103 protein-coding genes and 4 tRNA genes (1 of these 107 cut by a window edge) are annotated in these 112453 nt (G+C 65.6%); 70 read left to right on the top strand and 37 right to left on the bottom strand.

Translation table 11 applies throughout. The annotated features are described in order from the left end of the window. Nucleotides 1-343 carry the 3' portion of a c-type cytochrome gene (locus AC1RHV_RS20125; RefSeq protein WP_054451102.1) on the top strand. The gene continues 116 nt to the left of window position 1, outside the view, so 343 of the gene's 459 nt are visible here — the last part of the coding sequence; its start codon lies off the left edge, out of view; its stop codon occupies nt 341-343. 127 nt (nt 344-470) lie between these two features. Continuing rightward, nucleotides 471-1220, top strand: coding sequence for a class I SAM-dependent methyltransferase (locus AC1RHV_RS20120; protein WP_492301845.1), 750 nt, complete (start codon nt 471-473; stop codon nt 1218-1220). A gap of 37 nt (nt 1221-1257) precedes the next feature. On the opposite strand, the gene AC1RHV_RS20115 is transcribed toward AC1RHV_RS20120, so the two are convergent. From AC1RHV_RS20115 to AC1RHV_RS20105, 3 genes are all read right to left on the bottom strand, one after another. Continuing rightward, nucleotides 1258-1950, bottom strand: a complete 693-nt coding sequence (locus tag AC1RHV_RS20115) for a cytochrome b/b6 domain-containing protein (protein WP_175163215.1) — start codon at nt 1948-1950, stop codon at nt 1258-1260. Between the two features lie 85 nt (nt 1951-2035). Next, nucleotides 2036-2317 carry a hypothetical protein gene (locus tag AC1RHV_RS20110; protein ID WP_492301843.1) on the bottom strand — a complete coding sequence of 94 codons (282 nt, stop codon included), beginning with the start codon at nt 2315-2317 and terminating at the stop codon, nt 2036-2038. Between the two features lie 665 nt (nt 2318-2982). Next, nucleotides 2983-3342, bottom strand: a complete 360-nt coding sequence (locus AC1RHV_RS20105) for a hypothetical protein (RefSeq protein WP_119450525.1) — start codon at nt 3340-3342, stop codon at nt 2983-2985. Between the two features lie 90 nt (nt 3343-3432). On the opposite strand from AC1RHV_RS20105, the gene AC1RHV_RS20100 reads away from it, so the two are divergent. The 5 genes from AC1RHV_RS20100 (at nt 3433) to AC1RHV_RS20080 (ending at nt 8120) form a co-directional block, all read left to right on the top strand. Continuing rightward, nucleotides 3433-3948 carry a GNAT family N-acetyltransferase gene (locus AC1RHV_RS20100; RefSeq protein WP_225591405.1) on the top strand — a complete coding sequence of 172 codons (516 nt, stop codon included), beginning with the start codon at nt 3433-3435 and terminating at the stop codon, nt 3946-3948. A 155-nt stretch (nt 3949-4103) separates the two neighbouring features. Next, nucleotides 4104-4817 (top strand): DUF3053 family protein, encoded by a 714-nt coding sequence (locus tag AC1RHV_RS20095; protein ID WP_175214025.1) that lies wholly within the window; start codon nt 4104-4106, stop codon nt 4815-4817. Nucleotides 4818-4871: 54 nt separating this feature from the next. Further along, a complete protein-coding gene (locus AC1RHV_RS20090; protein ID WP_175214026.1) occupies nt 4872-5963 on the top strand; it encodes an AI-2E family transporter in 1092 nt (363 codons plus the stop codon). Between the two features lie 117 nt (nt 5964-6080). Beyond that, a complete protein-coding gene (locus AC1RHV_RS20085; protein WP_492301839.1) occupies nt 6081-6302 on the top strand; it encodes a hypothetical protein in 222 nt (73 codons plus the stop codon). A 243-nt stretch (nt 6303-6545) separates the two neighbouring features. Then, nucleotides 6546-8120, top strand: a complete 1575-nt coding sequence (locus AC1RHV_RS20080; RefSeq protein ID WP_054451110.1) for a GGDEF domain-containing protein — start codon at nt 6546-6548, stop codon at nt 8118-8120. A gap of 11 nt (nt 8121-8131) precedes the next feature. Here the strand turns inward: AC1RHV_RS20080 and AC1RHV_RS20075 are convergent, their stop codons facing one another. Beyond that, nucleotides 8132-8404 (bottom strand): hypothetical protein, encoded by a 273-nt coding sequence (locus tag AC1RHV_RS20075; protein ID WP_054451111.1) that lies wholly within the window; start codon nt 8402-8404, stop codon nt 8132-8134. Between the two features lie 154 nt (nt 8405-8558). On the opposite strand from AC1RHV_RS20075, the gene yddG reads away from it, so the two are divergent. Beyond that, nucleotides 8559-9467 (top strand): aromatic amino acid DMT transporter YddG, encoded by a 909-nt coding sequence (gene yddG / locus AC1RHV_RS20070; protein ID WP_302478846.1) that lies wholly within the window; start codon nt 8559-8561, stop codon nt 9465-9467. A 29-nt stretch (nt 9468-9496) separates the two neighbouring features. Here yddG and AC1RHV_RS20065 read toward each other — a convergent pair whose 3' ends face one another. After that, entirely contained in the window at nt 9497-9688 is a 192-nt protein-coding gene (locus tag AC1RHV_RS20065; RefSeq protein ID WP_054451113.1) for a hypothetical protein, read from the bottom strand. A 277-nt stretch (nt 9689-9965) separates the two neighbouring features. On the opposite strand from AC1RHV_RS20065, the gene AC1RHV_RS20060 reads away from it, so the two are divergent. From AC1RHV_RS20060 to AC1RHV_RS20050, 3 genes are all read left to right on the top strand, one after another. After that, the gene (locus AC1RHV_RS20060) at nt 9966-10214 is read left to right on the top strand and encodes a hypothetical protein (protein ID WP_492301836.1); all 249 of its coding nucleotides are present in this window, start codon (nt 9966-9968) and stop codon (nt 10212-10214) included. Nucleotides 10215-10343: 129 nt separating this feature from the next. Continuing rightward, nucleotides 10344-10535, top strand: coding sequence for a hypothetical protein (locus AC1RHV_RS20055; protein ID WP_054451115.1), 192 nt, complete (start codon nt 10344-10346; stop codon nt 10533-10535). A 187-nt stretch (nt 10536-10722) separates the two neighbouring features. Then, nucleotides 10723-11631, top strand: coding sequence for a hypothetical protein (locus tag AC1RHV_RS20050; RefSeq protein ID WP_054451116.1), 909 nt, complete (start codon nt 10723-10725; stop codon nt 11629-11631). An 84-nt stretch (nt 11632-11715) separates the two neighbouring features. Here the strand turns inward: AC1RHV_RS20050 and AC1RHV_RS20045 are convergent. From AC1RHV_RS20045 to egtD, 3 genes are all read right to left on the bottom strand, one after another. Further along, a tRNA-Met gene (locus AC1RHV_RS20045) sits at nt 11716-11792 on the bottom strand. Nucleotides 11793-11917: 125 nt separating this feature from the next. Beyond that, complete coding sequence (gene egtB, locus AC1RHV_RS20040) at nt 11918-13234, bottom strand: ergothioneine biosynthesis protein EgtB (protein ID WP_492301833.1); 1317 nt, start codon at nt 13232-13234, stop codon at nt 11918-11920. A 35-nt stretch (nt 13235-13269) separates the two neighbouring features. Then, nucleotides 13270-14247 carry an L-histidine N(alpha)-methyltransferase gene (egtD, locus tag AC1RHV_RS20035; RefSeq protein ID WP_054451118.1) on the bottom strand — a complete coding sequence of 326 codons (978 nt, stop codon included), beginning with the start codon at nt 14245-14247 and terminating at the stop codon, nt 13270-13272. A gap of 420 nt (nt 14248-14667) precedes the next feature. Here egtD and AC1RHV_RS20030 point away from each other — a divergent pair, with 420 nt between their 5' ends. Both AC1RHV_RS20030 and AC1RHV_RS20025 read left to right on the top strand, forming a co-directional pair. Continuing rightward, nucleotides 14668-15003 carry an ElaB/YgaM/YqjD family protein gene (locus AC1RHV_RS20030; RefSeq protein WP_054451119.1) on the top strand — a complete coding sequence of 112 codons (336 nt, stop codon included), beginning with the start codon at nt 14668-14670 and terminating at the stop codon, nt 15001-15003. Between the two features lie 68 nt (nt 15004-15071). After that, nucleotides 15072-16511 (top strand): phospholipase D-like domain-containing protein, encoded by a 1440-nt coding sequence (locus tag AC1RHV_RS20025; protein WP_156337310.1) that lies wholly within the window; start codon nt 15072-15074, stop codon nt 16509-16511. Nucleotides 16512-16529: 18 nt separating this feature from the next. Here AC1RHV_RS20025 and AC1RHV_RS20020 read toward each other — a convergent pair whose 3' ends face one another. From AC1RHV_RS20020 to AC1RHV_RS20000, 5 genes are all read right to left on the bottom strand, one after another. Further along, nucleotides 16530-18200, bottom strand: a complete 1671-nt coding sequence (locus AC1RHV_RS20020) for an FMN-binding glutamate synthase family protein (RefSeq protein WP_119450520.1) — start codon at nt 18198-18200, stop codon at nt 16530-16532. 84 nt (nt 18201-18284) lie between these two features. After that, the gene (locus AC1RHV_RS20015; RefSeq protein WP_119450519.1) at nt 18285-19511 is read right to left on the bottom strand and encodes a YeeE/YedE family protein; all 1227 of its coding nucleotides are present in this window, start codon (nt 19509-19511) and stop codon (nt 18285-18287) included. Between the two features lie 144 nt (nt 19512-19655). Next, on the bottom strand, nt 19656-20936 hold the full coding sequence (locus AC1RHV_RS20010) for an arsenic transporter (RefSeq protein WP_054451123.1): 1281 nt from the start codon (nt 20934-20936) through the stop codon (nt 19656-19658). 12 nt (nt 20937-20948) lie between these two features. Continuing rightward, entirely contained in the window at nt 20949-21893 is a 945-nt protein-coding gene (locus AC1RHV_RS20005; RefSeq protein ID WP_054451124.1) for an AEC family transporter, read from the bottom strand. Between the two features lie 27 nt (nt 21894-21920). Further along, nucleotides 21921-22814 carry a DMT family transporter gene (locus AC1RHV_RS20000; RefSeq protein ID WP_175163411.1) on the bottom strand — a complete coding sequence of 298 codons (894 nt, stop codon included), beginning with the start codon at nt 22812-22814 and terminating at the stop codon, nt 21921-21923. A gap of 113 nt (nt 22815-22927) precedes the next feature. Here AC1RHV_RS20000 and AC1RHV_RS19995 point away from each other — a divergent pair, with 113 nt between their 5' ends. Beyond that, complete coding sequence (locus tag AC1RHV_RS19995; RefSeq protein WP_370126826.1) at nt 22928-23377, top strand: GNAT family N-acetyltransferase; 450 nt, start codon at nt 22928-22930, stop codon at nt 23375-23377. Between the two features lie 165 nt (nt 23378-23542). On the opposite strand, the gene AC1RHV_RS19990 is transcribed toward AC1RHV_RS19995, so the two are convergent. Further along, nucleotides 23543-23627, bottom strand: a tRNA-Leu gene (locus tag AC1RHV_RS19990). Between the two features lie 160 nt (nt 23628-23787). Here AC1RHV_RS19990 and AC1RHV_RS19985 point away from each other — a divergent pair. Further along, nucleotides 23788-24399 (top strand): tRNA-uridine aminocarboxypropyltransferase, encoded by a 612-nt coding sequence (locus AC1RHV_RS19985; protein WP_054451125.1) that lies wholly within the window; start codon nt 23788-23790, stop codon nt 24397-24399. A 109-nt stretch (nt 24400-24508) separates the two neighbouring features. Here AC1RHV_RS19985 and AC1RHV_RS19980 read toward each other — a convergent pair. Then, nucleotides 24509-24593 (bottom strand) — tRNA-Leu (locus AC1RHV_RS19980). Between the two features lie 243 nt (nt 24594-24836). On the opposite strand from AC1RHV_RS19980, the gene rnr reads away from it, so the two are divergent. The 12 genes from rnr (at nt 24837) to AC1RHV_RS19920 (ending at nt 37447) form a co-directional block, all read left to right on the top strand. Continuing rightward, on the top strand, nt 24837-27311 hold the full coding sequence (rnr, locus tag AC1RHV_RS19975; RefSeq protein ID WP_119450517.1) for a ribonuclease R: 2475 nt from the start codon (nt 24837-24839) through the stop codon (nt 27309-27311). A 130-nt stretch (nt 27312-27441) separates the two neighbouring features. Continuing rightward, nucleotides 27442-28179 (top strand): 23S rRNA (guanosine(2251)-2'-O)-methyltransferase RlmB, encoded by a 738-nt coding sequence (gene rlmB, locus AC1RHV_RS19970; protein ID WP_492301828.1) that lies wholly within the window; start codon nt 27442-27444, stop codon nt 28177-28179. A gap of 52 nt (nt 28180-28231) precedes the next feature. Beyond that, the gene (locus AC1RHV_RS19965) at nt 28232-29476 is read left to right on the top strand and encodes a cystathionine gamma-synthase family protein (protein WP_054451127.1); all 1245 of its coding nucleotides are present in this window, start codon (nt 28232-28234) and stop codon (nt 29474-29476) included. 58 nt (nt 29477-29534) lie between these two features. Further along, nucleotides 29535-30215, top strand: coding sequence for a Fe2+-dependent dioxygenase (locus AC1RHV_RS19960; protein WP_119450515.1), 681 nt, complete (start codon nt 29535-29537; stop codon nt 30213-30215). A 350-nt stretch (nt 30216-30565) separates the two neighbouring features. After that, a complete protein-coding gene (locus AC1RHV_RS19955; protein WP_003812968.1) occupies nt 30566-30838 on the top strand; it encodes an HU family DNA-binding protein in 273 nt (90 codons plus the stop codon). Between the two features lie 155 nt (nt 30839-30993). Further along, nucleotides 30994-31069, top strand: a tRNA-Val gene (locus AC1RHV_RS19950). Nucleotides 31070-31317: 248 nt separating this feature from the next. Next, nucleotides 31318-32124 (top strand): energy transducer TonB, encoded by an 807-nt coding sequence (locus AC1RHV_RS19945; protein WP_054451129.1) that lies wholly within the window; start codon nt 31318-31320, stop codon nt 32122-32124. Nucleotide 32125: 1 nt separating this feature from the next. Continuing rightward, nucleotides 32126-33121 (top strand): MotA/TolQ/ExbB proton channel family protein, encoded by a 996-nt coding sequence (locus tag AC1RHV_RS19940; protein ID WP_054451130.1) that lies wholly within the window; start codon nt 32126-32128, stop codon nt 33119-33121. Then, complete coding sequence (locus tag AC1RHV_RS19935) at nt 33121-33603, top strand: ExbD/TolR family protein (protein ID WP_054451131.1); 483 nt, start codon at nt 33121-33123, stop codon at nt 33601-33603. Before AC1RHV_RS19940 ends, AC1RHV_RS19935 begins: the two co-directional genes overlap by 1 nt. Nucleotides 33604-33668: 65 nt before the next feature. Beyond that, nucleotides 33669-34340: a response regulator transcription factor gene (locus tag AC1RHV_RS19930; RefSeq protein WP_006218435.1), complete on the top strand. Its 672-nt coding sequence runs from the start codon at nt 33669-33671 to the stop codon at nt 34338-34340. A gap of 66 nt (nt 34341-34406) precedes the next feature. Continuing rightward, nucleotides 34407-35522: a sensor histidine kinase gene (locus tag AC1RHV_RS19925; RefSeq protein WP_225589140.1), complete on the top strand. Its 1116-nt coding sequence runs from the start codon at nt 34407-34409 to the stop codon at nt 35520-35522. Further along, nucleotides 35519-37447: a potassium transporter Kup gene (locus AC1RHV_RS19920; protein ID WP_054451132.1), complete on the top strand. Its 1929-nt coding sequence runs from the start codon at nt 35519-35521 to the stop codon at nt 37445-37447. The genes AC1RHV_RS19925 and AC1RHV_RS19920 overlap by 4 nt, the downstream gene beginning before the upstream one ends. Before the next feature lie 326 nt (nt 37448-37773). Here AC1RHV_RS19920 and argG read toward each other — a convergent pair whose 3' ends face one another. Together argG and AC1RHV_RS19910 are read right to left on the bottom strand one after the other, a co-directional pair. Beyond that, nucleotides 37774-39114, bottom strand: a complete 1341-nt coding sequence (argG, locus tag AC1RHV_RS19915) for an argininosuccinate synthase (RefSeq protein ID WP_013392627.1) — start codon at nt 39112-39114, stop codon at nt 37774-37776. An 82-nt stretch (nt 39115-39196) separates the two neighbouring features. Then, entirely contained in the window at nt 39197-40123 is a 927-nt protein-coding gene (locus AC1RHV_RS19910) for a LysR family transcriptional regulator (RefSeq protein WP_175181686.1), read from the bottom strand. A 97-nt stretch (nt 40124-40220) separates the two neighbouring features. Here AC1RHV_RS19910 and AC1RHV_RS19905 point away from each other — a divergent pair, with 97 nt between their 5' ends. The 4 genes from AC1RHV_RS19905 to AC1RHV_RS19890 all read left to right on the top strand — a co-directional run bounded on the left by AC1RHV_RS19905 (nt 40221) and on the right by AC1RHV_RS19890 (nt 43219). Continuing rightward, nucleotides 40221-41087 carry an amidohydrolase family protein gene (locus tag AC1RHV_RS19905; protein ID WP_175162637.1) on the top strand — a complete coding sequence of 289 codons (867 nt, stop codon included), beginning with the start codon at nt 40221-40223 and terminating at the stop codon, nt 41085-41087. A 70-nt stretch (nt 41088-41157) separates the two neighbouring features. Next, nucleotides 41158-42111, top strand: a complete 954-nt coding sequence (locus AC1RHV_RS19900; RefSeq protein WP_119450511.1) for a Bug family tripartite tricarboxylate transporter substrate binding protein — start codon at nt 41158-41160, stop codon at nt 42109-42111. A 2-nt stretch (nt 42112-42113) separates the two neighbouring features. Then, entirely contained in the window at nt 42114-42644 is a 531-nt protein-coding gene (locus tag AC1RHV_RS19895; protein ID WP_054451135.1) for a carboxymuconolactone decarboxylase family protein, read from the top strand. An 11-nt stretch (nt 42645-42655) separates the two neighbouring features. Continuing rightward, nucleotides 42656-43219 (top strand): DUF4286 family protein, encoded by a 564-nt coding sequence (locus tag AC1RHV_RS19890; RefSeq protein WP_175162639.1) that lies wholly within the window; start codon nt 42656-42658, stop codon nt 43217-43219. A 107-nt stretch (nt 43220-43326) separates the two neighbouring features. Here the strand turns inward: AC1RHV_RS19890 and argF are convergent, their stop codons facing one another. Further along, nucleotides 43327-44268: an ornithine carbamoyltransferase gene (argF, locus tag AC1RHV_RS19885; protein WP_054451338.1), complete on the bottom strand. Its 942-nt coding sequence runs from the start codon at nt 44266-44268 to the stop codon at nt 43327-43329. Nucleotides 44269-44326: 58 nt separating this feature from the next. Further along, entirely contained in the window at nt 44327-45508 is a 1182-nt protein-coding gene (locus AC1RHV_RS19880; protein WP_492301823.1) for an aspartate aminotransferase family protein, read from the bottom strand. Between the two features lie 219 nt (nt 45509-45727). Between AC1RHV_RS19880 and AC1RHV_RS19875 the strand changes: the two genes are divergently transcribed. Further along, on the top strand, nt 45728-46018 hold the full coding sequence (locus AC1RHV_RS19875) for a DUF3579 domain-containing protein (RefSeq protein WP_013392635.1): 291 nt from the start codon (nt 45728-45730) through the stop codon (nt 46016-46018). 61 nt (nt 46019-46079) lie between these two features. Here the strand turns inward: AC1RHV_RS19875 and AC1RHV_RS19870 are convergent, their stop codons facing one another. Continuing rightward, nucleotides 46080-46799, bottom strand: coding sequence for a GntR family transcriptional regulator (locus tag AC1RHV_RS19870; protein ID WP_054451138.1), 720 nt, complete (start codon nt 46797-46799; stop codon nt 46080-46082). 249 nt (nt 46800-47048) lie between these two features. Between AC1RHV_RS19870 and AC1RHV_RS19865 the strand changes: the two genes are divergently transcribed. From AC1RHV_RS19865 to AC1RHV_RS19830, 8 genes are all read left to right on the top strand, one after another. Continuing rightward, the gene (locus tag AC1RHV_RS19865; protein ID WP_054451139.1) at nt 47049-47804 is read left to right on the top strand and encodes an aspartate/glutamate racemase family protein; all 756 of its coding nucleotides are present in this window, start codon (nt 47049-47051) and stop codon (nt 47802-47804) included. A gap of 74 nt (nt 47805-47878) precedes the next feature. Then, nucleotides 47879-49456 carry an ABC transporter substrate-binding protein gene (locus tag AC1RHV_RS19860; RefSeq protein ID WP_119450508.1) on the top strand — a complete coding sequence of 526 codons (1578 nt, stop codon included), beginning with the start codon at nt 47879-47881 and terminating at the stop codon, nt 49454-49456. A 62-nt stretch (nt 49457-49518) separates the two neighbouring features. Further along, complete coding sequence (locus tag AC1RHV_RS19855) at nt 49519-50511, top strand: ABC transporter permease (RefSeq protein ID WP_492301821.1); 993 nt, start codon at nt 49519-49521, stop codon at nt 50509-50511. Then, the gene (locus AC1RHV_RS19850) at nt 50501-51442 is read left to right on the top strand and encodes an ABC transporter permease (RefSeq protein WP_054451142.1); all 942 of its coding nucleotides are present in this window, start codon (nt 50501-50503) and stop codon (nt 51440-51442) included. Before AC1RHV_RS19855 ends, AC1RHV_RS19850 begins: the two co-directional genes overlap by 11 nt. Nucleotides 51443-51466: 24 nt before the next feature. Beyond that, on the top strand, nt 51467-52660 hold the full coding sequence (locus AC1RHV_RS19845; RefSeq protein ID WP_054451143.1) for an amidohydrolase family protein: 1194 nt from the start codon (nt 51467-51469) through the stop codon (nt 52658-52660). Beyond that, nucleotides 52660-54147, top strand: coding sequence for an amidohydrolase family protein (locus AC1RHV_RS19840; protein ID WP_054451144.1), 1488 nt, complete (start codon nt 52660-52662; stop codon nt 54145-54147). Before AC1RHV_RS19845 ends, AC1RHV_RS19840 begins: the two co-directional genes overlap by 1 nt. After that, the gene (locus AC1RHV_RS19835) at nt 54144-55178 is read left to right on the top strand and encodes an ABC transporter ATP-binding protein (protein ID WP_492301818.1); all 1035 of its coding nucleotides are present in this window, start codon (nt 54144-54146) and stop codon (nt 55176-55178) included. The genes AC1RHV_RS19840 and AC1RHV_RS19835 overlap by 4 nt, the downstream gene beginning before the upstream one ends. Continuing rightward, nucleotides 55168-56151: an ABC transporter ATP-binding protein gene (locus AC1RHV_RS19830; RefSeq protein ID WP_492301817.1), complete on the top strand. Its 984-nt coding sequence runs from the start codon at nt 55168-55170 to the stop codon at nt 56149-56151. The genes AC1RHV_RS19835 and AC1RHV_RS19830 overlap by 11 nt, the downstream gene beginning before the upstream one ends. Nucleotides 56152-56204: 53 nt before the next feature. Here AC1RHV_RS19830 and AC1RHV_RS19825 read toward each other — a convergent pair whose 3' ends face one another. Together AC1RHV_RS19825 and AC1RHV_RS19820 are read right to left on the bottom strand one after the other, a co-directional pair. After that, on the bottom strand, nt 56205-56474 hold the full coding sequence (locus AC1RHV_RS19825; RefSeq protein WP_492301815.1) for an ABC transporter permease: 270 nt from the start codon (nt 56472-56474) through the stop codon (nt 56205-56207). Continuing rightward, the gene (locus AC1RHV_RS19820; RefSeq protein ID WP_492301813.1) at nt 56441-56869 is read right to left on the bottom strand and encodes an ABC transporter permease; all 429 of its coding nucleotides are present in this window, start codon (nt 56867-56869) and stop codon (nt 56441-56443) included. The genes AC1RHV_RS19825 and AC1RHV_RS19820 overlap by 34 nt, the downstream gene beginning before the upstream one ends. Before the next feature lie 322 nt (nt 56870-57191). Between AC1RHV_RS19820 and AC1RHV_RS19815 the strand changes: the two genes are divergently transcribed. Next, nucleotides 57192-57785, top strand: coding sequence for a hypothetical protein (locus AC1RHV_RS19815; RefSeq protein WP_492301812.1), 594 nt, complete (start codon nt 57192-57194; stop codon nt 57783-57785). A 63-nt stretch (nt 57786-57848) separates the two neighbouring features. Here the strand turns inward: AC1RHV_RS19815 and AC1RHV_RS19810 are convergent, their stop codons facing one another. The 4 genes from AC1RHV_RS19810 to AC1RHV_RS19795 form a co-directional block, all read right to left on the bottom strand. Then, nucleotides 57849-58016, bottom strand: a complete 168-nt coding sequence (locus AC1RHV_RS19810) for a hypothetical protein (protein WP_492301810.1) — start codon at nt 58014-58016, stop codon at nt 57849-57851. A 904-nt stretch (nt 58017-58920) separates the two neighbouring features. Further along, nucleotides 58921-60198 carry a TRAP transporter large permease gene (locus tag AC1RHV_RS19805; RefSeq protein WP_054451153.1) on the bottom strand — a complete coding sequence of 426 codons (1278 nt, stop codon included), beginning with the start codon at nt 60196-60198 and terminating at the stop codon, nt 58921-58923. Between the two features lie 36 nt (nt 60199-60234). After that, nucleotides 60235-60735, bottom strand: a complete 501-nt coding sequence (locus AC1RHV_RS19800; protein ID WP_054451154.1) for a TRAP transporter small permease — start codon at nt 60733-60735, stop codon at nt 60235-60237. 101 nt (nt 60736-60836) lie between these two features. Beyond that, nucleotides 60837-61811 carry a TRAP transporter substrate-binding protein gene (locus AC1RHV_RS19795; protein ID WP_054451155.1) on the bottom strand — a complete coding sequence of 325 codons (975 nt, stop codon included), beginning with the start codon at nt 61809-61811 and terminating at the stop codon, nt 60837-60839. 103 nt (nt 61812-61914) lie between these two features. Between AC1RHV_RS19795 and AC1RHV_RS19790 the strand changes: the two genes are divergently transcribed. The 9 genes from AC1RHV_RS19790 to AC1RHV_RS19750 all read left to right on the top strand — a co-directional run bounded on the left by AC1RHV_RS19790 (nt 61915) and on the right by AC1RHV_RS19750 (nt 70786). Then, a complete protein-coding gene (locus AC1RHV_RS19790; RefSeq protein WP_175162651.1) occupies nt 61915-64446 on the top strand; it encodes an ABC transporter permease in 2532 nt (843 codons plus the stop codon). Beyond that, nucleotides 64446-64868 (top strand): group II truncated hemoglobin, encoded by a 423-nt coding sequence (locus AC1RHV_RS19785; RefSeq protein WP_054451157.1) that lies wholly within the window; start codon nt 64446-64448, stop codon nt 64866-64868. The genes AC1RHV_RS19790 and AC1RHV_RS19785 overlap by 1 nt, the downstream gene beginning before the upstream one ends. After that, nucleotides 64858-65595: a 3-deoxy-D-manno-octulosonic acid kinase gene (locus AC1RHV_RS19780; protein WP_054451158.1), complete on the top strand. Its 738-nt coding sequence runs from the start codon at nt 64858-64860 to the stop codon at nt 65593-65595. Before AC1RHV_RS19785 ends, AC1RHV_RS19780 begins: the two co-directional genes overlap by 11 nt. A 144-nt stretch (nt 65596-65739) precedes the next feature. Further along, nucleotides 65740-66843: a polyamine ABC transporter substrate-binding protein gene (locus AC1RHV_RS19775; protein WP_119450499.1), complete on the top strand. Its 1104-nt coding sequence runs from the start codon at nt 65740-65742 to the stop codon at nt 66841-66843. A gap of 6 nt (nt 66844-66849) precedes the next feature. Next, entirely contained in the window at nt 66850-67977 is a 1128-nt protein-coding gene (locus AC1RHV_RS19770; RefSeq protein ID WP_054451160.1) for an ABC transporter ATP-binding protein, read from the top strand. Continuing rightward, complete coding sequence (locus AC1RHV_RS19765; RefSeq protein ID WP_054451161.1) at nt 67974-68894, top strand: ABC transporter permease subunit; 921 nt, start codon at nt 67974-67976, stop codon at nt 68892-68894. The genes AC1RHV_RS19770 and AC1RHV_RS19765 overlap by 4 nt, the downstream gene beginning before the upstream one ends. Continuing rightward, entirely contained in the window at nt 68891-69700 is an 810-nt protein-coding gene (locus AC1RHV_RS19760; RefSeq protein ID WP_042792726.1) for an ABC transporter permease subunit, read from the top strand. Before AC1RHV_RS19765 ends, AC1RHV_RS19760 begins: the two co-directional genes overlap by 4 nt. Further along, nucleotides 69697-70053 (top strand): arsenate reductase, encoded by a 357-nt coding sequence (locus tag AC1RHV_RS19755; RefSeq protein ID WP_054451162.1) that lies wholly within the window; start codon nt 69697-69699, stop codon nt 70051-70053. The genes AC1RHV_RS19760 and AC1RHV_RS19755 overlap by 4 nt, the downstream gene beginning before the upstream one ends. A 46-nt stretch (nt 70054-70099) precedes the next feature. Then, entirely contained in the window at nt 70100-70786 is a 687-nt protein-coding gene (locus AC1RHV_RS19750) for a DNA-3-methyladenine glycosylase (protein WP_244300643.1), read from the top strand. A 40-nt stretch (nt 70787-70826) separates the two neighbouring features. Here the strand turns inward: AC1RHV_RS19750 and AC1RHV_RS19745 are convergent, their stop codons facing one another. Then, the gene (locus AC1RHV_RS19745; RefSeq protein ID WP_119450497.1) at nt 70827-71525 is read right to left on the bottom strand and encodes a PhoP regulatory network YrbL family protein; all 699 of its coding nucleotides are present in this window, start codon (nt 71523-71525) and stop codon (nt 70827-70829) included. A 140-nt stretch (nt 71526-71665) separates the two neighbouring features. Here AC1RHV_RS19745 and AC1RHV_RS19740 point away from each other — a divergent pair, with 140 nt between their 5' ends. The 5 genes from AC1RHV_RS19740 to phoU all read left to right on the top strand — a co-directional run bounded on the left by AC1RHV_RS19740 (nt 71666) and on the right by phoU (nt 78010). Further along, nucleotides 71666-73036, top strand: coding sequence for a DNA recombination protein RmuC (locus AC1RHV_RS19740; RefSeq protein ID WP_492301805.1), 1371 nt, complete (start codon nt 71666-71668; stop codon nt 73034-73036). 106 nt (nt 73037-73142) lie between these two features. Next, nucleotides 73143-74672 (top strand): amidase, encoded by a 1530-nt coding sequence (locus AC1RHV_RS19735; RefSeq protein WP_492301803.1) that lies wholly within the window; start codon nt 73143-73145, stop codon nt 74670-74672. A 64-nt stretch (nt 74673-74736) separates the two neighbouring features. After that, nucleotides 74737-76398, top strand: coding sequence for an isovaleryl-CoA dehydrogenase (locus AC1RHV_RS19730; RefSeq protein WP_492301801.1), 1662 nt, complete (start codon nt 74737-74739; stop codon nt 76396-76398). A 37-nt stretch (nt 76399-76435) separates the two neighbouring features. Continuing rightward, nucleotides 76436-77116, top strand: a complete 681-nt coding sequence (rpiA, locus tag AC1RHV_RS19725) for a ribose-5-phosphate isomerase RpiA (RefSeq protein ID WP_054451340.1) — start codon at nt 76436-76438, stop codon at nt 77114-77116. 174 nt (nt 77117-77290) lie between these two features. Continuing rightward, a complete protein-coding gene (phoU, locus tag AC1RHV_RS19720) occupies nt 77291-78010 on the top strand; it encodes a phosphate signaling complex protein PhoU (protein ID WP_054451167.1) in 720 nt (239 codons plus the stop codon). A gap of 3 nt (nt 78011-78013) precedes the next feature. Here the strand turns inward: phoU and AC1RHV_RS19715 are convergent, their stop codons facing one another. The 3 genes from AC1RHV_RS19715 to argA form a co-directional block, all read right to left on the bottom strand. Next, nucleotides 78014-79954, bottom strand: coding sequence for a phosphocholine-specific phospholipase C (locus AC1RHV_RS19715; RefSeq protein WP_492301799.1), 1941 nt, complete (start codon nt 79952-79954; stop codon nt 78014-78016). Between the two features lie 146 nt (nt 79955-80100). Beyond that, a complete protein-coding gene (locus AC1RHV_RS19710; protein WP_054451169.1) occupies nt 80101-80373 on the bottom strand; it encodes an oxidative damage protection protein in 273 nt (90 codons plus the stop codon). Between the two features lie 96 nt (nt 80374-80469). Then, the gene (argA, locus tag AC1RHV_RS19705; protein WP_054451170.1) at nt 80470-81828 is read right to left on the bottom strand and encodes an amino-acid N-acetyltransferase; all 1359 of its coding nucleotides are present in this window, start codon (nt 81826-81828) and stop codon (nt 80470-80472) included. 216 nt (nt 81829-82044) lie between these two features. On the opposite strand from argA, the gene hrpA reads away from it, so the two are divergent. After that, the gene (gene hrpA / locus AC1RHV_RS19700) at nt 82045-85974 is read left to right on the top strand and encodes an ATP-dependent RNA helicase HrpA (RefSeq protein ID WP_175214047.1); all 3930 of its coding nucleotides are present in this window, start codon (nt 82045-82047) and stop codon (nt 85972-85974) included. A 386-nt stretch (nt 85975-86360) separates the two neighbouring features. Here the strand turns inward: hrpA and lpxO are convergent, their stop codons facing one another. Beyond that, the gene (lpxO, locus tag AC1RHV_RS19695) at nt 86361-87260 is read right to left on the bottom strand and encodes a lipid A hydroxylase LpxO (RefSeq protein WP_054451172.1); all 900 of its coding nucleotides are present in this window, start codon (nt 87258-87260) and stop codon (nt 86361-86363) included. A gap of 140 nt (nt 87261-87400) precedes the next feature. On the opposite strand from lpxO, the gene dnaE reads away from it, so the two are divergent. The 7 genes from dnaE to AC1RHV_RS19660 are packed head-to-tail and all read left to right on the top strand — an operon-like array spanning nt 87401 to nt 96565. Next, a complete protein-coding gene (gene dnaE / locus AC1RHV_RS19690) occupies nt 87401-90895 on the top strand; it encodes a DNA polymerase III subunit alpha (RefSeq protein WP_054451173.1) in 3495 nt (1164 codons plus the stop codon). Beyond that, on the top strand, nt 90892-91992 hold the full coding sequence (locus tag AC1RHV_RS19685) for a glycosyltransferase family 4 protein (RefSeq protein ID WP_054451174.1): 1101 nt from the start codon (nt 90892-90894) through the stop codon (nt 91990-91992). Before dnaE ends, AC1RHV_RS19685 begins: the two co-directional genes overlap by 4 nt. Further along, the gene (locus AC1RHV_RS19680; protein ID WP_119449140.1) at nt 91989-92837 is read left to right on the top strand and encodes a polysaccharide deacetylase family protein; all 849 of its coding nucleotides are present in this window, start codon (nt 91989-91991) and stop codon (nt 92835-92837) included. The genes AC1RHV_RS19685 and AC1RHV_RS19680 overlap by 4 nt, the downstream gene beginning before the upstream one ends. Beyond that, nucleotides 92834-93586: a glycosyltransferase family 2 protein gene (locus tag AC1RHV_RS19675; protein WP_054451176.1), complete on the top strand. Its 753-nt coding sequence runs from the start codon at nt 92834-92836 to the stop codon at nt 93584-93586. The genes AC1RHV_RS19680 and AC1RHV_RS19675 overlap by 4 nt, the downstream gene beginning before the upstream one ends. Next, nucleotides 93583-94692, top strand: a complete 1110-nt coding sequence (locus AC1RHV_RS19670) for a glycosyltransferase (protein ID WP_125473435.1) — start codon at nt 93583-93585, stop codon at nt 94690-94692. The genes AC1RHV_RS19675 and AC1RHV_RS19670 overlap by 4 nt, the downstream gene beginning before the upstream one ends. Nucleotides 94693-94716: 24 nt before the next feature. After that, nucleotides 94717-95442: a polysaccharide deacetylase family protein gene (locus AC1RHV_RS19665; protein WP_119449142.1), complete on the top strand. Its 726-nt coding sequence runs from the start codon at nt 94717-94719 to the stop codon at nt 95440-95442. Beyond that, complete coding sequence (locus AC1RHV_RS19660) at nt 95417-96565, top strand: glycosyltransferase family 4 protein (RefSeq protein WP_054451179.1); 1149 nt, start codon at nt 95417-95419, stop codon at nt 96563-96565. Before AC1RHV_RS19665 ends, AC1RHV_RS19660 begins: the two co-directional genes overlap by 26 nt. Nucleotides 96566-96595: 30 nt before the next feature. Here the strand turns inward: AC1RHV_RS19660 and AC1RHV_RS19655 are convergent, their stop codons facing one another. The 3 genes from AC1RHV_RS19655 to AC1RHV_RS19645 are packed head-to-tail and all read right to left on the bottom strand — an operon-like array spanning nt 96596 to nt 98630. Beyond that, nucleotides 96596-96886, bottom strand: coding sequence for a YkgJ family cysteine cluster protein (locus tag AC1RHV_RS19655; protein ID WP_119449143.1), 291 nt, complete (start codon nt 96884-96886; stop codon nt 96596-96598). After that, on the bottom strand, nt 96877-97641 hold the full coding sequence (locus AC1RHV_RS19650) for a YdcF family protein (protein WP_054451181.1): 765 nt from the start codon (nt 97639-97641) through the stop codon (nt 96877-96879). The genes AC1RHV_RS19655 and AC1RHV_RS19650 overlap by 10 nt, the downstream gene beginning before the upstream one ends. Nucleotides 97642-97661: 20 nt before the next feature. After that, nucleotides 97662-98630, bottom strand: a complete 969-nt coding sequence (locus tag AC1RHV_RS19645; protein WP_492301793.1) for a glycosyltransferase family 9 protein — start codon at nt 98628-98630, stop codon at nt 97662-97664. A 107-nt stretch (nt 98631-98737) separates the two neighbouring features. On the opposite strand from AC1RHV_RS19645, the gene msbA reads away from it, so the two are divergent. The 3 genes from msbA to AC1RHV_RS19630 all read left to right on the top strand — a co-directional run bounded on the left by msbA (nt 98738) and on the right by AC1RHV_RS19630 (nt 104469). Continuing rightward, the gene (gene msbA, locus AC1RHV_RS19640) at nt 98738-100513 is read left to right on the top strand and encodes a lipid A export permease/ATP-binding protein MsbA (protein ID WP_054451341.1); all 1776 of its coding nucleotides are present in this window, start codon (nt 98738-98740) and stop codon (nt 100511-100513) included. Nucleotides 100514-100686: 173 nt separating this feature from the next. After that, nucleotides 100687-102489: a monovalent cation:proton antiporter-2 (CPA2) family protein gene (locus AC1RHV_RS19635; protein WP_192354479.1), complete on the top strand. Its 1803-nt coding sequence runs from the start codon at nt 100687-100689 to the stop codon at nt 102487-102489. Nucleotides 102490-102996: 507 nt separating this feature from the next. Then, on the top strand, nt 102997-104469 hold the full coding sequence (locus AC1RHV_RS19630; protein WP_492301790.1) for a GGDEF domain-containing protein: 1473 nt from the start codon (nt 102997-102999) through the stop codon (nt 104467-104469). Between the two features lie 69 nt (nt 104470-104538). On the opposite strand, the gene AC1RHV_RS19625 is transcribed toward AC1RHV_RS19630, so the two are convergent. Continuing rightward, a complete protein-coding gene (locus tag AC1RHV_RS19625) occupies nt 104539-105240 on the bottom strand; it encodes a DUF3053 domain-containing protein (RefSeq protein WP_119449148.1) in 702 nt (233 codons plus the stop codon). A gap of 201 nt (nt 105241-105441) precedes the next feature. Continuing rightward, nucleotides 105442-106335, bottom strand: coding sequence for a LysR family transcriptional regulator (locus tag AC1RHV_RS19620; RefSeq protein WP_054451187.1), 894 nt, complete (start codon nt 106333-106335; stop codon nt 105442-105444). 219 nt (nt 106336-106554) lie between these two features. On the opposite strand from AC1RHV_RS19620, the gene AC1RHV_RS19615 reads away from it, so the two are divergent. From AC1RHV_RS19615 to AC1RHV_RS19600, 4 genes are read left to right on the top strand one after another with little or no spacing between them, the layout of a single operon-like run. After that, on the top strand, nt 106555-107094 hold the full coding sequence (locus AC1RHV_RS19615) for a TRAP transporter small permease (protein ID WP_225589142.1): 540 nt from the start codon (nt 106555-106557) through the stop codon (nt 107092-107094). Next, complete coding sequence (locus AC1RHV_RS19610) at nt 107091-108362, top strand: TRAP transporter large permease (protein WP_082400714.1); 1272 nt, start codon at nt 107091-107093, stop codon at nt 108360-108362. Before AC1RHV_RS19615 ends, AC1RHV_RS19610 begins: the two co-directional genes overlap by 4 nt. Before the next feature lie 56 nt (nt 108363-108418). Continuing rightward, nucleotides 108419-109411: a TRAP transporter substrate-binding protein gene (locus AC1RHV_RS19605; protein ID WP_054451189.1), complete on the top strand. Its 993-nt coding sequence runs from the start codon at nt 108419-108421 to the stop codon at nt 109409-109411. A 58-nt stretch (nt 109412-109469) separates the two neighbouring features. Beyond that, the gene (locus AC1RHV_RS19600) at nt 109470-110303 is read left to right on the top strand and encodes an NAD-dependent epimerase/dehydratase family protein (protein ID WP_054451190.1); all 834 of its coding nucleotides are present in this window, start codon (nt 109470-109472) and stop codon (nt 110301-110303) included. Between the two features lie 2 nt (nt 110304-110305). Here AC1RHV_RS19600 and rng read toward each other — a convergent pair whose 3' ends face one another. After that, nucleotides 110306-111769 carry a ribonuclease G gene (gene rng, locus AC1RHV_RS19595; protein WP_192354720.1) on the bottom strand — a complete coding sequence of 488 codons (1464 nt, stop codon included), beginning with the start codon at nt 111767-111769 and terminating at the stop codon, nt 110306-110308. Between the last annotated feature and the right edge of the window lie 684 nt (nt 111770-112453).

The raw sequence follows: 112453 nt of genomic DNA, 5'->3' as shown, positions 1-112453 counted from the left end.
GGCGCTGACGCTGATGGCTTCCCACTTCGGCCGCATGGCGCCGGTGGTCAAGGGCCAGCAGCCCTATGACGCCGCGCAGATCAAGGCCAATGTGGAAGTGCTGAAGACCTTGTCGGCCTTGCCGTGGACGGCTTTTGGCGCCGGAACCGAAGGCGGTGACGCGCGTCCTGAAGTCTGGAGCGACGCTGCGGGCTTCAAGCAGAAGCAGCAGGCCTTCCAGGACAATATCGTCAAGCTGTCGGCCGCTGCCGATGCCGGCGACCTGGACAAGCTGCGCGCTGCATTCGGCGACGTCGGCGCAAGCTGCAAGGCCTGTCACGACGCGTATCGCAAGAAGAAATAAAGCGCCTGCCGTCCGCGGACGGCATATGGACAAAGAGGCGCCAGCGTAACCGTTGGCGCTTTTTTTTATGGCGTTGCCGAGCGTGAGTCCCTGGGATTGCGCGTCGGTCCCGCGCAGGGGAGAGGGGATGAAATCCTTTGATGAACTGGTGGCAGAGGCCGACGCCGCCGATGTCAGCGGGTGGGGCTTCGGCTGGCTGACGGGGCGCGCTTCCGAGGAGCGTCCGCCGTGGGGCTACGCCAGGCTGCTTGCGCAGCGCCTGGCCACAGTGCGGTCGGCGCTGGACCTGGATACGGGCGGCGGCGAAGTGCTGGACGAGGCTCCGTACTTTCCACCGACGATGTGCGCGACCGAAGCCTGGCCGCCCAATGCCAGGAAAGCGCATGAACGCCTGGCCGCTCGTGGCGTGCGGCTAGTGCAGACTGCGCCGGGCGCTGGCTTGCCGTTTGCCGATGCGTCGTTTGAGCTCGTGACGTCCAGGCATCCCGTGAGCCCGGACTGGGCAGAAGTCCGCCGGGTTCTCGAGCCGGGCGGGTGTTACTTCGCCCAGCACGTGGGGCCGGCTTCGGCCTTTGAACTGATCGAGCATTTCCTGGGGCCTTTGCCGGCAGAGCGGCGCCTGCGGGATCCGCAGGATGAAGCGGCCGCCGCAGGGGCCGCGGGACTTGCGGTGACGGACTTGCGCACGACCCGTTGCCAGATGGTGTTCCATGACGTCGGCGCCGTGATCTGGGTCCTGCGCAAATGCGTGTGGTGGGTGCCCGATTTTTCGGTGGCGAGGTATCGCGATGCCCTGCTGGCGCTGGATCAGCGGATGCGCCGGGGAGAGCCGTTCGTGGCCCATTCGACGCGGCACTTGATCGAGGCGCGGCGTTGAGCGGGCCGCAGCGCTGCTTTCGCGCCGTGTGAGCCGGTCAGGAAAAAGACATGTCGGCCGCCACTTCCAGCGACCGGATCCACAGCACCAGGCCCGTGACACAGGCGCCCAGCACCAGCGCGCGCAGCCAGACGGCGAAACCGTCCTGCGTGGGGGGCGTGCCGGCGGGCACGTCCTTGGCATCGACCTTGCCGGTGATGATGGCGCGCACCAGGCGCTTGCGGCGCACCAGCGCGTACCAGAGCACAGCTGCAATATGAAGGGCGACCAGGGCCAGGATGACCCACTCGTTCAGCTTGTGCCAGGACGTCATGGCGGCGGAAATGGATTCGCTGACGTGGCCGAACAAGGGGCCCTGCGTCATGATGTCGTCGGTGGTGAACAGGCCGCTGAGCGCCTGGAAGCCGATGACCAGCAGCAGCGCCAGCACCGATAGCGCGCCCAGCGGGTTGTGGCCTGCGGGCGCCGCGGCGCCCTTCAGATAGCGGGCCACGGCCGCCGGGCCGCGCACGAAGTGCGAGAAGCGGGCGTAGCGCGGGCCGACGAATCCCCACAGCAGGCGAAACAGGATCAGGCCCAGCGCCGTACAGCCGAAGCGCACGTGCCAGTCCATGTACAGGCCGCCCAGCTTCACGCTGACGAACGCGCCGACGATGCAGACGACGAGCGCCCAATGGAAGAGGCGGGTGGGAAGGTCCCAGATGTGGACCGCGAGACGGTTGTTCTGCATGGTGGGATAGCCAGGGCTGTATTGCCGGGGACTTTATCACGCAAAAATTGCCCCGTTGCTTGCGCAAACGGGGCGGGGTACCGCTTTAGTGAGTGGTGCTGCGCACCGGTTCGATGCGATGCACGTGCTCATGGCGGAAGCGGATGCGCTGGCCGGGGGCCTTTTGCGCGGGTGCGCCGCAGGGCACGACTTCGGTCGTGTAGGTGGTCGTGCCATCGATGGGCGCGTTGTAGATGACCGTGGCGCGGATTTCCGGGCCATTTGCGGGCTTCAGGTAAACGATGTCGCCGATATGGATCGGCATGTTGTCCAGCATGGTGTGGGCCGGGCGACGGATCAGGTCCGAAGTGGTGAAACGAGTATTCATGGTGTTTGTTCTCTTGGTTTCTAGTTATGGGAAAAGCCGCGTCTGGTCACGCGGCGCGCAGCATTCCTGCCGCGTGCCGCTGCCAGCCGTATCAAATTGGCAGGCGTGTCGTGACACTAACGCATATTTGCCGCTGTCCTTTTGCGCATTCTCATGTTTTGCGCGCACGGCCTGGCGGCGCGATGCTGTCCATCAGTCCGGGACGGCATCGTTTCGGGCTGCGCGATGCGCGTACCTGCGCAAAGCATGCATGCGGACATGCGCGGCCCGAGGGGTCATGCAGGACAGGCAGGCCCTGCTGATTGCGGCGCGATTATCGGTATTCGTCGCTTGCGCGTGTTGTAGGCGCCGCTGATTGTCTTGTTGCTTCTTGCCAAGCCGGACTGGCGGTTTGGTGAAGGCGTCTTGTTCCAGGCCGCAATCCGGATTTGCGGTTTTCGCAAATGGGACGGGATGCTTGGGCTTGGATGTTTTCGAGGGTCTGCTTCGGCGTCTGGGGAGGGGCTGATGTACAGGCCTCAGTGCCAGCGCCGTCGTTTATCACCGCGTTTTTTCGTATGGAATTTGGCGAAAACGGCAGAACTCAACCGGTAATATTACAGGCAGTTGATGCTTTTGGCAAGTGTTTTGTGGTAGGGAGGAGACTCCTCCCCCGTCCTTGGCCTTTAATGGGTTGCCGGGCGAGCCTGGCGCTGGGCTTCGATGATGAGGCCTTCCAGGCGCGGCGACATGCGCAGCGCCACTTGCGCGCTGGTCTGGCCGTCCGGCTGGTTTTCGGTTTCCAGGGCGAGTTCGATGCGCTCGTTGTCGAAGGCTTCGGGGGCGGCCTGGATCTCCACATAGCGGGCCAGCAAGGCGTCGACCGCCTTTTGCGCGTCGGCCAGCGCCTCGTCGGACAATTGCCCAGGGCTCAGGTACTGGTTGACCACCCGCGCCAGATCGGTCATGAAGAACAGCAGGGCGGCCGCGCCGCGGCAATCGGGATGGGCAAAGCCCCAGGTATCGGAGGTGGCGTTTTGAGTCATGTCTTGGGGCTGAGCTGTGTTGCAGGGCCGTAATGGCGGAAAACGCCATTTTATGGGATCGGACTACAGGCCCGCATCAGGCATACTGCCATGCCTATGATCAGACTCGCACGACCTTCAGACCTGGCCAGCCTGGCCGATATCGAACGCTCCGCCGCGCGGCGCTTCCTGGGCACGCACATGGCGTGGGCCGCTGGCGACGATACGGCGCCGCACGCCGAGCTGGCGCAGGCGCAGGCGGCCGGATTGCTTTGGATCGCAGAAGGCGAGGGCCAAGCCGCAGGCTTTGCGCTGACCCGGTCCATGGATGGCGATCTCTACCTGGCCGAAATGGCGGTAGCGCTGCCGTGGCAGGGGCGCGGCCTGGGCCGGGCGCTTCTGGCCGCCGTGTGTGCGCATGCCCGCAATGCCGGCTGCTACCGGTTCGTGGTGCTGACCACCGACCGCGAACTATCCTGGAACAGGCCGTTTTATCTGCGGCAAGGTTTCGTCGACGTCGCGACAGGGGAACTCTCGCCCGGGTTGCGGACGCGCCTGAGCCATGAGGCGGCCATGGGTTTTGATCCTGCCCGCCGCTGCGCCATGGCGTATCCCCTGGAGCCATGATGCGGGCGGCGCACCCTGTGTCAACACGCTTCGATAGCAACAAAATCCGCCCGCTGGCAGCGTCGGAAAGCGCCTTCGGGATAATCTGCCGGAGGGCGGCCGCCCGGTTCGCGGGCGGCGCCGGTTTCGCGAACCCGCATGCAAGGAGGATGGGCATGGCATTGCTGCGAGCTTGCCTGCTGGGCCTGGCGATGGCATCGATGCTGTTTCTGTCGGCCTGCGTCAACAAGGAACCCCAGGAGCGGGCCGCCTTCATCCAGTTGCTGCAAAGCCGGATGAACAGCGCGTCGCTGCTGCCCATCGGCAGCCTGAGCGAACCTGAAAAGGAGGCCATCGGCGGCTATGCCGATGCCTATGAGGTCATCGCCGATTTTCAGGAAATCCTGACGCAGGCAGCGGCGTCCATGCGTGACGCGTCGGAAGCCGAGACCCTGCGTTCCGTGGCCGATATCGTGGAACGGCGGGACCGCCTGGAGGCCGCGCGCAAGACGCTGGCCGAGCAGGCAGCCGAGGTGCAGCGGGCCCAGGCCAAGGCGGATAAGGCGCGTGCGGCGCTGGCGCTCCCGGCCGATCTGGCGCCCGTCTACGACGGTGTTTATGACGAAGCCGTGACGGCGCCCGCGGCCGAGGTGTTGGATGCCGCGGCCGCCATGGACGCGGTGGCGCGCGATGCGCTGGGCGTGGCGGATTTCGTCGCCGCCCATGCGCAGGACATCCTGCTGACGGACGGGCAGGCGCGTGTCGCCACGCCCACGCTGCAGCAGGAGCTGAACCTGCGCCTGCAGGGATTGAACGCGCAGTCGGATGTTCTGGAGCACGCGCGCGCCGTGTTGCGCCAGGCTGCCGGGCAGCCGCAGGACGCCCGCTGAACGGCGCTTTGTACAATGCGGGTCTCGCGGCGTCAGCCGAGCCTGGGACGTAATATGAGCGAATCTTCCAGCATGCACTACAGAACCTTTCTGCTCCTGCTGGTGGTGGTCACCATCGCATTCGGCTGGTTGTTGTGGCCTTTCTACGGCGCTGTTTTCTGGGGCGCTGTCCTTGCCATCATCTTTGCGCCGCTGCAGCGCCGGCTGGTGGCGCGCATCGGCGGACGGCGCAACCTGGCCGCGCTGATCACCTTGCTGCTGGTGCTGCTGCTGGTGATCCTGCCGCTCATCGTCATCAGCGGATCGCTGGTGCGCGAAGGGGCGAACCTCTATCAGAGCGTCAAGTCCGGGCAGATCAACTTCGGCGACTATTTCCAGCAAGCCATGGCGGCTTTGCCGCCGTCGGTGCATGATCTGCTGTCGCGCTTCGACCTGGCCGACATACCGAGCCTGCAGGAAAAACTCAGCGCGGGCGCCATGCAGGCCAGCCAGTTCCTGGCGACCCAGGCCTTGAACATAGGGCAGGACACGTTCCAGTTCGTGATCAGCTTCGGCATCATGCTGTACCTGCTGTTCTTCCTGTTGCGCGACGGCCCGCAGCTATCGGCGCGGCTCAAGCGCGCCATGCCGCTGAGCGACACGCACAAGCAGCATCTGCTGCGCAAGTTCACCACCGTGGTGCGCGCCACCGTCAAGGGCAACGTCGCGGTGGCCGCGGCGCAGGGCGCGCTGGGCGGCATCATCTTCTCGATCCTGTCGATCCAGGGCGCGCTGCTGTGGGGCGTGATCATGGGCTTTCTGTCCTTGCTGCCGGCGATCGGCGCGGGGTTGATCTGGGCTCCGGTCGCGATCTACTTCCTGTTGACCGGGGCCACGATCAAAGGCGTTGTGCTGATCCTCTTCGGCGTGCTGGTCATCGGCATGGTGGACAACGTGCTGCGCCCCATTCTGGTCGGCAAGGACACCAAGATGCCGGACTATGTGGTGCTGATATCCACGCTGGGCGGCATGGCTTTGTTCGGCCTGAACGGCTTCGTGATCGGCCCCTTGATTGCCGCGCTGTTCATGGCAAGCTGGGATTTGTTTGCCCCGCCGGTGGAAGGATTCACGGACGACGCCGCAGACAAGTCGCGCGCCCGAAAGTAGGCGCGGCGGATCGCCCGCCAGTCCGTCCGTTGCAAGACGGGTGTATGGTGTAGCAGGCCGGCTTCCATCGGGGCCGGCCTGTCGTATCAACCTCGACTTTTCGGGAGCGCGTCGGACATGGAATGGAAACTGCATCGATCGGGTTGGATCGAAGAACGCAACTTCGACATCGAATTCGCCGAGACGCCCGACGGCTACCACGCCCGGGTGCGGGTCTTCGGATTCCCGGTGCTGGAAGACACCAAGCATGTGTTTCCCAATGAGGCGCTGGCTGAAAAAGGGGCGCTGACGCTGCTCAAGACCCAGTTCATCGGCACCCCGGATCTGGAAGACCGGTAGACGTACCCGGCGGCGCGCCTCTGTAGTAAATTGGGGACGCGCCAGTTACGCCACATCCGTCTTGACGCGGCGAGGGGATTCCCATGGCGCGGATTGTGCGATTGCGAACTTCTGCAATAATTTCTGACGTTCGTTCGTCCTCTGGCCGTGGGCCGAGCGGAGCGTATCGGGAGGCGCATGGGTCCAGAGGTGTGGTTTCGATCGGCAGGCCGACGTTTGCGGACGTCGCAAGGCGAGGCCCCCGTGGCTGACGCCGAGAGCCTGGCCGTCGCGCGGACGCGTCGGCCGCGCCGCTATTCCATGCGCACGGGCCTGCTCACACTCGTGTTCGCGTGTATCACGCCCGCGCTGGTCATGGCGTCCGTGGCGGTCTACGAAAGCTACGTCATCCAGAAAGAGCGGATCTTCCGCGACACGATATTCCTGGCACGCAATCTCACCGCGATTCTCGACCGCGAACTCACCGGCGTGGAGGCCGGCCTGCAAATGCTGGCGTCGTCGCCAGATCTCGTCGCCGGCGATCTGGCCGGTTTTCATCGGCGGGCGCGTGAATCCGTGCGTTTCCAGATCATCGACAGCTATGTCCTGACCGACAAGGATGGCCGCCAGTTGATCAATACGTCCGTGCCGTTCGGCAACGCCTTGCCGCCGACCGGCGCGTCCGCCGAGCTGGCCCACGTTTTCCAGACGCGCACGGCGGTGCTGACGGGGCTGTTCACCAGCAGGGTCAATCAAGGCCCCCTGATTGCGCTGGGCGTGCCGGTGCTGCGCAACGGCGAGGTCGCATACAGCTTGAACGTTGGCATCCTGCCTGAACGCATCGGCAATCTGCTGGGCAGGCGCGCCCTGCCGGACGGCTGGGTGGCAGCCGTGCTGGACGACAGCGGCACGATCCTCGCGCGCACACGAGACACCTCGAAATTCGTGGGCCAGAAGGCCGTTCCCGAACTGGCGCGGGCGGTGCAGCAGGAAAGCGAGGGCTCGCTGGAAACCATTACCAAGGAAGGTACGCCCGTCTACACCGCCTTCAGCCGCTCGTCGTTATCCGGCTGGACGGTTGCCGCCGGCGCGCCGATGAGTCTGCTGACCACGGATCTTTACCGCTCCATCGCCTGGATTGCCCTGGGCACCTTGTTGGCCTTCGGCCTGGGCTTGCTGCTGGCCTTGCGGTTGGCCAGCCGCCTGACCTCGTCCGTGCAGAGCCTGGTCGCGCCGGCGCTGGCGCTGGGCAAGGGGCATGCGGTGACGGTGCCGGGCACGCGCGTCAAAGAGGTTGCGGAAGTGGGTGGCGCCCTGGTACAGGCCTCGCGCATGCTGACGCATGCCCAGCACCTGGCGCACTACGATCCGCTGACCGGCCTGTGCAACCGCGTGCTGTTCAACGAATTGGTGCTGCGCGAGCTGGCGGTGGCGCAGCGCAGCGGCGAATCCTTCGCCATCCTGGCGATCGATCTGGACGGCTTCAAGGCGGTCAACGACCTGCATGGCCACGCCGCCGGCGATGCCGTGCTGCAGGAAGCGGCGGAGCGCATGGCTGACGCGATCCGCGTGTCCGACGTGGCGGCGCGGCTTGGGGGCGATGAATTCGCGGTCCTGCTGCTGGGCGCGGACAAGGAAAACGCCGGGCATGTCGCGCAGGCGCTGGTCGAAAACCTGTCCCTGCCGTATCCCGACGTCACTGTCGCCGTGTCAGCCAGCGTGGGCATTGCCGTGTATCCGCAATCCGGCGTCACCGTGCGCGAATTGCTGGAGCGCGCGGACAGGGCGCTGTACAAGGCCAAGGGACAGGGCAAGCGCAGGGTGGAGGCGGACCAGTAGCTCCGCGCGCCTCAGGACTCGGAGAGCGGCGGCGCCAGGGCGGTCAGGACTTCGCCCGATTTCAGCCTGTACCGGTTCCGGTCCAGCGGCAACACCAGCTCCCCCTCGGTGGTGCGGTGTATGTAGCGGGCCGCGTCAGGCCGGGCCGCGTCAGGCCGGGCCGCGCTAGGCCGGGCCGCGGCTGTTCCCGGCATTTCCGCCCGCAAGAACACCTCAATCCGGTAGAGCCGGCCCGATTCCGTGCTGGCCAGCACGTCGCTCAATCTGCGTGTGGATATGGTCATGCGGCGCTTGCTCCTTTTTCTGCATTGTTCTGGCGGGCATTCTGAATACGGGGGGGGGCTGGCTTCATTGCAAGGCGGAGCGCCGCCGCGGGACGTGCGGCTTTTCGCTAAACTGCCCGGCTTGACGCCCCAAGGCGGGCAATCGGAATCGGTAATGCAACTCTCCCTGAGCCGGAACACGGCGACTTCACTGGGCTTGCTGGCGGTGCTGCTATGGGGCACCGTGGTCGGCCTGATCCGCAGCGTCAGCGAAAGCTTTGGGCCGGTCGGCGGCGCCGCGCTTATTTACACGGCGGGTTCGGCGTTCCTGGTGCTGCTGCTGGGCTTTCCGAAGCTGCGGACCTTTCCGCGTTCCTATCTCATCGTCGGCAGCCTGCTGTTCGTTGCCTACGAGATCTGCCTCTCGCTCTCCCTGGGATTCGCCGCCAATCGGGGGCAGGCGATCGAGCTGGGTATCGTCAACTATCTCTGGCCCTGCTTTACCGTGATTCTGGCCATGCTCATCAATGGCCAGCGCGCCAATGCGTGGGTGGTGCCCGGCATACTGCTGTCGCTTGCCGGCATCGTCTGGGTCCTGGGCGGATCCGGCGGGCTATCCTGGGAGCGCACCCTCGCCAACGTATCCAGCAATCCCCTCAGTTATGGGCTGGCCTTCAGCGGCGCCGTGATCTGGGCCGTCTATTGCAACGTCACGACGCGATTCGCCGATGGCAAGAACGGCGTTGCCTTGTTCTTCATGCTGACCGCGCTTGCCCTGTGGATCAAGTACCTGTCGGGCGCCGAGCCTGCGTTGGCCTTCACGTGGCCCTCCACGCTGGAGCTGCTGGTGACCGGCGGCGCCATGGCAGCGGGCTATGCGCTGTGGAATGTAGGGATACTCAAAGGCAACCTGACCTTGCTGGCCACGGCTTCCTACTTCACCCCGGTCTTTTCAACGTTCTTTGCCGCCGTGTGGCTGTCGACCCGCCTGACCGCGTCGTTCTGGCAGGGCGTGGCCATGGTGACCGCCGGGTCGCTGCTGTGCTGGGCCGCAACGCGCGGCAAAGCCGCCCGGGGCGCATAGCCCCAGGCGCATGCGTTGCAATGATGGAATTATTCGATCAGCACGGTCTGCGCGACCGCGTATCCGAGCGGAATCAACAAGAGTGAAGCAAACAAGGAACTGGTAATCGCCGCCGAGATTCTCAGCCAGGGTTCGGACCCTGCGCTTTGAACCGTTTGAATCACCAACGCGACGATACCCACAACCATCAAACAGCTGATAACCACTGCTACATAAGTCATGTTGTCTCCGTCCTCGCCTGATTAAAGGGATGCGGCTGCCGCTGAGCGGTCTAGATGTTTGTATTGATTGTGCGCCTGTATTGGCGCAACCGGCCCTAGGGTTTTCCTGACGCAATGCGCGGTTTGTGGTGTTTTTGCTGCGGGGTGTGCAGCATGAATTCATGTGCGGTCGCAGCATTCATGGCCGTGTCGCCAGCGCCGGGTTTGCGCCGGCGCGTCTTGCGCCGGCGCGTCTTGCGCTACGATGGCGGCGTCGAGTCACGTTAAAGGCCGCCCCATGCCGCAACTGCGCCCAGGCACGCGCGCCACGTTGCAAGTCAGGCAATTGATGCCGGGAGAATTCGCCTGGATCATCACCTTGTTTGATCCCGAATCCGGCAATGTGCGCAGCACCAATTATTCGCCCACGCGTTATGCCAGCCAGGACGAAGCCTCCGCCGCGGGCAAGGCCGCCGTCGTTGAGTTCCTGGGCAGCGGCGGGCATAAAGCCGCCGAACCGGCCAGGGAAGGGAAGAGCAAATCCTGACCCCGCCGGCTGCGCACGCCTGAAAGCCCTCGCACAGAGGGCTTTTTTGCATTCCCGCGCAACGGGCCGGGAATGCGGTTTGCTGATGGGACAGGGCGGCGCGCCTGGCGCCACTTTCAGGAGCAAGCCATGTCCCAGTCCATGCATCGCGAACCCGGCGGGGGCGACCCGCCCGAACCCGACGATCCCGCCTTTCCCAACAATCCGCCGCCGGACGACCCGCCGCTGGATCCGACGCGGCCGCGCAGAGATCCCGACGTCATCGATCCCGTGCAGCCGCCGCCGAATCCGCGCGCGCCCGGCACGATCGACCTGGCCTGAGCGCTGCGCGCAACGCGCAGGACATCATCCAAGGAGGCTTTATGCGTTCCATCTTGCTGTGGCTGTTGGGCGTGCCCATTCCCATCATCATTCTGCTGGCGCTTTTTTGGCATTGAACCGAGAGGTTTTCCGCCGCGGCGGCACGTATTCGAGCAGCCGCGATGAACCGTGAACAAGGAACAGATCCATGGAAAACGCAACTTCATTGAGCCAGCCCTATCCCGGCGGCGTGCCGCCGAGGGAGTCCGCCATCTCCGCCGTATCCTGGGCCGCGGTGATCGCCGGGGCGGTCATCGCCGCAGCCCTTTCCCTGGCATTGTTCGCTGGCGGCACCGGGCTGGGCTTTCTTTCTGTTTCACCCTGGAGCGGCGAGGGCGCGACTGCGCCTGCAATAGGCATCGGCCTCATCGTGTGGATGCTGGCCACGCAGATCGTTGCCTACGGCATCGGCGGCTACGTCGCGGGGCGGCTGCGCACCAAATGGGTCGACGTGCACTCTGACGAGGTTTACTTCCGCGACACAGCGCACGGCTTTCTGGTGTGGGCGTTGAGCGCGGTCGTCAGCGCCGTGTTGCTGGGCGCTTCCATCGCGGCCTTGGCTTCGGGCGTCGCCAAGGCGGGCGCAGCCGTTGCGGCCGGCGCCGGCACCGCTGCGACGGCCGCCGCTGCCGCGGGCGGGAGCGAGGGAATGTCGCAGATGCAGGGCTATTTTTCAGACGCCTTGCTGCGTTCCGAACGGCCCGACGCCAGCGCCGACCGCAACGGCGCGAGAGTAGAGGTGGGCCGCATCATGGCGATGAGCGCGGCGCGCGGCTCGATGACGGGCGAGGACCGCGACTACGTCGTGAAGGTCGTGGCTGCGCAGACCGGCATGGAGCCGGCGGCGGCGCAGCGCCGCGTCGAGCAGGCCGTGCAGAACATGAAACAGGCTGCCGACGACGCCCGGCAAAAGGCCAAGGAGGCCGCAGACCAGGCCCGCAAGGCCGCAGCAGCATTCGCGCTGTGGGGCTTCGCCTCGATGCTGATCGGCGCCTTCGTGGCCAGTCTGGCGGCGACCTGGGGCGGGAGGCGGCGCGACGCGGTGCGGTTGCCCTGAAGATAGGGGGCTTCGAATGTGCCGAGATCGGACGCCACAACGAAAAAGCCCGGAGCCACCAAAGTGGTTCCGGGCTTTGAATCTTGGTGGCGCATCCCTGATTCGAACAGGGGACCTGCGGATTATGATTCCGTCGCTCTAACCGGCTGAGCTAATGCGCCATTTCGATTAATCCCTGGATTTGCGTCACATCTGTGTCGCAATCAGTGATCAACGAAGAACGAAATTCTAGCACGAAATTTTTGATGCGTGCAAGCGATCAGCGATCAAATTTCAAAGAAACGCCTCAGGCGTCTCGCGCCAGCCGGATGCCCGAGAACTGCCAGCGGGCCTCGGGCGGGAAAAAATTGCGGTAGCTGGGGCGGATGTGGTCCCTGGGCGTTGCGCAGGAGCCGCCTCGCAGGACGTACTGGTTGCACATGAACTTGCCGTTGTATTCGCCCACCGCGCCGCTGTCGGGTTTGAAGCCGGGGTAGGCGTCGTAGGCGCTGGAGGTCCATTCCCAGGCGTCGCCGAATAGTTGCACGGGGCCGCCCGTGCCGTTGCGCGCAGGGGCCGGGCGCGTGTCCAGGTGGCCGTTCTCCTGCATGTTGGCGCGCCCGGCCAGCGCGCCTTCGGGCAGTTGGCGGGCGGCATGTTCCCATTCGGCTTCGCGCGGCAGCCGCACGCGCGCCCAGCGGGCGTAGGCATCGGCCTCGAAATAGCTGACGTGCGTGACCGGCGCCTGCAGTTCGAGTTCCTGCATGCCGCGCAGCGTGAAGATGCGCCAATCGTCGCGCTGTCCTTCCCAGTAGAGCGGCGCGCGCCAGCCCTCAGCGCAGACCATGTCCCAGCCCAGCGACAGCCAGAGTTCGGGCCGCTTGTAGCCGCCGTCCCGGATGAAGGCCAGGTACTCATGCTGGGTCACCAACCGGTCGGCCAGGTAGAACGGGGCCAGCAGCACGTCATGGGCCGGACCTTCGTTGTCGAAACCAAAGCCATTGCCGTCATGGCCGATGCGGGTGATGCCGCCGGCATAGCGCGTCCAGCCGGCGGGTGTGGAGGGCGGCAGTGCAGGCGGGCCGGGTGCGACGTAGGCCGGTTTGAGCGGGTTGGCCGACAGCATGTGCTTCAGGTCGGTCAGGATCAGCTCCTGGTGCTGCTGCTCATGATTCAGGCCCAGTTCCAACAAGGCGTCGAAGGCAGGATCGTTGCCGCCCAGCCGCGAGATCAGTTCATGCATCGCGCCGTCCACATGCCGGCGGTAGCGCTGCACTTCCGTCAGCGCGGGACGCGACAGCAGGCCGCGGCGCGGACGCGGATGCTTGGCGCCGACGGCGTTGTAGTAGGAGTTGAACAGCATGCGGTACTGCGGATGGAAGACCGCATAGGACGGGTGAAAGCGCGTCAGCAGAAAGGTCTCGAAGAACCAGGTGGTGTGGGCCAGATGCCATTTGACGGGGCTGCAGTCCGGCATGGATTGCACCTGGCAATCCTCGGGACTCAGAGGGGCGGCCAGGGCCGTGCTGGTCGAGCGCACCGCGTCGTAGCGGTCGTGCTGGCCCGCCTGGCCGGCAGCGTAAGGTCCGGTGGCAGGGTGAGTCAGCAGGCACGCAGGTTCCATGGCGATCCTCCAGTGGCGTTGAGGGCAGGTCCGCGTTATGCGCGGGCGCTGAAAATCGAGAACCAGCCGCGGGAATCCGACCAGTGCGCGACGTCGCGGTAGCCGGCGCTTTGCAGCAGGTCGGCGAAGGCTTGGGGAGTGAACTTGTAGGAGTTTTCAGTGTGGATGCGTTCGCCGGCGCCGAACGCGCGCGCGCCTCCTGGCCACGCTACGCGCACTGCGCGCAACGCTTCCAGATGCATTTCGATGCGCGAGTCGGCGCTGTTGAACAGCGCCACATGGCGCCAGTCGTCCACGTCGAAATCGGCGTCCAGCACGCTATTCACGTGCCGCAGCAGGTTCAGGTTGAAGGCCGCGGTCAGGTGCAGCGCATCGTCGTAGGCGGGCTCCAGCACTTGTTTGGGCTTGACGCGGTCCACGCCCACCAGCAAGCCGCCGCCCGCGCACTGTCCGCGGATTCGCCGCAGCATGGCGTGCGCGTCCGCGGGGCTGAGGTTGCCGATGCTGGAGCCGGGATAGAAGAACAGCCGCTGTTCGGCCGGAATGCTGGCCGGCAGAGCCAACGCGTGCGTGAAGTCCTGGCCGATGGCGGTGATTTGCAGGTCGGGGTAGGACAGCTGCAGGCGGCGCACTGCCGCTTGCAGGTAGTCGGCCGAGATGTCGATGGGCACGTAATGACGCGGACGCAGGCTGGGGAACAGGCGTTCAGCCTTGACGCAATCGCCCGCGCCCAGGTCGATCATCGAGAGCACCGGTCCGACGTGGCGCGCAATATCGGCGCCGTGGCGCTGGAAGATCTCGGACTCGCAGCGCGTCGGGTAGTACTCAGGGAGCTGCGTGATGGCGGTGAAGAGCGCCGAACCCAGCGCGTCATAGAGGAACTTGGGATCGATGTGCGCGTGGCGCGCCACCAAGCCTTCGTGCAGTTCAAGCTGCTCGGCGCTGGGAGGCTGCGACTCTTGCGCGATGAATTTCGGCGCGGCGGGGGCAAACAGTGCGGAAGGCGAAACCATGCGTCCTGTTCCTTTTCTGTCGTCGGGACGGCCCGTCGCCGGGGCGCCTCGGATGGGGCGGCTGGCGGTCGGGAGGCGCGGCGTTGGGAGGCTCAGACCAGGCGGTTCTGGCGCATTGCAAAAGTCTATTGTGGCCGTCAGGGCGGGGCCGGTGTCAAGCGCCAAGCCGCTGAATGCAATGGACTTTTACGAATTTGGAAGAGGCTTGCGAGGAGACCGGCCACCGGGCGTCGCAGCGGATACACGCGATACTTTTGCTTGCGTTGAAATATCGGTTTACGGCTGGTTGCCAAAGCTCGGGCGGGGTCGGGCGATGGCGGTCACAATGGCATCTTGCGTTGCACAGGCACGTGAATGCGGCGTGTTGCATCGCATCAGGCGGCCCGACTCCGCGAGGCCCGACAATTACAAGGAGCGACCATGAACCGAAAGCATCAACGCGCCGAAATGGCCCTGCACCGTGAACGGGTGAGCGACAGCTTCCACGAATTGCTGGCGGGTACGGAAGACCTGCTGCGGTCGACGGCGTCGTATACGGGCTCCGAGATCGAGTCGGCGCGAGCTCGCCTGAAGCGCCAATTGGCCGACGCGCGCGAGTCCGCCGGCGATTGGGAGGGCGCGGCGCGGGAACGCGCGCGCCGCGCAACCGCCTATGCTGACGAGTACGTGCATGAACATGCCTGGAAGTCGGTGGGCGTAGCGGCGCTGGTGGGCGCCTTGCTAGGCTGCCTTCTGGCCTCGGGCGGCCGCCGCTAAGGCCTGACGCCATGAAGCCGCCCGGGGCTGCGCGCCGGTCGGGATTGAGGCGGGATTGGTGGCCGTGGATGGCCCGCGCACGCCGGCTCCTGTTGCCGCTGGTGTGCGCGGTCTTGCTTGCGGCCTGCGCCAGCGTTCCTGACTCGCAGGAGCGCCGCGCGCGCGCATCGCAGGCCAGTCTGTCGGCCGACGCGGCGTCAGACAGCTATCGCCGCGGGCAGGGCATCGCCGCCGATCCGCGGACTCCCAAGAGCGATTTTCTCGCGCGTCACCTTGCTGTCGAGCAGGCAGTCAGCGGCGCGCCATTGGTGGCCGGCAACCGTGTCCGGCTGCTGGCGGACGGCCCCAGCACCTACCGCGCCATGCTGCAGTCCATCGCGCAGGCCCGCCGGTACGTGCACATGGAAACCTATATCTTCGATGACGATGCCGAGGGTTCGCGCTTTGCCGAAGCCCTGATTGCGGCGCGCAACCGCGGCGCCGAAGTGTCCTTGATGGTCGACGCGGTCGGCACGATCAAGACGCCCGATGCCTTGTTCCAGCGCCTGCGCGATGCGGGCGTACAAGTCGCGATCTTCAATCCGGTCAACCCGGCGAGCGGCCGTGCGGGCTGGTCGCCGAACCAACGCAACCATCGCAAGGTGCTGGTCGTGGACGGCAAGGTCGGCTATCTGGGCGGCATCAACGTGAGCAGCGTCTACGAGTCCTCGCCAGGATCTGGATCTGGATCTGGATCAGGTTCGGGTTCGGGCTCGGGGTCGGGGTCGGGAAAGGGCGCCGGCAAAGCCGATTCACCGGCAGCCACAGACGCCAAGGCGGCGCCCTGGCGCGACACGCATCTGCGCATCGAAGGGCCCGCAGTGGCCCAGCTGGAGCAGGTCATCCGCGCGGGTTGGGAATCCCAGTCCAAGGAGCCGATCAAGGGGGGCGATTCACAGGTGGCGCCGCCCGTGGGTGCAACGACGGTGCGGATACTGGCCAATCAGCCGGACCGCAGCGATGGCTACACCGTCTACCTGACGCTGATGTCGGCGTTTGAAAGCGCGCAGGAATACATCCATATCACCATGGCGTACTTCGTGCCGGATCCCGCCTTCATCGAAGTCCTGACGGACGCGGCCCGGCGCGGCGTCGACGTGGCGCTGGTGTTGCCTGGCTTTAGCGACTCGTCGCTGGTGTTCCATGCGGGACGCTCGCACTATACGGACCTGCTGCGGGCCGGCGTGAAAATCTACGAGCGGCGCGATGCGCTCTTGCATGCCAAGACCGCGGTGGTGGACGGCGTGTGGTCCACGGTGGGGTCCAGCAACCTGGATTGGCGCAGCTTTGCGCTGAACTACGAAATCAATGCCGTAGTGCTGGGGCCTGAATTCGCGGCCGAAATGGAGGCACTGTTCCAGCGCGATCTCGCCGAGTCGGTGCGGATCACGCCCGAGGCCTGGCAGGCCAGGGGCGTGGGTGACCGTTCGATGGAGTTCTTCTCGCGCATGTTCGAGCGCTGGCTGTAGCGCCCGGCGCCAGCCGGATCAGACCTGTGCGGCGGCCGGCGTGGCATGGGCGGCATGTTCTTGCGCCAATGCGGTTGTGATGTCGTGGGTAGGCTGGAACGAACTGGCCTGGGCCATGGCCCAGCCCGCGCGGAACACCTGGTGGCGGAATTCTCCGCGCAGCAGTTCGCCGGGCGCGAGTTCCGGGAACAGGGCCGACAGCAGCCGGATTTCGCTGGAGGAGATGCGGCGCGCGATATGGTGCGGGCGCAGCTGGCCGGGGTGGGTCAGGCCGGCCGCGGCAAGCAGTTCCGCCAGTGCATGCAGCGTGTTGCGGTGGAAGTTCGCCACGCGCTGCGCCTTGTCCGGCACCACCAGCGCGCGCTGGCGCAGCGGGTCTTGGGTCGTGACGCCGGTGGGGCATTTGCCGGTGTGGCAGGCCTGGGCCTGGATGCAGCCGATGGCGAACATGAAGCCGCGCGCGGCGTTGCACCAGTCCGCGCCCATGGCCATGACGCGGGCCATGTCGAAAGCGGTGATGATCTTGCCGGACGCGCCCAGCTTGATGCGGTCGCGCAGGTTCACGCCGATCAGCGTGTTGTGGACCAGGCGCAGCGCCTCGCGCAGCGGCGTGCCGACGTGGTCGACGAACTCCACGGGCGCGGCGCCGGTGCCGCCCTCGGCCCCGTCCACCACGATGAAATCCGGCGTGATGCCGGTTTCCAGCATGGCCTTGACGATGGCGAACCACTCCCAAGGGTGGCCCACGCAGAACTTGAAGCCCACCGGCTTGCCGCCGGACAGTTCGCGCAGGCGCGCCACGAACTTCATCAGGCCGATGGGCGAATCGAAGGCGGAATGGGTGGCCGGCGAATTACAGTCCTGCCAGGCCACGACGCCGCGCGCTTCGGCGATCTCCGGCGTCACCTTGCCCGCGGGCAGGATGCCGCCATGGCCGGGTTTGGCGCCTTGCGACAGCTTGATCTCGATCATCTTGACCTGCGGCGTACAGGCATTCTTGACGAAGGCCTCTTCGGAGAAAGCGCCGTGTTCGTCGCGGCAGCCGAAGTAGCCAGAACCGATGTTCCAGACCAGGCCGCCGCCCGGCTGGCGGTGATAGCGGCTGATGCCGCCTTCGCCGGTGTCGTGCGCGAAGTTGCCCTGGCGCGCACCTTCGTTCAGGGCCAGGACGGCGTTGGCCGACAAGGCGCCGAAGCTCATGGCCGACACGTTGAACGCGGACATGGAGTAGGGCTGCTTGCATTCGGGGCCGCCCACCGTGACGCGGAAGTCGATGTCGGGGATTTGCGACGGCGACATGGAATGGTTGATCCATTCGTAGCGATCGCCGTAGACGTCTTCCTGGGTGCCGAAGGGACGCTTGTCGATCTCGCGCTTGGCGCGCTGGTAGACGATGGAGCGCTGCGCGCGCGAGAACGGCGCGGCCTGAGTGTCGTCTTCCAGGAAGTACTGGCGGATCTCGGGCCGGATGAATTCGAACAGGAACCGCAGATTGCCCAGGACCGGATAGTTGCGGCGGATGGCGTGGCGTGTCTGTGCCAGGTCATAGACGCCCAGCGCGGCCAGCAGCGTCAGCGGCACGGCCAGCCAAAGCCACCAGGGCGAGCTGGTCGCGGCCAGGGCGGCGGTGATTGCGGCGCCGATCAGGGTCAGTAAAAAAGCCGTGTAGCGGCCGAAAATCCAGCTCATGTCCATCTCCGTATTTCGGGATGGAGCAACCATACACCAGGAGCTGTCCCCCTGTGCCGGCGGACAGTCCTGGAATACTGTTTCTCAGCAGCTGGACGCCGCTGGGGTCTTTTCGACGGCGAGGCCGAAGGCCGGGCGCAGGCGCACGCCCAGGGCGCTGCCGGCGAAGGCGGCCGGCAGCCACAGCCAGGCGTGCAGGCTGCCCGACAGGATGCCGCTGAAATAGGCGCCGATATTGCAGCCGAAGGCCAGGCGCGAACCATAGCCCAGCAGCAGGCCGCCGATGACGGCGCCGGCCAGCGAGCGGGCCGGCACCTTCCAGATGGGGGCGAACTTGCCTGCGGCGCTGGCGGCGGCAAGCGCGCCCAGCATCAGGCCGATGTCCATGACGGTGGTGACGTCCTGGCGCAGCGGCGCGGCCAGCGAGGGCTGCTTGGCCCAGTAGGCCCAGGTGGCCACGTCGCCGCCGAAGGCGTCCAGGGTCTTGGCGCCCCACAGCGCAAAGGCGGAGGTGATGCCCCAGGGGCGGCCAGCCAGCGCCAGCGTGGCGAAGTTCAGCACTACCAGCGCCACGCCGCCCCAGATCAGCGGCCAGGGGCCTTGCAGCAGGGACGCCGGGCGCGCGGTACGCGAGGCGAACGAAATCACATGGCCGTGGCGGCGCTTCTCCAACGCCGTGGCTGCCCACGCGATCAGCGCGAACACGGCCAGGTTGATGGCCAGCGCGGGCGCCAGTCCCCAGGTCTTGATCAGCGAGGTCGGCGCCAGCGCCGGCAGGTTCGACCACCAGCCGAAGTTGGCGGTCGCAATGACCGAGCCGATGATGAAGAACAGCAGCGTGACCACCATGCGCGTGTTGCCGCCGCCGACTGCGAACAGCGTGCCCGAGGCGCAACCGCCGCCCAGCTGCATGCCGATGCCGAACAGGAAGGCGCCCAGCAGGACAGAGACTCCCGGGGGCGACACGAAGCCGCTGACGGGTTGGCCGAACAACGTGCCGGCTGCCAGGAAGGGGAAGAACAGCAGCACGCCTGCGGCCAGCATCAGCATCTGCGCGCGCAGCCCCGCGCCGCGGCGATCGGACACGAACACGCGCCAGGCCTGCGTGAAGCCGAAGGAGGCGTGGTACAGGGTCACGCCCAGCAGCGCGCCGACGACCCACAGCGCGCCCTGGCGCCAACTGACGGTCTCATGCAGGTACAGGGCGCCTGCCAGCACCAGCAGCACGGCGATCCACAGCGGCTTGCGGTTGATCTGGATGGGCGGCAGGGCCGAGGTAGGCAGGGGGAGAGTCGAGGCGTTGGTGCTCATGGGCGAGTCCCGGGATCTTGATACGTAAGAAAGCAAAACGGGCGCGCGCAGGCACCCGTGTGATGCTTGAAAGTCTAAAGCGGTGGACGCTCGGATCAAACCACCAATTAATGCCTTTTATATAACTAAAAGCTATATAGACGCTTATTGCAGGCGCCAAGCCAGGGCGGCCAGCGTCAGCAGCAGCACCGGCAGGGTCAGGACGATGCCTACCTTGAAGTAGTAGCCCCAGGTGATGCGCAGGCCCTTGCGCGCCAGCACGTGCAGCCACAGCAGCGTGGCCAGGCTGCCGATCGGCGTGATCTTGGGGCCCAGATCGCTGCCGATGATATTGGCGTAGATCATCGCGTCCTTCACCGCGCCGGTGGCGCTGGTGTCCGCAATCGACAACGCGCCCACCAGCACGGTGGGCAGGTTGTTCATGATGGACGACAGGAAGGCGGTGATCAGGCCCGTACCCATCGCCGCGCCCCAGACGCCATACTCGGCGCACCGGTCCAGCACTTGCGCCAGGTGCGCGGTCAGCCCGGCGTTGCGCAGGCCATACACCACCAGGTACATGCCCAGCGAGAACACCACGATGTGCCAGGGCGCCTCGCGCATGATGCGGCGCGTGCCGACGATGTGCTGTCGTCCCGCGATCAGCAGCAGGCCCAGCGCGCCGACGGCGGCGATGGCGCTGACCGGGATGCCCATGGGTTCCAGGATGAAAAAGCCCGCCAGCAGCAGGGTCAGCACGACCCAGCCCGCGCGGAACGTGGTCAGGTCGCGGATCGCGGAAGCGGGCGCGGGCAGTTGGCTCACGTCGTAGCGCGGCGGAATGCTGCGATGGAAGAACAGCAGCAGTACCGCCAGCGTGGACGCCACGGCCATCAGGTTTACCGGCAGCATCACCGATGCGTACTCGCCGAAGCCGATATTGAAGAAGTCGGCCGACACGATGTTGACCAGATTGGATACGATCAATGCGATGCTGCCCGTGTCCGCGATGAAGCCCGCGGCCATCACGAAGGCCAGCGAAGCGCCGGGGCCGAAGCCCAGCGCCACCAGCATTTCCATGACGATGGGCGTAAGGATCAGCGCCGCGCCGTCGTTGGCGAACAGCGCCGAAACCGCGGCGCCCAGCAGCACGATCAACACGAAAAGCAGCCGGCCGCGGCCGCCGCCCCAGCGCGCCACGTGCAGCGCCGACCATTCGAAAAAGCCGGCCTCATCCAGGATCAGGCTGGTGACGATGATGGCGATGAAGGTGGCGGTGGCGTTCCAGACGATGCGCCAGACGTCCGCGATGTCGGCCAGGTGAACCACGCCCGTGGCCAGGGCAAGCGCCGCGCCCAGCACGGCGCTCCAGCCTATCGACAGGCCCCTGGGCTGCCAGATGACCAGCGTGATGGTAAGTACGAAGATGGCGACGGCGAGCAGCATGATGAAGAACGATCAGGAAATCGGGTGTGCGCTGATCCAGGCGACCAGCAGGCTGACGGTCAGCACCGATGCGACGGTGGAAACCAGGATGGCGCGCGAGGTTACGCGGGCGTCGCGCCCGTACATCTGCGCCAGCATGAAGGGGCCGGTGCCGATGGGCAGCGCGCTCATCAGCACGGCGGTCCAGGCCCATACCGGCGGCATGGCGAAGACGTAGAACGCCAGCACCGCCGTGACGGCGGGCTGCAGCAGCAGCTTGCCGGCGACCAGGCGCATGACGCCGGGTCCCGAACTGGACGTTTCCGTCTGCGCCAGGAACAGGCCGATCGTGACCAGCGCGCAGGGACTGGCGGACGCGCCCAGCAAGGCCACGTAGCGGTCCACGCCTTCCGGCAGCGCCAGGCCGGTGAAGGCCCAGGCCAGGCCCAGCAGCGGAGCCGCCAGCAGGGGGTTGCGCAGCAGCGCGCGGCCGACCTTGAGCAGGGTCAAGGACAGATTGGGCGTCTGTTGGCGGTCGAACTCGATCAAGGCGATGGCAAAGCCGAACAGCACGCTTGCGGTGAGCAGGGTGGTGAAGGTGGCCGGCGCCATGCTGTCAGGGCCGAGCAACGCCAGGCACAGCGGAATGCCCATGTAGCCGGCGTTGGCGTAGGACGCGGCCAGCCCCTGGATGCCACGGTCGGTCAGCGCGCGCTGCGAGCGGCGCGCGCCGATAAACGAGGCGAGGAACGTGACGGCGATGCCGCCCGCGAAGGCGCCCACGAAACCCCAGTGCGCCATATGCGTCAGATCGACCTGCGTCATGGCGCGGAACAGCAGCGCGGGCAGCGACAGATACACGACGTAGCGGTTCAGCGCGTCGGTGGCGCCGGAACCCAGGATGCGCCAGCGGGCGGCGAGCCAGCCAGTCAGGATCAGCGCGAAGACCGGCAGGGCGGAGGTAACGACAGCGTTCATGGACAGGGACCTGGAGGGGCGCTCATTCTACTTGGCAGCGGTATGCGCCGTGCGCGTCACCAGCAGGATGCCGAGCGCTGCCAGGGCCATGCCCGGCCAGGCCAGCGCGGGAATGGCTTCGCCCAGGATGATCAGCGCAATGACGGCGGTGCAGGGCGGCACCAGGAAGAACAGCGCCGACACGCGGGAGGCCTCGCCATAGCGGATCATGGTCAGCAGCAAGGTGATCGCCACCAGCGAATTGCCCACGACCAGATAAGCCAGCGAAGCCAGCAGGGGCCCGGTCCATTCGATATGCATCGGCTCCAGCCAGTACGCCAGCGGCGCGGTGGCGATCAGGCCGACCGCGTACTGCACCATGTTGGACGTGACGGGATGCGTTTGCACGCCATAGCGTTTTTCATACAGCGTGCCGCCGGTGATGCAGAGCAGGGCGCTGATGGCGAACGCCAGGCCCAGCGGCGAGAGCACATCGATCGAAGCCTTGGCGATGATCACCAGCGCGGCGCCTGACACCCCCAGGCCCAGGCCTGCCCAGCGGCGGGCGTCGACTTTCTCGTGCGCGATCGCCGGCGCCAGCAGGCCGATCAGGATAGGTTGCAACGAGGTGATCAGCGCCACGCCGCCCGCCGACATGCCTTGCTTGAGAGACAAGTAGGTGAAACAGAAGTAGCCTGCCTGCAACAGCAGTCCGACCATCGCCAGATGGCCCCAGGCGCTGGCGCCGCGCGGCAGCGGCGGGCGCAGGAACAGCATGAAGGGCGCAAGTATCAGCACCACGCAGGCGTAGCGCAGCGCCAGGAACGTCATGGGGTCGGCATATGCCAGGCCCACTTTGAGCACGACGAAACCGCTGGACCAGAGAAGCAGGAAGAGCGCGGGCGCGGCTTTCAACCAGGCGGGGGGAGCGGCAGGCGGCATGTGGCGGAACATGGACGACATGGGCAAGCCGCGATCGTACCCCCTTTTGGCCATTGTTCATCCCTGCCAAAATGAGGTTTAGGATTCTTTTATTCATTTGCTGCACGCGAGGGATGGACATGTCGACCAACAAACAATCTACGGTGCGTATCGCCCTGGGCACCTGGGACCGCTTGCGCGACGACGCGTATTCGGTGCGCCATGAAGTGTTCGTCGTCGAACAGAAAGTGCCGCCCGAGGTCGAGCTGGACGACGATGACGCGGTGTCGGTCCACGCCGTGGCCTACGGCCCGGACGGCACGCCCATGGGCACGGGCCGGCTTCTGCCCGACGGCCACATCGGCCGCATGGCGGTCCACAAGAAGGCCCGCGGCATGGGCGTCGGCAGCCAGTTGCTGGACGCGCTGATCGAACAGGGCCATGGCGACGGCCACCGCATGCTGGTGCTGCACGCGCAGACGCATGCGGCAGGTTTCTACCAGGCCCATGGCTTCAATGTGGAAGGCGAGGAATTCGTCGAGGCCGGTATTCCGCACGTGGTCATGACCCGCGTGCTGAAGTAGGGCGGGCCGCCCGGCTCAAAGCGTCTGCCTGCGGGCCGGGCAAATCAAATAGGCGGGATAAAGAAATGGGCCGCAAGAAAAGGGCCACATAAAGAAAAAACCCCGGACGCTTACGCGTTCGGGGTTTTTTTGGCGCATCACGCAGGTACCTCGTGATGTAATAATTGGTGCCCAGGAGAGGACTCGAACCTCCACACCTTGCGGCACATGGACCTGAACCATGCGCGTCTACCAATTCCGCCACCTGGGCGCTGATGCTTTACTTGTCGCTTCGCTTTCGCGTTGTTTCTTGTTCAGCAGCAGAGGAATGAGATTATGCACACTTTTTTTGAAGTGTGCAAGTCATGTGGCTTTTTTTTCATATTTTTTTGCTGCCGGGCGCTTTCGAACTTTCGATATAGTGTCGCCCCATGTCCCGTACCCTCTGCACGCGTTGTCTGCGTCCTCTGTCGCACTGTCTGTGCGCGCTGATTCCCTCGCTTTCCTGCCGCACTCGCGTCGTGGTGTTGCAGCATCCGAGCGAGGCGCGCCATGCCTTGAACACAGCAAGACTGGCGGTGCTGGGGCTGGCGGGCGCGCAACGCGTGGTGGGCGAATATTTTTCGGAAGAGGATTGGGCGCTGCCAGGCCATCTGCCTCGCCTGCTGTTTCCGGGCGAGGGCGCCGAGGTGTTGGCGCCAGGCTACGGGCAGGACCTGGGCGCGCCCATCAGATTGATCGTGCCTGACGGCACCTGGGGACATGCGCGCAAGCTGCTGCATATCAACCCGGCGCTGGCCGCCTTGCCGCGCGTGATGTTGCCCGCGGGGCTTTCCACGCGCTACCGGGTTCGTCACGCCGACGTGCCGGGCGCGCTGTCCACGATAGAGGCCGTGGCGCATGCCTTGAATGCGATTGAAGCGCCGACGAATTTCGATGCGCTGCTGCGGCCTTTCGAAGCGTTGATCGATGGCCAGATCGAAGGCATGGGCGCGGATCTGTACGCGCGGCATCATTTGAATCGCAAGGTGCCGTGGCGTTGAAACAGGCAGTGGCGGGGCGCAAAGCAAAAGCCCCGGGAATCTTGCGATTTCCGGGGCCTTTTAGCCGTTGCCATCAAGACCGCCTTGCATGGTCTTGATTGAAATTCCGTGGTGCCCAGGAGAGGACTCGAACCTCCACACCTTGCGGCACATGGACCTGAACCATGCGCGTCTACCAATTCCGCCACCTGGGCACTGAGAGATACTGTCAGAAGTATGTGATACGCTGCCGCTCTAGTCGCATCGCTTCAGTTAAAACACATTAACTAAAACATGCGTCCAAAGTGCAGTTGGTTCTACAATAAGGTTTTTAAGCAACTTGCTTTTCAAACCCCGGCTGGGTTTTAAACTTCCCGGCCCTTCTGACCATTTTCTGCTTCAGTGTTCAGCCTTGGGCGAACCACAGAAGCTGCGCATTATATACGGAAATTTTAGCTTTGGCAAAACGATCGAATAACGAATCGAATAACAACAGATCAACACCCTTGCCCGAAGCGCCGCCGGACTTCGATCCTGATGTCCCGTCCCGTGAAGCCATCCTGAAAGCGCTGCGCGCCGCAGGCTCGCCGCTGTCTCCGGTGGAACTGGCCGAACGCATGGGCGTCGAGCGCGCCGCGACGATGGTGGGATTTGAGCGCCGCCTGGGCGCCATGGAGCGCGACGGCCAATTGATGCCCAACCGCAAGGGCGTGTTGCTGCTGGCCACCAAACTGGACTTCGTCGCCGGCAAGGTGCTGGGGCATCGCGACGGCTTCGGCTTCCTGTTGCGTGACGACGGTGGCCCGGACCTGTTCCTGTCGCCGCGCGAAATGCTCAAGGTGCTGCATGGCGACCGTGTGCTGGTCAAACCCACTGGCGAATACCGCGGCAAGCCGGAAGGCACCATCGTCGAAGTCATCGAGCGCCGCACCAACAAGCTGGTGGGGCGCTTCCTGCACGAGCATGGCCTGTCCATCGTCGTGCCCGAGGACCAGCGCATCAAGCATGACATCCTGATTCCGCCCAGCGACACCAACGGCGCCCAGCATGGGCAGGTGGTCGCGGTTGAAATCATGGAGCAGCCCACTCGCCACACGCAGCCGCTGGGCCGTGTGGCCGAGGTGCTGGGCGAGATCGACGATCCCGGCATGGAAATCGAGATCGCGGTGCGCAAGTTCGACGTGCCGGTCGATTTCTCGGAAGCCGCGCTCAAGCAGGCTGCACGCCTGCCGGACGTGGTCAGGAAGACCGATCTCAAGGACCGCGTCGACCTGCGCGACGTGCCGCTCATCACCATCGACGGCGAGGACGCGCGCGACTTCGACGACGCGGTGTACTGTGAGCCCGTGGAGCTGGGCGCGGGCCAGCGCAAGCGCCCGGGCTGGCGCCTGCTGGTGGCCATCGCCGACGTCAGCCACTATGTGCGTCCGGGTGACGCCCTGGACGACGACGCGATCGAACGCGGCACCAGCGTGTACTTTCCGCGCCGGGTCATCCCGATGCTGCCGGAGTCGTTGTCCAACGGCTTGTGTTCGCTGAACCCGGACGTCGACCGCCTGGTGCTGGTTTGCGACATGGTCATTCCGGCCAGCGGCGCCAAGGCTGGTACGGTTACGGCCTACCAGTTCTATAACGCGGTCATGCACTCGCATGCGCGCACCACCTATACGAACATCTGGGCCGCCCTGCAACAGCCCGGCGGTCCTGCCGCGCACGCCATGCGCAGCGTCATGCCCCAGGTCCAGCACCTGTATGAACTCTTTCAGCTGCTGGCGCAAGGGCGCAAGAAGCGCGGCGCCATCGACTTCGACACGGTCGAGACCAAGATCGTCTGCAATGAGCTCGGCCGTATCGAGCAAATCGTGCCGTCGGTGCGCAACGATGCCCACAAGCTGATTGAAGAGTGCATGCTGGCCGCCAATACCTGCGCGGCCGACTTCATGACCCGCAGCAAGCATCCCGGCCTGTACCGCATCCACGAAGGCCCCACGCCCGAACGCCTGCAGTCGCTGCGCGAATTCCTGCGCACCATGGGCCTGTCGCTGGGCGGCGGCGAGACGCCCACGGCCAAGGATTACGGCGACTTCCTGGATTCGGTGCGCGGACGCCCCGACTACCAGCTGTTGCAGACGATGTGCCTGCGCTCCATGCAGCAGGCGGTCTACAGCCCCGACAATATGGGCCACTTTGGCTTGTCCTATCCCGGCTACAGCCACTTCACCTCGCCCATCCGCCGCTATCCCGACCTGCTGACGCATCGTGTCATCAAGGCGTTGCTGGCCGGTCAGCGCTATGTGCCCAGCCTGGAAGACCAGCCTGTGGTGATCGGCCGCACGCAGCGCGAGCACGAACATGCCATCTGGGAAAAGATGGGCCTGGTGCTGTCCGCCAGCGAGCGCCGCGCCGACGAGGCGTCGCGTGACGTCGAAGCCTGGCTCAAGTGCTGGTTCGTCAAGGAGCGCGTGGGCGAGGACTTCAGCGGCACCGTTACCGGCGTCGCCAGCTTCGGCATCTTCGTCACGCTGGACACCCTGCACGTCGAAGGGCTGGTGCATGTTTCCGAACTGGGCGGCGAGTATTTCCAGTTCAACGACGCCCTGCACGAGTTGCGCGGCGAACGCACGGGCATGCGCTACCGCCTGACCGACAAGGTGCAGGTGCAGGTGTCGCGCGTGGACCTCGAAGCCCGCCGCATCGAGTTCCGCCTGGTGCAGGGCACGAGCTTCGACGCCTTGCGCAAGGCGTCGGCCCGCAGCCCGGACGAGCCCTCGCGCCGTGTCAAGAAGGCCGCGTCGCCCAAGCCCGCCGCCCTGAAGGGCCAGACCGCCAAGGAGCGCCGCGCCGAGGCCAAGAAGGCCAGCAAGCCGCCGCGGGCGCCCAAGGCATCCAAGCGCGCAGCGCCGGCCAAGAAGGCCGCGCACAAGCGCCATTGACACTTCCTTATGGCGAGGCCGTCGTATGGCGGCTGCGCCATAAGGGGTAACATTGCATCTATGGCCGGCTTGGTCCGGTGGCCCGCCCCGCTCTGGGGCGGGTATTCGTTTATCTAAAGGTATTGCATTTATGGCGTCGACCCAAGTCCTGGCCGGGTTTCACGCGGTTGTTGCGCGGCTGCGCCACGCGCCCGACTCGATCAAGGAAATCTATGTAGAGGCGTCGCGCCGCGACAAGCGGATGCAGACGTTCATCGAGCAGGCCGAAAAAGCGGGCTGCCGCCTGCATCCGGTCCCCATGGAGCGCCTGGACGGCCTGTCCCGCGGCACCCGCCATCAGGGCGTGGTGGCGCTGGCCGAAGAGCGACAACTGGCGGTGGACGTGGATGAGGTACTCGATGTCATCGAAGGCCCGCCGCTGCTGTTGATCCTGGATGGCGTGACCGATCCCCACAACCTGGGCGCCTGCCTGCGTACCGCGGATGCCGCCGGCGTGCACGCCGTCATCGCGCCGCGCGACCGGGCCGTCGGCTTGAACGCAACCGTGCAGCGAGTGGCTTGCGGCGCGGCCGATACCGTGCCCTATCTGATGGTGACCAACCTGGCGCGCACCATGCGCAACCTGAAGGACCGCGGCGTGTGGCTGGTGGGCACCGACGACCAGGCCACCGACAGCATGCATCAGATCGATGCGCGCCAGCCCATGGCCTGGGTCATGGGGGCGGAAGGCGAGGGCATGCGTCGCCTGACGCGGGAAACCTGCGATCAACTGGTGAACATCCCCATGCTGGGTTCGGTGGAAAGCCTGAACGTCAGCGTGGCCAGCGCCGTCTGCCTCTATGAAACCGTGCGCCAGCGCCGTTCCTGATTCATCCGTCTTACCTATCTTGTAGACCATATCCTCTTCGCGTCAGCCCATCATGCACCAGAACGGCTTTACCACCACGATCCTCCATTCCGACCGCAAGCAATCCGTCGAGCACGGAGCGGTGCACAAGCCCATGCATCCGTCCTCGGAGTTCGCCTACGAAGACGCCCGTGAGCTGGCCGCGGTCTTTCAGGGCAAGGCCGGCTTTACCTACGCCCGCCAAGGCACGCCCACCACCACCGCGCTGGAGGCCAAGGTCAACCAGATGGAAGGCGGCAAGGGCACGGTCAGCTTCGCGACCGGCATGGCGGCGCTGGCCGCCATCTTCACCACGCTGCTGCGCCGAGGCGACCATCTGGTGTCCAGCCAGTTCGTGTTTGGCAACACCAACAGCCTGCTGGGCACGCTGCTGGAACTGGGGGTGGAAATCACCTTCGTGGACGCGACGGATTCGGCGCAGGTGCGTGCGGCGATCCAGCCCAACACCCGCATGGTTTTCACCGAGACCATCGCCAATCCGGGCACGCAGGTTGCTGACCTGGCCGTGATTGGAGAAATCTGCCGCGAGAAGGGCCTGGTCTACGTGGTCGACAATACGCTGACCTCGCCCTGGATGTTCCGGCCTGTCTCGGTCGGGGCGTCCCTGGTGATGAACTCGCTGTCCAAGTACATCGGCGGCCATGGCAATGCGTTGGGCGGCGCCGTCACGGACACGGGGCTGTATGACTGGTCGAATTACGCGAACATCTACGAGGCCTATCGCAAGGGACCGTCCACCAGTTGGGGGCTCACGCAGGTCAAGAAGAAGGGCCTGCGCGACATGGGCGGGACCCTGGCAGCCGAGCCTGCGCACCGCATCGCGGTAGGCGCCGAGACCCTGGCCCTGCGCATGGCCAAGCACTGCGCCAACGCGTTGGCGCTGGCGCGCTTCCTTGAGGATCATCCGGGCGTGGCCAAGGTGCATTACCCCGGGCTGGCCAGCCATCCGCAGCATGCGCGCGCGGCGGCGTTGTTCGGCTCGCGCTTCGGCGGCCTGTTGGGCGTCGAACTGGCGGACGGGGTGGACTGCTTTGATTTCCTGAACCGCCTGCGCATCGTGCTGATGGCGACTCACCTGGGCGATACGCGCAGCCTGGCGCTGCCTGCCGCCCACACCATCTATTACGAGATGGGCGCCGAGCGCCGCAAGCAGATGGGCATCGCGGACAGTCTCATCCGCGTGTCCGTGGGCATCGAAGACGAGGCCGATCTGCTGTTTGATTTCGATCAGGCGCTCAACGGCTGCCTGCAGGGATAATGCGGCACGCGCGCGACCGGTGGCCGGGCGCGCCTGCAACGCAATCGGGATAGCGCCCATGCTCATACAGATCGCAGAAGTTTTCACGCCAGAAGAGGCGGCCGAGATCCGGCGCCGCCTGGACGCCGCCGATTGGGTCGACGGCAAGGTCACCGCCGGCTATCAGTCGGCCGAGGTCAAGCGCAATCGCCAACTGCCGGAGCAGCATCCCCTGGCGCAGGAGTTGGGCAACCTGATCCTGCAGCGCCTGGCGGCCAACAACCTGTTCATGTCGGCCGCGCTGCCGCGCAAGATCTTTCCGCCCTTGTTCAATCGCTATGAGGGCGGGGAGGCATTCGGCTATCACGTGGACAATGCGGTGCGCGGCATCGCCGGCACGGCTGAGCGCGTGCGCACGGACCTCTCGGCCACGCTGTTCTTTTCCGAGCCCGATTCCTACGATGGCGGCGAGCTGGTCATCGACGACACCTATGGTCCGCGCGCAGTGAAGCTGCCCGCAGGGCATATGGTGCTGTACCCGGGCACCAGCCTGCATAAGGTCAATCCGGTGACGCGGGGCGCGCGCGTATCGTCGTTCTTCTGGATGCAGAGCCTGGTGCGCGAAGACAGCCAGCGCGCACTGCTGCTGGACATGGATGTGGCCATACAGCGCTTGAATCAGGATGCCGCGGGGCATCCCTCCATCGTGCAACTCACCGGCATTTATCACAATTTGCTGCGTCGATGGGCCGATGTCTGACGCAAGTTAACGATCGCGTTCGAGGGTGTCGCGCAAACCCCGAAATGCGTGTTTCTGTTTATTGCGAAACGGTCTAAAAGCTAGTATTGACGCGGGTTGTGGTGAGGTTTTCGCTTGACAGCCGCGCCACGCCAAGGCCTAATACACGTCTGCGTCGCTGGTGATTTGAAGGCAATTTGCCATTGAATCCAGGCGGCGCAGCAGTTTAAAAGTTGTGCTTCGCAGCGCAAGAAAAAAGTTTATCCACTGTCTGTTCGTCGTTTGTCGGTTTTGCGTCTTCTGCGGCGTCCATCATGACGGCCATGAACTGCACTCCGGCAGACTCCATACCTTGTGAGGGGTACACCTGAATGAACAAAACCGAACTCATCGATCACATCGCCAGCAAGGCCGACATCTCCAAGGCCGCCGCTGGTCGCTCGCTCGACGCCCTGATCGGTGCCGTCAAGACCACCCTGAAGAAGGGCGGTACGGTTACGTTGGTTGGCTTTGGCACGTTCGCTGTGTCGGCTCGCGCCGCGCGCACCGGCCGTAATCCGCGCACTGGCGAAACCATCAAGATCAAGAAGGCCAAGGTGCCGAAGTTCCGTCCGGGCAAGGCCCTGAAGGACGCCGTCAACTAATGGACGGCGGGCGGGTCGCAGGCATTCAGGCCTGGCGATTTGCCCACAACTGCGCGGTCCGGTATACTCCGGCCCGCGTATTGCTTTTGAGTGCCCCGGTTGGCAGTTGCTTGTACGGATTTTTCGCGAATTTCGTCTTGAGGCTGCATCAAAATGGGTGCTTAGCTCAGTTGGTAGAGCGGCGCCCTTACAAGGCGTAGGTCACAGGTTCGACCCCTGTAGCACCCACCAAAAGCTCCGATATGCGCTCCACACAAAACCCGCACACGTCATGGTGGCGGGTTTTTTGTTTTGCGCGCGCCGCATCGCTCGTGCCAGTTGATCTCGCTCAGAAATGTAGGACGGGATCAGATGAAATAGGACGTGCGAATCATTCGCATTTAAGATATTATTGTGGGCTTGTACCGGTCAGCCGGCGTCGCCATCGCGTGTGCGTCTTTCCTGGCTGGCCGGATAAGTCAATGCACCCTGGCTGATTCATGCCTAGTTTTCAACGCGGTTGGAATTCTTCTTCGCGCTCTTCATTCGGTATACGCGCAGGCGCTGGCCTGACGGTCCTGGCGCTGCATGCGGCAGTGGTAGGCGCCATCTTCATGGCACCCGAGAATCGTCCTGAACTCGAAGAACCCGAAGCCATCATGGTGAGCGTGGTGGATGCGCCCATTCCCCAGATCGCCAAGGCCGAGCCCACTCCCGAGGAGCCGCAGCCGGTGACGGAAACGCCGCCCGAGCCGCCGCAGCCCGAGGTCGAGCCCGAACCGGAGCCTGAACTCAAGCCCGAGCCGGAACCTGAACCCGAACCGGAACCGGTGGTTGAAAAGCCGCCGATGCCGGCGCCCAAACCCAAGCCCAAGCCGCCACCCAAGCCTAAACCCAAACCCGAGCCCAAGCAGGACGTCAAGGTCGAGCCCAAGCCGGAAGCGCCAAAGGCGCCGCCCAGTGGCGCGCCCGAAGGCACGCAGGCGCCGCAAGGGCCGCAGCAAGGGCCGCCGCCGGATCAGCCGGTGCTGGTATCCAGCATCGAATTCCAGGGGGCGCGCCCCATGCCCAATTACCCGATGGCATCGCGCCGCATGCGGGAAGAGGGCCGCGTGGTGGTGCTGGTCGAGATCAACACCCAGGGGCTGGTCGAGCGGGCAACCATCGATGCGTCCTCGGGCTTTCCGCGCCTGGACGAATCGGCGCTGGCAGCCGCCCGCAAGGGTCGTTTCAAACCGTATACCCGTAACGGCGTGGCCTATCCCGCCAAAGCCAAAATTCCGTTCGATTTCGTAATGAGGAACTGAGATGTCCAACGCACTGCATAGCGCCACCCTGGTGGCGCAGGCGACCACCAGCCCGGCAGCGCCGGCTGCCGCCGCCGCTGCGCCTGCCGCGGCTGCGGCCGCGCCCGCAGCTCAACAAGCCGCCTCGGCGGTCGGTGCCACGGCTCAGCAAGCCGCCGGCGCTGTCCAGCAATCGGCCGACGCGCTGCACGGCGCCGCCGCCGCGCTGCCCTCGGCGCTGCCTGCCGCGCCGGCCCCCGCCGCGGTCCCCGACATGGGCTTCATGCACTTCATCGCGCAAAGCGACTTCGTCGGCAAGGGCCTGTTCATCATCCTGATCCTGATGTCGCTTGTGACCTGGTACCTGATCCTGGTCAAGGTCGCGAGCAACGTCAGCATGCGCAAGCGCTCCGCGGACTTCCTGAACAAGTTCTGGAACGCCAGCTCGCTCGAACAGGTCGAAAACGAAATTGTCACGCATGGCGCGCGCGATCCGTTCTCGCACCTGGCCAGTCACGCCATGCATGCGCAGGCGCATCACAACAAGTTCGGCGCGACCAAGCTTGAAGAGTCGGGCAGCAACTCCGATTTCGTCACGCGCACCATGCGCAAGGTCATCGACGAAGAAACCGCGAAGCTGGAAAACGGCCTGACCGTGCTGGCTTCGGTGGGTTCGACGGCGCCGTTCGTGGGCCTGTTCGGCACGGTGTGGGGCGTGTACCATGCTCTGGTCGGCATCGGCCTGTCCGACGGCGTGACCATCAACCGCATCGCCGGTCCGGTGGGCGAAGCGCTGATCATGACGGGCCTGGGCCTGGCGGTCGCCATTCCCGCGGTGCTGGCCTACAACACCTTCGTGCGCAACAACCGCGTGTTCCTGTCGCGCCTGGATGCCTTTGCGCATGACTTGTTCGCGTTCCTGACCACCGGCCAGCAGGTCGCTCTGTCCGACGGCAAGGTGCGCGCCCTGCGCCGCCAGAACGGCAACGGCGCTGCGGCTCAACGCGGGAGCGAATAATGGCCTTTGGCAGCTTCGAGGGCAAGGGATCCGGAAGCCATACGGTTTCCGAGATCAATATGGTGCCCCTGATCGACGTGATGCTGGTGCTGCTGGTGATCTTCATCATCACCGCGCCGCTGCTGGCGCATTCGATCAAGATCAACATGCCCCAGGTGGCCGCCGAGCAGATCGAGGAAGAACCCAAGACCGTCGACCTGGCCATCGATGCCAGCGGGGCGCTGTTCTGGGACGAGAAGCCGGTCAATATCGATGACCTGCCCAACCGTTTCAAGTCGATCGCCGGCACCAAGCCGCAACCCGAGATCCGCATCCGCGCGGACCAGAACACGCGTTACGAGACCCTGGCCAAGGTCATGGCTTCGGCCCGCCGTTCGGGCATGACGCGCATCGGGTTCGTGACCACGCCTCCGTCCGGCGGCGTCGCCGGCTCAGCAGCGCCCGCTGCGGCCGGGGCCGCCCCGGCTCCGTCCGCACCTTGAACGCTTCCCGGCCCCGGGGCGCATTTCGCGCCCCGTTCCGGCCGGGATCGCGCTAGAATCGCCGCATGCGAGTTCTGGTAATCGAAGACGACACCACCCTGGGCCACGCGCTCCAGGAATTTCTGGCCGACCAAGGCTATGCGGTCGACTGGCTGACCGAGGGCGACCGGGTTCTGGGCGCCTTGGCGGGTCAGCCTTACGACCTCATGCTGCTCGACCTCAACCTTCCGGGCATGAGCGGGCTGGACGTGCTGCGGCAATTGCGCCAGGACGGCAACCAGGTTCCCGTGTTGATCCTCACCGCCCGCGATGGCATCGAGGACCGCGTCGCCGGCCTGGACGCCGGGGCGGACGACTACGTCACCAAACCTTTCGAACTGCCCGAGCTGGCGGCGCGCGTGCGCGCCTTCGGCCGGCGCCGCGCCGGCCAGGCGCAGCCCCTGATTGAAGTCGGCCCGCTGGTGTTCGACACCGTTGGCCGCGAAGTCCGCGCCAATGGCCAGCGCCTGTCGCTGTCGGTGCGCGAGCTTTCCGTGCTGGAAATGCTGATGGCCCGTGTCGGTCGCGTCGTGACCAAGCGCCAGATCGTGAACTCGCTGTCGGCCTGGGATGCCGATTTCAGCGAAAACGCCGTCGAAGTCTACGTGTACCGCCTGCGCAAGCGCCTGGAAGGCACTGGTGCCAGCATTCAAACGGTGCGCGGCTTTGGCTACATGCTGGATGTGGAAACGGCCTGACGGGCCGGCTGCGGCCGCGTCGCACCGGCCGCGCGCATCCATACGCCTAGGCGAGGGCATTGCGTCATGATGCAGGAACGCACTCCTACCGCTACTCCGGTTTCCCGCCCCTTGCTTCCCTCCCGTTCGCTGGCGCGGCATCTGGTCATCCGCCTGATGCCGCCGATCCTCCTGCTGGTCCTGTTGGACTTGGCGGCCACCTGGGTCATCACGCACAAGATCGACATGTCGCTCTGGATGCTGGAAGATTTCTTCTGGCTGATGGTGGTGGGGCAGGTCGCGTTGATCGCGCTGTTCACCTGGGTGGTGATGCAGGGCGTGCGTTCGGGGCTGCGGTCGGTCAACCACCTGTCCGAAGAGATCCGGCAACGCTCCATCGACGACATGCAGCCACTGGAAGTGGCCGGCGTGCCGGTCGAAATCGAGCCACTGGTCACGCACACCAATGATCTGCTGCTGCGCCTGGATGCCTCGCTGGCGGCGCAGCGCCGCTTCATCGGCCATGCGGCGCACCAGCTGCGCACGCCTTTGTCGGGGTTGCGCCTGGAGTCGGAATTGATGCTGGCGCGCCCCTTGCCCGACGACGTGCGCGCGCGGGCCGAACGCATCAAGGCGGTGAGCGACCGCATGATCCGCCTGGGGCAGCAGTTGCTGGTTCTGGCGCGCGCCGATCCTAACGCCCGTCCGCAGGACAGCTTCGTGCGCATCGACCTTTGCGAATGGGTGCGGGCGAACGGAGCGGAATGGTTTCCGCGGGTGCGCGAGGCGCACTACGAGCTGGATCTGGTCGCGCCGGACGCGCCTATCTGGATCGACGCCGATCCCTTGCTGCTGGCCGAACTGCTGGGCAATCTCATCGACAACGCGCTGCGCTATGGCAACAAGACCGGCCGCATCACGCTGATCGTCGGCGCCAATCCGCCTTCGCTGACCGTGGAGGACGATGGGCCGGGCATTTCTCCCGATGAGCGCGAACGGGTGTTCGAGGCCTTCTACCGTTCTCCCACCGCGACCGCGGGCGGGTCGGGCCTGGGACTTGCCATCGTGCGGGAAATCGCGCACGCGCATGGCGCCTGGTGGAAACTCACCAGCCGTCCGGACTTTTCAGGAACACGGCTGTCCGTCGTGTTTCCCGGCCCCCGCAAGGGCGCCCAACTTACTCGTCAAGAACCTACATCATGAGCCAAGGTTCGGCCAGCGTTCCTTCGTCGTCCAACGGGCAAACACTCGGCGGGCACGCGCCATCGTCGCGGGCCGCCCTCATCATGGGGGCGCTGGGCGTGGTGTACGGCGATATCGGCACCAGTCCCTTGTATACGCTGCGGGCCTGTCTGACGGGACTGAGCGTGCACACCGACCTGGAGCCTGCCCACCTGCTGGGCGTGCTGTCCATCCTGTTCTGGATGCTGATGGTGGTGGTGTCGTTCAAGTACGTGACGCTGGTGCTGCGCGCCGACAACCGCGGTGAGGGCGGCACGCTGGCCTTGCTGGAACTGGCGGTGCGCGGGCGTGAAGGCAAGCTGCGCTGGGTGCTGATCGTGCTGGGAATTTTCGGCGCGGCGCTGTTCTACGGCGACAGCATGATCACGCCAGCCATTTCAGTGCTGTCGGCGCTCGAAGGGATAGGCATCGTGTCGCATCAGCTGGATGCCTGGGTCGTGCCGCTGTCCCTGGTGGTGCTGATTGCGCTGTTCGCGATCCAGTCGCACGGCACGGGCGCCATGGGCAAGCTGTTCGGTCCGGTGATGCTGTTGTGGTTCGGCACGCTGGCGGCGCTGGGCGGCTGGCAGATCTGGCAGACGCCGGAAGTGCTGCGGGCCTTGAATCCGATGTGGGGTTTGCGTTTCATCGTCGAGTTCCCGTGGATCAGTTTCGTGCTGCTGGGGGCGGTGGTGCTGGCCTTGACCGGCGCCGAGGCGCTGTATGCCGACATGGGCCACTTCGGCCGTCCGGCGATCCGCCGCGCCTGGTTCAGCATGGTGCTGCCGGCCCTGACGCTGTGCTATTTCGGCCAGGGCGCGTTGTTGTTGCGCGATCCGACCGCGATCCGCAATCCGTTCTTCATGATGGCGCCGGAATGGGGGCTGGCCCCGCTGGTGGCCTTGGCCACCATCGCGACCATCGTGGCGTCGCAGGCGGTGATTTCGGGCGCTTATTCGGTCACGCGCCAGGCGGTGCAGCTGGGTTTCTGGCCGCGCATGCAGATCCTGCATACGTCGGCCATCGAGAAGGGCCAGATCTATCTGCCGCAGGTCAATGCGCTGCTGCTGTGCGCGGTGCTGATCCTGGTCCTGCTGTTCCGCAATTCGGACAACCTGGCTGCCGCTTATGGCTTCGCGGTCACGGGGACGATGTTCACGACGTCGGTGCTGGCTTTCGCGGTGTTGCCGCGCGGTTCGACCGGCATCAAGCGTGTGTTGTGGATGGTGGCGCTGGGCCTGTTGCTGTTGTTCGATGTGCTGCTGTTCTCGGCCAACGTGTTCAAGATCCACGAGGGTGGCTGGCTGCCGCTGCTGGTGGCGATCGTGGTGTTCACGCTGATGATGACGTGGCGCCGCGGCCGCCGGCTGCTGTCGGAGATGCAGCAGCGGGACCGCCAGCCGCTCAAGGAATTCATGGCGCAGCTCGAAGAGTACCCGCCGTCGCGCGTGCCGGGCACGGCCATCTTCATGACGATGAACTCGGGCAATGTGCCGCCGGCGCTGCTGCACAACCTGAAGCACAACAAGGTGCTGCATGACCATGTGCTGTTCCTGACCATCCTGGTGGCGGACGTGCCCTATGTTTCGCCCGAGGAGCGCTTCTCCGTGACCAAGCTGTCGGCGTCCAGTTGGCAGGCGACGATCAACTACGGCTTCAAGGAAGATCCGGATGTGCCGGAGGCGCTGCGGCTGGTGGCCGAGGCGTATCCGGAGATCGATCTGGAGCCGATGCGGACTTCCTACTTCCTGTCGCGGCAGACGGTGGTGGCGGCGAAGAAGCCGGCGCTGTGGCGCTGGCGGCGGGCGGTGTTTTCGTTCATGGCGCGGAACTCTACTCGGAGTACCAAGTTCTTCAAGATTCCGGCTAATCGGGTGGTGGAGATGGGGATGCAGGTGGAGCTCTAGGCTCTTGCTTGCTCCTTGGTGGTGATTTGCATTCTGTTGACGCATGGGGCGGCTGAATGTGTCCCGTTGCTGGGGAGGGCGGTGTGCTTGGCGTTCTCGCCTAGGGTGGGGTGTGGTGGACGATCTTGCGGGGCTCGCCCCCGGCCGGCCGCGCAGGCGGCCTTTGGGGGCTTACGCGGTGTCTTGCGGTAGGTGATGACGCTGCGCGCTGGTCGTGACTGTCTTTAGTGGGCTCGCTCTCATCGAGGTTGGCGCCCGATCGCTCTTCGCCAAACAAAAAGCCCTTCGGCGTGCCGAAGGGCTTTCTGGTTCATGGCGTTGAAGAATTACTTCTTCTTGCCTTCGTCGCTCAGCTGCGGCAGCGAGCTGCCGGAGGAGGCGAGCAGGCCGGTCTTCACGTAGGTGAAGAGCTTGCCGCGGGTGTCGACGATGTCGAGGTTGCGCATGGTGAGCTGGCCAATGCGGTCCGCGGGCGTGAACGGGGCGTTTTCGACCTTTTCCATGGACAGGCGCTCGGGGGCGTATGTCAGGTTGGGCGATTCCGTGTTCAGCAGCGAGTAGTCGTTGCCGCGGCGCAGTTCGATGGTGACTTCGCCGGTGACGGCGCGGGCGACCCAGCGTTGGGCGGCTTCGCGCAGCATGATGGCTTGCGGGTCGAACCAACGGCCCTGGTACAGCAGGCGGCCGAGCTTGCGGCCGCTTTCGCGGTACTGCTCGATGGTGTCTTCGTTGTGGATGCCGGTGACCAGGCGCTCGTAGGCGATGAACAGCAGGGCCAGGCCCGGGGCTTCGTAGATGCCGCGGCTCTTGGCTTCGATGATGCGGTTTTCGATCTGGTCGCTCATGCCCAGGCCGTGGCGGCCGCCGATGCGGTTGGCTTCGAGCATCAGTTCGACGGGGTCGCTGTATTCCACACCGTTCAGGGCGACCGGGTGGCCTTCCTCGAAGCGGACGGTGACTTCCTCGGCCTTGACGGCGACGTCGTCGCGCCAGAAGGCGACGCCCATGATGGGCTTGACGATGCGGATGCCGGAGTTCAGGTGCTCCAGGTCCTTGGCTTCGTGGGTGGCGCCCAGCAGGTTGGAGTCGGTGGAGTAGGCCTTTTCAGCCGACATCTTGTAGTCGAAGCCGGCCTGGCGCATGTACTCGGACATTTCCGAACGGCCGCCGAGCTCGTCGATGAAGCGCTGGTCCAGCCAGGGCTTGTAGATCTTCAGGTCCGGGTTGGTCAGCAGGCCGTAGCGGTAGAAGCGCTCGATGTCGTTGCCCTTGAAGGTACTGCCGTCGCCCCAGATGTTGACGTCGTCTTCCTTCATGGCGGCCACCAGCATCGTGCCGGTCACTGCGCGGCCGATCGGGGTGGTGTTGAAGTAGGTGATGCCGGCGGTCGAGATGTGGAACGCGCCCGATTGCAGGGCGGCGATGCCTTCGGCCACCATCTGCGCGCGGCAGTCGATCAGGCGGGCCTTTTCAGCGCCGTAGGCCATGGCCTTGCGCGGGATCTCGTCGTAGTCGGACTCGTCGGGCTGGCCCAGGTTCGCGGTGTAGGCGTAGGGGATGGCGCCGTTGTTGCGCATCCAGAGGAGCGCTGCGCTGGTGTCGAGGCCGCCGGAGAAGGCGATGCCGACCTTCTGGCCGGTGGGAAGGTTCGGGAGGATAGTGGTCATTGTTTGAAGTGAGACGCCAACAGGACTTGGACAGCAGACTTTGACAGCTGCTAGCCGCCAAACAAGAGAAACGGACGCTATTTTAACTCTTTTGCCGCGGTCGGGCCGCCGGGGCGAACAGGGCCGGCAGCTCCAGCTGGCGGATCAGGAGCGCGGTGGCGGCGGCCAGCCGGGTGGCGGGGCGGTGGCGGGCGCTGGCCAGCACCAGATCATTGGTGATGGTCGGGTCGACGATGTCGCACAACGACAGCTCATGTTCCGCCGCCGGGCCGCGTGCGGCCGAGCGCGGCAGGATGGCGTAGGCGTCGCCCTGGGCGGCCAGTTCGACGATGGTCTGGACGGCGTCCACCTCGACGGCGATGGTCAGACGCACGCCCTGGGCGCGGCACACGCTTTCGACCAGGGTGCGGATGGCGTTGGGCAGGCTGGGCACCACCAGCGGGTAGTCGCCCAGTTGGGCCACGGTGACGCGCGGGGGCAGCGCGGGCTGGTGGCCGGCCGCGGCCACCAGCACCAGGTCCTCGCGGAACAGCGATTCGTAGGCCAACTGGGGCGAGGGCGCGGGGTCGTAGAGCAGGGCCAGGTCGACGCGGCCGGCCAGCAGCCATTCGCGCACCTGGGCGCTGAGGCCTTCAGCAACGGCGATGGAGGCCTCGGGGAAGCTGCGGCGGAAGGCCTGCACCAGCGGGGGCGTGAGCACGCGCGCGATGCGGGGCGGCAGGCCCACCACGACCTTGCCCGTGGGCGTCTCGCGCAGGGTCTGCAGGTCCTCCTTGGCGCGTTCGGCCAGGGTCAGCAGGGCGCGGGCATGCTCCAGGAAGCGCAGGCCGGCTTCGGTGGGTTCGGCGCCGCGGCCGTTACGGTAGAGCAGATGCTGGCCGAGTTCCAGTTCCAGCAGGCGGACCTGGCGGCTGAGCGTGGGTTGCGCCACGTCCAGCATTTCGGCCGCGCGCGAGAAGCTGCGCCTCTCGGCCACGCGCAGGAAGTATTCGATCTGCTTGAGGTCCATCGGATATTTGGAAAATCTATATCTGAAATCAAAGATATAGCATTGTTGGGCGGCGGGCAATCCGGGACCATGGCGTTTTCAACGCAGGAACCCGCCCGTGCCCGATTGCCGTCCTCCGCTAGCCGCGCCGTCCCGTCCCCGCCACGCCTTGCCGCCGGGCGCCTGCGATGCGCATTGCCACGTGTTCGGGCCGGCCGACGTGTTTCCGTACGCCGAGGGGCGCTCGTACACGCCGCCGGATGCGCCTTACCAAGCCATGGCGGCGCTGCACAGTCGCCTGGGTGTGGAGCGCGCGGTGGTGGTTCAGGCCAATTGCCATGGCTCGGATCACCGCGCCTTGCTGGACGCGCTGGCCCAAAGCGGCGGCCGCTATCGCGGCGTGGCGCTGCTGGGAGCGGATGCGACCGAGGCCGGCGTCAGGCAATTGCATGAGGGCGGCGTGCGCGCGGCCCGTTTCAACTTCGTGCCGCATTTGGGCGGCGCGCCGGATCCCGCTGTCTTCGACCGGGTCGTGGCGCTAATCGCGCCGTTGGGCTGGCATCTGTGCCTGCATCTGGACGGCGCGATGCTGCCGGAGCTGCTGCCGCGCCTGGCCGCGCTGCCGCTGCCCTTCGTGGTCGACCACATGGGGCGGTTGAAGGCGGGCGATGGCTTGGCGTCGCCTGCGATGCAGGCGCTGCTGGGATTGGCGCAGGTGCCGCAGGCCTGGGTCAAGGTGTCGGGCATCGACCGCATCGCATCGGGCAAGCGGCCGTTCGCGGAGGGCCTGCCCTTTGTGCGCGCGCTGGCCGAGGCGTTGCCCGATCGCTGCCTGTGGGGCACGGACTGGCCGCATCCGAACGTGGCGGGCGATATGCCCGACGACGGCGAGCTGGTCGACCTGTTTTTTGAAGCTTGTCCCGATGCGGCCTTGCGCCAGCGCATCCTGGTGGACAACCCGGCGCGGCTGTACGGATTCGAGTAGGCGCGGCAAACGCCGCCGCCATGAGGCGGCGCGCGAACGACAAGAAAATTCCATTCAATCAGGAGACACCATGTTCAAGAAAATACTGTCCGCCGGCCTGCTGAGCCTGGCCGCCCTGGGATCCGCCCATGCCGATGGGCCGGTGCGCCTCATCATTGCCTTCCCGCCTGGCGGGCCGGTGGATCTGGTCGGCCGGGTGCTGGCCGAGCAATTGGGCAAGGAGCTCAAGCAGCAGGTCATCGTGGAGAACAAGGCCGGCGCCAACGGCAACATCGCCGCGGCCTACGTGGCCAAGGCGCCCGCCGACGGCTCGGTGCTATTCCTGACCAGCGTGGGCGCGGTCGCGATCAGCCCGGCGCTGTACAAGGACCTGCCGTATGACCCCGTGCGCGATTTCGCGCCGGTGTCCAAGGTGGTCAACAACGCCACGGTGTTCGTGGTCAATCCGTCCAATCCGGCGGTCGACGCGGCGGACTTCGTCAAGAAGTCGCAGGCCGCCTCGCAATCGGTCGCGATCGGCTCGTCGGGCATCGGCAGCATTCCCCACCTGACCCTGGAAATGTTCGCCGATTCCAGCAAGGCGAACGTGATGCACGTGCCATACAAGGGCGCGGCGCCGGTCATCAATGACGTGATGGGCAACCAGGTGTCCGGCTTCTTCGGCGACGTGCCGGGCCTGATCGGCCATATCCAGGGCGGCAAGTTGAAGCCCCTGGGCATCGCCGCGCCGACCCGCCATCCGCTGCTGCCCGAGGTCAAGACCCTGGCGGAGCAGGGCATCGCCGGCGTGGAGTCCAACAACTGGTACGGCATCGTCGCGCCCGCCGCCACGCCGCCGGCCACGATCGACAAGCTCAACCAGGCCGTGCGCGCCGCGCTGAACACGGAGAGCGTGCGCGCCCGCCTGGAGAAGTTCGGGGCCCAGGCCGCTCCCGGCAGCCCGCAGGAACTGGCTGCCCTGATCGCGTCCGACCGCGAAAAGTGGACCTCGCTGATCCAGCGCAAGAACATCCGTCCGGAGTGAAGATGAACGCATGCAGAGTAGGGCTGGTGACGCCGGGCAGCCGCCCGGAACTGGCCGCGATCGAGGCGCGGATATCGGCTGCGCGGGGGCGCATCTCGCCGCTGTACCAGGTGCTGTTGAACAGTCCGGCCGTGGTCCAGGGCTGGGAAGCCATGCTGACCGCGATCCGCCTGAACACGGCGGTGCCGCCGCGTCTGCGCGAGCTGATCATCCTGCGCGTGGCGACCTTGAACAACGCACCGTACGAGTTCGAGGCGCATGTGCCGCACGCGCTGGCTGCCGGCATGCCGCAGGCGCTGGTGGACGCGTTGCGCGGCGGTCCGGCGCCGTCGGAACTGCAAGGCCTGGAAGCCGGCGAGGCCGAAGTGCTGGCGTTGACGGACGCCATGACGCGCGACATCGAGGTGCCGGACGCCGTGTTCGCGCCGCTGCGCGCGCGCTACGATGACACGCAGTTGGTGGAACTGGCGGCGACCGTGGGCGCGTACAACATGGTGTCGCGCTTCCTGGTGGCCTTGCGCGTAGGACATTAAAGGAGACTGGAGTGCAGGAAACCGTATTGCTGGTGTCGCTGGGCGAGCGCTTCGACGAACCGCGCGCACGCGAACTTGAACAGACCTTGACCCAGGGATTGGAAGGCCTGCGCGCCGCCGCGTACGCCGCCGTGGAAGAGGACGAAACCTACGTCTATCTGCGCGGATCGGCGGCGGCTCTGCCCGAAGCGCAGGCGCGCCTGGCCGAGAGCTTCCCGGGCGCGCACAGCCGCGTGCTGCACCTGACGCTGGACCTGGCAGGCGCTTCGGCGGGGCAGGACGCGCCGTGGCATTACATCGTCGAAACCGACGTGCTGCCCGAGGCCGACGCCGACCTGAATGCCTGGTACGACCAGGAGCACCTGCCGGGCCTGGCATCGGTGCCTGGCACGGTGCGCGCCATGCGCTATGAGTGCCGCGACGAGTCGCCGCGCTATCTGGCCTGCTACGACCTGCACACGCGCGAAACCTTTGGCAGCCCGCCCTGGCTGGCGGTGCGCGCCAGCGACTGGAGCGGCCGTGTGCGTCCGTCGTTCCGCAATACGCGCCGGACCATGTTCAAACGGATTCTGTAATTGCGCGGCGTCCGCCGCATCCATCGGATTCGAAGGCGGGCCTGCCGCGCCCATGAAAAAAGCCTGCGCATCGCACGATGCGCAGGCTTTTCCGTCTGGGGGCGGTGTTACTTGATCTGGCCCAGCAGCAGGAATTCCATCAGCGCCTTCTGCACGTGCAGGCGGTTTTCGGCTTCGTCCCAGACCACGCTTTGCGGGCCGTCGATGACTTCGCCGGTGACTTCCTCGCCGCGGTGAGCGGGCAGGCAGTGCATGAACACGGCCTGGGGATCGGCGGCGGCCATCATTTCGGCGTCCACGCACCAGTCGGCGAAAGCGGCGCGGCGCTCTTCGTTTTCGGCTTCATAGCCCATGCTGGTCCAGACGTCGGTGGTGACCAGGTGCGCGCCCTTGCAGGCTTCCATGGGATCCTTGAACTGGCGCAGCACCGTGGCGGGCGGCGTGCCGATGCGCGAGGCTTCGAGCTCGTACCCGGCCGGGGTGGACACGTGCAGCGTGAAGCCCAGCATTTCCGCGGCTTGCAGCCAGGTGTAGGCCATGTTGTTGGCATCGCCCACCCAGGCCACCGTCTTGCCGGCGATGGGGCCGCGGTGCTCGATGTAGGTGAAGATGTCCGCCAGGATCTGGCAGGGGTGGAATTCGTTGGTCAGGCCGTTGATCACCGGCACGCGCGAGTGCGAGGCGAAGCGCTCGATGCGGGTCTGCTCGAACGTGCGGATCATGACGATGTCGACCATGCGCGAGATGACGCGCGCGGTGTCTTCGATGGGCTCGGAGCGGCCCAGCTGCGAATCGTTGGAGGTCAGGTTGATGACCGAACCTCCCATCTGGTACATGCCGGCCTCGAACGACACGCGGGTGCGCGTGCTGGCCTTTTCAAACACCATTGCCAGCGTGCGGTCGTGCAGCGGCATGTGGGGTTCGTAGCGTTTGAACTTGTCCTTGATCAGGCGCGCGCGGTCCAGCACGTAGGCGATCTCGGCGGACGAGAAGTCCTTGAACTGCAGGAAGTGCCGCAGCGGGCCGTTTTGAGTCGTGGGAGGTGTCATGGTGATGTCGCAGGTCATGGGGCCCGGCCAGGCTCATGGCCCGGGCGGGACGTTGATTTTATGGTGTTTCGGCCAGGAATTCCTGGATGAGCGGAACCAGGATGGCGACGATGCGGTCGGCTTCGTCGCGGTTGAGGATCAGTGGCGGCAGCATGCGGATCACGCGGTCGCGCGTGACGTTGATGAGCAGGCCGGCCTGCATGGCGCGCAGGGCCAGCACGCCGCAGGGGCGCGCCAGCTCGATGCCCAGCATCAGGCCGCGGCCGCGGATGTCGGTGACGCCCGCGACGCCGGCCAGCGCATCGGCCAGGGCGGCTTTCAGGTGATTGCCTACATCGTGGGCGTTGGCGAGCAGGTTTTCGGATTCCAGCGCATCCAGCACGGCCAGCCCGGCCGCACAGACCAGCGGGCCGCCGCCGAAGGTGGTGCCATGACTGCCTGGCGTGAATACGCCCGCGGCCGGGCCGGCGGCCAGCATGGCGCCGATGGGCACGCCGCCCGCCAGGCCCTTGGCCAGCGTCATGACGTCGGGGACGATATCGGCCCACTGGTGGGCGAACCATTTGCCGGTGCGGCCGATGCCGGACTGGACTTCGTCGATCATCAGCAGCCAGCCGCGCTCGGTGCACAGCCGGCGCACTTCCTGCAGATAGGCGATGTCGGAGGGACGGATGCCGCCTTCGCCCTGCAGCACTTCCAGCAGCACCGCGGCCACGCGCGGCTCGGCGTCGCCCGCGGCGCGCACCGCGTCCAGGCTGTTGTACGGCACCTGGATGAAGCCCGAGGGCAGGGGTTCGAAGCCCTTGCGCGCCTTTTCGCTGCCCGTGGCCGCCAGCGTGGCCAGCGTGCGGCCATGCCAGGACGAATCCATCGTGATGATGTGGGCGTGCTTGTTGCCGCGCTGGTACGCGTAATAGCGCGCCAGCTTGATCGCGGCTTCGTTGGCCTCGGAGCCGCTGTTGTTGAATGCGACCTCCTGCATGCCCGACAGTTGCGTCAGGCGAGCGGCCAACGCAGTCTGCTGCGGCACTTCGTAGATGTTCGAGGTATGGATGACGCGGGCGGCCTGCTCGCTGATGGCGGCCACCAGTTTCGGATGGGCGTGGCCCAGGCAGGACACCCCGATGCCGGCCAGCGCGTCCAGGTACTTGCGGCCTTCGGCGTCCCACAGCCAGACGCCCTGGCCGTGCGTGAACGATACCGGCAGCCGGGCGTAGATATTGGCCAGAGGCGAAGTCATCGCGGATCCTCCCGTGGATGAAGCGGATTGCGCCGGGACTCAGCCGGAGTCCCCGTGGGATGCCGCCGGGTTTGGCAGCGCCGGCAGCTCGTTTTCCCAGGCGAATCGCTTTTTGAAAGAGGGCAAAGGATCAATCATATACAATTCGCGGCGCAGGGCGCATGTTTGATCACGCCGAAGATCCGGCTTTCGTGAAGGGCGCGCTGTAGTGAAGAACTCATGGCAACTCGCGTCAGACAATTCGTAATTCATGGCGTTACCGAAAGCGGTAGCCGCTTTCGCCCCAGCGATTGGGCGGAACGGCTCGCCGGCGTAATGGCACAATTCCGGCCCGCCGGCTGTGCCGGTAACCACCTCACCTATTCGCCCTATGTGCTGCCCGTCGTGATCGACGGCGTGCGCGGGATCGTGGTCGATCTGCGTTTGCGCGATCTGGAACCGCTGGCGTACAAGTTCGTGGTGGATTTCGCTCGCGACAATAACCTCAAGACGGAAGAGCGCGAAATCTAGCCTCCCCAACCAAAAAAGCGCCCTCACCGGGCGCTTTTTCGTTGGGGGACGCCGCACGCCCCTAGGTGCCGTAGCGGTCCAGGATCTTGCGGATATCGCGCACGCCCTGGCCGTCCGCGGTCAGCAGCGCGCGCGCGGTCACCGATTCCAGGTGGTGCTCCAGCAGATGCAGCACGTGCTTCTCGTCGCGCGCGCGCAGGCCCGCCACGATCTCCATGTGCTCGCTGACCGCGCATTCGCTCGAGTGCGGCCGGCCGTAAAGCGCCAGGATCAGCGAGCAGCGCGACACGATCTCGTTCACGTAGCGCGCATACACCGCATTGCCCGACAGCTCCGCCATCAGGATATGGAACTCGCCTGACAGCCGGATGGACTCGTTGGCGCTGTTGCGCTTGCGGGCTTCCTCCTCCTGTGCCACGTGCTGTTCCAACCTGGCCAGTCCAGCCTCGGTGATGTGCTGCAACAGCCGGCGCGCCACGTCGCGTTCCAGGCAGCGGCGCGCCTCGAAGATGTCGTGCGCTTCTTCCAGGCTGGGGCGGGCCACCGCGGCGCCGCGGTTCGGCCGCAAATCCACCAATCCTTCGCTGAACAGGCGCGTCAGGACGCTGCGGACGATGGTCCGGCTGACGCCGAAACGTTCGCCGATGATGTCCTCGGGCAGCTTGTCGCCGGGCAGCAGAGCCTGCTCGATGATGGCTCTGCGCAAATTTTTGTATACGATCTCGTTGCGGCTGATGTCTTTCTTGGCAGACTCGTCGGCCGCCGGCGCGAGGGACTTCATCTTCTTGTTGGCTCCTATGCCTGCGCGCTTTTCTGGGTGTTGGAATGGTCCGGCAGGCGCTGCCGGCGCGCATTTTTCTCTGTGCTGGAAAGCATACTACACCCGGGGCTAAGGGTTAGCGATAGCTTGTCTGCGAGATTGTGCGGAGTACATTGGCGACATAAATCGTATACAAATTTTTATACAAAACGGATCCCATTGTTCTTTAATGGTTCGATTGTTTGTATACAAATTCACAAAGGCTGATCCATGTCCGCTGTACCGCAGGCCGCCGCAACCGAGCCGTCCCTTTCCGCGCCTTACCGCCTGCTGGTGGTCAATGGCAACACCACGTCCGAACTGACGACCAGCCTGGCCAGCCAGGCCGAGGCCTTTTACGGGGACATGGTCCGCATCCATGCGGTCACCGCCGGGTTCGGCCCCGCCTACATCGCCAGCCGCGCGGAGGCGGCCGTTGCCGCCCATGCCGTGCTGGACGTCGTGGAGCGCGCGACAGGCGAGGCGCCTGACGGCGGATTCGACGCCTGCCTGCTGGCCTGCTTTGGCGAACCCGGCATCGGCGCGGTGCGCGAACGCCTGGACGTGCCCGTGGTGGGCATGGCCGAGGCCTCCATCCTGAGCGCCATGCAGCGCGGCGACCGCTACGCCATCGTGACGGTGGGCCAGCGCTGGCCCGGCATGCTGCGCGAACAGATCCGCCAGTTGGGGCTGGAGTCCCGCTGCGCCGGCATCCTGGCCCTGCCGGGCAATGCCCTGGACTACGTGTCGCGTTCGGCCGAGTCGGCCTTGCACGTCAGCCGTGCGCTGGACGCCGCAGTGGCGCAGGGGGCGGACGTGGTGATCGTGGCGGGCGCCGCGCTGGCCGGCTACCTGCCCAGCCTGCCGCGCCTGCCGGCCGTGCCCATCATCGATTCCTATCGCGCCGCCCTGGCCCAGGTGCTGGCGCTGGCGTCCCTGGAGCGCGCGCAGCGGTTGTCGCTGATCCGTCCGGGCGCGCATTCCTAGTCTTTTCGCCTTACCCACCGCGCCGGGCCCGACCCCGGCGAGTTCAGACCGATACACAAGGGAGAGTTGCAGCCATGAAGACTTTGCTCAAGTGGACCGCGGGCGCCGTGATCGCGCTGTCGGCCATCACGGGGGCCAGCGCCGCCAACACGCTGAAGTGGGGCGCGGCGCGGGACCTGGATTCGCTGGACCCGTATTCCTACGGCAGCACCTTCAACCTGGCGTTCCTGAACCATGTGTATGAAGCGCTGATCCGTTATGACGACAAGTTCAACATCACGCCCGCGCTGGCGGAGTCCTGGGAGACGCCGTCGCCCACGGTGCTGCGCTTTCATTTGCGCAAGGGGGTGAAGTTCCACAATGGCGCGCCGTTCTCGGCGGACGACGTGGTGGCGTCGATGACGCGGGTCTCGGACGAGGCCTCGCCGCTGAAGGGCAATCTGCCGGCCTTCAAGGCGGTGCGCAAGGTCGACGACTATACGGTCGACATCGAAATGACGCATCCGTATCCGCTGATGCTCAACGACCTGACCAATATCTTCATCTTCAACCGCCAGTGGCTGGTGGACAACAACAGCCTGAAGCCCACCGACGCCGCCAAGAAGATCGAAGGCTATGCCACGCATAACGCCAACGGCACCGGCCCCTTCAAGGTGGAGTCGTACCGTCCGGACACGCGCACCGTGCTGGTGGTCAATCCCGCCTGGTGGGACAAGCCGCGCCACAACCTGGACCGCATCGAATTCACGCCCATTGCGTCCGCGCCCACGCGGGTCGCGGCGCTGCTGTCGGGCGATATCAACTTCACCGAGAACGCGCCGCTGCAGGACCTGGACCGGTTGCGCGCGGCGTCCAACGTCAAGGTGCTGGCCTCGACCGAGCTGCGCACCTTGTACTTTGGCTTCAACCTGGGCGACAAGCTGGTCGGCTCCAACATCACCGACAAGAATCCGCTGAAGGACCTGAAGGTGCGCCAGGCGCTGTACATGGCGCTGTCGCCGGAGCTGATCCAGAAACGCGTGATGCGCGGCCTGTCGCGTACCACGGGCGCACTGGTGGCGCCGTCCATCCCGGGCTACGAGCCCAAGCAGGAAGAGCGCCTGCCGTTCGACGCCGCGCGCGCCAAGAAGCTGCTGGCCGAGGCCGGCTACCCGGACGGCTTCACGGTGTCGTTGCTCTGTTCGAACGACATGTTCGTCAACGAGGAGGAAATCTGCCAGGCCGCCGCCTCCATGTGGGCGCGCATCGGCGTGAAGGCCTCGCTGGCCAGCGGGCCGCGTTCCCTGCAGAACCCCAAGCGTTCGCGCGGCGAGTTCGACATCACCATCCACGGCTGGGCCAACGAGCCGCAGATCGACGCGCTGTCCATCCTTTTGCAGGTGATGCATAGCCGCAGCGGCCCGGCCGGCGTCTTCAACTGGGGCCAGTGGGGCGATCCGGCGCTGGACGCCAGGATCGACGCGGCCGCGGCCGAGATGGACCGTCCCAAGCGGGTGCAGATGATGGCCGACGTGCTGCAGACGCTGCATGACGACGCGCGCTTCCTGCCGCTGCACCAGCAGCCGATGGCCTGGGCCGTGGGCAAGAACGTGGGCGAGGTGCTGCAGATGCCGGACAACAAGGCGCGCCTGTGGACCGTGCGCATGCAGTAACGCCGCGGACCGCCGCCCGCCGGCGGTCCTGCGTATGACTAGGGTCTGAAGGGGAGCCGCACATGCTGGCATTCATAGTTAGACGGGTCTTCAACGCGGTCGGCGTCATGCTGGCGGTGGCGCTGATGGCCTTCGTGATTTTCCGGTTCGTCGGCGACCCCGTCGACATGATGCTCAACGAGCAGGCCTCGCAGACGCAGCGCGATGAATTGCGCGAACGCCTGGGTCTGAACGCCTCGGTGGGCATGCAGTTCGTGCACTTCGTGACCAACGCGGCGCAGGGCGAGTTCGGCATTTCCTACCGCAACCAGCAGGACGTATTTGCGCTGGTGGCCGAACGCTTCCCCGCCACGTTCGAACTGGTCCTGATGGCGACCCCGCTGTCGCTGGTCATCGGCGTGCCGCTGGGCGTGCTGACCGCCATCTACCGCAAGTCGCGCCTGGCGCAGGCGCTGCAGTTCGTTTCCATCCTGGGCATATCGCTGCCCAGCTTCGTGGTCGGGATCATGCTGATCCTGATCTTCTCGGTGCAGCTGGGCTGGCTGCCGGGCTTTGGGCGCGGCGACACGGTGAAGATCGGCTGGTGGACCACCGGCCTGCTCACGCCCTCGGGCCGCGCCGCGCTGGTGCTGCCGTCCATCACGCTGGCGCTGTTCCAGATCACGCTCATCATGCGCCTGGTGCGGGCCGAGATGCTGGAGACGCTGCGCACCGAGTTCATCAAGTTCGCCCGCGCGCGCGGCCTGCCGGATCGCATCGTGCATTTCCGGCTGGCTCTGCGCAACTGCCTGATGCCGGTGATCACCGTGACCGGCATGCAGATCGGCAACCTGATCGCCTTCGCGCTGATTACCGAAACGGTCTTCCAGTGGCCCGGCATGGGGCTGCTGTTCATCCAATCGGTCATGTTCGTGGACATCCCCGTCATGGCCGCCTATCTGGTGATCGTGTCCTTCATTTTCGTGGCGCTGAACACGCTGGTGGACATGATGTACGGCGTGGTCGACCCGCGCCTGCGCAGCCAGCACGTCAAGGGAGGCGCCAATGCTCACTAAGCCATTTTCCGCAACGGGGCAGGGCCGGCTTGCCCGCTTCCTGCAGAGCGACCTCTGGTGGAGTTTGAGGCAGGACTATGTGGCCATGGGCGCGGGCATCGTGCTGCTGGCGGTGGTGCTGCTGGCCGTGTTCGCGCCCTGGATCGCGCCGCAGAATCCCTACGACCTGGCGCAGCTGGACCTGCTGAACGCGGAGCTGCCGCCTGTGTGGGAGGCCGGCTCGGACCCGCAGTTCCTGCTGGGCACGGACACGCAGGGCCGCGATGTCTGGTCCGCCATCCTGTACGGCTCGCGCATGTCGCTGGTGATCGGGTTGGCCACGGTGGTGCTGTCGCTGGCCATCGGCCTGCTGGTGGGGCTGGCGGCGGGCTATTTCGGCGGCTGGGTCGACAACGCGCTGATGCGCCTGGGTGACACGCTGCTGAGCATCCCGACGATCCTGGTCGCGATTTTGGTGACGGCGGTATTCCGCCAGCTGTTGCCGCCCGGCATGCGTGAAACGTTGTCGGCCGTGATCCTGATCCTGGCCATCTCCATGACCAACTGGGTGCAATACGCGCGTACGGTGCGGGCTTCGGCCCTGGTGGAGCGCGGCAAGGAATACGTGCAGGCGGCGCGCCTGATCCGCGTGAGTTCGCTGCGCATCATGCTGACGCACATCCTGCCCAACACGCTGACGCCGGTCATGGTGACGGCCACCCTGAACCTGGGCCTGGCGATCCTGATCGAGGCCACGCTCAGCTTCCTGGGCGTGGGCATGCCGCCCACCGAACCGTCGCTGGGCACGCTGATCCGCCTGGGCAACCAGTTCCTGTTTTCGGGGCAGTGGTGGGTGGTGGTGTTTCCCGCGCTGTACCTGAGCCTGATCGTGCTGGTGGTGAACCTGCTGGGCGACTGGCTGCGCGACGCCCTGAACCCCCGCCTGCGCTGAACGCAAACCGACAAGAGTAGAACCATGGAAAACGCAACGCTGTATACCCAAGTCCGCCCGGCCGGCGGCGAGATGACCTCGGTGCTGGTGCGCGACGGCCGCATCCAGGCGCTGGGCGGGCCGGCGCCCGCCGGCGTGCCGGTGGTGGATGGGGGCGGCGCGCTGATGCTGCCGGGCCTGATCGACGCCCACGCGCACCTGGACAAGACCATGTACGGCATGCCCTGGTACCGCAACGAGGTCGGCCCGCGCCTGATCGACAAGATCGAGAACGAGCGCGCCGAGAAGAAGCGCCTGGGCATCGATCCGTACCGGCAGTCGGCGCGCCAGCTGGTGATGTCGATCGGCGACGGCACCAGCCATATCCGCAGCCATGTGGACGTGGACACGGACATTGGACTGGGCGCGATCGAAGGCGTGATGCGCGCGCGCGAACAGTACCGTGACCAGATCGACGTGGAGATCGTCGCTTTCCCGCAGAGCGGGCTGCTGATCCGCCCGGGCACGCTGGAACTGATGGACGAGGCCTTGCGCATGGGCGCGGAAGTGGTGGGCGGGCTGGACCCGGCCGGCATGGACCGCGATCCCAAGGGCCATCTGGACGCCATCTTCGGGCTTGCACAGAGGCATGGAAAGCCCATCGACATCCATCTGCACGAAGCGGGCGAACTCGGCGCGTTCTCGATGCAGATGACCATAGACCGGGTGCTGGCGCTGGGCATGCAGGGCAAGGTCACGCTGTCGCATTCCTTCTGTCTGGGCATGCCCGACACGCAGGCGGTGCAGGCCCTGACGGAAGGTTTGCTGAAGGCCGGTGTGCACATCATGACCACGGGCTCGGCCTCGCGGCCGGTGCCCAATGTGGCGAAGCTGCACGCGGCCGGCGTCACGGTCTGCACGGGCAACGACGGCATGCGCGATACCTGGGGTCCCTACGGCAAGCCCGACATGCTGGAACGGACCATGCTGGTGGGCCTGCGCAACAACTTCCGTCGCGACGACGAGCTGGATCTGGCGCTGCACGTGGCGACCTACGGCAATGCGCAGGTCATGGGCCTGTCCGACTACGGTTTGGCGCCAGGCTGCCACGCCGACTTCGTGCTGGTGGACGCCGAGACGGTGGCCGAAGCGATCGTATCGCGCCCGCAACGCAAGCTGGTCGTCAAGGGCGGGCGCGTGGTCGCGCGCAACGGCCGGGCGCTGGCGGAGGCGCCGTGATGAGCGCGCCGCAAGGCCCCATCCTGCTGACCGCCCGCTGGGTGGTGGGCCACGAGAACGGCCGCCATTGCCTGTACGAGAACGGCGAGGTGGTGTTCGAGGGCGACCGCATCGTCTACGTCGGCCACCGCTACCCGGGGCAGGTCGCGCAGCGTCGCGACTATGGCCGGGCGCTGATCGGCCCGGGTTTCGTGGACCTGGATGCGCTGTCCGACCTGGACACGACCATCCTGGGCTTCGACAACTCGCCCGCCTGGAAGAAGGGCCGCATCTGGCCCGAGACCTACATGAAGCGGGGGCCGTACGAGATGTACACGGCGGCCGAACTCGCATTCCAGAAGCGCTACGCGTTTGCCCAGCTGATACGCAACGGCATCACGACGGCGCTGCCGATCGCGTCGCTGTTCTACCGCGTGTGGGGCGAGACCCGCGATGAATTCCTGTCTGCGGCCAATGCCGCCGGCGAGCTGGGCCTGCGCGTCTACCTGGGACCGGCCTATCGCAGCGGCCATACATATGTGGACGCCGGCGGCACGATCCGCTGTCATTACGACGAGGCGCGCGGCTTGGCGGGACTGGAGGCGGCCCTGGCCTTCTGCGACGAAATCGAAGGCCGTCACAACGGCCGCGTGCGCGCCATGCTGTCGCCCGACCGCATCGAAACCTGCACGCCTGCGCTGTTGCGCGCATCGGCTGCGGCGGCGCGCGAGCGGAATATCCCGATCCGGCTGCATTGCTGCCAGTCACGCCTGGAGTACGACCTGGTGCTGGAGCAGCATGGCATGAGCCCGCCGGAATGGCTGCAAAGCCTGGACTTCCTGTCCGAGCGCGCTTTGCTGCCGCATGGCACTTATGTGTCGGGTTCGCGCCATATCGAGCGGCCCGGGCGCGACCTGGAGATCATCCGCGACGCCGGCGCCAGCATCGTGCATTGCCCGCTGGTGTCGGGGCGACATGGCGCCACGCTGGAATCGTTCGCGCGCTACCGCAAGCTGGGCGTGAACATCGGCATGGGCACGGACACCTGGCCGCCCGACATGGTCCTGAACATGCAGGTGGGCATGATGCTGTGCCGGGTGGCCGACGGCTCGACCGAGGCGGTCCGCTCCGAGGACTACTACGACGCCGCCACCGTGGGCGGGGCTGACGCCCTGGGCCGTCCGGACCTGGGCCGGCTGGCCGTGGGCGCCAAGGCCGACATCGTGGTGTTCGATTTTTCGCACGACCGCAACGGCCAGCTGATCGATCCCATCCAGACGCTGATGGTGAGCGGCAGCGGGCGCGACGTATCGCAGGTCGTGATCGACGGCCGCTTCGTCATGGTGGACGGGCGGATCCCCGGCTTCGATGCGCGCCTGGCGCAAGAGCAGGCGCAGACGCAGTTCGACGGGCTGGTGGCCCGCTACCCTGACCGCACCTGGGGGCATCCGCCGGCCGAGCAGATTTTTTCCTCCAGCTATCCGCGTCCCGCAAGGAGTCCGTCATGATGGCCCTCGTTCCCAACTCCACGCAGCCGCCGGCCGCGGCCAACACCGCGCCGACCCTGTCGGTGCGCGGCCTGTCGGTCGAGTTCCCGACGCGCCACGGCGTCCTGGTTGCCACACGCGACATCAGTTTCGACATCCAGCCGGGCGAGATCCTGGGCATGGTCGGCGAATCCGGCGCCGGCAAGTCGCTGACCGGCATGGCGGTGATCGGCCTGCTGGAGCCGCCCGGGCGGCTGGGTGGCGGCGAGATCCACCTGGCGGGCAGGCGCATCGACAACCTGCCGCCCAAGGCGCGCCAGCGTTTGCGCGGCAAGGAAATCGGCGCGATCTTCCAGGATCCGCTGACCAGCCTGCATCCTCTGTTCACGGTGGGCGACCAGTTGGTCGAGACGATCCGCCACCATGACAAGGTGAGCGCCCAGGCCGCGCGCCAGCGGGCGCTGGAGCTGCTGCTGGCCGTGGGCATCCCGGCGGCGGACAAGCGCATCGATCACTATCCGCATCAGTTCTCCGGCGGCATGCGCCAGCGCGTGGTGATTGCGCTGGCCCTGGCGGCGCGGCCGGCGCTCATCATCGCCGACGAGCCCACCACGGCGCTGGACGTGTCGGTGCAGGCGCAGATCACGGCGCTGTTGCGGCGCTTGTGTCGCGAGCAGGGCACTTCGGTGCTATTGGTGACGCACGACATGGGCGTGATCGCCGAGACCGCGGACCGCGTGGCGGTGATGTATGCGGGGCGCATCGTCGAGATCGGACCGGTGCTGGACGTGCTGCGCCGCCCGGGCCATCCGTACACGCAGGGCCTGATGAATGCGATTCCCGGCCTGCGCCAGCGCGCTGCCCGGCTGAACCAGATCGACGGCGCCATGCCGCGCCTGCACGCCATGCCCGACGGCTGTGCTTTCCACCCGCGTTGCTCGACGGCGGGGCCGCGTTGCGGCCAGCAGCGCCCGCCGCTGGCCGCATCTCCGGCCGGCGCCACCGTCAGCGCCTGCTGGCTGCATCAAGGAGGAGTCGCCCATGCCGCTTAACGATGATGTGTTGTTGCGGGCCGATGACCTGGCCTGTTGGTTCGACGTGTCGCCGCCCTGGCTGGAACGCACGTTGTCGCGTCAGCCCGAGCAGACCTTGAAGGCGGTGGACGGGGTGTCGCTATCCGTGCCGCGCGGTACAACTTTGAGCATTGTGGGCGAATCGGGCTGCGGCAAGTCCACGCTGGCGAAGCTGCTGGTTGGGCTGGTGGCGCCGACGCGCGGAACGCTGCGCTACGGGCGCAACCGCAAGGGCGGCGTGCTGCATCCGCAGATGATCTTCCAGGACCCCTACGCCAGCCTGAATCCGCGCTGGCGGGTGGGCAATATCGTGGCCGAACCGATCACGACGCTGGGCTTGCGAGCCACGCCGGCGGAAACGCGACGGAGGGTGGACGAGCTGCTGGAACTGGTTGGCCTGTCCGCCAGCGACGCCGGCCGCTTTCCGCACGAGTTTTCGGGCGGCCAGCGCCAGCGGATTTCGATCGCGCGGGCGCTGGCGACGGAGGCGGAATTCCTGGTGTGCGATGAACCGACCTCGGCGTTGGATGTGTCGGTGCAGGCGCAGATCCTGAACCTGATGGGGGATCTGCAGAAGGAGTTCGGGCTGACTTATGTGTTCATCAGCCACAACCTGTCGGTGGTGCGGCACGTGTCGGACAGCGTGGCGGTGATGTATCTGGGGCGCATCGTGGAGCAGGCGCCTGCGGATCAGCTGTTCGACTCGCCACAGCATCCGTATACGCGGATGCTGCTGGATACGATTCCGGACCTGGATGATCCGCGGCGGGATCGGGGGCCGATGGGGGGTGAGGTGCCTAATCCCATCTTGCCGCCGTCGGGGTGTACGTTTCATCCTCGGTGTTCGATGGCGCGGGAGCAGTGCAAGGTGGAGGCGCCTGTGGTTGTCGGGGTGGGCGGGCGGCAGTTACGGTGTCATGCCGTGACGTGGGATGTAGTGCGCGCCGCGTGACCTGGTCGAAGATCGGTTCTTAGGGCGCCAACCGCGCCGTGGATGAGCGGGTTTCAGTCGGATCTGAGCGCTTCAATCGGACTCAACTTCGAGGTTACAAAGGCGGGGTAGATACCGAAGAACAATCCGGTCAAAAGCGACATGCCGAACCCGAGTAGTGCCGCCAGAGCCGATAGCGTCGGCTCCCAGCCTGTGAACCACGCGTAGAGTACGGAGGCGGACATGCCGAGCAGGGTGCCTGCTCCGCCTCCCACGAACGAGAGGCTGACCGTCTCAGTGACGATCATTGTCATGATGCCCCTCTGGTCGGCGCCGATGGCCATGCGCAGCCCGATCTCGCGCCGTCGTTCGGCGAGTTCGCGCGGCGATCCGCCTTGATCGGCAGAATCAGGGCGTTGTCGAGATCGAACGGCAGTAGTGGGTTGCGTGGCGCACTACGCAGGACTCCCACGACCGTATAGCGGTAGTTGTCCATGCGGATCTCATCGCCCAGCGCCAGCTCTGTGGCGCCACCGACGAGTTGCGTAGCCAGATTCCCTCCGACCACCACCACGGTGTTCAATCCATCCCGGTGGGAAATGAATCGGCCGCGGGCGAGTTCCAGCCGAGCTGCGGTCATCAGGTGTTCCGTGGTGCCAATGACCGTCGCGTCGAGCAACTTTCCTCCTGTGCCGGTCTTGACTGGCGTCGTCGATAGCGGAACGGCGCTCACGACCACGAGGCCGACCTGCCGGCATGAATTCTTCAGTTCTCATCGTCATTATGGTGAGCAGCTTCGGGTAGAACTTCCCTTCGCTGACGTAAAGGTCGGATTTCTGGCTGATCGCGTTGAGAACGCATGTGCGCTGGATGGAAAAAGTCAGAAAAGTCCCGTTTTTTGCTCGCTTTTTGGACTAAAAGCTCGCGATCCTTCAACCTAGTATCAGGCGATAAGTTAAGACCCAGTTCTATCAACGTAGCTTTCCGGGACGTAGGTGCCAAGAGCATTGAGCAAAAAATGCTCCAAGGCTCGGCACTTCCTGTATTGATTGGAGATGTGAATGAATATTCAGTCTGGCTTTAGCGTCATTTCGTTCCAAAGCGCAGATCGAGTGGGCTTTTCGAAGCTGGGCTCGACTACGACGAATTCGATGTCGGTGGACGTGGCGGGGTTTCAGAAAGTCCTTCAGGGATTCAATTCCTCGACCACACAAGCGGGCATTTCCGATGCGGCTCGCAAGCGCTCGAGCCAGGAGGGGGCCGCGACGCTGGGCCGCACGGCGAGTCAGGAGAAGTTGTTGAATTCCGCCGCTTCCGACCCGAAATACGCTGAACAGCTCGCGTATGACATGGCCAATATACCCAGCACGATCTGCTACGACATACGCGATCAGCTTGCCCCGGGAAGGGGGGGGGAGCCGCTGAATAAGCTCTCTTCCGGGCGCATCATCGACGAAGCCTTCAAGGAGAATTTTTCCAAGGAGGCTGCCGTGATTGACGCGCAGCGCAAGGCGATATACGACTCCGAGAAGGCAAAGGGTACTCCTGCGGATCAAATTCTTGCCAAGCTCTTTGACCATACGAACTCGCAATCCGAAGACTACCTTGAGGCCAGTGGCTGGTTTGCATCGCGGGCGAAAAAAAAGGCAGCGTAATTGCGGATTTATCGTTAATGGCGAGCCGGCGTGAGACTCGCTGGCCGCTCGCCGATTGCTGGATCAGCCGTCGTAGTCCACCGTCACGTTGGCGAGGCTAGTAGCCGCCACGGGGGCCGGCATCGTGCCGTTGCCGCCGACGCGCGCGTAGAAGCGGACGGGCGTGTTGGCCTTGGCGCCCTTGTCTATGAAGCTGACCGCGCCCGGGCCGAGCGGGTCACGTCGTGGCATATGGTGCCGGTGCCGTCGCACAGCAGTATTTGGAAGCCGGTCGGACGCGGGAAACTGTAGCCGCTGTTGTAGAGCACAGTGGTGATGGTTGCGGTGCTCGGCGGGCGGCCGACTACGGGCGCCTCCGCGCTTACCCAAAAGTTCTTGTTGTAGATGACAGGCATGACTGCCAAGCTCGAGTAGGAGCCATGCGGCCATGGCGTTCTGGGCGCGCGCCGCGAGTGCCAGGGAGGCGGTAGCCAGCACGCGTCGCGAGAAATTCTCCTATCCCGTAAGCTCCTCCTTCTGGCAGGTACCCGTCGGTAGAGATTTGGCGCTTCCGTGATGCGGAATGTGAGGGGATCCGTGTCGAGATGGGGCGTAGCGCTATGGGTGGCTAGTCTGCATAGGGCCAAGAGAAAGCCAACCAACATCGTCATTTCAACTCCGCCGCTGGATGGGTGGCGCGCGCGAACGGATCTTGATGCGCAAGCGGCTGCCGGCCGCGCGCCACCCATCACCGCCCACATCCCCCCAACTGCCGAAGCCACTAGCAAGCAGCTCCCCGCATTTGCGCAAGCGCAGATAGCAACGACGACCACCAATGCGTATGCTGCTTGCGGCCGCCCGCGCGGCCGCAAGCAGCGGGCAACGCAAGACTCGCCACCAACCACAGGTCTAGCAGCGCAACAGGCCAAGAATTCGGTAGCTCGCCGGCGCGGGCGCCTTGGCGGCGAGCAACCTCGATGCGCCCGAGGGAATCTGAAGGGAGGGCCGCAGGCCCGGACGAAGATGACGAAGGGGCAGTCCGGAGCGAACGCTCCGGACCGCAAGCGTGGGCGCTCGCCGCCGAGGCGCCCGCGCCGGCGAGCGGCCTACGAAGAAGCCCTGACGCCCGCCACTACAACAGAACCTGCAAACAGACCTACTTAGCGTAGACCAGATCCCGCAACCCCAGCGACAACCCCGGCCAATAAGTAATGACCATCAGGCAAACAATCACCACCCCCACAAACGGAATCAACGGCTTGATCAACCTCTCCAACGGCAACTTGGCCACTGCGCAAGCCGCGAAAAGATTCACGCCGAACGGCGGCGTAATCATCCCCAGCGCCAGGTTCACCACCATGATGATCCCGAAGTGCACCGGCTCCACGCCGAATTTCAGCGCCACCGGCAGCAGCAAGGGCGCCAGCACCACGATGGATGCCGAGGTTTCGATGAACATGCCGATCACGAACAGCGCCGCGTTCACGCCCATCAGGAAGGTGAACTTGGTGTCGAAGATCTGCGCCAGCCACACGCCCAGCGCGTCCGGGATGCCCGCGCGGTTGAGCAGGAAGCTGAAGATGCCGGCATTGGCGATCACGAACATGATCACCGCCGTCGACACCACCGACTTGTGCAGCGTGGCGGACAGCTGCTTGAAGCTCAGGCGGCGGTAGATGAACTTGCCCACCACCACGGCGTACATCACTGCCACGACCGAGGCTTCGGTTGGCGTGAAGATGCCGCCGTAGATGCCGCCCAGGATGATGACCGGCATCATCAGCGCCAGCCAGGCGTTCTTGAACGCAGGCCACAGCGGCAGGCGGCCTTCGCCGTCGCGCTTGCCCAGGTTGTTGCGCTTGGCGTAGAGCCAGACGTAGAGCATCAGCGCCACGCCGATCAGGATGCCCGGCATGACGCCGGCGATGAACAGTTCGCCGGTCGAGGTGTCGGTGGACACCGCGAACAGGATCATCGGGATCGAAGGCGGGATGATCACGCCCAGTTCCGCCGCGCTGGCCTGCAATGACGCCGCGAAGGGCGCCGGGTAGCCGTGCCGGATCATGGCGGGAATCAGGATCGCGCCCACCGCGAAGGTGGTGGCCACGCTGGAGCCAGCCACGGCGGCGAAGATCATGCAGGTCAGCACGCAGGTGCAGGCCAGGCCGCCCTGGATGCCGCCCACCACGCTCTTGGCGAACTCCACCATGCGTTCGGAGATGCCGCCGGCTTCCATCAGGTTGCCGGCCAGGATGAAGAAGGGGATGGCGACCAGCGGGTACTTGTCCAGCGCGGCGAAGAGTTGCTGGGCCACCACCACCCAGGGTAGGCCGGCGGCGCCGACTCCCGCCAGGCTGGCCAGGCCGATCGACACGGCGACCGGCACGGACAGCCCGAAGAAAATCAGCATCGAGACAATCATTAATTGGGACATGGCGATATCTGCTGCTTATGTTCTGTGGGGGGCGGCTCAGCCTTGCGCGTCGTTGCGCACAGGCACGTCGTCTTCTTCGCCGGCGCACCAGCGGGCCAGCACGGCGATGGCGGCCAGGGTGGCGCCCACGGGGATGGCCAGATAGATCCAGGAAATCGAAATGTCCAGGCTCGGCACGGTCTGGAAGCGCACGCGGTAGGTCATGTTGCCGCCAATCCAGGCCAGAAAGCCGAGGAATCCGGCGCAGATCAGGCCGATCACGGCTTCGAGCACGCGGCGGCGCGTGCCGCCCAGCAGGTTGCGCAGCAGTTCCACGCTGATCATGGCGCCGTGGCGAAAGGCCAGGGCCACGCCCAGCAGCACGGTCCAGATCAGGAGGGCGCGGGTCAGCACCTCGCTCCAGTCGGCCGGGGAGTGCAGCACGAAGCGCGCGATGACTTGGTAGAAGGCGGCGGCCGCGGCGGCCACCAGCAGCAGTTGGGCAAGGACCGAGACCAGTTTGAACAGGCCGCGGTCGAAGGCGCAGAGCAAACGCATGATGAATCCCGTTGGCGTTGTACGCAAAGGATGGGAACAAAAGCGGCGGGACCGGGATCCCGCCGCCAAGGGGATGCGCCCCGGATCGGGGCGACCCCTGCTTACTTGGTGTCGCGGATCGCGTCGATCAGCTTCTTGTCGAACTTCTTGTAGTACTCGGGGTAGGCAGGCTCGACGGCGGCGGCGAAGGCGGCGCGGTCCACTTCGGTCACCTGCATGCCTTCCTTCTTCAGTTGTTCGACGCCCGTCTTCTCGATGTTGTCCACGTAGGCGCGCATGGCCTGGGCGGATTCCTTGCCAGCCTTGTCGAAGTTGGCCTTGTCCGCGGCCGACAGGCCCTCGTACACGTTGGCCGACATCAGCACCAGGGCCGGGCCGTAGACGTGGCCGGTCAAGGACAGGTATTTCTGCATCTGCGACAGCTTGGCCGAGGTGATCACCGACAGCGGGTTCTCCTGGCCATCGATGGTGCCTTGCTGCAGGGCGGTGGCGACTTCAGGCCAGGCCATGGGCGTCGGCAGGATGCCGATCTGGCGGAAGGCCGTAATGTGGATCGGGTTTTCCGTGGTGCGGATCTTCAGGCCCTTGGCGTCGGCCGGCGTCTTGACCGGGCGGACGTTGTTGGTCAGGTGGCGGAAGCCCTGTTCGCCCCAGGCCAGGGCGATGATGCCGCGGCTGGGGAACTTTGCCAGCATATCTTGTCCGATCTTGCTGTCGAGCACGTTGCGGGCGTGCGGCAGGTCGCGCAGCAGGAAGGGGATGTCGAACACGCCGGTTTCGGGAACGAAGTTCAGCGTGGCGCCGGTGGACACGATGGCCAGGTCGATGGTGCCGATCTGCAGGCCTTCGATCACTTCGCGTTCGCCGCCCAGCGCGCTGTTGGCGAATTGCTGTACCTTGTACTTCCCGCCCGTGGAGGCTTCGATGGACTTGGCCAGCGCGTCGGCGCCGGCGCCATAGTGCGAGGACGTGGACAGCGCGTAGGCCATCTTCAGGGTGTTCTGCGCCACGGCGGGCAGGGCGGTTGCGGCCGTGCAGGCGGCCAGTATCGTGGCGGCAAGCCAGGATTTACGCATCGTCTTCTCCAGGTTTTGAGTATCTTTATGGGTGGCTTAGCCTCCCGCCCCGGGATGATATCGGGATTCGGCCCCGATCTAGGCCGTTGGTTAACATTGTGGAATGATGGATTTCCCTGATACGTCACGGGCCAGGCGCCCAGGTTTTTGGTCCACCTTGCGCCAGGGCGCCAGGATGATGATGCGCGACGCCCGCGCCGGGGAACTGCGGCTGCTGGTGCTGGCGCTGGTCGTGGCGGTTGCCGCGGTGACCAGCGTCGGCTTCCTGGCGGACCGGGTCGGCCGGGCGCTGGAGCGCGACGCCGGGCAGATGCTGGGCGCCGACCTGGTGCTGGACGCCGACGAGCCGGTGCCAGCGGTCTTCATGGATCAGGCCCGCGAACGCGGTTTGGCCGTCTCCAGCACCTGGCAGTTTCCCTCCATGGTCGGAGCCGGAGACGGCGCCCAACTGGCTGCGCTGAAGGCGGTGGAGCCGGGCTATCCGCTGCGCGGCGCCCTGCGCGTGGCGGGCGCACCGTTCGAACCCGATGCCCCGACTCGCGATATTCCGCCTGAAGGGGCGGTCTGGGTGGACGCCCAATTGCTGTCCCTGCTGAACCTGAAGGTGGGCGACACGCTGAACGTGGGTGACGCCCACCTGCGGGTGGACCGCGTCATTACCTATGAGCCGGACCGCGGCATGCAATTCGTCAACGTGGCGCCGCGGGTGCTGCTGCGCGCCAGCGATCTGCCCGCCACCGGCCTGATCGCGCCGGGCAGCCGCATCGGCTATGCCATGCTGGTTGCGGGCCAGCCCGACGCCGTGGCGGGCTACTCGACGTGGCTCAAGCAGAATCTGAAGCGCGGCCAGAAGGTTGCCACCCTGGAGTCCGGCCGGCCCGAAGTGCGCCGCACGCTGGACCGGGCGCAGCGCTTCCTGTCGCTGGTCGCGCTGCTGGCAGTGCTGATATCGGCCGTGGCCGTGGCCCTGGCCGCCGGCCGCTACATGACGCGCCACCGCGACGGCATCGCGGTCATGCGCTGCCTGGGGGCGGTGCAGTCGCAAGTGTCGCGCATGCTGACGCTGGAGTTCACCCTGGTCGGCCTGTTCTCGTCGGCCGCGGGCTGCCTGCTGGGTTATGCGGTGCATCAGGTGCTGGTCATGCTGCTGGGTTCGCTGATCGATACCAGCTTGCCTGCGCCCTCGGCCATCCCGGCCTTGCAGGGGCTGTTGACCGGCCTTTTGCTGTTGCTGGGTTTTGCCTTGCCGGCGCTGGCCCAGCTGCGCCACGTGCCGCCGGCCCGGGTGCTGCGCCGCGACGCCGACGCGCTCAGCGCGCGCAGCGCCCTGGGCTATGTCCTGGGGGCCGCGGGCTTCGCGCTGCTGATCTGGTGGTTTGCCGGCGACGCCAAGCTGGGCGGCGTGGTGGCGGGCGGCTTCTTGGGAGCCTTCGCCGTGTTCGCGCTGGTGGCCTGGCTCTGCATCCTGGGCCTGGCGCGCGTGCGCCGGCTGGCCGCCGGCCTGCCGGCGCTGCGTTTCGCGCTGGCTGGCGTAGTGCGCCGGCGCGCCGCCACCATCACCCAGGTGTGCGCTTTGGCGGTGGGCCTGATGGCGCTGTTGTTGCTGACCATGACGCGCACCGACCTGATCCAGGGCTGGCAGCGGACCTTGCCGCCGGACGCACCCAACCGTTTCCTCATCAATGTGCAGCCGGACCAGCGCCAGGCCGTGACCGACGCGCTCACCCGCGAAGGCTTGGGCCGCATCACGCTGGCGCCGATGGTGCGCGGGCGGCTGATCGCCATCAACGGCAAGCCCGTGGGGCCGGACGACTACGAGGAGCCTCGCGCCAAGCGGCTGGTGGACCGCGAGTTCAACCTGTCCTATGGCGACGAATTGCCGTCTTCCAACCGTATCGAGCAGGGCCGCTGGCTGGAGCCGGGCGCGTCCGAGGTGTCGCTGGAGTCAGGCCTGGCCAAGAGCCTGGGCCTGGCGCTGGGCGACAAGATGACCTTCGATGTGGCGGGGCAGCAGGTCGAGGCGGCAGTCACCAGCACCCGACGGGTCGATTGGGATACGATGCGCGTCAATTTTTTCGCCATCCTGACGCCCGCCGCGTTGGCCGACATGCCCCAGAGCTGGATCACGTCCTTCTACCTGCCGCCCGAAAAGGCCTCGGTCCTGCCCGCGCTGGTGCGCGAGTTCCCGAACCTGACGGTGTTCGACGTAGGCGCCATCCTGCAACAGCTGCAATCAGTACTGAACGAAGTGGGGAAGGCCGTTCAACTGTTGTTCCTGTTCACGCTGGCCGCCGGCGTGCTGGTGCTGTCCGCGGCGCTGACGGCCACGCGCGACGAGCGCATGCGCGAAGCCGCCGTGCTGCGCGCTCTGGGCGCCACCCGTAGCCAGCTGGCGCGCTCCCAGCGCATCGAGCTGTGGGCCGTGGGTGGCCTGGCTGGTCTGCTGGCAGCGGCCGGCGCCACCGCAATCGCTTGGGCTTTGTCAACGCAGGTCTTTGATTTCACTATTACTCTTAGCCTTTGGCCGTGGCTGGCGGGCATCGCCGCGGGCATGTTGGGCGCCTGGGCCGGCGGCGCCCTGGCCCTGCGCGGCGTGTTGCGCACGCCGCCCCTGGTCACCCTACGAGAAACCTGATGCCGACGCGCGTCCATACGATTACCGAACCCGTGGAAAACTCCAGCAGCATTTTTGACCTACTTGGCGGCGAGCCGGGCGTGCGCGCCCTGGTGGACCGCTTCTATGACCTAATGGACATGGAGCCCGACCTGAAGGAGCTGCGGGCGGCCCATGGTCCCAGCCTGGACCAGGCGCGCGACAAGCTGTTCTGGTTTCTTTGCGGTTACTTTGGCGGCCCGGACCACTATATAGAACGCTTCGGCCATCCCCGGCTGCGCGCCCGCCACCTGCCGTTCTCGATCGGTGAGGTCGAGCGCGACCAGTGGGTGACCTGCATTGGCCGGGCCATGGAAGACCAGGGGATCGAACCGGCCCTGGTCGAACGCCTGCTGCAGTCCTTCTACGGCGTAGCCGACTGGATGCGCAATCGTGAAGGCTGAAGGCGATTCCCGATCCGGCGAACGGCGCCAGGCCTGGTCCGGCCCCCTGGGCGGAGCCATGCTGAGCGATCCCTCGCGCCTGACAGAAGCCGGCCCGGACCTGTTCAACCCGGCGCACTATGGCGATCGGGCGCGGCCGGTGGATGCCGGCGGACGCCAGGCCGCCTGGTTCGTGCAGGGGGCGGGCTGGCAGGGCGTGCTGCGCCGCTACCGCCGCGGCGGGATGATCGCGCGCATCAGCCGCGACGCCTATCTCTGGAACGGCGAGGCCCGCACCCGCAGCTTTCGCGAATACCGCCTGCTGGCCGCCATGCGCGCCCAGGGCCTGGCGGTGCCTGCGCCGCTGGCCGCCGCCTATTGGCGGCAAGGCCCGATCTACCGCGCCGCCATCGTGGTCGAGCGCATTCCCGGCGTGCGGCCGCTGGCCCACATGCTGGCCGAGCCGGTCTGGCAGGCGGCGGCCGAGGCCATCGTGCGCATGCACCGGGCGGGCGTCTGGCATGCAGACCTCAATGCCTTCAACATCCTGGTGGGCAGCGACGGTCGCATCTGGCTGATCGATTTCGACCGAGGCACGCAAGGTTCCCTGTCCGACCGCCAGCGCGAGGCCAACCTGGAACGCCTGCGCCGTTCGCTGCGCAAGGTCGCCGGGGAAGAGGGCGAGCGCTTCTGGCTGCGCCTGCGCGACAGCTACTGGACGGCCTGGGGCGTGGGGATCCAGCCCTGATCCCGGCGGGGGCGGCCAAATGCCTCCATCTGGCCCAAATCGCGCCAATCACCCGGCAAAGTTGGGCAGGTCCTCGCTAAAAAGCTTTATCATTTCGCCTTTTGGTACTCCTGTCACATACGGCATAACGCAAGGGGGCTGGTGATGAAACTACGGGCGGGTATGCGCTTGGCGCTTGGGGCGATGCTGGTCATGGCGGCCTCGTCGGCGGCGGTGGCGCAGAACAAGGTCGTCAACGTCTACAACTGGGCCGAATACACGGCTCCGGACACAATTCCCGGTTTTGAAAAGGAAACCGGCATCAAGGTCCGCTATGACGTCTACGACAGCAACGACACCCTGCAGGCCAAGTTGTTGGCCGGCAAGTCGGGTTATGACGTCGTTGTCCCGTCCACGCATTACGCCTCGCGCCAGATCGAAGCCGGCCTGTTCCAGAAGCTGGACAAGTCCAAGATCCCGAACTGGAAGTACCTGGATCCCGAAATCATGGCGCTGGTCGCCACCGTCGATCCCGGCAACGAATACGCCATTCCCTGGGGCTACGGCACCAATGGCCTGGGCTACAACGTCACCAAGGTCAAGCAGATCATGGGCGACGGCGTGGACCTGGCTAACTGGGACATGATCTTCAAGCCCGAGAACGCCGCCAAGCTGAAAGAGTGCGGCATCTCCATGCTGGACGAAGCCGCCCAGGTGTTCCCGGCCGTGCTGAAGTACCTGGGCAAGGATCCCAACAGCACCAACGCCGACGATTACAAGGCCGCGCTGGACGTGTTGATGAAGATCCGCCCGTACATCCGCCAGTTCAGCTCGTCGGGCTATATCGACGAGCTGGCCGTGGGAGACCTGTGCATGGTCTACGGCTTTTCCGGCGACGTGATGATCGCTCGCAAGCGCGCCCAGGACGCCAAGAAGTCCTATGAAGTGAACTACTTCATTCCGAAGGGCGGCGCGCCCGCGTGGTTCGACCTGATGGTCATCCCCAAGGATGCTCCGCATCCCGAAGAGGCGCTGGCCTTCATCAACTACATCGAAACGCCCAAGGTGCATGCGGCCATCACCAACACCATGTTCTATCCCAACGCCAACAAAGAGGCGCGGCAGTTCGTGGTCAAGGACGTGGCCGACAACCCCATGATCTACCCGCCGGCGGACGTCTCCAAGACCCTGTATGTGATCAAGGCGCTGCCCTTGAACATCCAACGCCTGCAAAACCGGATGTGGTCCGAGCTGAAGTCTGGAAGATAAGTCATCATGAGCGATAGCCGTTACTCGGCGCAGCATTCGGCCGATCCGGACGAGTTCGTCCGGATTTCCGATGTCGTAAAGATCTTCGGCGATGTGGTCGCCGTCCGTTCCGTCAATCTCTCGGTCAAGCGCAACGAGATCTTCGCCCTGCTCGGCAGTTCGGGCAGCGGCAAGTCCACCTTGCTGCGCATGCTGGCGGGCTTCGAGGAAGCCACCTCGGGCCAGATATTCCTGGACGGCGAAGACATCACGCACGTGCCGCCGTACCGCCGGCCCGTGAACATGATGTTCCAGTCCTACGCATTGTTCCCGCACATGACGGTCGAGGCCAACGTGGCCTTCGGCCTGAAGCAGGAAGGCGTGGACCGGGCCGAGATCCATGACCGCGTGTTCGAAGCCCTGGACCTGGTCCAGATGGCCGGTTATTCGCGCCGCAAGCCCAACCAGCTGTCGGGCGGCCAGCAGCAGCGCGTGGCGCTGGCGCGCAGCCTGGTCAAGCGGCCCAAGCTGCTGCTGCTGGACGAGCCCATGTCCGCCTTGGACAAGCAGATCCGCCAGAAGACCCAGATCGAACTCGTGAAGATCCTGGAGCAGGTCGGCGTGACCTGCATCATGGTCACGCACGACCAGGAAGAAGCCATGACCATGGCCCACCGCCTGGCCGTCATGACCGAAGGCCAGATCGTCCAATGCGGCACGCCGCAGGACGTCTACGCCTTTCCGAATTCCCGCTTCGTCGCCAGCTTCATCGGGTCGACCAACATGTTCACCGGCACCATCGTGGTCGATGAACCGGACCACGTCGCCATCGAGTGCGGCGAGCTGACCCGTCCGCTCTTCGTCAACCACGGCGTGAGCGAGCCGCTGGGCATGGAAGTGCACGTCTCCATCCGCCCTGAACGGTTGGTGGTGTCGCGCGAGCAGCCCGAAGCCGAATACAACTGGGCCCATGGCATGGTCAGCCACATGGCCTGGATGGGCAGCTACGCGCTCTATCAGATCCGCCTGGATTCCGGCAAGACGGTCGAGGCCAGCGTGCCCAGCCAGTTGCTGGCCCAGATGGACGCGCCCGGCATCGATGAAGAGATCTTCGTCAGCTGGGACGCCGACAGCGCCACGGTGCTGGCGTCATGATCCGCTTTTCGCCCCGCGACTGGTTGCCGTCGGGCCGGGCGCTGGCGGTGGTGCCGCCGTTCGCCTGGCTGGTGCTGTTCCTGCTGGTGCCGTTCCTGCTGGTCCTGAAGATCAGTTTCGCCGAGCTGAAGTTCGGCATTCCGCCCTATACGTCCCTGGCGGAATTCAAGGACGAGGCGGTGCAGTTCAGCCTGCACCTGCGCGGCTACATCCTGCTGTTCACGGACAGCCTGTACTTCGCCACGTATCTGAATTCGGTGAAGATCGCCGCCATCACCACGCTCTTCTGCGTGCTGATCGGCTATCCCATCGCCTATTACATCGCGCGTTCGTCGCCGGCGGTGCGCAACCTGCTGCTTTTGGGTGTGATCCTGCCGTTCTGGACTTCGCTGCTCCTGCGCGTGTACGCCTGGGTCGGCATCCTGCGCAACGACGGGCTGCTCAACAACCTGCTGCAGGGCCTGGGCATCATTTCCAGTCCGCTGGAAATCTACCGCACCGACATCGCCGTCTACATCGGCATGGTTTACGCCTACCTGCCATTCTTCATCCTGCCGCTGTACGCCACGCTGGTGAAGATGGACCTGCGCCTGCTGGAAGCCGCCTACGATCTGGGCGCCAAGCCCTGGCAGGCGTTCTGGCAGATCACGGTGCCGCTGTCGCGCCAGGGCGTGATTGCCGGCGCCATGCTGGTGTTCATCCCGGCGGTGGGCGAGTACGTGATCCCCGAAATGCTGGGCGGCGCCAACACGCTCATGATGGGCCGCGTGATGTGGAATGAGTTCTTCAACAACGCCGACTGGCCCATGGCTTCGGCCGTGACCTGCGTGATGGTGCTGTTGCTGCTGGTGCCGCTGGTGTACTTCCAGTACAACCAGGTCAAGCAGCAGGAACAGGCGAACGGAGGCCGCAAATGAACGGGCCCAACAAGACTTTGCGCGCTGTCGTGCTGGGACTGGGGTACTTTTTCCTGTACGTGCCCATCATCAGCCTGATGGTGTTCTCGTTCAACGAGTCGCCCACCGTCACGTCCTGGACCGGTTTCTCGTTCCGCTGGTATCACTCGCTGTTCAACGACGACGCGCTGCTGCGCGCGGCCTGGCTGTCGTTCCGCATTGCCGCCATGACTGCCACCGCCGCCGTCATCATCGGCACCTGGGCCGGCTACGTGCTGGGGCGCATGGGGCGCTTCCGCGGCTTCGCGCTGTACGTGGGCATGCTCAGCGCGCCGCTGGTCATCCCCGAAGTGGTGCTGGGCATCTCGCTACTGCTGATGTTCGTGGAGCTGCGCGGCAGCCTGGGCTGGCCCGCCGAAAACGGCATCTTCACGATCTGGGTCGGCCACGTGACCCTGTGCATGGCCTTTGTCGCGGTGGTCATCCAGACCCGCATCCGCGACCTGGACCGTTCGCTGGAAGAAGCCGCGCTGGACCTGGGCGCCACGCCCATGACCGTGTTCTTCAAGATCACGCTGCCGCTGATCGCGCCGGCGCTGGCCTCGGCCTGGCTGCTGTCCTTCACCCTGTCGCTGGACGACGTGGTGCTGGCCTCGTTCCTGTCCGGCCCCAGCTCCAGCACGTTGCCCATGGAAGTTTTCTCGCGCGTGCGCCTGGGCCTGAAACCCGAGATCAACGCGCTGGCGACCCTCTTCATCCTGGCGGTCGGCACTTGCGTGATCCTGGCCAACCGCATGCAATGGCGCAAGGAGTCCGAACCCAAATGAAGCAAACCACCCTGTATGGCCTGACCAAGTGCAGCACCTGCGTCAAGGCGCGCGACTGGCTGACGGCGCATGGCGTCGCCCACGCGTTCGTGGACTACCGCGACAACCCGGTGCCGGCCGCCACGCTGAAAGCCTGGGCGGACCAGGTCGGCGGCTGGGAAAAACTGGTCAACCGCACGTCCATGACCTGGCGCAACCTGCCCGAAGAGCGCAAGACGGCGCACACCGATGCGCAGTGGACCCAGTTGATCGCCGAGTATCCGGCATTGGTGCGCCGCCCGGTCACGGTCACGCCCGATGGCGAGGTGAGCGTTGGCTTCAGCGAAAAGCGCTACGGCGAACGTTTCGCCTGAGGCGCCGGCCCAGGCCGGCCCGGCGCCGGGCGCGCCCGGCCGGGCCTTGCCTGACGCCTTCTTCGACCGCGACGCCGCCCAGCTGGCGCGCGAGCTGCCGGGCAAGGTCATCCGCCACCGCGTGGGCGACCTGTGGCTGTCGGCCCGCATCATCGAGACCGAAGCCTATTACCTGGAAGAGAAGGGCAGCCATGCGTCGCTGGGGTACACCCATAAGCGGCGCGCGTTGTTCATGGATGGCGGTACGGTCTACATGTATTACGCCCGCGGCGGGGATTCGCTGAATTTCAGCGCGGGAGGGCCGGGCAATGCCGTGCTGATCAAATCCGCCTATCCCTGGACGGACGCGCTGTCCGGACCGCAAGCGCTGGCCCGCATGCTGGAGTTGAACCCCGATGCACAAGGGCGGCCGCGACCGGTCTCCGGCCTGTGCGCCGGCCAGACCCTGCTGTGCCGGGCGCTGGGCCTGAAAGTGCCGGACTGGGACGCACGCGGTTTCGACCCGCAGGCGCTGTATGTGGAGGATGTGGGGGAGTCGCCCGAAGCCCTGATCTGCACCACGCGCCTGGGCATTCCGCTGGGCCGGGACGAACACCTGCACTACCGTTTTGTGGACCCTGCTTACGCGGCCTTTTGCACGCGCAATCCCTTGCGCCGCGGACAGCGCGCCGGCCACGACTACGTATGGGTGGACCGCCAGGGCGTGGTGTTGCCAGAGGCGCCGCAGGCGTAACCGACCGGCCCGCACCCCGGCCGCGTCTGCGCAGGGCGCGTCAGAACCCGCCGGTGGCAATGCGTTCGGCCAGGGCCGCGCGCATGCGCACGTACTTGCGGTGGATGCGCCGGCTGTTCAGGCGCTTGCTCCAGGCATAGATCGGGATCAGCGGCAGGCCGCCGAAGCCGTCGATCAGGTACAAGCCCTGCTTGCCGTCGGCATTCAGTCCACAGGCGATGTTGCTGGCGGAGACATCGTGCAGAACCACGTGGGCATCGGCCAGATCCTGGAAGAATTCGTCCAGCTGCGCGCTGAGGGCGTCGTCGAGCTTGCCCTGCCTGGCCAGGTCCGTCACGGTGGGGGCGATGTTGCCGTCGGCGTCGCGGATTTTCTCGACGACCAGGCCCAAGCCCAGCGTGGTTTGGGCCACGCCGAGTATGCGCGCCATGGGCACTTGCCATACGCCCGAGGGGCGGGTGGTGGTGGTGACGTATTCGTAGATTTCGGTCAGGTAGACGCGGTACGCGCTTTCGCGCTGGTATTGCTTGTACCAGCGCTTGAACGGGCGGGCCTCCAGATAAATCGCGCGGGCGCGCATGTCCATGACCTTGACGAGCAAGGACGGCATGTTGGGGTGCTGGAAGATGTGCCGGTCATGGCCGGAGGCGACCGGCGTGGCGGCGTCCAGGTCCAGCGGCCCGAAGATGGACTGGAAAGACGCCGCGGGCGTACAGAGAGAAGGATCTGCGGGGTTCAAGGGGAGATCAAGCCTGTTTGGATGCTCCCGAGTTTAATCCTTGGGCTGGAGCATGAGTCCGCCAGATGCCGAATCTCGGCCGGATTTACCAGGGAAGGCGTGGCCGGAGTCCTACAATCCCGGCTTTGGAGACGCATCTTTTGAACGACATACATCTGCTTTGGATCGCCGCGGGCGGCGCCGTTCTGGCCTTTTTGGCGGCCTTGCTGGCATGGCTGCGCCCGCCCGCGCAGGATGCCCGGCTCGACGCGCTGCTGGAAAGCCTGGAACGCACCGAGCGCGCGCTGCGCGCCGACATCGCGGAAGGGCAGCGCGGCCTGCGCAGCGAATTCGCGGACTCCACCCGCGTCCTGAGGGTGGAGCTGTCGCAGTCGCATGGCGATTTGCGCGCCGGGTTGTCGCGTGACGCCCAGGCCGCGCGCGCGGAGTCGGCGGAATCGCTGGCGCGATTTGCGGCGGGTTTCTCCGAGCAGTTGCAGGGCCTCATCCAGATCAACGAGCGGCGCCTGATGGAAGTGCGCGCCACGGTCGACCAGCGGCTGCAATCGTTGCAAACCGACAACAGCGCCAAGCTCGACGAAATGCGCCGCACCGTGGACGAAAAGCTCCACGCCACGCTGGAGCAGCGCCTGGGCGAGTCCTTCAAGCTGGTGTCGGACCGCCTGGAGGCCGTGCACAAGGGCCTGGGCGAAATGCAGGCCCTGGCGGCGGGCGTGGGCGACCTGAAGCGGGTGCTGACCAACGTCAAGTCGCGCGGCACCTGGGGCGAGGTGCAACTGGCCAGGCTGATCGAGGACAACATGACGCCGGACCAATACGCCAGCAACATCAAGCCCGTGCCGGGCAGCGATGCCGTGGTGGAGTTCGCCATCCGCCTGCCGGGGCGCGGCGATGGCGGCGAACCCGTCTGGCTGCCGATCGACGCCAAGTTTCCCAAGGAAGAGTACGAGCGCCTCATGGACGCGCAGGAAGCCGCCGACACCGAAGGCGTGAAGAACGCCGGCGCCGCGCTGGGCCGCGCGGTGGAACTGCAGGCGCGCCTGATCGCCGGCAAGTACGTGGCGCCGCCGCACACCACCGACTTCGCCATCATGTTCCTGCCTACCGAGAGCCTGTACGCGGAGGTGCTGCGCCGCCCGGGCCTGCTCGATAAGCTGCATGACCTGCGCGTCAACGTGGCGGGCCCCAGCAACCTGGCGGCATTGTTGAACAGCCTGCAGATGGGGTTTCGCACGCTGGCGATCGAACAGCGTTCGTCCGAGGTCTGGCAGGTGCTGCGCGCGGTCAAGACGGAGTTCGGCAAGTTCGGCGAATCCCTGGCCAGCGTCAAGAAGACGCTGGACACCGCCAGCAACAAGATCGGCCAGACGGAAGTGCGCACCCGCGCCATGCTCAAGAACCTGAAAGCCGTCGAGGCGCTGCCCGAAGCCGACGCCCGGCTCCTGCTCGGCACTGCGGACGAGGGCTACACCGGGGACGACGACGAAGACCAGGCCGCAGGCCAGAACTGATCCGGCCGCGGCGGCATCGCAGGGGCGTGAGCTTGTTGCCCGCAGCGACTGCCGATATCCTGGCGTCAGCGGCAATCCGCCGTCAGTCACCTGGAGCATTGCAAGCATGAGCACCGCTGAACGCCATGATTCCTCCACCCTGGACGCGACGGCGCTGGGCGCCGATATCGCACAAGGGGTCACCACTGCGCTTGCTGCGATGCAGCAGGCGGTGGACCGGGTGGCGGCCCGCAATCCCTCGATCAACGCCGCCTGCGGCCTGCAGGCGGAAATCGGCCTACGCCTGGCGCAGTCATTGGACGAGGAGCTGGGCGGCCTGTCGCAGGAACAGCGGTTGGCGCAATTGCAGAAACGGCCGTTCCTGGGCGTACCTACCTTGCTCAAGGACCTGGGCACGGCGGCGCTGGGCCTGCCCAGCGCCATGGGTTCGGTGCTGTACGGCCAGGTGGAATGGAACGTCGACGCCGAGATCGTCAAGCGCTACCGCCGCGCGGGCCTGATTCCGTTCGGCCGCACGACCAGCGCCGAATTGGGCCTGAGCCCCACCACCGAATCGCCGGTCTACGGGCCGGCCACCCAGAACCCCTGGAAGGCGGGCCATAGCGCGGGCGGGTCCAGCGGCGGCGCGGGCGCTGCGCTGGCTAGCGGCATGGTGCGCATCGCCCATGGCAGTGACGGCGGCGGGTCGATCCGCATTCCTTCGTCCTGCTGCGGCGTGCTGGGCCTGAAGCCTTCGCGCGGCTTGATGCCGCTGGGCCCGCTGAAGGGTGAAGGCTGGGGCGGCCTGGCCACCGAACACATGATGACCCTGTCGGTGCGCGACTGCGCCGCGTCGCTGGACATCAGCGCCGGCGCCGACGTGGGTGCGCCTTACGCCGCGCCGGCACTGCCGGCTGACTCCTACCGCGCCGTGGTGGCGCGCGTCGCTGCTGATCCGCAATCGGCCGCACGGCGCCGCATTGCCTTCGTCAACACGACCTACGAGGGCGAGGCCATCCATCCTGAAGTGGCGGCCGCCGTGGACGAGGCCGCGCAGCTTTTCGCGTCGCTGGGCCATGAACTCGCGCCTGCCGCGCCGCCGGTGGGATCCGAGGAGGTGCTGTCGCCGATGCTGCCGCTGATCGCGAGCGCGGCGGCCAACGCCATTGACGCCTTCGTGGCCGCGCGCGGCCGCCGCCTGGCCGCCGATGAATTGCAACCGACAACGCTGGGCGCGCGCGAATACGCCCGCGCCATCTCCGGCGCGCAGTACGTGGCCTGCGTCGATACCTGCCACGAGATCACGCGCCGGGTCGGCCGCTTCCTGGAACGCGACGGCGCGCAAGGCTACGACCTGTTCCTGAGCCCGGTGCTGGCGCAGCCGCCGGCGCCCATCGGCCGCTACGCCATGGACAACGCCGACTACCTGGCCTACCGTTTGGGCAAGAAGGGCGTCATCGGCTATTCGCCGTTTGCGCCCTTGGCCAATCTGACCGGCATGCCCGCCATCTCCATCCCCTTCGGCATGTCGTCCGACGGCCTGCCCATCGGCATCCAGCTGATGGGGCCGCTGGGCAGCGAGGCGCTGCTGCTGGAGCTGGCGGCGCAGGTCGAGGCGCTGCGGCCCTGGGCCCTGGTGGCGCCGATGGCCAGATAGGCCCGAAGGGGCTGACCGCGCCGCGGGCTGGCGGCACATCAGTGGACCGATCCAGGGAGCAGCCATGTCATCGTTCGCGACACATACCGTATCCAACCAGGTGCCGCCCCTGGAGGACTACTCCTTGTACGAAACCGACCCGGCCTTGCGCGAGGCGGTGCGGCGCGAAGGCGCGCAAGCCTGGGAGCCGGACCTGGCGGCGCATGGCGCCTGGCTGGGCCGCGCGCAGACGCTGGAAGCCGGCGCGCAGGCCAACCGCTGCACGCCGCGCCTGGTCAGCTACGACCGCGGCGGCCACCGCATCGACCGCGTCGAATTCCATCCGTCCTGGAATCTGCTGATGGGCGGCATCATGGCGCGCGGCCTGCACAGCCGCGCCTGGGCGCAGCCCGAGCCGGGCGCGCAGGTGGCGCGGGCCGCGGCCTATGTCATGCAGGGGCAGGTCGAGGCGGGCAGCCTGTGTCCCACCACCATGACGTTTGCCGCGGTGCCGCTGTTGCAGCGTGAACCTGCGGGCGTCGTGGATTTCGGCGGGCAATGGCTGAACGCCCTGTATTCGCGGGAGTTCGACGGCGCCGACGCGCCGCTGGCCGCGAAGCGCTCGGCCCTGATCGGCATGGGCCTGACGGAGAAGCAGGGCGGCTCCGACCTGCGCGCCGTCACCACGCGCGCCACGCCAGTAGGCGCGCCTGGCCGCGGCCGCGCCTATTTGCTGGTCGGCCACAAATGGTTTTTCTCGGTGCCGCAGGCCGACGCGCATCTGGTGCTGGCGCAGACCGACGAAGGACTCAGTTGCTTTTTCGTGCCGCGCTGGATACCGGACGGACCGCGCAATGCCGTGCGCGTGCGCCGGCTGAAGGACAAGCTGGGCAACCGCAGCAACGCCAGCGCCGAGGTCGAATTCGAGGAAGCCTGGGGCGTCATGGTGGGCGAACCGGGCCGCGGCCTGGCCGTGCTGCTGGAGATGGCCGCCACCACCCGGCTGGATTGCGTGCTGGGCAGCGCGGCGCTGCTGCGGCAGGCGCTGGTGCAGTCGGCGCATCATGCGCGCCACCGTCACGCCTTCGGCAAGCCCTTGATCGAGCAGCCGCTGATGCGCAACGTGCTGGCCGACCTGGCGCTTGAAAGCGAGGCGGCCATGATGCTGGGCCTGCGGCTGGCGCGCGCCGTGGACGAGCGCGCCGACGCCGCGGCGCGGGCCCTGGTCCGCGTGGGTACGCCGGCCGCCAAGCTCTGGGTCTGCAAGCGCGCGATCGCCGCGGTGGCCGAATGCATGGAGGTCTGGGGCGGCAACGGCTACGTGGACGACGGCCCTATGCCCCGGCTTTACCGCGAAACCCCGGTCAATTCCATCTGGGAAGGCTCCGGCAACGTCATGGCGCTGGACGTATTGCGCGCCTTGCAGCGCGAGGCCGGAGCGCTGCCCGCGCTGGAGCGCGAGTTCGCGCAGGCGGCGGGGCAGTACCAGGACTTCGACGACGCGCTGGCGCGCTGGCGGACCTTGCTGGCTGATGGCGTCCAGGCCGAGTTCCAGGCTCGCCGCATCGCCGCCGGCCTGGCGCGCTTGTGGCAGGCCGCCTTGCTGATCCAGCATGCGCCTGCGCCGGTGGCGCAGGCTTTCGTCGCCGGCCGCCTGAACGCGGGCGGCGGCGTGTTCGGCGAACTGGCGGCGGGCGCGGATGTGCAGGCCATCCTGGCGCGGGCGTGGCCTGCTGCCGCATGCTAAATTTCCTGGCTTGACCAACCTTCCCGCATTTTTCGCCATGCTTTCCCAGCAAGAACTCAAGCAGCAAGCCGCCGACGCGGCCCTGGAATTCGTTGAACAGGTCGCAGGACCCGACGCCATCATCGGCGTGGGCACGGGCTCCACGGCGGATCTCTTCATCGACGGCCTGGCCCGTTTCAAGGGCCGGATCGGCGGCACGGTGGCCAGTTCCGAGCGCAGCGCCGCCCGGCTTGCCGGACACGGGCTGAAGGTGCTGGACCTGAACGACATCACGACGATGCCGATCTACGTCGACGGCGCCGACGAGATCGACGCCAACCTGCACATGATCAAGGGCGGCGGCGGCGCGCTGACGCGCGAGAAGATCGTGGCTTCGGTGGCCGAGCGCTTCATCTGCATCGCCGACGAGTCCAAGCTGGTGCAGACCATGGGCAAGTTCCCGCTGCCCGTCGAAGTCATCCCCATGGCGCGCGCATCCGTGGCACGCGCCCTGGCGGCGCTGGGCGGTCAGCCCAAGCTGCGCGAGGGATTCGTCACCGATAACGGCAACGTCATCCTGGACGTGTCCGGCCTGTCCATCACCGACGCGCCGGGCCTGGAAGCCCGGGTCAACAATCTGGCGGGCGTAGTGACCTGCGGCCTGTTCGCGATCGCGGGCGCCGACGTGGCCCTGCTGGCCACGCAAAACGGCATCCGCCGGCTGGACCGCCGCGCCTGAGTCCGCTTGCCGACGCCTCCCGGCGTTGCCCCGGCCGGCCCGCCTTGTGGCCGCCGGGGTCCGTGTTCATAATCCTGTCACACTTGGGTCATAACCTTGCGGGTTGTGCAGGCCCATCTCGTAATATCCTTTTTTCAGGGCAGTGCAATGAGACCAAACACGCAGGGAGCCCGGATGTCGGAGCATACAAACAAGCAGTTCGATGCGGACCTCGAAAGCGTCCGTTCGCAGTTCCTGCAAATGGGCGGCCTTGTGGAAGCCATGATCCAGGAGGCCATCGACGCGCTCGCCAGCGGCGACATTTCGCTGGTCGAGAAAGTCCGTGAGCGTGAAAAGGAAGTCAACCGCCACGAAGTCGAAATCGACGAGAGCATCAGCCGCATCCTGGCGCGCCACCAGCCCACCGCCATCGACCTGCGCATGCTGATGGCCGTGTCCAAGATGCTGACCGACATGGAGCGTTCCGGCGATGAAGCCGAGAAGGTCGCCACCGTCGCGCGCCGCATCCACGAAGCCGAACTGCGCCACATCCCGGTGATCGAACTGCGCCACATGGCTGCCAATGTGCGCACCATGCTGCATCAGGCGCTGGACGCGTTCGCCCGCCTCGATCCCATCCAGGCCGCCGCCGTCGTGCGCAGCGACAAGGAAGTGGACAAGGAATGGAAGGGCGCGCTGCGCCACCTGATCACGTACATGATCGAAGATCCGCGCACCATCTCGCGCGCCATCGACATGATCTTCATCGCGCGCGCGCTGGAACGCATCGGCGACCACGCCAAGAACATGTCCGAGCGCGTGATCTACATGGTCAAGGGCGCCGACGTGCGCCACACCGGCGTGAAGAACACCGAGCGCCTGGCGCGCGGTGAAGAAGAAGACACGGAAGAGTAAGCGTCAGTCCAGGGGCAGCGTCGCCCCTGCCTGCAGGCGCGGGTCCGGCAGGCCGGCTTTGCCGGCGTCGATGCGGCCCGCCAGCCTGCGGCCGAATGCCGGCAAGGCAAGCGCGGTGATCTCCAGGTCGTACCATCCCTGGCAACCGCCGTAGGCAAGATCCAGCGAGCCGTCCGCTTGCACGTGCGCCATGGCGCACCAGCCGTCGCCCATGCGCGACTCCACTTTTACCGCCTGCGGCGTTTCGCCGCGATTGACGAGACGCAGGCTCAGGCCGGTCGCCGCCGGCATCACTTGCGCCTCCAGCGTGCCGGCATCGCGCGCATCGCCGCGGAAGTGCCGGTGCAGGCCGTCGGGGCCCAGCAGCCACAAGTCATAGGCGCCATCGGCGTGCAGGCGCCAGCCGTCGTCCAGCCGCGCGCCCGCGCTCACGGTATAGCGACGCGGCGCGTGTTCCAGCGCGTGGCGGTCGTAGACATGCAGCACCGCGCCTGCGGCGCCGGGATTGCGCAGGGTCAGCCGGTAATGTCCGCCGTCGGCAGCCATGCGGCCTTGGACGTCCAGCGCGTAGGGCAGGGCGCAAGCCTGGCGCAGGCCTTCGGCGTGCGCGCCGCGGGCGGCAGCGAAGTCGAAGGCCGAGGTCAGGTCGCCGGCGATCTCGCGCCGCCAAGCGCTGATACTGGGTTCCAGCACGCCAAATCGCGCTTCCAGGAAACGGATCACCGACGTGTGGTCGAACACCTGGGAATTGACCCAGCCGCCACGGCTCCAGGGCGAGACCACCAGCATCGGCACGCGCGGCCCCAGCCCGAACCCGCGCCCATGCAGTCCGGCAGGGTCGTCGGGCGTGGCGGCGCTGGGCCCATGGCGCACATCGTGGTATTCGCCGTCCAGCTCGACCGTGGAGAGGCCGCCCGATAGGCCGTCGGCCGCGCGGGCAGGCGGCGCAGGCGGCGGCATGTGGTCAAAGAAGCAGTCGTTCTCGTCGTAGGTGACGAAGAACACGCAGCGGCTCCAGACCTCGGGATTGCGGGTCAGGATGTCCAACACGCGCTCCGTGTAGGCACCGCCCCTTGCCGGCGACGAGACCTCGGGGTGTTCGGAATCGGCCGTGGGCGCAATGATCCAGGACACCTGCGGCAGCGTGCCAGCGGCGACGTCGCGGGCCAACTGGTCCAGCGTGCACGTGGACAGGCCGCGGTCGCGCAGGGGCGCGTCGCCGGCCGCACCCGCATGCTGCCGGCGGTACTGCTGGAAGCCGGCCAGCGGATTGTCGTGATAGTTGTCCGCCATGTCCTGGTAGATGCGCCAGTCCACGCCGGCGTCCTGCAGGCGTTCGGGATAGGTGGTCCAGGCATAGCCTTCGCTGGCGGGCCCCAGGCGGTCGAAGGTATTCACCAGGGCTGGGCCGCCCGCCAGGCCTTGCGGATCATTGGTGCCGGTCCAGAGGAACAACCGGTTGGGATTGGTGCCGGCATGGATCGAACAATGATAGGCGTCGCACAGGGTGAAGGCGTTTGCCAGCGCGGTCTGGAACGGCACCTCCTCGCCACGGTAGGCGCCCATGCCCAGGCGGCTCTTGGCGGGCAGCCATTGGTCCATGCGGCCGTCGTTCCAGGCGCGCTGCGCGTCGTCCCAGGTGTGCGGCGTGATGTAGCCCACCTGTGCATCGCTGGCGTATTCGGCCTGCAGGGCATAGGGGCGGACCTGCGCCGCACCATCCGCCTGCGTCAGCACATTGCCCGTCAGCGTGGGGGCGGGATGCGGATCGGCGAAGCCGCGCACGCCGGGCAAGGTGCCGAAATAGTGGTCGAAAGAGCGGTTTTCCTGCATCAGGATCACTACGTGCTGCACGTCCTGCAGCGTGCCCGCGCGGCGGTCGGGCGCGATGCCGAGCGCGCGTTCGATGGGCGAGGAGGGGGACAGGCGCGATTCTTCTTTCATGACAGCGATGATACGGCCAGCAGTACTTGAATCTTAAGGCCGGCGCCAAGGCGGACGCTGGCGCCGGAAATGAACAGCCCCTCGCGGGCGAGGGGCTGCATCGGGTGGGCCGCCATCAGCTTGCGGCCGGAAAAGGCGCGGCTGGATCAGGCCGAGGGCGGAACGTAGCCCTGCGCTTCGACGGTGCCGTCTTCGAACAGGAAGCGCTCCATCTGTTCCTTCAGGTACTTGCGGGCGCGGGCGTCCGCAAGGTTCAGGCGGTTTTCATTGACCAGGCGCGTCTGGATGGCCTTCCATTCTTCCCAAGCTTCCTTGGAAATGCTCTGCCAGATCTTGGTGCCGAGTTCGCCGGGGTAGGGGGGGAAATCCAGCCCTTCGGCTTCACGCTTCAGTTTTACACAGTTGACGATACGGGCCATGGTTCGCTGCCGGAAGAAATGAGTAATCCTGCATTTTAACGGGCTTGGCGACCTGATGGCGCCAAGCCCCTGCGGACCCTGCGGGTAGCCCGGGTGTTACAGCTTCTTGATGAAGACCAGGCTGTTGCGCGAACGGTTGTAATTGTGCTGTTTTTCACGCGGCAGGTCGGCGATGCCGCCCTGCACGAAACCGCGCTTCATGAACCAGTGCGAGGTGCGCGTCGTCAGTACGAAGAGGCGCTTGGCGCCGACGGCGCGCGCGCGCGATTCCATGTGGCGCAGCAGGATTTCGCCTTCGCCCGAACCCTGCCATTCCGGATGCACGATCAGGCAGGCCATTTCGGCCATCTGCTCTTCGGGGAAACTGTGCAGGGCCGCGCAGCCGTAGATGACGCCGTCGTGCTCCAGCACGGTGAAGTTTTCCACGTCGCGCTCGACCACGCTGCGTGGACGCGGCACCAGCGTGCCGTCGGCTTCCAGCGGTTCGATCAGGCTGAGGATGGCGCCGACGTCGTCGATCGTGGCGGCGCGCAGGTCGTCCAGCGTGTCTTCCACCACCATGGTGCCGACGCCGTCGTGGGTGAAGATTTCCAGCAGCACGCTGCCGTCCAGCGCGAACGGCAGCAGGTGGGCGCGGGCCACGCCGCGCTTGACCGCGAGCGAGGCGTACTGCAGGAAGGCATGGGTCTCTTCGTCGAGTTCACCGCCGGCCAGCAGGGCGTCGGCGTCCACGCGGGCGAGTTCAGTGTCCAGCGTGCCGTCGTCGTTCAGCACGCCCTGCGAGCTGGACAGGAAGATGAGTTTTTCAGCGCGCAGCGCCACCGCGACGCTGGTGGCCAGGTCTTCCATGGCCAGGTTGAACGCGTCGCCGGTGGGCGAGAAGCCCAGCGGCGACAACAGCACCACGGACGAGCCCTTTTCGATGGCGAACTTGAGCGCGTCGATGTCGATCTTGCGCACCTGGCCGGTGTGCTTGTAGTCCACCCCGTCCAGCACGCCGGTCGGGCGGGCGGTGACGAAGTTGCCGGAGATGACACGGATATGGGCGTGCGACATGGGCGTGTTCGGCAGCCCCTGGCTGAAGGCGGCCTCGATGTCCAGGCGGATTTCGCCGGCGGCTTCCTTGGCGCATTCCAGCGCGGCGGCGTCGGTGGGCGACAGGCCGCGGTCGAATTGCTGGGTAAAGCCCTTCAGGCGCAGCTGCTCATTGACCTGCGGACGCGAGCCGTGCACCAGCACCAGGCGGATGCCCAGCGAGGACAGCAGCGACAAGTCCTGCACCAGCGCGTTCAGCGCGCCGGCCTGCACCAGTTCACCGCCGAAAGCCACCACGAACGTCTTGCCTCGGAACGCATGCACATAAGGCGCCACTTCTCGGAACCATCGGACGAATTGGGCGGGTGCGAATTCTGGGGCTTCAAGGGCGGAGACGGTGTCTGGTTCCAGGTCGGGCATGATGGGCGGAAGGATTCCTGAGAGTAAGCAAAAACGCGGCGCCGTGCCGCGCCATAGCGCCGTCGGACGACGGCGTGGCGAAATTATATGACCGTCGCGCCCCGGCGCAGGCGGAAAAGAGTGCCAATTTGGTGCCGGATTTACCGGTTTGCGCCCGCGGCGCCGGCAGCGGGCTCGCGGAAATTTATAATGCCGGGCTAACCGGACTAATCGTACATGCCTGAATCCTCCAGCCCGCGTGCGCCCAAGGCCGCGGACGCGGCGGCTCCGGCGGCAGCGGCAGACGCGCAGAACGCGCGCCGCGCGCCGCGCCCCGAGCGGCCCATACCCGTGGTGACCTACCCCGAAGACCTGCCCGTCAGCGCGCGGCGCCAGGAGATCGCGCGCGCCATCGCCAGCCACCAGGTGGTGATCGTCAGCGGCGAAACCGGGTCGGGCAAGACCACCCAGCTGCCCAAGATCTGCCTGGAGCTGGGCCGCGGCCGCCAGAAGATGATCGGCCACACCCAGCCGCGCCGCCTGGCCGCGACGTCGGTGGCCAAGCGCATCGCCGAAGAGCTGAACACCCCCATGGGCGAGGTCGTGGGCTACCAGGTGCGTTTCAACGACCGCACCGGCCCCAACGCGTCCATCAAGCTGATGACGGACGGCATCCTGCTGGCCGAATCGCAGCGCGATCCGCTCTTGCGCCGCTACGACACCATCATCATCGACGAGGCGCACGAGCGCAGCCTGAACATCGATTTCCTGCTGGGCTACCTGAAGCAGCTGCTGCCCCGCCGCCCGGACCTGAAGATCATCATCACCTCGGCGACCATCGACGCCGAGCGCTTCGCCCGGCACTTCGGCGCTTCCGAGGACCGGCCCGCACCCGTCATCGAGGTGTCCGGCCGCCTGTACCCCGTCGAGGTCCGCTACCGTCCCGTGCGCGAGGAGCTCCCGGAAGACGAGGCCGCCCCGGCCAAGCCCGGCCGGGACCGCGAACGGATGTCGGGCGACGAAGAGCGCGACCTGATCGACGCCATCGTGGACGCGGTGGACGAGTGCGCGCGCCACGGCCCGGGCGACGTGCTGGTGTTCCTGCCTGGCGAGCGCGAGATCCGCGAATCCGCCGAGGCGCTGCGCAAGCGCCATCCGGCCGGCACCGAAGTCTTGCCGCTGTACGCGCGCCTGTCGCAGGCCGAGCAGGAGCAGATCTTCCATCCGCGCACCAATGCGCGGCGCATCGTGCTGGCCACCAACGTGGCGGAAACCTCGCTGACCGTGCCGGGCATCCGCTTCGTGGTCGACAGCGGGCTGGCGCGCATCAAGCGCTATTCCTGGCGCAACAAGGTCGAGCAGCTGCGCATCGAGCCGATCAGCCGCGCTTCGGCCAACCAGCGCGCCGGCCGTTGCGGCCGGGTCGGGCCGGGCGTCTGCATCCGGCTCTACGACGAGCTGGACTTCAACAACCGGGCGCCGTTCACGGACCCGGAAGTCCTGCGCTCGTCGCTGGCCTCGGTCATCCTGCGGATGAAGTCGCTGAAGCTGGACGACATCGAACAGTTTCCCTTCGTCGAGGCGCCTCCGGGCCGCGCGGTGGCCGACGGCTACCATCTGCTGCAGGAACTGGGCGCGATCGAACTGGCGTCGGCCTCGGACGACGACACGGACGCTTCCCGTACCGGCTCGTCCTTCGTGCTGACGCGCACGGGACATGAACTGGCCAAACTGCCGGTGGACCCGCGCATCGGCCGCATGATCCTGGCCGCGCGCGAACACCAGTGCCTCGCCGAGATGTTGATCATCGCCTCGGCCCTGTCGGTGCAGGACGCGCGCGATCGCCCCATGCAGGAACGCGAGGCGGCTGAAGCCGCGCACGCCAAGTTCGCCGACGACAAGTCCGAGTTCATCTCCTTCCTGAAGCTGTGGCGCTGGTACGGCGAGCAGGTGCAGCACAAGGCCTCGCAGCGCAAGCTGGTGGCCCTGCTGCGCCAGAACTTCCTGTCGCCGATCCGGCTGCGCGAATGGCACGACGTGCACACGCAGCTGGCCGCGCTGGTGGGCGAGCAGGGCTGGCGCCTGAACCAGACCGAGGCCACCTACGAGCAGCTGCACATGGCGCTGCTGTCGGGCCTGTTGGGCAATATCGGCTTCAAGAGCGACGAAGGCGGTCATTACCAGGGCGCGCGCGAGATCCGCTTCCATATCCACCCCGGTTCGCGGCTGGTGAAGAAGGCGGGGCGCTGGATCGTGGCGGCCGAACTGGTCGAGACCACGCGGCTGTACGCGCGTTGCGTGGCGCGCATCGATCCGGTGTGGCTGGAAAAAGTCGGCGCGCACCTGATCCGCAAGAACTGGTCCGATCCGCGTTGGGAAAAGAAGGCCGGGCAGGTGGTGGCCAATGAACGGGCCACGCTTTACGGGCTGACCATCTACACCGGCCGGCGCATCCAGTACGGCCGGGTCAATCCGACCCAGGCGCGCGAGCTGTTCATCCGTCAGGCATTGGTGCCGGGCGAGATCGACACGCGGCTGGCGTTCGTGGCGCACAACCGCAAGCTGATCGCAGGCATCGAAAAGCTGGAACATCAGACCCGCCGCCCGGACATCCTGGTCGACGACGAGCTGATCCACGCCTTTTACGACAGGCAACTGCCGGCCGACATTTCGCAGACGGCGACGCTGGAAAAGTGGGTGTCGGGGCTGGACAAGGCTGCCGCCGCCAAGCTGCTGCTGACGCGCGACGAACTGATGCGCCACGAGGCCGCGGGCGTCACGACCGATGTCTTTCCCAAGAAGGTGGAATGGCAGGGCGTGTCGATGGCGCTGGATTACCACTTCGAACCCGGTTCGCCGCGTGACGGTGTGACCCTGTCGGTGCCGCTGTTCGCGCTCAACCAGATCGATCCGGCGCGCTGCGAATGGCTGGTGCCCGGGATGCTGAAGGAAAAGGTGCACCTGCTCCTGAAGTCGCTGCCGCAGAAGCTGCGCCGCCACTGCGTGCCGCTGCCGGACTATGCCGCAGGCTTCTACGACCGCTGGTTCGAGCGCCAGGCCGACCCGCAGCAGGGGTTGGTCGATGCCATCATCGCCGACATGTGGGACCAGGTGCAGATCCGCCCAGCCGCGGCGGACTTCAAGCTGGAGACCCTGCCGGCCCACCTGTTCATGAACTTCCGGGTGGTGGATGAGCACGGCCGTATGCTGGCGGCCGGACGCAACCTGGCGCAACTGCGCGCCGAGTTCGGCAAGCAGGCGCAGGCCACGTTCCAGCAGTTGGCGGCAAGCGACACCCAGGTGGCCCAGGCGCTGGCGCACGAGAACCTGACCTCCTGGTCCTTCGGCCCCTTGCCGGAGATCATGGAGATCAAGCGGCGCGGGCAGTCGGTGATCGGCTATCCGGCGCTGGTGGACCGCGGCGCGCATTGCGACCTGGACGTGTTCGACGATCCGGACGAAGCGCGCAAGCACCACCGCGCGGGCTTGCTCAGGCTGTTCCGGCTGGGCTTGCGCGAGCAGGTGAAGTTCCTGGAAAAGAACCTGGCGGACCTGACCAAGATCAGCATGCTCTACATGACGCTGGGGACGCAGGAAGAGCTGCGCGACCAGATCATCGACTGCGCGCTGGGGCAGGCTTGCCTGGCCGATCCCTGGCCGGTCAACGAGCAGCAGTTCGAGGCCCGGCGGGCCGAGGGCAAGGGCCGGCTGGGTCTTTTGGCGCAGGAAGTGGCGCGGCTGGCGGGGGCGGTGCTGACGGAATGGGCGGCAGTGCAGCGCAAGTTGCCGCAGGCCAAGCCGCATGCTGCTGCCTACGCGGACTTGCAGGCGCAGCTGGGGGCGTTGATGCCCAAATGGTTCATCCGCGATACGCCGTATGCGCAGCTTGCGCATTTTCCGCGGTATCTGAAGGCGGTTCTGGCTCGCATCGACAAGCTGCGGGCGGATCCGGCCAGGGATGCCAAGCTGGTGGCGGAGATGGCGCCTTTGCTGACGCAGTATCAGCGGGCGCGGTCGGCGCTGAAAGGGGCGCCGGATCCGCGGCTGGATGAGTTCCGGTGGCTGCTGGAGGAGCTGCGGGTGGCATTGTTTGCGCAGGAGTTGCGGACGCCGATGCCGGTTTCTGTGAAACGGTTGATGAAGAGCTGGGAGTCGCTTAAGCGTTGATTGCTTTTGTGGTTTTTTCGCGGGCGGTGGTTTTTTCGTAGGCCGCCCGTCGGCGCAGGCGGCGTGGCGGCTCGCGCCCACGATTGCGGTCCGGAGCGTTCGCTCCGGACTACCCCGTCGTCATCGTCGTCACCGCCTGCGGCGGTTCCTTTCGATTCCCTCGGGCGCATCGAGGTTGCTCGCCGCCACGCCGCCCGCGCCGACGGGCTACGAGCGTCTTGGGGCGTCGCGATGTTGAAGCCGTGGGTGGGGAAGAGGTTTGCGGGGCCCGCCATTTTTGGCCGCCCGGGCGGCCAAAAGTGGCATACGCGGTGTCTTGCGTTGTGGCGGTGGGCGCTTGCGCGATCTGGCTGACGGGGGGCGCCCGGATGTCCGGGCGCCTTTTCTTACAGGGCCAGGAAGCCCACGACCACCAGGGCGATCAGGCCGTACTTGGTGGCCTTGTAGACATTGCGGTTCCAGGCCTTGAAGGCCTTGCGCTTCTGGTCGATGACCCAGTGGGCGTGGGTCAGCTTGTTGATGGCGCCGGTCTGGTCGCCGCCGTCGTTGGGCGAGCTGGCGGCGGACATGACGACGCGGCCGAACCAGCGGTTGAAGGCTTCGGCCCAGCGCCACTTCAGCGGGCGCTCCACGTCGCAGAACAGGATGATGCGGTTCTGGTCGGTGTGGTTGTAGGCTTCGTGCACGTAGGTTTCGTCAAAAACCACGCTTTCGCCGTCGCGCCAGCTGTAGTGTTCGCCGTCGACGATGATGTGGCAGCCGTCGTCGTTCGGGGTGACCAGGCCCAGGTGGTAGCGCAGGGACCCGGCGAACGGGTCGCGGTGCGGGTTCAACTGGCCGCCCGGCGGCAGTTCGGCGAACATCGCGGCCTTGACCTTGGGCAGGGTCTTCAGGATGGCGACGGTCTTGGGGCAGAGTTCTTCGGCGGACGGGTGGCGCGCGTCGTACCACTTCAGGTAGAAACGCTTCCAGCCGTACTTGAAGAAGGAATTGAAGCCGATGTCGTTATGAGTGTCGGCGGCCTTGATGCGGCGCAGCTCGGCCATCTGTTGGGCTTCTTCGCGGATCGTTTCCCAGTTGTCGTCCAGCACCTTGAGTTCGGCGATTTCGCTGGTCGTCAGGTAGGGCGTGGTGGGAACCCGCGAGGTCAGCACCATGAAGGCGTTGACGGGGGCTAGCAGTACGGAATGGTCCAGCAATTGGCGGCCCAGCGGCAGCTTGACGCGGCCGCGGAAGTGCGCAAACAGGATGGCGCTCAGCCAGATCCCGGGAATTAGCCATTTCATAGGTGAATCTCGTGCGTAAATCTCATGTCAACAATGGAAGATGACGTGCAACGTGTATTGTTACACAGGCGCTTGCGTAGTCCTTTGCGCGAGCGCACAGGCCTCGGCTTGGACCGCATTGACTAGGTACAATTCCCTTTATGTCCGAAGAAGCCGTAACGACCCCGTCCCCATTTGTTCACCTGCGCGTACACTCCGAATTTTCGGTCGTGGACGGCATCGTGCGCATCCCCGACCTCATCAAGCGCGTGGCCAAGCTGGGCCAGCCCGCCGTCGCCTTGACGGATCTGTCGAACCTGTTCGGCCTGATCAAGTTCTACAAGGGCGCGCGCGGCGCCGGCATCAAGCCGATTGCCGGCTGCGATGTCTGGCTGTCCAACGACGACGACCCCGCCAAGCCTTTCCGCTTGCTGCTGCTGGTGCGCAACCACCAGGGCTACCTCAATCTTTGCGAACTGCTGACCAAAGCCTTCCTGACGAACCAGGGCAAGGGCCGCGCCGAAATCCGCCGCGAATGGCTGCAGGGGCAGGAGGGCCTGATTGCCCTGTCGGGCGGGCGCGGCGGCGACGTGGGCCAGGCGCTGGACGCGGGCAATGCCGTGTCGGCGCTGGCGCTGGCGCGCCAGTGGGCGCACCTGTTCCCGGGCAGCTACTACATCGAGTTGCAGCGCGCCGGCATGGACGGCGACGAAGCCTACACCCAGGCCGCCATGCGCCTGGCGAGCGAGGCCGGCCTGCCGGTGGTGGCGACGCATCCGGTGCAATTCCTGGACGAATTCGAATTCCAGGCGCATGAGGCCCGCGTCTGCATCGCCGAAGGCGAAATCCTGGCCAACCCGCGCCGCGTGCGCCGGTTCAGCAAGGAGCAATACCTGCTCAGCTCCGAGGAAATGGCGCGGCGCTTCGCCGACGTGCCCTCGGCGCTGGCCAACACGGTGGAAATCGCCAAACGCTGCAACCTCAGCCTGGTGCTGGGCAAGCCGCGCCTGCCCAATTTCCCCACGCCGGACGGCGTGAGCCTGGACGACTACCTGGTCCAGCTGTCGGAAGAGGGCCTGGAAAAGCGCATGGCGTTCCTGTTCCCGGACGAGGCCGAACGCCAGTCCAAGCGCGAGCAGTACTACGAACGCCTGCGCTGGGAATGCAAGACCATCATCCAGATGGGCTTCCCCGGCTACTTCCTGATCGTGCAGGACTTCATCAACTGGGGCAAGAACAACGGCGTGCCGGTGGGTCCGGGCCGGGGTTCCGGCGCGGGCTCGCTGGTGGCCTATGCCCTGGGCATTACCGACCTGGATCCGATCCGCTACGACTTGCTGTTCGAGCGCTTCCTGAATCCCGAGCGGGTCTCCATGCCCGACTTCGATATCGACTTCTGCCAGGACAACCGCGAACGGGTCATCGACTACGTCAAGGAAAAGTACGGCCGAGCCGCCGTGAGCCAGATCGCGACCTTCGGCACGCTGGGCGCCAAGGCCGTGGTGCGCGACGCCGGCCGGGTGCTGGACATGCCGTACATGTTCTGCGACGGCCTGTCCAAGCTGATCCCGTTCAATCCGATGGATCCCTGGTCGCTCGAACGCACCCTGAAGGACGAGCCCGCCTTCAAGGACCGCTACGAGCAGGAAGAGGAAGTGCGCGCGCTGGTGGACCTGGCGCAGCCGCTGGAAGGCCTGACCCGCAACATCGGCATGCACGCCGGCGGCGTGCTCATCGCGCCGGGCAAGCTCACTGACTTCTGCCCGCTGTATTGCCAGCCCGGCCAGGAAAACAGCGCGGTTTCGCAGTTCGACAAGGACGACGTCGAGGCCGCCGGCCTGGTGAAGTTCGACTTCCTGGGCCTGCGCAACCTGACCATCCTGGACTGGGCCGTGCGCTACGTGCGGCAGTTCAACGAGGACAAGCGCGACTTCGACGTCATGGCCCTGGCGCTGGACGATCCGGCCGCCTACAAGATCCTGTGCGACGCCAACACGACCGCCGTGTTCCAGCTGGAATCGCGCGGCATGAAGGAACTGCTGAAGAAGCTGCGGCCCAACACCTTCGAAGACATCATCGCCATGCTGGCCCTGTATCGACCGGGGCCGCTGGAATCGGGCATGGTGGACGACTTCGTCAACCGCAAGCACGGCCGCGCCGCAGTGGATTATTTCCACGACGACCTGGAGAACACCCTCAAGAGCACCTACGGGGTCATCGTCTACCAGGAACAGGTGATGCTGATCTCGCAGATCATCGGCGGCTACTCGCTGGGCGGCGCCGACCTGCTGCGGCGCGCCATGGGCAAGAAAAAGCCCGAGGAAATGGCCAAGCACCGCGAATTGTTCGAGCAGGGCGCCAAGGAAAAGGGCCACGATCCGGACCTGGCGGTCAAGCTGTTCGACCTGATGGAGAAGTTCGCGGGCTACGGCTTCAACAAGTCGCACTCGGCTGCGTACGCGCTGATCTCGTACCAGACGGCCTGGCTCAAGGCCTACCATCCGACCGAGTTCCTGGCCGCGACCATGTCCTCGGACATGGACGACACCGACAAGGTCCAGATCTTCTGCCGCGACGCCCAGGACAACGGCGTCGAAGTGCTGCCGCCTGACGTCAATTTCTCGGGCTATCGCTTCGAGCCGGTCGCCGACAAGCACACTGAAAAAGGCAGGCCGCCGCGCACCATGCGCTATGGCCTGGGCGCCGTCAAAGGCACGGGGCAGGGCGCGGTCGAGGAAATCCTGCGCGCGCGCAAGGAAGCCGGCCCGTTCCAGAACCTGTTCGACTTCTGCCGCCGCGTCAATAAGCACGCCGTCAACCGGCGCACCATCGAAGCCCTGATCAAGGCCGGCGCGTTCGATACCATCGAGCCCAACCGGGCCGCGATGCTGGCTTCGGTGCCCACCGCCATGGAAGCCGCCGAGCAGGCGGCCCGCAGCGCCAACCAGGCCTCGCTCTTCGGCGACGACAGCGGCGACGTGGTGGCGGGCGAACTGGCCAAGGTCGCACCTTGGGACCTGCACAAGAAGCTGACGGAAGAAAAGTCCGCGCTGGGCTATTACTACAGCGGCCACCTGTTCGACGCTTGGCGCGACGAAGTGCGTCGCATCGTGCCGATGCAGCTGGTGCGGGTCGAGCCGCAGCGCGACCTGCAATGGATGTGCGGCGTGCTGGCCAGCGTGCGCGTCATGATGACCCGCCGCGGCAAGATGGTTTTCGCGGTGCTGGACGACGGCACCGCGCAGGTGGAAATCTCGGTCTTCAACGAGCTCTACGAAAAGCACCGCAACCGCCTGCGCGAGGACCAGCTCGTTATCGTCCAGGGCAAGGTCAGCAATGACGACTACTCCGGCGGCATGCGCATCGTCGCGGAACAGCTCTACGACCTGCAGCTGGCGCGCGAAGCCCGGGCCAAGTCCCTGCGCGTCAAGCTCAATGGCAGCGCCGACGCGGCGCGCCTGAGGCAGATGCTGAATCCGTTCCGGGCCGAACCCGAAAACGGCATTCCCGGCGTGCCGGTCGATATCGTCTATACCAAGAATAATTTCCTGTGCACGGTCCGCCTGGGCGAGGAGTGGCGCGTCCGCATGGCCGACACGCTGCTCGCCAACCTGAATGAATGGACCAAGCCGGATGGCGTGGAGGTCACCTATTGATGCCGATGCGTATCGTTCACTCGGAAGCCGCAACCAGCTTTGGCGGCCAGGAAGGCCGGATTTTCAAGGAGATGACCGCCATGCGCGCGCGCGGCCATCACATGGAAGCCATCTGCCAACCCAAGGCGCTCTTGGCTGAACGCCTGTCGGATGCCGGTTTTCCCGTGCACACCCTGGAAATGGATGGCGCGGTGAATTACCTGAAGGGCATCGCCACCATCCGTGGCATCCTGCGCGAAGGGCGCTTCGACGTGCTCAATACCCACAGCCGGCGCGACACGGTCATCGCGGCCGCCGCCGGCCGTCTGGCGGGGACGCCGCTCATCGTGCGGACCCGGCACCTGTCCAACAAGGTGGGGTCGCTATGGTCCTACACCTGTCTGCCGCACAGGGTCACGACGGTCAGTGACCATGTGCGCCAACACCTCATCGACCGCGGCGTGCCTGCTGGCAAGGTAGCCACCGTCTATTCCCCCATCGTGCTGCCGCCGCCCGTGGAACGCTCCACGTTGCGCGAAGAACTCGGCCTGGCCGATGACGACATCGTGGTCGGCTGCGTGGCCGTCATGCGCGCCACCAAGGGCCACAAGGACCTGATCGACGCGATCGCGCCGCTGATGGCCAGCCGGCCCAAGCTGCACCTGGTGTTCGTCGGCGGCGGTTCGCCGGTGTTCGAGCAGACCCAGGCCTATGTGGCCGAACTGGGCCTGCAGGACCGCATCCATCTGATGGGCATGCGGCGCGACGTGCCCAACCTGCTGGCCGGCTTCGATCTCTTCGCGCTGGCCACGCAGCAGGAAGCGTCCGGCACCGTCTACGTCGAGGCGCAGGCCAGCGGCCTGCCCGTCATCGGCACGGACGTGGGCGGCGTGTCGGAAATGTTCCGCGACGGCGAAACCGGCATCCTGGTGCCGCCCAAGAACCCCGAGGCGCTCACCGCCGCCCTGGTGCGCCTGATTGACGACGCCGGTTTGCGGCGGAGCATGGGCGAGGCCGGCCGCAAGATGGTCTGGGACGAGGGCGTGTTCTCGCCCGCCCGCCTGGCGGAAACCACCGAAGCCGTCTATGCCAAATGGCTGGCGGAGCGCGCGGGATGAATGCACCCAACGTTCCGGTGCTGATGTATCACCACGTCACGCCGGCCGGCGGCATGATCGCCGCCACGCCCGATGTGTTCGAGGCGCAGATCTCGCGCCTGGCCCGCGCCGGCTACCAGTCCTTGTCGGCCGATCAGTTCGCGGCCTACCTCGCCGGCGGCGCCGCGCCCGAACGCTCGGTGCTGATCACCTTCGACGACGGCTACCTGAACAACTGGGTGCATGCGCACCCGGTGCTGGCGCGCCACGGCATGCGCGCGGTGCTGTTCACGATCACCGGCTGGATCGGCGACGGGCCGGTGCGCCCGCATGCGGGCCAGGGCGTCCCCTTGCCCGCCACGCCCGACCACGACGCTTGCAAGCAACTGGTGGCGGCAGGCCGGACCGACGAGGCCATGTTGCGCTGGAGCGAGATCGAGGCCATGCAGGCGGCAGGCACGTTCGAATTCCATTCCCACACGCATACCCATACCCGCTGGGACAAGGTCTGCGGCACGGATGTCGACGCCAAGCGCGCCCGCATCGCCCAGGAATTGCAGGATTCCCGCGAGACGCTGACAAGCCGCCTCGGCTCGGTCAGCGACCACCTCTGCTGGCCGCAAGGCTATTTCGACGCGGACTACGTGGCCGCGGCGCGGGCCGCCGGGTTCCGGCACTTGTACACTACCGACCCTTTCGGCCAGAACACCCCCGGCGCGGACCCCGAACACATCTATCGTTTCGCGGTGCGCAACCAGGGCGGCTCCTGGCTGAACCGGCGCATCTGGCTGTCGCGCGATCCCTTCTGGGGGCCGCGCTTTCATGCCTGGAAAGCCTGGAAAAAGCGTCTCAGGAATCGCGGATGAAGCTATCTGTCATCATCATCACCAAGAACGAGGCGGCCAACATCGCCGCCTGCCTCAAGTCCGTGGCGTTCGCCGATGAATTCATCGTGGTGGACTCGGGCAGCACCGACGGCACCGTCGAAGTCGCGCGAGCCCTGGGTGCGAGGGTTGAAGTCACCCCGGACTGGCCCGGCTTCGGGCCGCAGAAGAACCGCGCGCTGGATCTGGCCACGGGCGACTGGGTGCTGTCCATCGACGCCGACGAGCGCGTCACGCCGGAACTGGCCCAGGAAATCCAGGAAGCGCTGCGCGCGCCGCGCGCCGATGCCTACGAGATCGCGCGCCTGTCGAATTTCTGCGGCCGCGACATCCGCCACAGCGGCTGGTGGCCCGATTACGTGCTGCGCCTGTTCAAGCGCGGCACGGCGCGGTTCAACGACGTGGCCGTGCATGAACGCGTGGTGCCGGCCAATGGCAAGCCGCTGCAGATGCGCGGCTATTTCCACCACTATCCCTACGACAACCTGGATGCGCTGATCACCAAGGTCAACCGCTATTCGTCCGATGCCGCCGCCATGATGTACGCCAAGGGCCGGCGCACCTCGGTCTTCGGCGCGCTGGGCCATGGCTTCTGGACCTTTGTGCGGATCTACCTGATCCGGCGCGGCTTCCTGGACGGCAAGCACGGCCTGGTGCTGGCCGTCGTCGCCTCGGCCGGCAGCTTCTTCCGCTATTCGAAGCTGATGTTCCTGGCCGAGAAGAAGAAGTGAAGATCCTCTACACCAACTTCCACGGCGGTAACGGCGGCGGACACGTCACCTACATCATCAATCTGGCCAAGGCCCTGTCCAAGGACCACCAGATCACGATCGCGGCGCCGGCCACCAGCCGCCTGTACCGCTACGCCAAGGCGATTCCGGGCGTGACGGTGGAGGACATGCAATACACCACGCGGCCTTCGTCCTGGTTCAAGGACCGCGCGCAGTTGCGCCGGCTGATCAAGGCCGGCGGTTTCGACATCATCCACGCCAACGGCTCGGCCGACCACAAGCAGGTCATGCTGGCCACGCTGGGCATGCGCCGCCGCCCGCGCATCGTCTTCACCAAGCACAACGACCATCCGCTGGCGAGCCTCGGCCACAAGTTGCGGGTGGCGCTGGCCACCGACCATGCCATCGCGGTCAGCGACTACGTCCATGGCCTGATGCAGCAATCGCCGTATGGCAAGCGTCCCATCACCACCATCCGCCACGGCATCGACACCAATTTTTTCGCGCCGCCGCCGCCGGAAAGCCTGGACAAGCTGCGCGCCATCTTCTTCGGGCCCGACTGGCAGGGCAAGCTGCTGCTGGGCAGCGCGGGAGGCACCGACTACGACAAGGGCTGGCTGGACCTGGTGGCAGCGGTCGCCGCCTTGCCGCCGGAGGACCGCAAGCGCGTGCTGCTGATGGTGGCGGGCGATCCGCCCAACGAGGCCAAGCTCGCCCGGGTGCGCGAGTTGGGCATGATCGACCAGGTCCGTTTCCCCGGTCTGCTCGATGACGTACGGGCGGCGCTGGCGTCCTGCCATGCGGGTTTCGTGCTGTCCTACCGCGAAGCCCTGTCGTTCGCCTGCCGCGAGATCATGGGTTTGGGATTGCCCGCCCTGGTCAGCGACGCGGGCGGACTGCCCGAGAACGTCACCGATGGCGTCGACGGCTGGATCGTGCCCGCGCGCGACGTGCCCGCCATCACGGCCAAGCTGCGTTTCATGCTGGACCATCCCGATGCCGTGCGCGCCATGGGCGCCCAGGCACGGGAAACCAGCCTGCGGGACTTCAATCTGGAACGTTTCGCCGCCGCCACACTGGACGTATACCGACGCGCGCTGGGATAAGGCCGGGCTTTATAATCTGTCCCTATGTCTATCCCCATACTCATGTACCACCAGATCGGCGAGCCCAATCCCAAGGGCACGCCGTTTCGCGGGCTGACGGTGCACCCCGACAGCTTTGCCCGGCAGATGCGCTGGATGCGCAGGCTGGGCTATCGCGGCCTGTCCATGCGCGACGTCATGCCCTATGTCCGTGGCGAACGCCAGGGCAAGGTATTCGGCATTACGTTCGACGACGGCTATCGCAACGTGCACCACAACGCCATGCCGGTGCTGAACGAACTGGGTTTTACCGCCACCAACTATTTCGTGGCGCACCAGTTCGATGGCGGCAATGTGTGGGATCTGGAAAAGGGTATTCCGTTTTCGGCGTTGATGACCGTGAACGAAATGCGGGAATGGGCGCAGGCCGGCCACGAAGTCGGCTCGCACACGCTGGACCATGTGCACCTGCCCCAGATGTCGCCCGACGAGGCCCGCCGCCAGATCGTCCAGTCCAAGGACGAGCTGGAACAGGCGCTGGGGGCGCCGGTCACCGCCTTCTGCTATCCCTATGGCGACCACGGTCCCGAACACCGCGCCATGGCGCGCGAAGCCGGCTACGACAACGCCACGCTGACCCAGCGCGGCCTGGCCGCGGCCTCGGATGATCCCTACGGGCTGCCGCGGGTCACGGTGTCGCGCTCCACCAACATCATCCGCTTCCTGCAGAAGTGCCTGACCCGGTATGAAGACTCCCGCCGGCGCGGTTGAACGGCGGCTGCGCATCGCGCTGCTGGTCGACCGCTTCGGCAATCGCTTTGGCGGCGCCGAAGCCTATGGCGTGGAACTGATGCGGGTGCTCGGACAGCGCCATGACGTATCCATCGTGGCGCGCGACTTCGACAGCGACCTGCCGTTTCCCTTCCTGCCCGTGCGTTTTCCTGGCTGGCTGCCCAGCTGGATGCGCGTGCTGTACTTCGCCTGGCGCGCCGACCGGCTGACCCGCGGCCGCTATGACATCGTGCATTCCCACATGAATGGCTGGGCCGGCGAAATCCAGGTCATGCACGTGACGCCGGTGCGCTACAACCGGCTGACCCGCGTCAAGCCGTTGCAGCGCCTGACCGCTTGGCTCTCCCCACGGCTGGCCACCTATCTGCTGCTGGAAAAGCTGCGCGTGCGCCAGGCGCCCGCAAGGCGCGTGGTGGCGGTGTCAGGACTGATCATGGACCAGCTGCACCGCAGCTACGGTCCGCAGCTGCCGGTGGACATCATCGCGCCCGGGGTCAAGCTGCCGACCGCGGCGCAAATGGAAGGCCGCGAGGCCACCCGCGCCAGCCTGGGCTGGGGCGCGGATACCATCGGCTGTCTGCTGGTCGCCCGCAATCCCTTGCGCAAGGGATTGCCGGCGCTATTGGACGCGCTGGCGCAACTGCCGCCGCAGTACCGGCTGCTGGTCGTGGGCGCGGACGAACCTACCCGCGAACGCGTGCGCGCGGCAGGCGCCATCGCCAGCCGCGTCACCCTGATCGATCCCACCCCCGATGTCGCCCGCTACTTCAGCGCCGCCGACATCTACGCGCATCCGACGCTGAACGACAGCTACGGCATGGCGCCGCTGGAAGCCATGTCGCACGGACTGCCGGTCGTGGTGAGTTCGCCCGCTTACTGCGGCTTCGCGCAGTACCTGTCGGCGGGCAAGGACGCGCTCATCCTGCAGGATCCGCGCGACGGCGCCCAACTGGCGCAGGCGCTGGAGCGGCTGGGCTCCGAACCCGTGTTGCGGGCGGCACTGGCCGAACGCGGCCTTGAGATTGCGCGCGAGCAAAGCTGGGAAACGGTGGCGGCGCGCTACGAGGCGCTGTACCGCCAGGTGCTGCAAGAACGCAGCTGAGAGCTGGGTCGAGCTGGCGCGTGGCCCGGCTCAATGGCCGGGCGCCGTCGCCTGTTCGAGTTCACCCAGCCAGTGGATCGCGTGGTCGCGGTCGGCGCCGCACATCTCGGCCTGAGGCTGCAGCCCGCCGCAGAAATCCGGGCGCGACGGCTGGCCGAAAATCGCGCAGCGCATGTCAGGCAGCAGCTGGATACAGGGTACGCCGGCGGGTTTGCCCTGCGGCATGCCGGGTATAGGCCGGGTGATTGACGGCGCGATGCAACAGGCGCCGCAGCCGGGCCGGCATTCCAGCGCGGCGGGCGCCTGCGGATTCAGACCCATCCGCGCAGCCAATAGATGAACAGGCCGGCGTATTCCTTGAGGATGGAACGGCTGGCGTCATAGGCCCGCTGATTCGGGATCCACAGGGGCACGGAGCCGTCGGCGGGCTCCACGATCTGCGGTGGCGCGGGGGCGGCTATCGCCTCCACGCCCTGCTTGGAAAAGGCCGCCATCGCGCGCGGCATATGCAACGCGGAAGTCACCAGCAGCACCTTGCCGATGCCGCGCGCCTTGAGTTGATCCTCGGTCAAGGCCGCGTTCTCATACGTGGTGCGGCTGGAGTTTTCCAGGATGAGCGCCGTGTCCGGCACGCCCTGCTGGCGGATGGCGTGCGCCATGCCGCGGGCTTCGCTGACGTCGCCTTCCAGCGCGCCGCCCGACAGCAGCACCTTGGGAGCGCGTCCGGCCAGATAAAGCTGCGCCGCCGTGTCGATCCGGACCACGGCGGTTTCCTTGTCATACGGCAGGAACCAGTTGGCGCGCCCGTTGGCGGTGTTGCCGCCCAGCACCACGATGGCGTCGGCGGTCGGGGATTCGGCTGGCGGCAGATGCGGATAACGGTGTTCCAACGCGCCGCCGGCCCAGATCGACGTCGCGGGTAGAGACCAGGCCAGCGACCACAAAAGACCGGCGACGATGAGCGAACCGCCGGTCTTGCGGAACCGGAACAGACCCAACACCAGTCCGATGGCTACCAGGGTCAGGCTCAAGTTGTAAGGAATGATCAGATTTGTGAGATAGCTGGACAAGGGCATCTTGAAAAAAATCCTGATTACTACGTCTCGTCCAGCAGGAGGCGGGCTTGCTGTTCCACCTCATCGCCGGACGGCCATGCATGCTCCGTGCCTACGCAGACGGCGCGTGGCGACCACGGGCCGGTGCGTCCCGGACGCGTGACGCCGAACAGCGTCAGTTCGCTGGCGTTGGCGGCTGCGGCGATGTGCGAGACACCAGAATCGTTACAAATCACCAGCGCCGCCCGCGCCGTCAACGCTGCGAATGCGCCCAGGGACAGGGGAGGCAGCAGCAGCGCCGTAGGGGCATTGCGCCGCGCCTCCTCGGTTTCGGCCGGAGGAGGGCACATTACCACGGTATGACCGCGGGCCTGCAAGGCCCGGGTTAGTGTATCGAATCCCGGCCACACCTTGATTTTGCCCTTGTGCAGGCCCGTGGCCGTCGGCGCGATCAGCACGAAACGTTGGCCTGCCAGCCCGGCGGCTTCCAGCGCCAGATCGGCGGCGCTCTGGTGGGCGGACGTCAGCGGCAGGTCCAGGGTCGGACCGGGTTCGGCCGGGCCGCTGGGCAGGCCCCAGCGGGTCAGGGCTTCGCGGGTCAGGTGATGCCAGGACTGGACCGCGTGCAGCGTGTCGCTGGGTTTGGCAAAGGGCCAGCGCAACAGGAAGCTGCGGCCGTCGTCGCGATAGCCGGCCGACGGCAGTCCGGCCAGACGGAATACCAGCGCGCTGGACAGCGAGTCCGGCAGCAGCAATCCGCGGGCGCGGCGCCCCGGGGCGCCCAGGCTGCGCCGGTGGGCGCTGACCGCGGCCCGGTCCGGGCCGACCTTGCCGCGCATGGGGATGAAATCCTGCTTGGCCACGCCGTCCAGCAGGTCGCGGGCCCAGGGGCGGGCGCAGATCACCAGGGGCAGGCCGCTGGCGTGCAAGGCGCGCAGGCTGGGCAGGCTCATGCAAACATCGCCCACCCAATTGGGTAACCGGACGTACAAGCAGCTGATATCGGACATGGAAGGGCGCTGGGCGCGTTAAGGCTGAAGGGGACATGGCCCGGGCGGCGACTTGTCGCGCAGCCGGTACAATTCTGGCCACAATTGTATAAAAGCGAGTGATTCCTTTGAATTCTGCCGCACGCAACGCGCCCGCGAGTTCCCAACCTGTCAAAGCCGAACTCTGGAGTCGGATCTACAGCCGCGTGGGCTCCTACTGGAAGGGATTGTTGCTTGCCGTCCTGCTGATGGCCGGCGCGGCCGCCACGCAGCCCGTCCTGGCAGTCATCATGAAGCCCTTGCTGGACGGCGGCTTTTCGGGCGCCAAGCCATACTACGTCTGGGCGCTGCCGCTGGCGGTGGTCGGCCTGATCCTGCTGCGCGGCATCTGCAACTTCTTCAGCGATTACCTGCTGGCCTGGGTCGCCAACAACGTCCTGCTGGGCATGCGCAAGGATATGTTCGAGCGCCTTCTGGGCCTGCCCGACGCCGACTTCAAGCAGGGCGACACCGGCCGCCTGCTCAATCGCTTCACCATCGATGCCGGCAACGTCACCGGCTACGCCACCGACGTCATCACCGTGCTGGTGCGCGAAACCCTGGTCGTCGTCGCGCTGATCTGCGTGCTGCTGTACATGTCCTGGGTGCTGACGCTGATCATCCTCATCATGCTGCCGGTGTCGGTGCTGATCTCGCGCTTCTTCATCAAGCGCCTGCGCCGCATCAATCGCGAAACCGTCAACATGAACGCCGAACTGACCCGCGTGGTCGGCGAAGGCATCGACGGCCAGCGCGTCATCAAGCTGTTCGACGGCTATGAAGTCGAACGCGGCCGTTTCGATTTCGTCAGCCGCCGCCTGCGCCGCTTCGCCATGCGCACGGCCACGGCGGACGCCGCCCTGACGCCGCTGACCCAGGTCTGCATTTCCATCTCGGTCGGCGCGGTCATCGCCGTGGCGCTCAGCCAGGCCAACCACGGCGCCTTGACCGTGGGCAGCTTCGCGTCCTTCATGGCGGCGCTTGCCCAGATTTTCGACCCCATCAAGCGCCTGACCAACGTCGCCGCCCGCATGCAGAAGATGCTGGTGTCGGCCGAAAGCGTGTTCACGCTGATCGACCAGGTACCCGAAAACGATACCGGCACCAAGGAACTGGCCGAGCCCGTGCGCGGCAAGGTGGAATTCCGCAGCGTCTCGCACCGGTTCCCCGATGCCGACCGCGATACCGTCAATGGCATTTCCTTCACCGTGGAACCCGGCCAGACCGTGGCCCTGGTAGGACGCTCGGGCAGCGGCAAGACCACTCTGGTCAACATGCTGCCGCGATTCGTGCTGGCCGATAGCGGCTCCATCCTGGTGGACGACACGCCGATCGACGAACTGACGCTGCGCAGCCTGCGCTCGCACCTGTCGCTGGTGAGTCAGGACGTGGTGCTGTTCGACGACACCATCGCAGCCAACGTCGGCTACGGCGCGCTGGGCAAGTCGAGCGAACAGAAGGTGCGCGATGCGCTGGCGGCCGCCAATCTGCTGGAGTTCGTCGAAGGCTTGCCGCAAGGGCTCAATACGCCGGTGGGCGAAAACGCCGCCCGCCTGTCCGGCGGCCAGCGCCAGCGCCTGGCGATCGCCCGCGCGCTGATCAAGAACGCGCCCATCCTGATCCTGGACGAAGCCACTTCCGCACTCGACAACGAATCCGAGCGTCAGGTCCAGGCCTCGCTGGAGCGCCTGATGAAGGGCCGGACCACGCTGGTCATCGCCCACCGCCTGTCCACCGTGCAAAACGCCGACCGCATCATCGTGCTGGATGCCGGCAAGATCGTCGAGCAAGGCCCGCACGCCGAGCTGCTGGCCGCCAACGGCCTGTACGCCTCGCTCTACAAGATGCAATTCCGCGACGATTGATCCAGTCAACCGCCTGTCCCGGGCGGTTGTTCGTTCCTGTCGCATTTCCGGATTGCCAAGCGCCCGGATTGCCGGAAAATGGAGCCGGGCCTGCCGGCAGGCCCGGCTCCCGCCCGCTGCGGGCGGAGCGGCGCCCCGAGGCGCTTTGGTCCGCCGTGCATCTGGAGCGTCCCATGTCCCTGCCTGCCGAAGGCAATCAGCTAGTCAATGTCGTCGTCCTGCTGGGGGCTGCGGTCGTCGCGGTTCCGCTGTTCAAGCGCCTGGGGTTGGGGTCCGTCCTGGGATACCTGGCCGCCGGCCTGGTGATCGGGCCCTTCGGCCTCGGCTTGTTCTCCGATCCCAAATCCATCCTGCACGTAGCCGAATTGGGCGTGGTGATGTTCCTGTTCATCATCGGCCTGGAAATGCAGCCCTCCCGGTTGTGGAAGCTGCGCGGCGAGATCTTCGGCCTGGGCGTCGCGCAGGTGCTGGCCTGCGGCGGGCTGCTGACGGCGGTGGGCCTGCTGGCGGGGCTGTCGGGCCCGGCGGCTTTCATGGCCGCGATGGGCTTCGTGCTGTCGTCCACGGCCATCGTCATGCAGATACTGGGCGAGCGCGGCGACACCGCCAGCGCGCAGGGCCAGCGCATCGTCTCGATCCTGCTGCTGGAAGACCTGGCCATCGTGCCGCTGCTGGCCCTGGCCACCCTGCTGGCGCCGGCCGACACTTCCAGCCGTGGCGATCCGTGGATTCAGTCGGCCATCGCGGTGGCCTGCATCCTCGCATTGCTGGCCGCCGGCCGTTGGCTGCTCAATCCGCTGTTCCGGTTATTGGCCGCCGCACATGCGCGCGAGGTCATGACGGCCGCCGCATTGCTGGTGGTGCTGGGCGCGGCGCTGCTGATGGAACTGGGCGGCCTGTCCATGGCGATGGGCGCTTTCCTCGCGGGCGTGCTGCTGTCCGAGTCTACCTTCCGCCATCAGTTGGAAGCCGAAGTCGAGCCGTTCCGCGGCATATTGCTGGGCCTGTTCTTCCTGGGCGTGGGCATGTCGCTGGACCTGTCGGCGGTGGCGCGCGAATGGCCGCTGATCCTGGCCGCGGTGGTGGTGTTCATGCTGGTGAAATCGGTGGGCGTGTACGTGGTGGCGCGAGTGCTGCGCGCGACCCACGCCGAGGCCATGACGCGCGCGGCCCTGTTGGCGCAGGGCGGTGAATTCGCCTTCGTCCTGTACGGGGCGGCGGCCGCCGCCGGCATCTTCGATGCCCACACGGGCGCCGTGCTGACTGCGGTCGTCATCATTTCCATGGCGCTCACGCCCTTGTGCGTGCTGGCGTTGCGCTGGCTCCTGCCCAAGCCGCAGCCCTCAATGGAAGACGTGGATGTGGCCAAGGATCTGGAGGGCTGTGCGCTCATCGTGGGCTTTGGCCGTTTCGGCCAGATCGTGACCCAGGCGATGCTGGCCCGCGACCTGACGGTCTCCATCCTGGATACCGACACCGACGCGATCCGGGCAGCGGCCAAATGGGGCGTCAAGGTCTATTACGGCGACGGCACGCGCATCGACATGCTGCGCACCGCCGGCGCGGAAAATGCCTGCGCCATCCTGATCTGCATCGACGATCCGAAGGCGGTCAACCACATGGTCAAGCTGATCAAGGCCGAATTCCCGCTGGTGCGGGTGGTGGTGCGCGCCTATGACCGCATCCATTCGTTGGCGCTGGCCAAGGAAGGGGTCGACTATCAGGTGCGCGAAACCCTGGAGTCGGCGCTGGCCTTCGGCGAGGCCGCGCTGCGCGTGATCGGAGTGCCTCCTGATGAAGCCGCCGAGGTGGTGCAGGATGTGCGCCGGCGCGACACCGAGCGTTTCGACCTGGAGGTGGCGGGCGGCCTGTTCGCCGGCCGCTCGTTGCTTTACGGCAATATGACCAGCGCCCCGGACGGCCGCAACGACCAGCCCGACCGGGAAACCGAGAGGGCGGCCAGCCCGATCGCGTAACCGACTATTTCCATATCGTTGCATTACTTTTCGCATCATGTCATGCGCAGGCGCTGGCGGCTGAGGTAGATTTATCCGCACTGACTCTTCATCCACGACGAGCATTTGCCAGGGGGCTGCCATGCTGCAATCGGATCGGATTTCCACGACGCCGCACGCTGTTGGAGTAGAACTGGCCCGGCGGCAGGCCCGGACCCTGCGCTGCGGATTTTCGGCGGGCTCGATGCGCCAGTTGGTGTCGCATACGGGCGGAGCGGGCCCGGCATGGTCCATCGGCGCGCACCGCGAAGCCGACAGGGCCAGAGGCGCCAAGGCCTTTCCCTTCCGCATTGCGGCGGTCGCGGCGACTTGAGGAAGCCGTCGCGCAGAAGGCGCCATGCGGGCGTTGCTCGGGTTTTTTTAGGGGCGGATCTTGCGCGGCATGTCCGGCGGCGGCATCATCTGCGGCGTAAATCTCTGCCGGAGTGATCCGCGTCCCCCGGACGTCCCCGGCGTAGGAGCGCCGTATTGAAGTCTCGCGGGTTTGTGCAACGCGCCCTGTATGCGTTGGGGGTGCTCGTCGCAATCGGCATCTGCGCGGCCGCGGTCGCGCTGCTCTGGATCGACCGCCGCGCCACCTGGGAGGCCGCCCACGCTTCGGCGCGCAACATTACCGGCGTGCTTTCCGCGGACATCAGCCGCACCCTGCATGTCTACGACCTGTCGCTACAGGGCATGGCCGAACGCCTGCGCGAACCGGGCCTGGCTCAGCTGGCTCCTGAAACCCAGCGCCGTTTCCTGTTCGACCGGCCATCCACCGCCGAATACCTGGGCGCCGTGGTGGTGCTGGATAAGAACGGCGATATCCGTTACCACTCCGGGGACCTGGATACGCCGGATGTGAGTTTCGCCGACCGGGATTTCTTCCAGGTGCATCGCGATGCCGATGACGTCGGCATGTATGTCAGCAAGCCCTATCGCAGCCGCCTGCGCGGTGGCGACGAGAGCATCGCCGTCAGCCGGCGCCTTTCCAATCCGGACGGCAGCTTCGCCGGCGTGGTGGGCGGTTCGCTGCGCCTGGCGTATTTCCGCGACCGCTTTGCCGAGCTGTCGATCGGCGAGCGCGACGAGATCAGCGTCTTCCGCAACGACGGTCTGGTGCTGCTGCGCGCCCCATATTCCCGGAGCGACCTGGGCAGCGACATCGGCATGGCGCTGGATTTCCAGCAGTTCCTGATCCGCCGCGAAGGCTCGTTCGTTGGGGAGCTGTCGCCGGACGGCGTGAACCGCTACTACACCTTCGCCAGCATCGAGGACACGCCGCTCATCATCGACGTGGCCATGGACGTGGATGAGCTGATGGAGCCCTGGGACCGCCGCGCGTTCTTCATCATCCCCGTGACCACGGCGCTGCTGCTGTCGGTCGTGGCGCTGATCGTGTTGTTCAGGCGCGAGATGACCCTGCGCAAGGCGGTCGAGACGCAGCTGGCTATACAGGCGCGCACGGATGGGCTCACTGGCCTGGCCAACCGGCGCGCGTTCGACGAAGCGCTGGAACGCGAATGGCAGAATGCGCGCCGAGAGCGCGTGCCGCTGTCGCTGCTGTTCCTGGATGCCGACCATTTCAAGAGCTACAACGACCGCTACGGCCATCAGAAGGGAGATCAACTGCTGGCGGCGCTGGCGCGAGTGCTCAAGAAAAAGGCCCGGCGACCCCGCGATCTGGCGGCGCGCTATGGCGGCGAGGAATTCGTCGTGTTGCTGCCCAATACCAGCCGCCAACGCGCCGCGGAGATTGCGGAAGGCATCAGGCGGGCGGTTGCCGCCCTGAAGGTGCCGCATGCAGACGCCGCCGCCGGTATCGTCACCATCAGCGTCGGGGTCGCGACGGCGGTGCCGCAGGCCGACGACGCGGTCGCCAGCCTGGTAGAGGCGGCCGATGCGGCCGTCTACCAGGCCAAGGAGTCCGGCCGCAATCGCGTGGCAGTGGCCGGGACCTGAGCTGGCGCCGCATTAAAAAACCCCGCCGCGCTTATCGCGCGGCGGGGTTTTTTTTAAGCGCCGCGTGGCTTAGCGGCCGACCATGACGGCCTGCATGCGCGTTTGCGCCTGCTGCACGTTCTTGGCTTGCGCGTTCAGGTCCTGCAGCAGCTTGTTCAGCTCGGTCTGCACGGCGGGATCCTGGACCTTGACGATGGGACCGGAAATATCGATCTGCGCGGCGTGCGCGGCGACGTAATCGGCGATCTTCAGGCTGCTGTCGAAGGTCGCGTTCAGCTGCGGCAGCACGTCGCGGAAGGTATCGGCCGGCAGGCTCACGGTCTTCTCGTAGGCCTTGTCGTACACCGCCTTCAGGTCTTCCGGCTGCTTGAGCTGAGCGCGCGCGGCGTCAGCCTTGGCCTGCTGTTCCTTCAGCGCCACGCCCATTTCATTGAGCGAGGCTTGCACGGCCTTGAGGTCGTCGCGACGCGTCACGATATCGTTCAGCGAACGCATGGAGCCCTTCTGCATGATGCCCGACAAGGGCTTCACCGAAGCATCCATGCCCGCATTGAAGTCGGTGATCACCGCATATTGCGCGGCGTAGTCGCCGAAGGACTTCTTCTCTTCATCCGTCAACTGCGGGACGCGCACGCCGGGCTTGTCGACGATGCGGGTCTGCAGGAACTGCGTGAACGCGGCACGCTGTTCGGGTTCCTTGTTGCCGCAAGCGGCCAGCATCAACGGCAGCGCTGCGGCCAATACCAGGAACGGACGGAAAAGGGACTTCATCGCATCGAACTCCTAAAAGCGAAAGAAAGAAATTTTCAGGGTATACCCTGAAGGCGCCCGCAGCTTATCGGGTCGTCCTCGTTGCCGCCATCGCTTTCAGAATTGTTTGCAATCGAATCTTTAAGACACAAAATTCACACATAATGAAGTGAAGTTGCGTCCGCCACCTGTTACGCGTGCGCGCGCGTTTCCGTGTTTCCGCTATTCCTGGACGGCGATTTCCCGCAATGCCGCAGTCAGCAGTTCCGCGGACCTCGACAGCGAGCGGCCCGCGCGCCGCAGGATCCCGATGTGCCGATATAACGGCGGGCTGCTGATCGAAACGCAACGCAGGCGGTTGGTATCGCCTTCGCGGGCAGCCAATTCAGAAAGAATGGCGACGCCCAGTCCCTGTGCCGCCATCGCCAGCACGGTCGAGTTGTAGACGACCTCATAGGCCGCCGGCAGCGAGATCTTCAACTTGTCGGCCGCCGCCTCGATGTGCGTGCGGATGCTGCTCTCCCGCACCGGCAATATCAACGGATGCTCGGCCAGATCCTTGAGCGTCACGGTGTCCGGCGCAGCCCAGGGATAGTCATGCGCCATGTAGGCGCAAAAGCGGTCGGTCACCAGTTGCTCCCAGACCAGCTCCTGATCGCGCTTGATCGGACTGCCGATCCCAAAATCGACCTCGCCGCTGCGGGTCATGTCGTTGACGCGCGAGGCCACGGTGTCCCGCACGCAGACGGTGATCCGCGGGTAGTCGCGGTTCAGCCTGTGGATCGCTTGCGGCAACAGGCCGGCGGCCAGGGAGGGCAGCACGGCAACGGTCACCGTGCCGCGTTCACGATCGCTGGTGTCGCGGGCCTGGGTCACCAGGTCTTCGATTTCAGCCACCAGTTTCTCGATGCGCGGATAGAGCTCCTGGCCCCGTGGCGTCAGGCTGACGCTGCGGTGGTTGCGGTCGAACAGCCGCGTACGCAGATGGGACTCGAGCTGCTGGATCTGTATGGTCAGCGCCGACTGGGAAATATTCAGTTCGTGAGCCGTCCTGGTGAAGTTGCCTAAACGCGCGATCGTGAGGAAAGCGCGTAACTGCTTGAGATCACTCAACATTATCGAAACTCCGGTTCAAGGCGCGAGGGCTCGGCGATCGTTTTTTTTGAAAAGAATGTTCCGTTATTTGAATTTTACGAATCGCATGCCGCTGAGTATATTTCCTATCGAACGCCTGGCTCAAAAAGGCGGCAAATAAATAAATGAGACAAAGAGGGAGGGCTCCGCATGGCCGGGTATTGTGCCTCACACCAGAGGCTTCAATCGCTGCAGCGAATAATGGATTCGATAAATGCTGCGGCTGAAAAGTGCGCCGGACTGTTTCTTATAGGAATGGTCCTGGCTATTTCAATTTCTGTATTTGTACGGCTGCTTTACACCTACACCGGCATTCCATTTTCCACGCCCTGGGCGGAAGAACTGGGCCGTTTCATGATGGTCGGCAGCGTCTTCATTGGCGGCGCGGTCGCGACTTACCGCCTGCGCCTGATCGGCGTCGACGCCTTCATCGGCATGGTGCCGGAGTCGGTCGCGCGCTGGCTGCGTGTTGTTGCCCATATCCTGACCTTGATGCTGGCCGTACTGCTGGCCTGGAAGTCGATCAGATTGATCGAACTCGGCATGAGGCAGACCTCGCCCGCGATGGAAATGCCCATGGCTTACATCTACGTATTCATGTTCATCGGTTGCGTGCTGATGAGCCTGAATACCTTCGCGCACGTCATCAAGGAACTGATGAGCGTCGAAGCATCGCAGCAAGGCGGCGAGACGGAAAGAGCCGCCGCCGCCATGCAAAATAGTGAAGGAGGGGCGCTGTGATCCCGGTCCTGTTTTTATCGTTTACGGCGATCCTGATAATCGGCGCGCCCATCGTCACCGCGCTGGGGATGTCCGCCGCGTTCGCCCTGCAGGCGGGCGACCGTTCGCTGCTGATCGTGGCGCAGATGGCGTTCCAGTCGCTCGATTCGTTCAGCCTGATGGCCGTGCCATTCTTCATCCTGGCCGGGCATCTGATGTCCTCGGGCGGCGTCGCTGCCAGGCTGGTGCAACTGGCCAATGCCTTCGTCGGCTGGATCCGCGGCGGGCTGGGCGCGGTCGCGGTGCTGACCTCGCTGCTGTTTGCGACGGTTTCCGGTTCCTCGTCCGCAACCACCGCCGCGATCGGCTCCGTACTGATCCCGGAAATGGAAAAGAAGGGCTACCCCAGGTCGTTCGCGGCTTCCATTGCCGCATCCTCCGGCGAACTGGGGGCGATCATCCCGCCATCGATTCCGATGATCGTGTATGCGTTGACGGCAAACGTATCGGTAGGCTCTCTGTTTCTCGCGGGCATCCTGCCGGGTCTGCTGATCACCGTGTCGCTGATCCTCACGGTCTGCCTGGTTGCCCGTTTCCAGGGCTTTGACGAAGTCACTGCGGTGAGCTTCACCGCATGGCTGAAGGGTGTGCTGGTCGCCCTGAAGGACGCGACGCTGGCGCTGATGATGCCGGTAATCATCCTGGGCGGGATCTACGGCGGCTTGTTTACCGCGACCGAGGCCTCCTGCATCGCCGTGCTGTACGGGCTTGCGCTCGGGCTGTTCGTCTACAAGGAAATTACGGTCAAGGATCTGCTCGGCATTTTCGCGCGCTCCGCGGTGATGTCCTCCATCATCCTGCTGATCGTGGCGTTCGCGGCCGTGTTCGCCTACCTGCTGACGATCAATCAGGTGCCGCAGCAGGTCGCCGCGATGCTCGGCTCGGTGACGACCAATCCGATCGTGTTCCTGTTGCTGGTGAACGTCATGCTGTTCCTGGTCGGCATGTTCATCGAGGCGCTGGCGGCGATCCTGATTATCGTGCCCATCCTGGCGCCCATCAGCGTGGCTTTCGGCATCGATCCCATCCACTTCGGCATGATCGTCATCACCAACCTGGCGGTCGGCATGGTGACGCCTCCGGTCGGTGTGAACCTGTTCGTGGTGTGCGAAGTCGCCCAATTGAAAATGCACCAGTTGGCGAAGTATCTGGTCATCTTCCTCGCCGTCCTGGTGCTCGACGTCCTGATTATTTCTTACGTGCCCGCCATTAGTACCTTTTTCTTATAAAAACTAGATCGGCCGCCCGAGGACAGCGTCCTTCGGGCGGCTGGAAAACCGAGGAGATGGAAGTGAAGCTATTCAAGAAGATGTTTGGCGCCGGCGTCCTGAGCGCCCTCATGTTTTCTGCGCCGTCGCACGCGTTGAACATGGACGTCGGGCATACGCTCACGACGGACAGCCCTTTTCACGTGGGAGCGCAGAAATTCGCCGAAGTGCTGAAGGCGAAATCGAACGGGAAGATCACGATTTCCGTGTTCCCGCATTCGCAGCTGGGCGGCGAACTGACCATGATCCAGGGTGCGGTAGCGGGTGCTACCGACCTGGTCATCACGGGCCAGCCGACACTGAATGGCATCGTCAAGGAATTCCTGGTCTTTGATTCGCCGTTCCTGTTCGACAGCGTCGATCAGGCCAATCAGATCCTCAACGGGCCGGCCGGCGACAAATTCATGGAAGTCCTGCCCAAATACGGCCTGGTTGGCTTGGGCTGGTTTTCGGCGATCGAACGCAACGTCTTCGGCAACCGGCCCGTCAATTCGGCCGAAGACCTGAAAGGCATGAAGATCCGCGTCATCCAGTCGCCGGGTTATGTGGAAAGCTACAAGGCCCTGGGGGCGCAAGCCACTCCCATGGCGTACTCGGAGCTGTATCTGGCCCTGCAACAGAAAGTGCTCGATGGCGGCGAGACGACGCCGGACCAGTTCGTCTCGGATAAATTCATCGAAGTCTCCAAGTACTTCAACATGACGCACGTGAACATCCATCCGGCGCTGCTGCTCATGTCCAAGGACCGCTGGGACCGCTTCTCGCCCGCGGAACAGAAAATGATCAAGGAGTCGGCGGACGAGGCCATGGCCTACGCGCGCGACTATTACAAGAAGGTCTACGACGAGGGTATGAAAACGATGCAGGCAAGGGGCGTGTCCATTGTCTATCCCAGCAATCTCGATTCGCTGGTGCAGGCCACGCGGCCGGTCGTGAAAAAGCTCGTCGGCGAAGCCCCCAACGGGCAGGCGCTCTACGACGCCGTGATCGCCGCCAAGCAGAAGCAGTAACCGGCGCAAACGGCATCGGCCCCGGCGCTTTCATACTCAAGAGAAACTGGACAGATTGATGACACCCTTCAACCAACCCGAAAACCTGCGCGTGCTGATTACCGGAGCGGCCGGCAACATCGGCCTTTGCCTGCGTACTCACTTGCGCGGCCGCTATGCCTTGCTGCGCCTGGCTGACATTGCGCCGCAGGAACCGGCGCAAGCCGGCGAGGAAATCTGCACGATGGACGTCCGGGACATCGAGTCCCTGGAACGCTGCATGGAGGGTATTGATTGCGTCATCCATCTGGCCGGCATACCCGGCGCCGATGTCTGGGAAAAAATCCTGCCGATGAATATCGAGGGCTGCTACAACGTATTCGAGGCGGCCCGGCGCCAGAACGTGCGCCGGGTGGTGTTCGCCAGCTCGAACCACGCTATCGGCTATCACCGCCGGGAAAAATTCCTCGATGACACCGTACAGCCTCGGCCCGACTCGCTGTATGGCGTCTCGAAGGTGTTCGGCGAGGGCCTGGGCCGGATGTATGCCGACAAGTACGGCATGTCTGTCGCCTGCCTGCGGATCGGGACGTTCCGTACGCCCGACCGCCCGAGCGAGGCCCGCCAGCTGTTGACCTGGATCAGCCACCGCGACATGGCGCAACTGGCAGCGCGCTGCGTCGAGCATGCGTCCTACCATTTCACGGTGGTCTACGGGGTGTCGAACAACCTGCGCAACCGCTGGGACAATTCCAACGCGAAATTCCTGGGCTACGCGCCGCAGGACGATTCCGAAGTGTTCGCCCCGGAAATCCTGGCTCAGAACATCCCCGAGGACCCCATCGCGGCCCAGTTCCACGGGGGCTTTTATTGCCCCCTGGAATTCGTCGGGACCACGGACAGGATTTCCTGAAATCAGACCAGGATGATGTCGTACTGCTCTTGAGAGTACGCGCCTTCCACTTCCAGCGAAATGCGCTTGCCCACGAAGTCGCCCAGCATCGCCAGATGCTGGCTTTCTTCTTCCAGGAACAGGTCAACCACCTCTTGCGAGGCGAGGATGCGGAATTCCTTGGGATTGAATTGCCGCGCCTCGCGCAGGATCTCGCGCAGGATTTCATAGCAGACGGTACGCGGCGTACGCACATTGCCGCGCGCCTCGCACATGGGGCAGGGCTCGCATAGCTGATGCGCCAGCGAGTCGCGGGTGCGCTTGCGCGTCATTTCCACCAGCCCCAGTTGTGTAAAGCCGTTGACCGTCATGCGGGTGCGGTCGCGCGCCAGCGCCTTCTTCAGTTCGGCCAACACCGTTTCGCGGTGCTCCTGTTCCTCCATGTCGATGAAGTCCAGGATGACGATGCCGCCCAGGTTGCGCAGCCGCAGCTGGCGCGCAATGGCCTGGGCCGCTTCCAGGTTGGTCTTGAAGATGGTGTCGTCGAAATTGCGGCCGCCCACGAAGCCGCCGGTATTGACGTCGACCGTGGTCAGCGCCTCGGTCTGGTCGATGATGAGATAGCCGCCCGACTTCAGGTCCACTCGTCGAGAGAGCGCCCGGGCAATCTCATCGTCCACATTGGCGGTGTCGAACAGGGGGCGCTCCCCGCTGTAGTGCTGGATGCGGCCCACGACCGAGGGCGTATAGATGCGCGCCCATTCCAGCATCGCGGCACTGGTCGTGCGGGAATCCACAAGAATGGTTCCGGTGCTCGGGCCCACCATGTCGCGCAGCACGCGCTGCGCCAGGGTCAGATCCTGGTGCAGCAGGGCGGGGGCCGGCTGGGTGCGCGCCGCCGCCTGGACGCTGGTCCACAATTTACGCAGATACTCCAGATCGGCCGTCAGCTCCTCGTCATTGGCGCCTTCGGCCTGCGTGCGGACGATGAAGCCGCCTTTTTCCTCTGCCGGCATCAAGGCCTGCAAGCGTTCGCGTAGCTGGATGCGTTCGGATTCGTCGTCGATCTTCTGCGAAATGCCGATATGCGGATCGTGCGGCAGGTAAACCAGCATCCGGCCCGCCATGCTGATCTGGGTGGAAAGTCGTGCGCCCTTGGTGCCCAGGGGATCCTTGACCACCTGAACCATGATGGTCTGTCCCTCGAACAGCAGCTTTTCGATCGGGGTGGGAGTCAGCCCCTGGCTTCTTTCGCCCCGGTTCTCGCGCAGGTCCGCGATGTGGATGAAAGCGGCGCGCTCCAGTCCGATATCGATGAAAGCGCTCTGCATGCCCGGCAGTACACGGACGACACGCCCCAGATAGATATTGCCGACATGGCCCCGCTGGATGCTGCGTTCTACGTGCAGCTCCTGTACCGACCCTTGTTCCACCAGCGCAACGCGGGTTTCGAAGGGGGTGACATTGATCAGGATATCTTCGCTCAGGGCGATGGCTGGGGGCATAGCGTGTTCGTCTCCAGTAAGGTGCGGCGTACAGGCGAATAGTAAACGTAGGGCAAGGCGGACAAGACAACTATCTATATGGGGCAACCGCGGGAATCACCACTATATATAGGGGAGGGGACCGGGGCAGCCGCTGAACAAGCATGGGGATCGGTCTTTTTGCGCCACGCGAAAAAACTGTGCTATAGTCTCGCTCCTTCGCAGTTCGGGCAGTTTTGAACCGCGAAGCCAAGCAAGCACAACAGGTCGGGCAAGAGGATTCGAGCCAGGTCTGCCGCAAAGCAGTCAGAAATGAACGCCCTGCGGTTATTGCAAGGATTGCAGCAAGTTAGGCAAAAGCCAGTTGCACAATCTGCAAAAATCGTGTTATAGTCTTGGGCTTGGCAGTTGCCGAAATATCAGGGTTAACCCTGATATTTCGATAGCTGCTAAGAGAGGCAGGCCTGAAGGGGTCGCAAGCAAGAAAGCGAAACGCAGTATGTGACGCCGACTTGACAAGCGAAAAAAACTTCTTCATAATCTCGTTTCTCTGCTGCAAACAACGCGGCGCCAGCGAAAGCGGCGTAGCGAAGCGAGCAGGCAGTAAGTAGTACAGAATTTAGCAGTACCGCTCTTTAACAATTAAACAACCGATAAGTGTGGGCGCTTGATGCGAGTGCATAGTGG

It is taken from the genome of Achromobacter sp. GW823-FHT04E03, assembly GCF_058796095.1.
The sequence above is the reverse complement of the archived record's forward strand: the minus strand, read 5'-3'. Positions and strand labels throughout refer to the sequence as shown.

What these genes read in the sequence shown, in the direction of transcription:
- AC1RHV_RS20020 (WP_119450520.1), bottom strand. Translation starts at nt 18,200, where the DNA reads ATGAGCTGGATTTTCGGCCGCTACACGGCTTTTTTACTGACCCTGATC.
- argF (WP_054451338.1), bottom strand. Translation starts at nt 44,268, where the DNA reads ATGACACCTCCCACGACTCAAAACGGCCCGCTGCGGCACTTCCTGCAG.
- hrpA (WP_175214047.1), top strand. Translation starts at nt 82,045, where the DNA reads ATGCCTGAATCCTCCAGCCCGCGTGCGCCCAAGGCCGCGGACGCGGCG.
- AC1RHV_RS19735 (WP_492301803.1), top strand. Translation starts at nt 73,143, where the DNA reads ATGAGCACCGCTGAACGCCATGATTCCTCCACCCTGGACGCGACGGCG.
- AC1RHV_RS20110 (WP_492301843.1), bottom strand. Translation starts at nt 2,317, where the DNA reads ATGAATACTCGTTTCACCACTTCGGACCTGATCCGTCGCCCGGCCCAC.
- AC1RHV_RS20010 (WP_054451123.1), bottom strand. Translation starts at nt 20,936, where the DNA reads ATGCTGCTCGCCGTCGCCATCTTCGTACTTACCATCACGCTGGTCATC.
- AC1RHV_RS20095 (WP_175214025.1), top strand. Translation starts at nt 4,104, where the DNA reads ATGGCATTGCTGCGAGCTTGCCTGCTGGGCCTGGCGATGGCATCGATG.
- AC1RHV_RS19895 (WP_054451135.1), top strand. Translation starts at nt 42,114, where the DNA reads ATGAACGCATGCAGAGTAGGGCTGGTGACGCCGGGCAGCCGCCCGGAA.
- AC1RHV_RS19675 (WP_054451176.1), top strand. Translation starts at nt 92,834, where the DNA reads ATGAAGCTATCTGTCATCATCATCACCAAGAACGAGGCGGCCAACATC.
- rpiA (WP_054451340.1), top strand. Translation starts at nt 76,436, where the DNA reads ATGCTTTCCCAGCAAGAACTCAAGCAGCAAGCCGCCGACGCGGCCCTG.
- AC1RHV_RS20120 (WP_492301845.1), top strand. Translation starts at nt 471, where the DNA reads ATGAAATCCTTTGATGAACTGGTGGCAGAGGCCGACGCCGCCGATGTC.
- argG (WP_013392627.1), bottom strand. Translation starts at nt 39,114, where the DNA reads ATGACCACTATCCTCCCGAACCTTCCCACCGGCCAGAAGGTCGGCATC.
- AC1RHV_RS19960 (WP_119450515.1), top strand. Translation starts at nt 29,535, where the DNA reads ATGCTCATACAGATCGCAGAAGTTTTCACGCCAGAAGAGGCGGCCGAG.
- AC1RHV_RS19865 (WP_054451139.1), top strand. Translation starts at nt 47,049, where the DNA reads ATGTCCGCTGTACCGCAGGCCGCCGCAACCGAGCCGTCCCTTTCCGCG.
- AC1RHV_RS19785 (WP_054451157.1), top strand. Translation starts at nt 64,446, where the DNA reads ATGCCGACGCGCGTCCATACGATTACCGAACCCGTGGAAAACTCCAGC.
- AC1RHV_RS19710 (WP_054451169.1), bottom strand. Translation starts at nt 80,373, where the DNA reads ATGGCCCGTATCGTCAACTGTGTAAAACTGAAGCGTGAAGCCGAAGGG.
- AC1RHV_RS19655 (WP_119449143.1), bottom strand. Translation starts at nt 96,886, where the DNA reads ATGGGTCTGAATCCGCAGGCGCCCGCCGCGCTGGAATGCCGGCCCGGC.
- AC1RHV_RS19925 (WP_225589140.1), top strand. Translation starts at nt 34,407, where the DNA reads ATGATGCAGGAACGCACTCCTACCGCTACTCCGGTTTCCCGCCCCTTG.
- AC1RHV_RS19605 (WP_054451189.1), top strand. Translation starts at nt 108,419, where the DNA reads ATGGAAGTGAAGCTATTCAAGAAGATGTTTGGCGCCGGCGTCCTGAGC.
- AC1RHV_RS20085 (WP_492301839.1), top strand. Translation starts at nt 6,081, where the DNA reads ATGGAATGGAAACTGCATCGATCGGGTTGGATCGAAGAACGCAACTTC.
- AC1RHV_RS19900 (WP_119450511.1), top strand. Translation starts at nt 41,158, where the DNA reads ATGTTCAAGAAAATACTGTCCGCCGGCCTGCTGAGCCTGGCCGCCCTG.
- AC1RHV_RS19650 (WP_054451181.1), bottom strand. Translation starts at nt 97,641, where the DNA reads ATGCCCTTGTCCAGCTATCTCACAAATCTGATCATTCCTTACAACTTG.
- AC1RHV_RS19910 (WP_175181686.1), bottom strand. Translation starts at nt 40,123, where the DNA reads ATGGACCTCAAGCAGATCGAATACTTCCTGCGCGTGGCCGAGAGGCGC.
- AC1RHV_RS19810 (WP_492301810.1), bottom strand. Translation starts at nt 58,016, where the DNA reads ATGCCACGACGTGACCCGCTCGGCCCGGGCGCGGTCAGCTTCATAGAC.
- AC1RHV_RS19660 (WP_054451179.1), top strand. Translation starts at nt 95,417, where the DNA reads ATGAAGACTCCCGCCGGCGCGGTTGAACGGCGGCTGCGCATCGCGCTG.
- AC1RHV_RS20060 (WP_492301836.1), top strand. Translation starts at nt 9,966, where the DNA reads ATGCCGCAACTGCGCCCAGGCACGCGCGCCACGTTGCAAGTCAGGCAA.
- AC1RHV_RS19770 (WP_054451160.1), top strand. Translation starts at nt 66,850, where the DNA reads ATGAGCGATAGCCGTTACTCGGCGCAGCATTCGGCCGATCCGGACGAG.
- AC1RHV_RS20030 (WP_054451119.1), top strand. Translation starts at nt 14,668, where the DNA reads ATGAACCGAAAGCATCAACGCGCCGAAATGGCCCTGCACCGTGAACGG.
- AC1RHV_RS19930 (WP_006218435.1), top strand. Translation starts at nt 33,669, where the DNA reads ATGCGAGTTCTGGTAATCGAAGACGACACCACCCTGGGCCACGCGCTC.
- AC1RHV_RS19945 (WP_054451129.1), top strand. Translation starts at nt 31,318, where the DNA reads ATGCCTAGTTTTCAACGCGGTTGGAATTCTTCTTCGCGCTCTTCATTC.
- AC1RHV_RS19880 (WP_492301823.1), bottom strand. Translation starts at nt 45,508, where the DNA reads ATGACTTCGCCTCTGGCCAATATCTACGCCCGGCTGCCGGTATCGTTC.
- AC1RHV_RS19870 (WP_054451138.1), bottom strand. Translation starts at nt 46,799, where the DNA reads ATGAAGTCCCTCGCGCCGGCGGCCGACGAGTCTGCCAAGAAAGACATC.
- AC1RHV_RS19620 (WP_054451187.1), bottom strand. Translation starts at nt 106,335, where the DNA reads ATGTTGAGTGATCTCAAGCAGTTACGCGCTTTCCTCACGATCGCGCGT.
- AC1RHV_RS19805 (WP_054451153.1), bottom strand. Translation starts at nt 60,198, where the DNA reads ATGTCCCAATTAATGATTGTCTCGATGCTGATTTTCTTCGGGCTGTCC.
- AC1RHV_RS19920 (WP_054451132.1), top strand. Translation starts at nt 35,519, where the DNA reads ATGAGCCAAGGTTCGGCCAGCGTTCCTTCGTCGTCCAACGGGCAAACA.
- AC1RHV_RS19790 (WP_175162651.1), top strand. Translation starts at nt 61,915, where the DNA reads ATGATGGATTTCCCTGATACGTCACGGGCCAGGCGCCCAGGTTTTTGG.
- AC1RHV_RS19635 (WP_192354479.1), top strand. Translation starts at nt 100,687, where the DNA reads ATGTCCCTGCCTGCCGAAGGCAATCAGCTAGTCAATGTCGTCGTCCTG.
- AC1RHV_RS19730 (WP_492301801.1), top strand. Translation starts at nt 74,737, where the DNA reads ATGTCATCGTTCGCGACACATACCGTATCCAACCAGGTGCCGCCCCTG.
- AC1RHV_RS19800 (WP_054451154.1), bottom strand. Translation starts at nt 60,735, where the DNA reads ATGCGTTTGCTCTGCGCCTTCGACCGCGGCCTGTTCAAACTGGTCTCG.
- AC1RHV_RS19875 (WP_013392635.1), top strand. Translation starts at nt 45,728, where the DNA reads ATGGCAACTCGCGTCAGACAATTCGTAATTCATGGCGTTACCGAAAGC.
- AC1RHV_RS19985 (WP_054451125.1), top strand. Translation starts at nt 23,788, where the DNA reads ATGTCCCGTACCCTCTGCACGCGTTGTCTGCGTCCTCTGTCGCACTGT.
- AC1RHV_RS19715 (WP_492301799.1), bottom strand. Translation starts at nt 79,954, where the DNA reads ATGAAAGAAGAATCGCGCCTGTCCCCCTCCTCGCCCATCGAACGCGCG.
- AC1RHV_RS20015 (WP_119450519.1), bottom strand. Translation starts at nt 19,511, where the DNA reads ATGAGCACCAACGCCTCGACTCTCCCCCTGCCTACCTCGGCCCTGCCG.
- AC1RHV_RS20000 (WP_175163411.1), bottom strand. Translation starts at nt 22,814, where the DNA reads ATGCCGCCTGCCGCTCCCCCCGCCTGGTTGAAAGCCGCGCCCGCGCTC.
- AC1RHV_RS19855 (WP_492301821.1), top strand. Translation starts at nt 49,519, where the DNA reads ATGCTGGCATTCATAGTTAGACGGGTCTTCAACGCGGTCGGCGTCATG.
- AC1RHV_RS19755 (WP_054451162.1), top strand. Translation starts at nt 69,697, where the DNA reads ATGAAGCAAACCACCCTGTATGGCCTGACCAAGTGCAGCACCTGCGTC.
- AC1RHV_RS20105 (WP_119450525.1), bottom strand. Translation starts at nt 3,342, where the DNA reads ATGACTCAAAACGCCACCTCCGATACCTGGGGCTTTGCCCATCCCGAT.
- AC1RHV_RS19965 (WP_054451127.1), top strand. Translation starts at nt 28,232, where the DNA reads ATGCACCAGAACGGCTTTACCACCACGATCCTCCATTCCGACCGCAAG.
- rlmB (WP_492301828.1), top strand. Translation starts at nt 27,442, where the DNA reads ATGGCGTCGACCCAAGTCCTGGCCGGGTTTCACGCGGTTGTTGCGCGG.
- AC1RHV_RS19645 (WP_492301793.1), bottom strand. Translation starts at nt 98,630, where the DNA reads ATGTCCGATATCAGCTGCTTGTACGTCCGGTTACCCAATTGGGTGGGC.
- argA (WP_054451170.1), bottom strand. Translation starts at nt 81,828, where the DNA reads ATGCCCGACCTGGAACCAGACACCGTCTCCGCCCTTGAAGCCCCAGAA.
- AC1RHV_RS19995 (WP_370126826.1), top strand. Translation starts at nt 22,928, where the DNA reads ATGGACATGTCGACCAACAAACAATCTACGGTGCGTATCGCCCTGGGC.
- AC1RHV_RS20005 (WP_054451124.1), bottom strand. Translation starts at nt 21,893, where the DNA reads ATGAACGCTGTCGTTACCTCCGCCCTGCCGGTCTTCGCGCTGATCCTG.
- AC1RHV_RS19845 (WP_054451143.1), top strand. Translation starts at nt 51,467, where the DNA reads ATGGAAAACGCAACGCTGTATACCCAAGTCCGCCCGGCCGGCGGCGAG.
- AC1RHV_RS20090 (WP_175214026.1), top strand. Translation starts at nt 4,872, where the DNA reads ATGAGCGAATCTTCCAGCATGCACTACAGAACCTTTCTGCTCCTGCTG.
- AC1RHV_RS20025 (WP_156337310.1), top strand. Translation starts at nt 15,072, where the DNA reads ATGGCCCGCGCACGCCGGCTCCTGTTGCCGCTGGTGTGCGCGGTCTTG.
- AC1RHV_RS19840 (WP_054451144.1), top strand. Translation starts at nt 52,660, where the DNA reads ATGAGCGCGCCGCAAGGCCCCATCCTGCTGACCGCCCGCTGGGTGGTG.
- AC1RHV_RS19860 (WP_119450508.1), top strand. Translation starts at nt 47,879, where the DNA reads ATGAAGACTTTGCTCAAGTGGACCGCGGGCGCCGTGATCGCGCTGTCG.
- AC1RHV_RS19665 (WP_119449142.1), top strand. Translation starts at nt 94,717, where the DNA reads ATGTCTATCCCCATACTCATGTACCACCAGATCGGCGAGCCCAATCCC.
- AC1RHV_RS19680 (WP_119449140.1), top strand. Translation starts at nt 91,989, where the DNA reads ATGAATGCACCCAACGTTCCGGTGCTGATGTATCACCACGTCACGCCG.
- phoU (WP_054451167.1), top strand. Translation starts at nt 77,291, where the DNA reads ATGTCGGAGCATACAAACAAGCAGTTCGATGCGGACCTCGAAAGCGTC.
- AC1RHV_RS20100 (WP_225591405.1), top strand. Translation starts at nt 3,433, where the DNA reads ATGCCTATGATCAGACTCGCACGACCTTCAGACCTGGCCAGCCTGGCC.
- AC1RHV_RS19775 (WP_119450499.1), top strand. Translation starts at nt 65,740, where the DNA reads ATGAAACTACGGGCGGGTATGCGCTTGGCGCTTGGGGCGATGCTGGTC.
- AC1RHV_RS19940 (WP_054451130.1), top strand. Translation starts at nt 32,126, where the DNA reads ATGTCCAACGCACTGCATAGCGCCACCCTGGTGGCGCAGGCGACCACC.
- AC1RHV_RS19600 (WP_054451190.1), top strand. Translation starts at nt 109,470, where the DNA reads ATGACACCCTTCAACCAACCCGAAAACCTGCGCGTGCTGATTACCGGA.
- AC1RHV_RS20050 (WP_054451116.1), top strand. Translation starts at nt 10,723, where the DNA reads ATGGAAAACGCAACTTCATTGAGCCAGCCCTATCCCGGCGGCGTGCCG.
- AC1RHV_RS19955 (WP_003812968.1), top strand. Translation starts at nt 30,566, where the DNA reads ATGAACAAAACCGAACTCATCGATCACATCGCCAGCAAGGCCGACATC.
- AC1RHV_RS19850 (WP_054451142.1), top strand. Translation starts at nt 50,501, where the DNA reads ATGCTCACTAAGCCATTTTCCGCAACGGGGCAGGGCCGGCTTGCCCGC.
- lpxO (WP_054451172.1), bottom strand. Translation starts at nt 87,260, where the DNA reads ATGAAATGGCTAATTCCCGGGATCTGGCTGAGCGCCATCCTGTTTGCG.
- egtD (WP_054451118.1), bottom strand. Translation starts at nt 14,247, where the DNA reads ATGGTTTCGCCTTCCGCACTGTTTGCCCCCGCCGCGCCGAAATTCATC.
- AC1RHV_RS19830 (WP_492301817.1), top strand. Translation starts at nt 55,168, where the DNA reads ATGCCGCTTAACGATGATGTGTTGTTGCGGGCCGATGACCTGGCCTGT.
- egtB (WP_492301833.1), bottom strand. Translation starts at nt 13,234, where the DNA reads ATGGAACCTGCGTGCCTGCTGACTCACCCTGCCACCGGACCTTACGCT.
- AC1RHV_RS20075 (WP_054451111.1), bottom strand. Translation starts at nt 8,404, where the DNA reads ATGACCATATCCACACGCAGATTGAGCGACGTGCTGGCCAGCACGGAA.
- dnaE (WP_054451173.1), top strand. Translation starts at nt 87,401, where the DNA reads ATGTCCGAAGAAGCCGTAACGACCCCGTCCCCATTTGTTCACCTGCGC.
- AC1RHV_RS20115 (WP_175163215.1), bottom strand. Translation starts at nt 1,950, where the DNA reads ATGCAGAACAACCGTCTCGCGGTCCACATCTGGGACCTTCCCACCCGC.
- AC1RHV_RS19765 (WP_054451161.1), top strand. Translation starts at nt 67,974, where the DNA reads ATGATCCGCTTTTCGCCCCGCGACTGGTTGCCGTCGGGCCGGGCGCTG.
- AC1RHV_RS19935 (WP_054451131.1), top strand. Translation starts at nt 33,121, where the DNA reads ATGGCCTTTGGCAGCTTCGAGGGCAAGGGATCCGGAAGCCATACGGTT.
- AC1RHV_RS19825 (WP_492301815.1), bottom strand. Translation starts at nt 56,474, where the DNA reads ATGGCCATCGGCGCCGACCAGAGGGGCATCATGACAATGATCGTCACT.
- AC1RHV_RS19795 (WP_054451155.1), bottom strand. Translation starts at nt 61,811, where the DNA reads ATGCGTAAATCCTGGCTTGCCGCCACGATACTGGCCGCCTGCACGGCC.
- AC1RHV_RS20065 (WP_054451113.1), bottom strand. Translation starts at nt 9,688, where the DNA reads ATGACTTATGTAGCAGTGGTTATCAGCTGTTTGATGGTTGTGGGTATC.
- AC1RHV_RS19625 (WP_119449148.1), bottom strand. Translation starts at nt 105,240, where the DNA reads ATGAAGTCCCTTTTCCGTCCGTTCCTGGTATTGGCCGCAGCGCTGCCG.
- yddG (WP_302478846.1), top strand. Translation starts at nt 8,559, where the DNA reads ATGCAACTCTCCCTGAGCCGGAACACGGCGACTTCACTGGGCTTGCTG.
- AC1RHV_RS19835 (WP_492301818.1), top strand. Translation starts at nt 54,144, where the DNA reads ATGATGGCCCTCGTTCCCAACTCCACGCAGCCGCCGGCCGCGGCCAAC.
- AC1RHV_RS19815 (WP_492301812.1), top strand. Translation starts at nt 57,192, where the DNA reads ATGAATATTCAGTCTGGCTTTAGCGTCATTTCGTTCCAAAGCGCAGAT.
- AC1RHV_RS19760 (WP_042792726.1), top strand. Translation starts at nt 68,891, where the DNA reads ATGAACGGGCCCAACAAGACTTTGCGCGCTGTCGTGCTGGGACTGGGG.
- AC1RHV_RS20055 (WP_054451115.1), top strand. Translation starts at nt 10,344, where the DNA reads ATGTCCCAGTCCATGCATCGCGAACCCGGCGGGGGCGACCCGCCCGAA.
- AC1RHV_RS19615 (WP_225589142.1), top strand. Translation starts at nt 106,555, where the DNA reads ATGGATTCGATAAATGCTGCGGCTGAAAAGTGCGCCGGACTGTTTCTT.